Annotated in this window: 76 protein-coding genes and 1 pseudogene; 61 read left to right on the plus strand and 16 right to left on the minus strand. The window is 44.5% G+C overall.

The genetic code is table 11. The features are described 5' to 3' along the window. The first annotated feature begins 130 nt into the window (after positions 1 to 130). A complete protein-coding gene (locus KQI39_RS09890) occupies positions 131 to 1,147 on the plus strand; it encodes a glycosyltransferase family 2 protein (protein ID WP_148447406.1) in 1,017 nt (338 codons plus the stop codon). A 56-nt stretch (positions 1,148 to 1,203) separates the two neighbouring features. On the opposite strand, the gene KQI39_RS09895 is transcribed toward KQI39_RS09890, so the two are convergent. Beyond that, positions 1,204 to 1,893 carry a phosphatase PAP2 family protein gene (locus KQI39_RS09895; RefSeq protein ID WP_216418147.1) on the minus strand — a complete coding sequence of 230 codons (690 nt, stop codon included), beginning with the start codon at positions 1,891 to 1,893 and terminating at the stop codon, positions 1,204 to 1,206. Between the two features lie 84 nt (positions 1,894 to 1,977). After that, positions 1,978 to 2,910 (minus strand): diacylglycerol/lipid kinase family protein, encoded by a 933-nt coding sequence (locus KQI39_RS09900; RefSeq protein ID WP_216418149.1) that lies wholly within the window; start codon positions 2,908 to 2,910, stop codon positions 1,978 to 1,980. A gap of 180 nt (positions 2,911 to 3,090) precedes the next feature. On the opposite strand from KQI39_RS09900, the gene KQI39_RS09905 reads away from it, so the two are divergent. From KQI39_RS09905 to KQI39_RS09930, 6 genes are all read left to right on the plus strand, one after another. Continuing rightward, positions 3,091 to 3,765 carry a response regulator transcription factor gene (locus KQI39_RS09905; protein ID WP_148447401.1) on the plus strand — a complete coding sequence of 225 codons (675 nt, stop codon included), beginning with the start codon at positions 3,091 to 3,093 and terminating at the stop codon, positions 3,763 to 3,765. Positions 3,766 to 3,919: 154 nt separating this feature from the next. After that, the gene (locus KQI39_RS09910) at positions 3,920 to 6,115 is read left to right on the plus strand and encodes a DNA topoisomerase III (protein ID WP_216418151.1); all 2,196 of its coding nucleotides are present in this window, start codon (positions 3,920 to 3,922) and stop codon (positions 6,113 to 6,115) included. Positions 6,116 to 6,139: 24 nt separating this feature from the next. Beyond that, positions 6,140 to 6,520: a DUF6483 family protein gene (locus KQI39_RS09915; protein ID WP_148447397.1), complete on the plus strand. Its 381-nt coding sequence runs from the start codon at positions 6,140 to 6,142 to the stop codon at positions 6,518 to 6,520. Further along, positions 6,520 to 7,191, plus strand: a complete 672-nt coding sequence (locus tag KQI39_RS09920; RefSeq protein WP_173762883.1) for a YkgJ family cysteine cluster protein — start codon at positions 6,520 to 6,522, stop codon at positions 7,189 to 7,191. Before KQI39_RS09915 ends, KQI39_RS09920 begins: the two co-directional genes overlap by 1 nt. Positions 7,192 to 7,234: 43 nt before the next feature. Next, positions 7,235 to 8,134: a LysR family transcriptional regulator gene (locus KQI39_RS09925; RefSeq protein ID WP_216418153.1), complete on the plus strand. Its 900-nt coding sequence runs from the start codon at positions 7,235 to 7,237 to the stop codon at positions 8,132 to 8,134. Positions 8,135 to 8,387: 253 nt separating this feature from the next. After that, positions 8,388 to 9,176, plus strand: coding sequence for a shikimate kinase (locus tag KQI39_RS09930; RefSeq protein WP_148447391.1), 789 nt, complete (start codon positions 8,388 to 8,390; stop codon positions 9,174 to 9,176). 94 nt (positions 9,177 to 9,270) lie between these two features. Here the strand turns inward: KQI39_RS09930 and KQI39_RS09935 are convergent, their stop codons facing one another. Continuing rightward, positions 9,271 to 10,179, minus strand: a complete 909-nt coding sequence (locus tag KQI39_RS09935; protein ID WP_148447389.1) for a LysR family transcriptional regulator — start codon at positions 10,177 to 10,179, stop codon at positions 9,271 to 9,273. A 224-nt stretch (positions 10,180 to 10,403) separates the two neighbouring features. Here KQI39_RS09935 and KQI39_RS09940 point away from each other — a divergent pair, with 224 nt between their 5' ends. The 5 genes from KQI39_RS09940 to KQI39_RS09960 all read left to right on the plus strand — a co-directional run bounded on the left by KQI39_RS09940 (position 10,404) and on the right by KQI39_RS09960 (position 17,026). Next, positions 10,404 to 11,243 (plus strand): sugar phosphate isomerase/epimerase family protein, encoded by an 840-nt coding sequence (locus tag KQI39_RS09940; RefSeq protein ID WP_148447387.1) that lies wholly within the window; start codon positions 10,404 to 10,406, stop codon positions 11,241 to 11,243. 18 nt (positions 11,244 to 11,261) lie between these two features. Beyond that, positions 11,262 to 13,187: an oxidoreductase gene (locus tag KQI39_RS09945; protein WP_216418155.1), complete on the plus strand. Its 1,926-nt coding sequence runs from the start codon at positions 11,262 to 11,264 to the stop codon at positions 13,185 to 13,187. A gap of 166 nt (positions 13,188 to 13,353) precedes the next feature. Further along, complete coding sequence (gene aroE, locus KQI39_RS09950; protein WP_195567209.1) at positions 13,354 to 14,235, plus strand: shikimate dehydrogenase; 882 nt, start codon at positions 13,354 to 13,356, stop codon at positions 14,233 to 14,235. A gap of 5 nt (positions 14,236 to 14,240) precedes the next feature. After that, positions 14,241 to 15,440 (plus strand): MFS transporter, encoded by a 1,200-nt coding sequence (locus tag KQI39_RS09955; RefSeq protein WP_216418157.1) that lies wholly within the window; start codon positions 14,241 to 14,243, stop codon positions 15,438 to 15,440. Between the two features lie 194 nt (positions 15,441 to 15,634). Beyond that, positions 15,635 to 17,026, plus strand: a complete 1,392-nt coding sequence (locus tag KQI39_RS09960; RefSeq protein WP_216418159.1) for a hypothetical protein — start codon at positions 15,635 to 15,637, stop codon at positions 17,024 to 17,026. 188 nt (positions 17,027 to 17,214) lie between these two features. Here the strand turns inward: KQI39_RS09960 and aroD are convergent, their stop codons facing one another. The 3 genes from aroD to KQI39_RS09975 all read right to left on the minus strand — a co-directional run bounded on the left by aroD (position 17,215) and on the right by KQI39_RS09975 (position 21,064). Continuing rightward, on the minus strand, positions 17,215 to 17,976 hold the full coding sequence (aroD, locus tag KQI39_RS09965) for a type I 3-dehydroquinate dehydratase (protein WP_216418160.1): 762 nt from the start codon (positions 17,974 to 17,976) through the stop codon (positions 17,215 to 17,217). Between the two features lie 31 nt (positions 17,977 to 18,007). Continuing rightward, positions 18,008 to 18,886: a shikimate dehydrogenase gene (locus KQI39_RS09970; RefSeq protein WP_195567200.1), complete on the minus strand. Its 879-nt coding sequence runs from the start codon at positions 18,884 to 18,886 to the stop codon at positions 18,008 to 18,010. A gap of 180 nt (positions 18,887 to 19,066) precedes the next feature. Further along, positions 19,067 to 21,064 (minus strand): oxidoreductase, encoded by a 1,998-nt coding sequence (locus KQI39_RS09975; RefSeq protein WP_216418163.1) that lies wholly within the window; start codon positions 21,062 to 21,064, stop codon positions 19,067 to 19,069. Positions 21,065 to 21,290: 226 nt separating this feature from the next. Here KQI39_RS09975 and KQI39_RS09980 point away from each other — a divergent pair, with 226 nt between their 5' ends. The 7 genes from KQI39_RS09980 (at position 21,291) to KQI39_RS10010 (ending at position 26,784) form a co-directional block, all read left to right on the plus strand. Beyond that, the gene (locus KQI39_RS09980) at positions 21,291 to 21,794 is read left to right on the plus strand and encodes an NUDIX hydrolase (protein WP_148447374.1); all 504 of its coding nucleotides are present in this window, start codon (positions 21,291 to 21,293) and stop codon (positions 21,792 to 21,794) included. 262 nt (positions 21,795 to 22,056) lie between these two features. Then, the gene (locus KQI39_RS09985; protein ID WP_021977225.1) at positions 22,057 to 22,422 is read left to right on the plus strand and encodes a BMC domain-containing protein; all 366 of its coding nucleotides are present in this window, start codon (positions 22,057 to 22,059) and stop codon (positions 22,420 to 22,422) included. 11 nt (positions 22,423 to 22,433) lie between these two features. Then, positions 22,434 to 22,865, plus strand: coding sequence for a BMC domain-containing protein (locus tag KQI39_RS09990; protein ID WP_216418165.1), 432 nt, complete (start codon positions 22,434 to 22,436; stop codon positions 22,863 to 22,865). Positions 22,866 to 22,883: 18 nt separating this feature from the next. Beyond that, a complete protein-coding gene (locus KQI39_RS09995; protein WP_195567196.1) occupies positions 22,884 to 23,438 on the plus strand; it encodes a EutP/PduV family microcompartment system protein in 555 nt (184 codons plus the stop codon). A gap of 105 nt (positions 23,439 to 23,543) precedes the next feature. Continuing rightward, the gene (locus KQI39_RS10000) at positions 23,544 to 23,726 is read left to right on the plus strand and encodes a hypothetical protein (RefSeq protein ID WP_195567194.1); all 183 of its coding nucleotides are present in this window, start codon (positions 23,544 to 23,546) and stop codon (positions 23,724 to 23,726) included. Continuing rightward, on the plus strand, positions 23,719 to 25,170 hold the full coding sequence (locus KQI39_RS10005; RefSeq protein WP_195567192.1) for an alanine/glycine:cation symporter family protein: 1,452 nt from the start codon (positions 23,719 to 23,721) through the stop codon (positions 25,168 to 25,170). Before KQI39_RS10000 ends, KQI39_RS10005 begins: the two co-directional genes overlap by 8 nt. A gap of 3 nt (positions 25,171 to 25,173) precedes the next feature. Beyond that, the gene (locus tag KQI39_RS10010; protein ID WP_195567190.1) at positions 25,174 to 26,784 is read left to right on the plus strand and encodes an amidohydrolase; all 1,611 of its coding nucleotides are present in this window, start codon (positions 25,174 to 25,176) and stop codon (positions 26,782 to 26,784) included. A 275-nt stretch (positions 26,785 to 27,059) separates the two neighbouring features. On the opposite strand, the gene KQI39_RS10015 is transcribed toward KQI39_RS10010, so the two are convergent. Beyond that, complete coding sequence (locus tag KQI39_RS10015) at positions 27,060 to 27,923, minus strand: AraC family transcriptional regulator (protein WP_148447365.1); 864 nt, start codon at positions 27,921 to 27,923, stop codon at positions 27,060 to 27,062. A 199-nt stretch (positions 27,924 to 28,122) separates the two neighbouring features. Here KQI39_RS10015 and KQI39_RS10020 point away from each other — a divergent pair, with 199 nt between their 5' ends. The 7 genes and pseudogenes from KQI39_RS10020 to uvrB all read left to right on the plus strand — a co-directional run bounded on the left by KQI39_RS10020 (position 28,123) and on the right by uvrB (position 39,176). Beyond that, complete coding sequence (locus KQI39_RS10020; RefSeq protein WP_216418167.1) at positions 28,123 to 31,161, plus strand: glycoside hydrolase family 2 TIM barrel-domain containing protein; 3,039 nt, start codon at positions 28,123 to 28,125, stop codon at positions 31,159 to 31,161. A gap of 166 nt (positions 31,162 to 31,327) precedes the next feature. Continuing rightward, complete coding sequence (locus KQI39_RS10025) at positions 31,328 to 32,725, plus strand: MFS transporter (protein WP_216418169.1); 1,398 nt, start codon at positions 31,328 to 31,330, stop codon at positions 32,723 to 32,725. Positions 32,726 to 33,076: 351 nt separating this feature from the next. Further along, positions 33,077 to 33,877: a helix-turn-helix transcriptional regulator gene (locus tag KQI39_RS10030; RefSeq protein ID WP_119247974.1), complete on the plus strand. Its 801-nt coding sequence runs from the start codon at positions 33,077 to 33,079 to the stop codon at positions 33,875 to 33,877. Between the two features lie 161 nt (positions 33,878 to 34,038). After that, positions 34,039 to 34,850 (plus strand): annotated as a pseudogene (locus KQI39_RS10035) (HAD-IIA family hydrolase). A 32-nt stretch (positions 34,851 to 34,882) separates the two neighbouring features. Next, on the plus strand, positions 34,883 to 35,431 hold the full coding sequence (locus KQI39_RS10040; RefSeq protein ID WP_117539071.1) for a hypothetical protein: 549 nt from the start codon (positions 34,883 to 34,885) through the stop codon (positions 35,429 to 35,431). Between the two features lie 178 nt (positions 35,432 to 35,609). Next, positions 35,610 to 36,851: a tyrosine-type recombinase/integrase gene (locus KQI39_RS10045; protein WP_330654028.1), complete on the plus strand. Its 1,242-nt coding sequence runs from the start codon at positions 35,610 to 35,612 to the stop codon at positions 36,849 to 36,851. Between the two features lie 336 nt (positions 36,852 to 37,187). Beyond that, positions 37,188 to 39,176: an excinuclease ABC subunit UvrB gene (gene uvrB, locus KQI39_RS10050; protein ID WP_216418173.1), complete on the plus strand. Its 1,989-nt coding sequence runs from the start codon at positions 37,188 to 37,190 to the stop codon at positions 39,174 to 39,176. On the opposite strand, the gene KQI39_RS10055 is transcribed toward uvrB, so the two are convergent. The 3 genes from KQI39_RS10055 to KQI39_RS10065 form a co-directional block, all read right to left on the minus strand. Continuing rightward, on the minus strand, positions 39,165 to 40,118 hold the full coding sequence (locus tag KQI39_RS10055; RefSeq protein WP_216418175.1) for an Ig-like domain-containing protein: 954 nt from the start codon (positions 40,116 to 40,118) through the stop codon (positions 39,165 to 39,167). The two genes, uvrB and KQI39_RS10055, sit on opposite strands and share 12 nt — an antisense overlap. 116 nt (positions 40,119 to 40,234) lie before the next feature. Further along, the gene (locus KQI39_RS10060; RefSeq protein ID WP_253293140.1) at positions 40,235 to 41,830 is read right to left on the minus strand and encodes a response regulator; all 1,596 of its coding nucleotides are present in this window, start codon (positions 41,828 to 41,830) and stop codon (positions 40,235 to 40,237) included. Continuing rightward, positions 41,805 to 43,631, minus strand: coding sequence for a sensor histidine kinase (locus KQI39_RS10065; protein ID WP_216418177.1), 1,827 nt, complete (start codon positions 43,629 to 43,631; stop codon positions 41,805 to 41,807). The genes KQI39_RS10060 and KQI39_RS10065 overlap by 26 nt, the downstream gene beginning before the upstream one ends. Before the next feature lie 245 nt (positions 43,632 to 43,876). Here KQI39_RS10065 and KQI39_RS10070 point away from each other — a divergent pair, with 245 nt between their 5' ends. The 13 genes from KQI39_RS10070 to thiI all read left to right on the plus strand — a co-directional run bounded on the left by KQI39_RS10070 (position 43,877) and on the right by thiI (position 58,614). Continuing rightward, a complete protein-coding gene (locus KQI39_RS10070; protein WP_216418179.1) occupies positions 43,877 to 45,112 on the plus strand; it encodes an ABC transporter substrate-binding protein in 1,236 nt (411 codons plus the stop codon). A gap of 77 nt (positions 45,113 to 45,189) precedes the next feature. Beyond that, positions 45,190 to 46,068 (plus strand): carbohydrate ABC transporter permease, encoded by an 879-nt coding sequence (locus KQI39_RS10075; RefSeq protein WP_216418187.1) that lies wholly within the window; start codon positions 45,190 to 45,192, stop codon positions 46,066 to 46,068. Between the two features lie 12 nt (positions 46,069 to 46,080). Beyond that, the gene (locus tag KQI39_RS10080; RefSeq protein ID WP_216418189.1) at positions 46,081 to 46,935 is read left to right on the plus strand and encodes a carbohydrate ABC transporter permease; all 855 of its coding nucleotides are present in this window, start codon (positions 46,081 to 46,083) and stop codon (positions 46,933 to 46,935) included. A gap of 36 nt (positions 46,936 to 46,971) precedes the next feature. Further along, positions 46,972 to 48,081, plus strand: a complete 1,110-nt coding sequence (locus KQI39_RS10085) for a glycoside hydrolase family 172 protein (RefSeq protein WP_216418191.1) — start codon at positions 46,972 to 46,974, stop codon at positions 48,079 to 48,081. 15 nt (positions 48,082 to 48,096) lie between these two features. After that, positions 48,097 to 49,350, plus strand: a complete 1,254-nt coding sequence (locus tag KQI39_RS10090; protein WP_253293141.1) for an ABC transporter substrate-binding protein — start codon at positions 48,097 to 48,099, stop codon at positions 49,348 to 49,350. A gap of 174 nt (positions 49,351 to 49,524) precedes the next feature. Next, the gene (hrcA, locus tag KQI39_RS10095; RefSeq protein ID WP_148447349.1) at positions 49,525 to 50,568 is read left to right on the plus strand and encodes a heat-inducible transcriptional repressor HrcA; all 1,044 of its coding nucleotides are present in this window, start codon (positions 49,525 to 49,527) and stop codon (positions 50,566 to 50,568) included. A gap of 18 nt (positions 50,569 to 50,586) precedes the next feature. After that, positions 50,587 to 51,222, plus strand: a complete 636-nt coding sequence (gene grpE, locus KQI39_RS10100; RefSeq protein ID WP_178818428.1) for a nucleotide exchange factor GrpE — start codon at positions 50,587 to 50,589, stop codon at positions 51,220 to 51,222. A 53-nt stretch (positions 51,223 to 51,275) separates the two neighbouring features. Continuing rightward, entirely contained in the window at positions 51,276 to 53,168 is a 1,893-nt protein-coding gene (gene dnaK, locus KQI39_RS10105) for a molecular chaperone DnaK (protein ID WP_195566916.1), read from the plus strand. A 21-nt stretch (positions 53,169 to 53,189) separates the two neighbouring features. Beyond that, on the plus strand, positions 53,190 to 54,389 hold the full coding sequence (dnaJ, locus tag KQI39_RS10110; RefSeq protein WP_216418192.1) for a molecular chaperone DnaJ: 1,200 nt from the start codon (positions 53,190 to 53,192) through the stop codon (positions 54,387 to 54,389). A gap of 159 nt (positions 54,390 to 54,548) precedes the next feature. Then, positions 54,549 to 55,502 (plus strand): 50S ribosomal protein L11 methyltransferase, encoded by a 954-nt coding sequence (gene prmA, locus KQI39_RS10115; protein ID WP_216418195.1) that lies wholly within the window; start codon positions 54,549 to 54,551, stop codon positions 55,500 to 55,502. A gap of 4 nt (positions 55,503 to 55,506) precedes the next feature. Beyond that, positions 55,507 to 56,250 carry a 16S rRNA (uracil(1498)-N(3))-methyltransferase gene (locus tag KQI39_RS10120; protein WP_195566907.1) on the plus strand — a complete coding sequence of 248 codons (744 nt, stop codon included), beginning with the start codon at positions 55,507 to 55,509 and terminating at the stop codon, positions 56,248 to 56,250. 3 nt (positions 56,251 to 56,253) lie between these two features. Next, positions 56,254 to 57,408: a cysteine desulfurase family protein gene (locus KQI39_RS10125; RefSeq protein ID WP_021977656.1), complete on the plus strand. Its 1,155-nt coding sequence runs from the start codon at positions 56,254 to 56,256 to the stop codon at positions 57,406 to 57,408. Positions 57,409 to 57,432: 24 nt separating this feature from the next. Continuing rightward, complete coding sequence (gene thiI, locus KQI39_RS10130) at positions 57,433 to 58,614, plus strand: tRNA uracil 4-sulfurtransferase ThiI (protein ID WP_021977655.1); 1,182 nt, start codon at positions 57,433 to 57,435, stop codon at positions 58,612 to 58,614. Positions 58,615 to 58,780: 166 nt separating this feature from the next. Here thiI and KQI39_RS10135 read toward each other — a convergent pair whose 3' ends face one another. Further along, on the minus strand, positions 58,781 to 59,017 hold the full coding sequence (locus KQI39_RS10135) for an HPr family phosphocarrier protein (protein WP_015527084.1): 237 nt from the start codon (positions 59,015 to 59,017) through the stop codon (positions 58,781 to 58,783). A 131-nt stretch (positions 59,018 to 59,148) separates the two neighbouring features. Here KQI39_RS10135 and mtaB point away from each other — a divergent pair, with 131 nt between their 5' ends. The 9 genes from mtaB (at position 59,149) to KQI39_RS10180 (ending at position 66,191) form a co-directional block, all read left to right on the plus strand. Further along, positions 59,149 to 60,477, plus strand: a complete 1,329-nt coding sequence (mtaB, locus tag KQI39_RS10140) for a tRNA (N(6)-L-threonylcarbamoyladenosine(37)-C(2))-methylthiotransferase MtaB (RefSeq protein ID WP_195566902.1) — start codon at positions 59,149 to 59,151, stop codon at positions 60,475 to 60,477. A gap of 116 nt (positions 60,478 to 60,593) precedes the next feature. Beyond that, complete coding sequence (locus KQI39_RS10145) at positions 60,594 to 60,866, plus strand: IreB family regulatory phosphoprotein (protein WP_015527087.1); 273 nt, start codon at positions 60,594 to 60,596, stop codon at positions 60,864 to 60,866. A 1-nt stretch (position 60,867) separates the two neighbouring features. Then, positions 60,868 to 61,320: a Holliday junction resolvase RuvX gene (ruvX, locus tag KQI39_RS10150; protein ID WP_118062785.1), complete on the plus strand. Its 453-nt coding sequence runs from the start codon at positions 60,868 to 60,870 to the stop codon at positions 61,318 to 61,320. A gap of 48 nt (positions 61,321 to 61,368) precedes the next feature. Continuing rightward, entirely contained in the window at positions 61,369 to 61,638 is a 270-nt protein-coding gene (locus KQI39_RS10155; RefSeq protein WP_118062786.1) for a DUF1292 domain-containing protein, read from the plus strand. Beyond that, positions 61,620 to 63,557 (plus strand): ribonuclease J, encoded by a 1,938-nt coding sequence (locus KQI39_RS10160; protein ID WP_420314377.1) that lies wholly within the window; start codon positions 61,620 to 61,622, stop codon positions 63,555 to 63,557. Before KQI39_RS10155 ends, KQI39_RS10160 begins: the two co-directional genes overlap by 19 nt. Positions 63,558 to 63,561: 4 nt before the next feature. Beyond that, the gene (locus KQI39_RS10165; protein ID WP_216418197.1) at positions 63,562 to 63,900 is read left to right on the plus strand and encodes a YlbF family regulator; all 339 of its coding nucleotides are present in this window, start codon (positions 63,562 to 63,564) and stop codon (positions 63,898 to 63,900) included. Between the two features lie 14 nt (positions 63,901 to 63,914). Next, positions 63,915 to 64,319, plus strand: coding sequence for an endolytic transglycosylase MltG (locus KQI39_RS10170; protein ID WP_148447333.1), 405 nt, complete (start codon positions 63,915 to 63,917; stop codon positions 64,317 to 64,319). Further along, a complete protein-coding gene (locus KQI39_RS10175) occupies positions 64,316 to 65,008 on the plus strand; it encodes an O-methyltransferase (protein WP_173762406.1) in 693 nt (230 codons plus the stop codon). Before KQI39_RS10170 ends, KQI39_RS10175 begins: the two co-directional genes overlap by 4 nt. Then, entirely contained in the window at positions 64,968 to 66,191 is a 1,224-nt protein-coding gene (locus tag KQI39_RS10180; RefSeq protein ID WP_021977647.1) for a peptidase U32 family protein, read from the plus strand. Before KQI39_RS10175 ends, KQI39_RS10180 begins: the two co-directional genes overlap by 41 nt. A 41-nt stretch (positions 66,192 to 66,232) precedes the next feature. Here the strand turns inward: KQI39_RS10180 and sigK are convergent, their stop codons facing one another. Continuing rightward, positions 66,233 to 66,862 carry an RNA polymerase sporulation sigma factor SigK gene (gene sigK / locus KQI39_RS10185; RefSeq protein WP_216418199.1) on the minus strand — a complete coding sequence of 210 codons (630 nt, stop codon included), beginning with the start codon at positions 66,860 to 66,862 and terminating at the stop codon, positions 66,233 to 66,235. A gap of 180 nt (positions 66,863 to 67,042) precedes the next feature. Between sigK and KQI39_RS17365 the strand changes: the two genes are divergently transcribed. Genes KQI39_RS17365 through KQI39_RS10200 form a run of 3 tightly spaced genes read left to right on the plus strand, consistent with a single transcriptional unit; the run spans position 67,043 to position 72,629 of the window. Continuing rightward, positions 67,043 to 70,582, plus strand: coding sequence for a DUF5717 family protein (locus KQI39_RS17365; protein WP_253293142.1), 3,540 nt, complete (start codon positions 67,043 to 67,045; stop codon positions 70,580 to 70,582). Next, positions 70,579 to 71,853 carry a DUF5716 family protein gene (locus KQI39_RS10195; RefSeq protein WP_118062788.1) on the plus strand — a complete coding sequence of 425 codons (1,275 nt, stop codon included), beginning with the start codon at positions 70,579 to 70,581 and terminating at the stop codon, positions 71,851 to 71,853. The genes KQI39_RS17365 and KQI39_RS10195 overlap by 4 nt, the downstream gene beginning before the upstream one ends. Beyond that, positions 71,850 to 72,629: a hypothetical protein gene (locus tag KQI39_RS10200; protein WP_118062789.1), complete on the plus strand. Its 780-nt coding sequence runs from the start codon at positions 71,850 to 71,852 to the stop codon at positions 72,627 to 72,629. The genes KQI39_RS10195 and KQI39_RS10200 overlap by 4 nt, the downstream gene beginning before the upstream one ends. Here KQI39_RS10200 and KQI39_RS10205 read toward each other — a convergent pair. After that, positions 72,626 to 74,065 carry a helix-turn-helix domain-containing protein gene (locus tag KQI39_RS10205; RefSeq protein ID WP_216418201.1) on the minus strand — a complete coding sequence of 480 codons (1,440 nt, stop codon included), beginning with the start codon at positions 74,063 to 74,065 and terminating at the stop codon, positions 72,626 to 72,628. The genes KQI39_RS10200 and KQI39_RS10205 overlap by 4 nt on opposite strands. A 176-nt stretch (positions 74,066 to 74,241) precedes the next feature. Between KQI39_RS10205 and KQI39_RS10210 the strand changes: the two genes are divergently transcribed. The 10 genes from KQI39_RS10210 (at position 74,242) to thrS (ending at position 85,101) form a co-directional block, all read left to right on the plus strand. After that, positions 74,242 to 74,964 carry a LytR/AlgR family response regulator transcription factor gene (locus KQI39_RS10210; RefSeq protein WP_216418203.1) on the plus strand — a complete coding sequence of 241 codons (723 nt, stop codon included), beginning with the start codon at positions 74,242 to 74,244 and terminating at the stop codon, positions 74,962 to 74,964. A gap of 92 nt (positions 74,965 to 75,056) precedes the next feature. Further along, complete coding sequence (locus tag KQI39_RS10215; RefSeq protein ID WP_177289707.1) at positions 75,057 to 75,947, plus strand: amino acid ABC transporter substrate-binding protein; 891 nt, start codon at positions 75,057 to 75,059, stop codon at positions 75,945 to 75,947. Positions 75,948 to 76,172: 225 nt separating this feature from the next. After that, positions 76,173 to 76,823 (plus strand): amino acid ABC transporter permease, encoded by a 651-nt coding sequence (locus KQI39_RS10220; RefSeq protein WP_021977638.1) that lies wholly within the window; start codon positions 76,173 to 76,175, stop codon positions 76,821 to 76,823. A gap of 21 nt (positions 76,824 to 76,844) precedes the next feature. Next, positions 76,845 to 77,537: an amino acid ABC transporter ATP-binding protein gene (locus tag KQI39_RS10225; protein ID WP_021977637.1), complete on the plus strand. Its 693-nt coding sequence runs from the start codon at positions 76,845 to 76,847 to the stop codon at positions 77,535 to 77,537. A 122-nt stretch (positions 77,538 to 77,659) separates the two neighbouring features. Then, on the plus strand, positions 77,660 to 79,093 hold the full coding sequence (gene purB, locus KQI39_RS10230) for an adenylosuccinate lyase (protein WP_015527100.1): 1,434 nt from the start codon (positions 77,660 to 77,662) through the stop codon (positions 79,091 to 79,093). Between the two features lie 121 nt (positions 79,094 to 79,214). After that, entirely contained in the window at positions 79,215 to 80,489 is a 1,275-nt protein-coding gene (locus KQI39_RS10235; RefSeq protein WP_216418205.1) for an adenylosuccinate synthase, read from the plus strand. Between the two features lie 128 nt (positions 80,490 to 80,617). After that, positions 80,618 to 81,439: an HAD family hydrolase gene (locus KQI39_RS10240; RefSeq protein ID WP_118062796.1), complete on the plus strand. Its 822-nt coding sequence runs from the start codon at positions 80,618 to 80,620 to the stop codon at positions 81,437 to 81,439. A 247-nt stretch (positions 81,440 to 81,686) separates the two neighbouring features. Continuing rightward, the gene (locus KQI39_RS10245) at positions 81,687 to 82,196 is read left to right on the plus strand and encodes an SEC-C metal-binding domain-containing protein (RefSeq protein WP_021977629.1); all 510 of its coding nucleotides are present in this window, start codon (positions 81,687 to 81,689) and stop codon (positions 82,194 to 82,196) included. After that, positions 82,196 to 82,678: a YdcF family protein gene (locus KQI39_RS10250; RefSeq protein WP_118062797.1), complete on the plus strand. Its 483-nt coding sequence runs from the start codon at positions 82,196 to 82,198 to the stop codon at positions 82,676 to 82,678. The genes KQI39_RS10245 and KQI39_RS10250 overlap by 1 nt, the downstream gene beginning before the upstream one ends. Before the next feature lie 461 nt (positions 82,679 to 83,139). After that, entirely contained in the window at positions 83,140 to 85,101 is a 1,962-nt protein-coding gene (gene thrS, locus KQI39_RS10255; RefSeq protein WP_216418207.1) for a threonine--tRNA ligase, read from the plus strand. Between the two features lie 109 nt (positions 85,102 to 85,210). Here thrS and KQI39_RS10260 read toward each other — a convergent pair whose 3' ends face one another. The 3 genes from KQI39_RS10260 to KQI39_RS10270 are packed head-to-tail and all read right to left on the minus strand — an operon-like array spanning position 85,211 to position 87,546. Continuing rightward, positions 85,211 to 86,215: an ABC transporter ATP-binding protein gene (locus tag KQI39_RS10260; protein WP_216418209.1), complete on the minus strand. Its 1,005-nt coding sequence runs from the start codon at positions 86,213 to 86,215 to the stop codon at positions 85,211 to 85,213. Positions 86,216 to 86,224: 9 nt separating this feature from the next. Next, positions 86,225 to 87,004, minus strand: a complete 780-nt coding sequence (locus tag KQI39_RS10265; protein ID WP_118062800.1) for an ABC transporter permease — start codon at positions 87,002 to 87,004, stop codon at positions 86,225 to 86,227. Further along, positions 87,001 to 87,546 (minus strand): ABC transporter permease, encoded by a 546-nt coding sequence (locus KQI39_RS10270; RefSeq protein WP_216418211.1) that lies wholly within the window; start codon positions 87,544 to 87,546, stop codon positions 87,001 to 87,003. Before KQI39_RS10270 ends, KQI39_RS10265 begins: the two co-directional genes overlap by 4 nt. Positions 87,547 to 87,678: the final 132 nt, after the last annotated feature.

Here is an 87,678-nt window from a genome sequence, read left to right on the forward strand (position 1 = left end):
CAGACATGATCATTATTACGGATAACATCTGATGAAGGAAGAACCCCTTCTTCTGTTATCTGATTTATAGAAACTTATTAACCAAGTAGTCTTGATTGACTACATCATTATTATACTAGGAGGAAAACTCATGAAACTTTTGAGCGTAGCAATACCATGCTATAATTCAGAGGCTTATATGTCAAAATGCATCAATTCCCTGCTGATTGGAGGAGAAGAAGTGGAGATCATCATTGTAGATGATGGCTCCAGCGACCGTACTGCCGAGATCGCGGATGACTATGCAGAGAAATATCCAACTATCGTAAAAGCCATCCACCAGGAAAACGGCGGCCATGGACAGGCAGTCAACACAGGAATCAAAAACGCAACCGGCCTTTATTTCAAAGTTGTGGACAGCGATGACTGGGTAAATCAGGACGCTTACTATGAGATCCTGAAGACACTTTATGATCTTACCCGCGGAGCCGATACGGTGGATCTTCTCATCAGCAATTTTGTCTATGAGAAGCAAGGCGCTACCCGTAAAAAAGTCATGCAGTACAGACACTGTTTCCCGACAAACCAGATCTTTGGCTGGGACGAAGTACGCCACATGAAAAAAGGCCAGTACCTTCTTATGCATTCCATGATCTACCGTACCAAACTTCTCCATGACTGTGGAATGGAGCTTCCGAAGCATACGTTCTATGTAGATAACCTGTTTGCATTTGAGCCGCTTCCCTATGTAAAAAATCTCTATTATCTGGATGTGAATTTCTACCGGTATTTTATCGGAAGAGATGACCAGTCCGTCAATGAGAAAGTGATGATCAAACGTATCGATCAGCAGATTCGTGTAAACAAGCTGATGGTAGACGCCTATCTGAAAGCCAATGTAAGCAACCGGAGACTTCGTGCCTATATGTTCAGTTATCTGGATATCATCACAACCGTTTCCTCGATCATGCTGGTAAGAGCCGCAACGCAGGAATGCCTGGACAAAAAACAGGAGCTGCAGGATTATATCAAAGACCAGAATATGGGACTGTACCGGAAACTTCGGAGAAGTCTCTTCGGAAGAGTGTCAAACCTTCCGGGAAGAGGTGGAAGAAAGATGTTTGTGGCAGCCTATAAGATCTGCCAGAAGTTTTATGGATTTAACTAAAGATTTTTATACAAGAGCCTGAATAAAAAAGAGCCCCCAAGACGGGGGCTTTTTTATTATAAATTCTGTTCAGTTTTTTTCTTGCTCATCTGTGCCATAGCACGCTGTTCCTCATAATCTTCCACTCTCTGTGGATAGAACATAAGGTGTCCGAACAGTGCCATCGTGGTACCGAGGCATACATCGATCACCGAATGCTGCTTGATAAACATGGTGGACAGGATGATCAGAATGGAAAGGATCAGAGATCCTCTCTGGATCCATTTCTTATCTTTCAAAGCCTGGCAGTGATGGATGGCAAAATAAACAGCCAGGGAATTAAATACATGGATGCTTGGCTGGATATTAGTAGGGGTATCTGTCCGGTAGATTCCTGCAACCAGTTGTGTAAAGATGTTGTTTCTCGGGAATACCGCAGGGCGGAGATGCTGAATGTTCGGATAGATGTAAGAAACAACAAGGAAAACTGTCATTCCCATCATCAGGTTGAAGATCAGCTGGAAATATTCCCGTTTATTCTTATTGCGGAACAGGAAATACACAACCGTCAGTATCACATATGGAAACCATAAAAGGTACGGGATAACAAAGATCTCGCAGAACGGGATTATATCATCAAAAACAGTATGTACAACATGGTAGGCACGTACAGGCCGCTGTTCCAGATATCCGAACAGGATAAGATACACAACGAAATAGATTGCTATGATAAAACCGTGCCTGTATTTTTTTATCTTACTCAACATTTTGCCGCTCCTTTTCTTGATGTATGGCCAAAATGCCACGGGTGTCAGTCTTAAGCTTCTTTTTTGTTAAGTATCTACCTGCTACTATAACACAGGCATTATGATTTTTAAAGGTTTCTTTTCAATGGTCACAGAAAATTCACGCTGGATTCCGCCGGATTCTCCGTCTTTATGCACAGGAAGAGGGCGGTCACTTGTAATATGTACGTCTTTACACTGTAAAATATGTACACCGCGAAGGTGTGTATGTTTCCCCCAGAGTGCGCCCGGCAGACAGAAAAGCATTTTCAGTTTGGAGATCCCTTCAATGACGATCACATCCAGGAGGCCGTCATCCGGACTGGCATCCGGGCAGAACTTAAAGCCGCCTCCCTCGTATTTCTGGTTCATTACAGCCGCGAACCAGGTCTTCTGGAAGGTCTGTGGTTCTTTTCCGTTAAGGGTTACCGTAACCGAGGACGGTGTGAGGAAGAGAAACTGTTTCAGAGCCACCATAAGGTAGATCAGTTTACCCATATGGAGACGGTTGAGAAATTTTTTCCCGGGGGTGATCAGGACTTCCTGACAGACCGCCGCATCATAGCCCATTCCCGCACTGATACCGAACCGGTAGGAATGGCTGCCGAGATGGATCACAGGAACATCCATGGAAATCGTCCGTTTGTTCTCAAGGATGGAGCGAAGCGCCTCAAAAGGATCAAAAGGAAGCCCCATACTGCGGCAGAAATCATTGCCGGACCCAACTGGGATAAATCCAAAGATGACCGAAGACAGATCGCTGATCCCGGTAAGTACTTCGTAAATTGTGCCATCGCCGCCTACAGTTACCAGTGTTACCGGACTTTCCGGTGTTCCGGTGGCACTGATTTTTTTCGCCAGTACTGTGGCGTGTCCCACATATTCTGTGAGAAAATACTGATATGAAATCCCCTGACTTTCCATGATGCTGCGAAGCCGGTTCCAGACATTACGCCCCTCTCCGGATCTTGAATTGGGATTCACAATAAAAGAATACATAATAAAAAACCTCCAAACAACTGTCAGCTTTATCATAACATTGACGTCCGGCTTTTACAAATTAAAATTTCTTAAGGATTTCTATATTTTACATAAACTTAACGTTTTTTCTATGCTGGATTTTACGAAGGCATTTTATACTTGCAACTATCAGTTGAAAAATAAAGTTGGAGGAAAATTATGATATATCTGGTGGAAGATGATGAAAGTATCCGTGAACTTGTTGTATATACATTAAACAGTCAGGGCCTGGAGGCACAGGGATTTGAACGGCCATCACTTTTCTGGAAGGCGCTGGAAAAAGAACTGCCTTCCCTGGTGCTTCTGGATATTATGCTTCCGGAGGAGGACGGACTGTCCATTTTAAAGAAAATCCGTATCCGTCCGGATGTCCGGAAACTTCCGGTAATCATGCTTACCGCAAAAGGCAGTGAGTTTGACACCGTGGTAGGCCTGGACAGCGGTGCAGATGATTATATTCCGAAGCCATTCCGTATGATGGAGCTGATCTCCAGGGTACGTGCCCTCCTTCGAAGATCCGAGGACAACGGTGCAGAGGAGTACCGCATGGAAAATCTTTATGTGTGTCCGGGAAGACATGAGGTGACGGTTGACCAGGAACCTGTAAATCTGACACTGAAAGAATACGAGATGCTTTGTCTCCTTCTGAAAAACAGTGGCACGGTTCTCTCCAGAACCCAGCTTTTAAATCAGATCTGGGGCTATGAATTTGACGGGGAAAGCAGAACCGTAGATGTACATATCCGTACCCTCCGCCAGAAACTTGGTTCTGCCGGAGATCTGGTGGAAACAGTCCGTGGCGTGGGCTATAAGATCAGCGGAAAATGTGCGTGACCAACGGTTAAGAACCATACAAAACAGACAGGCACTTCGCAGGAAAAAGGCTTCGGCCCTTTTCTGGACGAAGTGCTTTTTTCATGCTATAATAGGTGAACCCTGGGGCATATCCGAAGAAATGTCCCAAAGACTAAGAGGTGAAATAAAAAATATGAAATCATTAGTGATCGCGGAGAAACCGTCGGTTGCCAGAGACATTGCAAGAGTCCTTCACTGCAGCCAGAAAGGGAACGGAACCCTGGAAGGAAAAGATTATGTAGTGACCTGGGCACTGGGACATCTGGTAACCCTGGCAGATCCGGAAGAATACGATAAAAAATATACCAAATGGGAACTTTCCACCCTTCCTATGATGCCGGAAAAAATGAAACTGGTGGTGATCCGCCAGACATCCAAACAGTACAATGCGGTAAAAAACCAGCTTTACCGGAAGGATATCGGGGAGATCATCATTGCCACAGATGCCGGACGTGAGGGAGAACTGGTAGCCAGATGGATCCTTGCAAAGGCAGACTGTCATAAACCGATCAAACGTCTGTGGATCTCATCGGTAACGGATAAGGCGATTCGTGACGGTTTTGCCCACCTGAAGAACGGCCATGATTATGATAATCTTTACCGTGCGGCACAGGCCAGGGCAGAAGCAGACTGGCTGGTGGGAATGAACGGAACAAGAGCACTGACCTGTAAATACAATGCCCAGCTTTCCTGTGGACGTGTGCAGACACCGACCCTTGCCATGATCGCAAGAAGAGAGCAGGAGATCCGGGAATTTAAACCGGAAGATTATTACGGCATCACCCTGCAGGCAGGAAACGTGCGCTGGACCTGGAGAGACAAAAAGAGCGGAAGTCTCCGCACCTTTAAGAAAGAACGCGCCCAGGAAATCCAGGCAAAAGCCGGAAAAAGCAGCCTTACCGTAACCAAAGTTTCCAGAAAACCGAAGAAGACCTATGCGCCGGGACTTTATGACCTGACAACCCTTCAGAGAGAAGCCAATCAGAAATATGGTTTTTCCGCAAAAGAGACTCTGAATATCATGCAGCGGCTCTATGAGAACCACAAGGTTCTTACGTATCCAAGAACCGATTCCAGATATATCGGAAAGGATGTAGTTCCTACGATTAAAGAACGCCTTCAGGCATGCGGAACAGGCCCCTACCGGAAACTTGCCGGTGCGCTGGCAAACAAACCGATCCAGGCCAATGCAAGTTTTGTGGATGATAAGAAAGTCAGTGATCATCATGCCATCATTCCTACAGAACAGTTTGTACAGCTGGATCACATGACAAATGAGGAACGGAAGATCTATGATATGGTAGTCCGCCGTTTCTTAAGTGTGCTGTATCCGCCGGCTGTATATGAGCAGGTAAGTATGGAAGGAACTGCAGCAGGAGAAACTTTTGCCGCAAGCGGACGGATCGTAAAAAGCGCCGGATGGAGGGAAGTCTATGAAGGTGGTTGGCAGGATGAGGAAGAAGAGGATTCCTCTGATAAGCTGAAAGACCAGAAACTTCCGGAGCTCACGGAAGGCCAGATTCTTACTGTGGAATCTGCATCTCTTACAAATGGCAAAACAAAACCGCCTGCAAGATTTACAGAGGCCACACTTCTCGGGGCTATGGAGAATCCGGTCCACTTTATGGAAAGCCACGACAAAAAGGCGGCGAAGACCCTTGGCGAAACCGGTGGACTTGGAACGGTAGCTACAAGAGCCGATATCATCGAGAAGCTTTTTAACAGTTTTATGATGGAAAAAAGAGGCAATGAGATCTACATTACCTCCAAGGCAAAACAGCTCCTGGAACTGGTTCCGGAAGAACTGAAAAAGCCGGAACTTACCGCAGACTGGGAGATGAAACTTAGCGATATTGCAAACGGGAAACTCCGTCAGGATAAATTCCTCACAGGGATCCGTGAGTATGCCTGCGAGATCGTAGATGAGATCAAGAGCGGGCAGGGAACGTTCCGCCATGATAATATGACAAACAAGAAATGCCCCAACTGCGGAAAACATCTTCTGGCAGTAAACGGCAAGAATGCAAAGATGCTGGTGTGCGAAGACAGGGAATGTGGATACAGGGAGACGGTATCCCGAACCACCAACGCACGCTGCCCGAAATGCCACAAGCGTATGGAGATGCTTCTGAAGGGAAAAGAAGAAACCTTTGTATGCCAGTGCGGATATAAAGAGAAACTTTCATCCTTCCAGGCGAGACGTGCTAAAGAAGGTGCAGGTGTCAATAAACGGGATGTGCAGCGTTATCTGAAAAAGCAGCAGAAAGAGGCAAATGAGCCGGTGAACAACGCATTTGCACAGGCATTATCCGGGATTAAACTGGATTAAGAAGCAGAAAGAGAGGAAACGGACATGGGATTACAGGATGACAGAATGTCAGGAAATATTCAGGATATCGCAAGACTGATCACAAGACTTCTTCTTAATGGAGATATGCCGCAGTATACACTTCCTGCAGCAGAGGCAGATTATACAGAAGCAGATCATCTTTTTAAGAAAGTTATCGGACTTGCCGATGAGGGCGACATCAACGGAGCGGAAAATGAGCTTCTCATGAATATGGAGGACGATGATCCGGATTATCTGGAACTTGCCCTTACATTTTATCTGTATCTCAATGATATGGATGGCGATTACCTGGATGACCACGGTTATTCCAGGGAAGAGGTCCTGGACGGGGTGAAAAGCCTTGCGGAAGACTGGGGCGTTACCGGACTGGAGACCCTGGTCTGATGCGGCGGGAAGTTACGCTGGAGGAGATTTCCGACGGCCGTTTATACGAAGCAAATGACATGGTAAAGGCAGACTGCCAGGACTGTAAAGGATGTTTTGACTGCTGTACCGGAATGGGAGATTCCGTTGTGCTGGATCCTTTGGACGTATGGCGTTTAAGCCAGGGACTTGGTTTAAGTGTGGATCAGCTTCTTGCGGGAAAAATCGAGCTTGGCGTTACAGACGGGAATATTTTGCCGCATCTTAAGATGGCAGGTGCAGAGGAACGATGCGTATTTCTGGATGGAAACGGAAGGTGTTCCATCCACAGTTTCCGTCCGGGATTCTGCCGTCTGTTCCCGCTGGGAAGATATTATGAGGATGGTGGCTTTAAATACATCCTTCAGATTCACGAGTGCAAAAAGACCAGCCGCAGTAAGATTAAGGTCCGGAAATGGGTAGATACACCGGATTTCAAAAACTACGAAAAATTTGTCTGTGACTGGCATTATTTTCTTCTGGATGTGCAGGAAGTTCTCTATGAGAGTGAGGACAGTGACCTGATCCGAAATCTGAACATGTATGTGGTAAACCAGTTCTACCGGAAGCCTTATGACGGGAACCGGGATTTTTATGAGCAGTTTTACGAGAGACTTGCGGCGGGAAAAGAGCTCCTGAGCCTTGGAGTGTGAAACAGGTTCTCTCAAGCGGAGGAAAGAAAGGATTTTTTAACATATGAACTTAAATCAGCTCACATATTTTGTGACACTTGCCCAGATCGAGAATTATACCAGGGCGGCAAAGAGGCTGGATATTACGCAGCCAAGCCTGAGCCATGCGATTTCCAACCTGGAAAAGGAACTTCAGGTGCCCCTTTTTGAGCGCCACGGAAGAAATGTGACCATGACAAAATACGGGGAAATGTTTCTGAAATATGTGCAGGACTCCTTACATATCCTGAATCTTGGTGTGGAGAGGATTCAGGAAGCGGCAAGGATTCCAGGTGGAAGTATTTCCATCGGGTATATCCATACCCAGGGACGCAGGTTTATTCCGGAGCTTGTCCGTGGGTTCTTAAATGCACAGGAAGGGAAAAAAATAGATTTTCATTTTCAGAATGCGGCAACAGGTACTCTGATCCGTGGATTGAAGGAAGAGAAGTTTGACGTGATCTTCTGCTCCCGTGCGGAAGGGGAAAAAGAAATCAGCTTTGTGCCGGTAGCGGAAGAGAAACTGGTGGCTGTTGTACCGGAAGATCATGCCCTTGCAGGAAAAAATACAGTGACCATAGAAGAACTGGGCCGGTATCCCCAGGTGACGTTTCCCCCCACCAGCGGACTGTATTTTGTGGTACGGGAACTTTTTGAAAAGGAGGGAATCGTACCGGAAACCGCTTTTGAAGTGGAAGAGGATGGTGCCCTTGCGGGAATGGTGGCAGAAGGTTTCGGTGTGGGGATCGTGCCGGATGTGCCGGTGATCCATACCCTGCCTGTGAAGATCTTAAATATCGAGAATCTTCATTACCGCCGTTACATATACATGGGAATGCTGAAAAACCGGTATCCAAGTTCTCTTGTAGAGCAGTTTCGGGATTATATCTTCAAGCATTACCGGATCTATGAAGTGATACAGTAGAATACCTGCGAAAAAATTTCTGTGAAAAATCTCTGCTTCTTATGAGGAGGCAGAGATTTTTTTACAGGGGAGGAGAATGGCGAATCTGTAGAGGAATTTATAGAAAATATCTATAGATTACATGTATAAATTCAATAAAAGTTTAGGTTGAGATAAAAATGACCAGTTGGTATAATAAGGGCAGACACTTGATTTAAAGTGATAAAGTGATGACGGAAATCCGTAATAAAATGAACGAAGCAAAGGAGAAATTATGAACCAGTTAGAAGTATTAAGAGAGAGCCTTGGACAGTGCGATGAGATCATCCTGGATGCACTGCTTATGAGAAACAGAATCGTAGAGGACATCATGGTATACAAGGAAGCACATGATCTTCCGGTACTTCAGCCAGAGCAGGAGGCGAAGCAGAAAGGATGGCTGGAAGCCAGAATGGAAGGCAGACGCCACAAGAAAGAAGTGAATGATGTTTTCGCAAGCATCACACAGAACAGTAAGAGAATTCAGTCCAGAAATCTTTTCAATTACAATATCTTCCTGATCGGATTCATGGGCGCAGGTAAATCCACAATCTCTGATTACCTGAAGAATGCACTGGCCATGGACGTTGTGGAGATGGATCAGTGTATCGTGGAGAGACAGGGAATGAGTATTTCCGATATTTTTGAGACTTACGGAGAAGAGTATTTCCGTGAGCTTGAGACAAATCTTCTTATCGAGATGCAGTCTCAGTCCAATGTTGTAGTATCCTGCGGCGGCGGTGTTCCAATGAGAGAGCGCAACGTTGTTGAGATGAAGAAAAACGGTCGTGTGGTACTCCTTACCGCAAAACCGGAGACAATCCTTGAGCGTGTAAAAGATAACCATGACCGTCCGCTTCTTGAAAACAACAAGACAGTTCCATTTATCGCAGACCTGATGGAGAAACGTCGCGCAAAATATGAGGCAGCAGCCGACATCGTGATCCAGACAGACGGAAAGAGCGAGCTTGAGATCTGCGAGGAGCTGATCCACAGACTTCGTGAGGCAGATGCGAATAAATAATCGCTGATCATAAAACAGAATATTTTTTACATAATTAAAGGACAGCTGTCCGATAAACCGTACAGAAACAAGACGGAATCGGGCAGCTGTCCTTTTAATTGGTCTTATAAAAAATTTCCTTGGATGTTTTCTCGATCACAAACTTCTTAAAGGCTTCCACAACCGGAGGATGGTATACATCTTTCAGCATGGCCATGTAGAAATTTCTCTGCCAGCTTGGGGAAACAAGTGGCAGGATCTTAAGATCCAGAGAATGAAGGATGGGGATATCCGGGGCAATGCAGATGCCGAAATCATTGGCAACAAATCCTGCGGCAACCTGGTCCTCATCGATTTCAAAAGCAACATCCGGGTACTGGCCGATACTCTTAAACAGCTGGTCAATGATCTGGCGGAGCCCACTTCTCTTCTTGAAGATGATCTGTTTATATGGAAGAGTTTCCTCCAGATGGATCTCGGATTTCTCCGCAAGAGGATGTCCGGGAGGAACAATAACCACCAGATCCTGTTTGGCAACGGGGATAAACTCGATCAGCGGTTCGTCATCAAATTTGGAACAGAAGCCGATATCATATTTCTTCTCTTTCAGGCCGGTAAGGATATCGCCGGTAAGCACCTTGTCGCAGAACAGATTGAAATTGATCTGTTTTCCCTCGTTGGCAGTGAGAAAACTGCGGATGATCTTCGGCACAAAATCAACACCCAGAGTCCGGAGAAAGGCCACATCAATCTGTCCTTCTCCCTTTCCGGCAAGCTGGAGACCGTTTACAGAGGAATCCAGCCGGTTCAGGGTTTCTTCCACATCCCCCAGAAAAGTTTTGCCATATTTGGTGAGAGAAACATTCCGTCCGTTTTTTTCAAATAATTTCACTCCAAGTTCTTCCTCCAGGGAAGAGATCGCGTGACTTAAACTGGGCTGTGTGATCGCCAGAACATCAGCAGCTTTCGTGTAATGTTCCAGATGGGCCAGTGTCACGAAATAACGAAGATGATACAGGTTCATTTTCAAAGCTCCTTTCTTAAGTTTATCTGAAGGTTTTATTTAAGCAGATTCCAGTGAAAATGTTTTATATAGTATACCACGATATATTGATAAAATCTATGAATTCTCCTGGTACAATCAATTTGTTTTGTATTTAACAAAGTTATATAATGCTTATAGAAAAAAGATACAAAATAATTAAAAAAAAACATAAAAAATTATTTATATTTTCAGGAGGAATCACCATGTCAAAAGAATTTCCAATTACAATCAGTTCCTGGACACTTGGAGATCAGTGCAAATTTGAGGACCGTGTAAAAGCTGCCAAAGAAGCTGGCTATGAGGGAATCGGCCTGAGAGCGGAAACCTACGTAGATGCCCTGAATGAGGGACTTTTCGACGAGGATATCCTGGCAATCCTGGATAAATATGACATGAAGGTAACAGAGGTTGAGTACATCGTACAGTGGGCAGAGGAGCATCGTTCCTACGAGCAGAAATACAAAGAACAGCTCTGCTTCCATATGTGTGAATTATTTAACGTAGAGCAGATCAATTGTGGACTGATGGAGAACTATTCCGTAGAGTACACAGCACAGAAACTCCGTGAGCTCTGCCACAGAGCAGGCAAATACATCATCGGTGTTGAACCAATGCCATACAGCGGAATCCCGGATGTGAAAAAAGGATGGGCTGTTGTAAAAGCTGCTGACTGCGAGAACGCAAAACTGATCCTTGATACATGGCACTGGGTAAGAGCAAATCAGCCCATCGAGCTTTCCGTACTTGAGGGAATTCCGGCAGACAAGATCGTATCCATCCAGATCAACGATGTATGGGAAAGACCATATGCAACAACAATCTTAAGAGATGAGTCCATGCATGACCGTCTTGCTCCTGGAACAGGAATCGGAACAACCGTACCGTTCGTAAAAATGATCAAAGAAAAAGGTATCAAGCCAAATGCCATCGGTGTAGAGGTTATCAGCGATGCAAACCTTGAAAAAGGTATCGAGTATGCTGCAAAACATACATACGAGAACACCAAGAAAGTACTGGAAGAGGCCTGGCCGGAAGTACTCTAATCAGAAAGGAGAACACACATGAAATTCAATGCGATGTTTCAGCCGATCGAAATCGGCCCTATGACAGTAAAGAACCGTTTCGTTGTTCCGCCAATGGGAAATAACTTTGCAAACACAGACGGAACTATGAGCGAGCAGTCCGCTGCATATTATAAGGAAAGAGCAAAAGGTGGTTTCGGTTTAATCACCATCGAGGCTACAGTCGTTCACAAAGGCGCAAAAGGCGGCCCGCGTAAACCATGTCTCTATGATGATTCCACCATCGAGAGCTTCCGCAAAGTCATCGACGGATGTCATGAGGAAGGGGCAAAAGTTTCTATTCAGCTTCAGAATGCAGGCCCGGAAGGAAATGCAAAGAACGCAGGAGCACCGATCACAGCAGCAACAAGCATTCCGTCAGTATGCGGCCGTGATATTCCGAAACAGCTTACAACCGAGGAAGTTTATGAGCTGATCAAAGGATACGGCGAGGCAGCAAGAAGAGCCATGGAAGCCGGCGCAGATGCTGTAGAGATCCACATGGCACACGGTTATCTGGTAAGTACATTCCTTTCTCCAAGAACAAACAAAAGAGTAGATGAGTTCGGCGGATGCTTTGAAAACCGTATGCGTTTCTCCCGCCTGATCATTGAGGAGATCAAGAAAACAACACAGGGCAAGATCGCGATCCTCGCGCGAATCAACTGTGCAGATGAGGTCCCGGGCGGTCTTGACATCCATGACAGTGCGGCAATCGCAGCATACCTGGAGAGCTGCGGACTGGATGCCATCCACGTATCCCGTGCCGTTCATATCAAAGATGAATTCATGTGGGCACCGACCGTTATCCACGGCGGATTCTCAGCATCAGAGGTTGAGGAGATCAAACGTGCGGTAAATATCCCGGTGATCACAGTTGGACGTTATACAGAGCCACAGTTTGCAGAATTGATGGTAAAAGAAGGAAGAGCAGACCTTGTAGCATTCGGACGTCAGAGCCTTGCAGATCCGGCTATGCCGAAAAAAGCTCTGGAAGAGCGTCTGGAGGATATGACTCCATGTATCGCCTGTCTTCAGGGATGCGTTGCAAACATGTATGCAGGAAATCCGGTATGCTGTCTGACAAACCCATTCCTCGGCCATGAGGCAGAGCCCATCGAGAAAACAGAGAATCCGAAGAAAGTTATGGTGATCGGTGGCGGTGTTGCAGGACTTTGTGCAGCATTTATCGCAAAAGAGAAAGGTCATGAAGTAACACTTTACGAGGCAGGAGATGTTCTCGGTGGAAACATGAGACTGGCTGCTTACCCGCCAGGAAAAGGTGATATCACAAACATGATCCGCAGCTACATCCACCGCTGCCAGAAAGACGGCGTGAAGATCGTGATGAACTGTGAGGTAACTTCGGAGCTTATCAAAGAGGAGAAACCGGACAGCGTGATCATTGCAACGGGTTCCAAGACTCTGATCCTTCCGATCGAGGGAATCGACAACCCGGCCATCATCCACGGTTCCGACCTTCTGGACGGCAAGAGAGCAGCAGGCAAAAAAGTTCTGGTTGTCGGCGGCGGAATGGTAGGATGTGAAACAGCTGCATTCCTCGGCGAGCAGGAGCATGATGTAACAGTCATCGAGTTCCGTGATACCGTAGGTGCAGACGTGATCCACGAGCACAGAGTATATCTCATGAAAGATTTCGAGGACTACGGAATCAAAGAGATCACCGGTGCAAAGGTATGCAAATTCTATGAAGACGGTGTAGAGTACGAGACCGCTGACGGAGTACGTCACGAGACAAGAGGATATGATTCCGTTATCCTTTCCATGGGATTCCGCAACTACAATCCACTGGAAGAAAAGATCAAAGATCTTGTACCTGAGACACACGTGATCGGAGATGCCATCCGTGCAAGACGTGCACTGGATGCAACAAAAGAGGCTTATGCTGTAGCTTCAAAACTTTGATCAGGTATCTGTCTGAGAGCGTTACCAGCTATCGGATCGTATCATACAAAAAGAAAATAAAAGTCCAATAAACAGGACAGTATAAAAATTAAAAAGACGTTCTGACAGGCACCTGGAAAGACACTTCCGGTGTCTGTCAATGGGAAAATGCAGGAGGTAAAAAGAAATGGAACAGAGAATTAAAGGAACAACTGGTTTACTCGCACTGATCGGAAGCCCGGTAGGACATTCAGGAAGCCCGGCTATGTACAACTTCAGCTTCCAGTACCATAACCTGGACTATGCTTACATGGCATTCGATATCAAAGAGGATCAGGTTCCGGCAGCTCTTGATGCAATGCGCCTTTTCAAAATGAGAGGATGCAACGTAACCATGCCTTGCAAGAACAAAGTAGCTCAGTGTGTAGACGAGCTTTCACCGGCAGCAAAGATCATCGGTGCTGTAAACACCATCGTTAACGAGGATGGAAAGCTGATCGGACACATCACAGACGGAATCGGTTTTGTCCGCAACTTAAAAGAGCATGGCGTTGACGTAAAAGGTAAAAAGATGGTAGTCTTAGGAGCAGGCGGAGCAGCAACCGCTCTTACTGTACAGTGTGCCCTTGACGGAGCAGCATCCATCGCAATCTTCAACCCAAATGATCCATTCCTTGAAAGAGCAAAAGGAACAGCAGAGAAGCTTGCAAAAGAAGTACCGGACTGCAAAGTAAGCGTATACTGCCTTGACGATCAGGACAAACTGAGAGAAGAGATCGCAAACGCAGATATCCTTGCAAACGGAACACTTGCAGGTATGAAACCGCATGACGACCTTACACTGGTTGACAAATCCATGTTCCATAAAGATCTTGTTGTTGCTGACTGCGTATACAATCCTGCAGAGACAAGAATGGTAAAAGAAGCAAAAGAGGCAGGTGTAAAACTTGCAGTAGGTGGAAAAGGAATGCTTCTGTGGCAGGGTGCTGAGTCCTATAAACTGTACACAGGACTTGAGATGCCGACAGATGAGTACCAGAAATTCCAGGCTGAGAACGAAGGGAAATAAGAATCATGAGCCAGACAGGTAAGAAAAACTTAGTGATTACTTCTATCGCACTGTATTTTACATACTTCATCCACGGAATCGGAGCTTCCATCATGGGCCAGTACAAGCCGGAGCTTGCGGCTCACTGGGGAGCAAAGACTTTAAGTGATGGAACTATGGATGTCAGCATGGTAGTATCTGTAATTGCTGCACTTGGACTTGGAAGACTGATCTCCCTTCCGTTTTCCGGTCCCCTGTCCGACAAATTCGGACGCAGATTAAGCGGAATCATCGGCGTGATCTGCTATGCAGCATACTTTATGGGAATCGCATTTGCTCCGTCTATGGGAGTTGCTTATGCGTTTGCTATTGTAGGTGGTATCGCAAACTCCTTCCTGGATACCTGCGTAAGCCCTACATGTATGGAAATCTATGTAAACAATCCTTCCGTAGCGAACCTGTTTACAAAATTCTCCATGTGTATCAGCCAGTTCCTGCTTCCTTTCCTTATCGGATTCGTAGCAGCGGCTAATATGTCCTACAGAACCATCTTTATCGTTGCAGGTGCTGCAATCTTTATCGATGGAATCCTGATCCTGTTCCTGCCATTCCCTGACAGAAATACAGCAGGTGCGGCAAAGAAAGAAAAAACAAAATTAAAAATCACTCCGGCAGCAATTGCGGCGATCCTCATCGGATTTACAAGTTCTTCCACATTCATGCTGTGGTTGAACTGCAACCAGGAGCTTGGAAAACTTTATAATTTAAGTGATCCGTCCAAGATCCAGTCCTTCTATGCAGTAGGAACTTTTGCAGCGATCCTGTGTTCCTCCGTGTTTATCAAAAAAGGACTGAAAGAGATCAACATCCTGATCATCTATCCGCTGATCTCCTTTATCATGCTGGGACTGTGCTACTTTATCCAGAACCCGACCATCTGTCTCGTTGGTGGATTTGTCATCGGTTTCGCAGGTGCAGGCGGAGTGCTTCAGCTGGCTGTTTCCACAACCGCTGAGTTTTTCCCGGAGAACAAGGGAACTGCAACATCCATGGTTATGATCGCATCCAGTGTTGCAAACTATACGATCCTGACATTGGCAGGTTATATCACAAAAACTGCCGGAACCAGCGCTCCGAGAATGATCCTGCTTCTTAACATGGCAGTGACATTCGTTGGAATCCTTCTTGCACTGTTCGTCAAGATGAACCGTGGAAAAGAGGCCTGAGACAGGGTGAAATAAGTGAATAATTGTATGGATTCAGACGAAGATGACTGAATCTATGCAAATCAAAGTTCCAATTCGGGAACAATTCCCGGGTTGGACTTTGCCGTTTCTAAAAATGTTTGTTAATTAACAAACTTCCAGAACAGAAGATACTATATATGTATTATCAAAAAAACTGACAAAGGAGAATCGTTATGGCGCGTGCAGCAAGACAGAGAAGAGAAAACGAACTGCCCTACATTCCGTTTGGGCCATTTCAGATTCGTCTTCCCTTTATTCACTACAAACTTGAGTCCGTAGAGTTTATCCAGGGTCTGATCCTTGGTGTTACGGCACTGGCGGCTGTCCCTTATCTGGAACAGTATCTGGGGCTGCCTTATGAGCTGGCATGGAGCTGTGTGATCATAGAGACCATGCTGTATATGCTACACAGTTTACTTGGTGATCCGGTAGTTCCCGGATGGATCACGCCGACCCTTCCGCTGACTATCGTATTCCTGGAAGGCTTTCCCCTGGGAAAAGAGCGTATCCAGGCAATGATCGCCCTGCAGATGCTGGTTGGTCTTGTATTCATATTTATGGGCGTTACCAAACTTGCGGATAAATTTGTCCATGCGGTACCGGATTCCGTTAAGGGTGGAATCCTTCTTGCAGCGCCGGTTACGGTTATGGCAGGCCAGCTGGGAGAGGGCGGAAACATGCACAAATATCCTCTGGCTATTGTTGCAGGTGTCGGCCTTCTGATTCTTATCAGTTTTTCTGACAAGTATCAGGAAAAGAGACAGCATAACAAGTTTCTGGATCTGGTTGCCCGCTACGGAAACCTTTTCCCGTATCTGATCGCCATGGTGGTAGGCCTTCTTGTAGGAGAGCTGGACAAACCGGGGCTTGAGATCGGAACTTTTATCAAGATCCCGCAGTTTAAGGAAATCATCCAGCAGGTAAGTATCTTTGGTGTGGGAATCCCGCCACTTTTCATGTTTATCAAGGCTCTTCCGCTGGCACTTGTATGTTATGTGATCGCATTTGGCGATTTTGTTACCACAGAGACACTTGTCACTGAGGCACGTCAGTCCAGAGATGATGAGTACATTGATTTCAATTCCAGCCGTTCCAACCTGGTCAGCGGTCTTCGAAATCTGATCCTTTCCATCATCGCACCGTTCCCTCCGCTTTCCGGTCCGTTATGGGTCGGCATGACAGTATCTGTCTCCATCCGCTACAAAGAAGGAAAGAAAGCCATGAAGTCTCTTCTTGGCGGTATGGCATCCTTCCGTATTGCAACTTTCTTAAGCGTGCTGATCATTCCGGTTGTAAGTTTCTTCCGGCCGATCTTCGGAGTTGGTTCTTCCATCACTCTGATGTTCCAGGCGTTTGTCTGTGCAAGGATCGGTATGGATTACTGTAAGACAGACCGTGACAAGATGATTGCCGGTGTTATGGCAGCTGTCCTTGCAACCCAGGGAACTGCGTGGGCATCCGCATGGGCTCTGGCCGTTGGATTCGGACTGAACATTTTCCTTTCCAACTGGGATCCCAGGAAAAAAGCTCAGGAAACTGCCATTGAGGAAAAAGCTGAGAAATAATAAATAAAGTTATAAAAGATAAGAAAAGAGGAACTGCACTGGATGGGTCAGCGCAGTTCCTCTTTTTGGGTCATGAGATTTGTTTTTGTTACAAAATAGATTTGCTATTTACGGGATTAAAATCTGGTCTATAATTTACGTTCTTTCTTAAACGAAGCCGTAGATCCTTTCAATGGGAGGTTACAGGATCACAGGCTTTTGTGGATAATGTCAAGAACCTGCTCAAGCTCGTTGACATTGATCTGTCCCGGTGCGGAAGCTTTGGTAGCGGCACCGAAGGTAAGGGCGGAACCAAAGGTTTCACCTGTGAGACGGCTGACAACACCGGTACCTGCCATGGACATGGTAATGATCGGGCGGTCGGCGAACTGCTGGGACATTTCCAGTGTGGCACTTAAGAGTGTAAGTACGTCCTGTTTGCTCTTTGGCATAACAGCCATCTTCGGGATATCTGCGCCATAGTCCTGCATCATGCGAAGACGGCGCACGATCTCATCTTTCTTGGGAGTTGCGTCAAAATCATGATTGGAAGCGATGACTTTTACGCCATAGCTGTGAGCTTCCTGGATCATGCTTTTTACGATCTCCTCGCCTGTGAAGGCTTCTACATCAATGAGATCTACATAGCCGCTTTTGGCAACAGCCATGTTGAGGGCTTTGTAATCTTCGTTGGAGATTGCTTTTTCTCCGCCTTCTTTTGCAGTACGGAAGGTGAAAAGAATCGGAGTGTCCTTTAAAACGGTCTGGAGATCTTTTGCCACATCCAGAACCTTGTCTGTGTCAAAAACATCTTCGAACCAGTCAACACGCCACTCTACAACGTCTACGGGGATTCTTGCGAAGGTTCCTGCCTCAAGAAGGATATCTTCTTTTGTCTGTCCAACGATCGGGACACAGATTTTCGGCCTGCCTTCTCCGATTGAGATATTTCTTACCTGAACTGTTTTCATAATGGTCCTTTCCGATACGGATGGGATTTTATCAGTCATCGTATCTGATGTTAAGAATCTCTTTCATATGCTCGATCGGCATCGGCTCGCCGGTCCACAGTTCAAATGCAGCGGAGCCCTGGAAAAGCATCATGCCAAGGCCGTTCATTGTCTTGCAGCCAACTTCCTTTGCCATGGAGCGCATAGCGGTTTCAAGAGGGGAGTATGGCACGTCAACAACGATAAGCTCCGGACGGAAGTAAGATTTGTCCGGAACAACGGACTGGCCTTCCAGAGGTTTCATTCCAACACCTGTAGCATTTACGAACAGATAGCTGTCAGCCATTTCTTTTTTCAGCTGATCAAGATCAGCAAGATCGTAGAGAACTGCATGGCTGGATGTCTTGGTGTTGATCTTCTCAACAGTGGATACGGCACGATCCCAGAACTCATCCTTGCGGTTAAAGATCACAATCTCGCCTACGCCGTCCAGTGCAGCCTGGATCTCGATAGCAGTAGCAGCACCGCCTGCGCCTACGATGGTCATTTTCTTTCCGATAACATCAATATCGTTATCTTTCAGTGCAGCCATAAATCCGATACCGTCTGTGATGTGGCCTGTAAGATGACCGTGATCGTTGACGATGGTGTTTACAGCGCCGCACATTTCTGCTGCCGGTGAAAGCTCGTCAAGGTACTGGCCTACCAGAGTTTTGTTTGGCATGGAAACGTTGGAACCTCTCATTTTCAGAGTACGGATGGCTTTTACAGCATCCTCGATTTCATCTGCGCAAACCTCAAATGCAAGGTATGCATAGTCATAGCCAAGCTTTGCGAAAGCTTCGTTCTGCATGGCAGGAGAGCTGGAGTGACGGATCGGATAAGCCATAAGACCGATGAGCTCTGTGTGTCCTGTGATTCTTTCTGACATGGTAATAACTCCTCTCATTGGTAAAAATCTGGGTAACTCTTTTTTCTAAAACCTCCCGCCACATCAGTCTGAAGAAGTTGCGGATGTTCTTCGGACGGCTGCAGCGGGAGGAAGACGTGAAAAATCTATAGACACTCCCGAAGCGTATTTAAAACGTTCATCTGGAGGTTATAGCGGATATTAAAGGTATCCTCTCTGCTCGAGAATGGTAAGGATGTTACGTCCTTCCTGGGTACCGTCAATGATTCTTCTTGCTCTCTGGCTGTCGCCGATGTTCATGATCTCAACATCCTCAGAAGAAAATTCCTCTGTGAGGTTCTGGTAAAGCTGTCCCTGAGCTCTCATTCCAAGACATACGAAACCGTACTCAAATGGAAGCTCATAAGGCTCGCCGTCACCCTTGACAAGGAAGGAAGAATCCTTAACCTCAAGGAGAGCAGTTTTTGTAAGCTGATGTACATTATGTTTTTTCATCATGGTCTTTGTGTCGTTTTTGCTTACAGGGTCAAGATCACGTCCGATCTGATCCATCATCTCAACAATAGAGATATCTGCGTTTCTGTCTGCGAAGAATTCCACAACATCAAGACCTACAGCACCGCCGCCTACCACAACGACTTTTTTGCCTTCCAGATCCTTCGGAAAATCATTAATGTGGCTGATCATACCAAGAATAGAATAAATATTATAGTTCTCGTTGTCAATACGATCCTTCAGTCCTGTGATCGGAGGAAGGAGCGGAGCGGAACCGGTGGAGCTTACGATGATATTCGGATGGAATTTGCGGATGTTCTCCGGTGTTCCTTCTGTGTTTTTGAAGATGTAAAGGTTCTCAAGCTGTTCTGCGCGATGCATGAGATAATGCGGGAAATCAGCCAGGCGGTTCTTAGCTGGGATTCTGGAGATCAGAGATGCAAGTCCCCCAAGTTCATTGCCTTTTTCCAGAAGGAAGGTGTTGCAGCCAACCTCTGCGGCTGTACAGGCAGCTTCCAGTCCGGCAGTACCGCCACCGATAACAACGACGTTACAGTTTTTGTTTACATGCAGTTTCTTATATACATCGCCCTCAAGAACAGATGGGTTTACGGTACAGCGGATCGGGCGGTTTACGCCGATACGGTTTCCTGCACATCCCACGTTACAGGAGATACATTTGCGGAGATCGCACTCATGTCCTGTGGCAACTTTGTTTACCCATGCAGGATCTGCGATCAGGCCACGGCCCATACCGATAAGGTCTGCGTCACCGTCAGCGAGGATACGCTCAGCAACTTTCGGGTCACGGATGTTACCCATGGAGATACATGGTTTGTTGAATTTCTCTTTTACAGCTTTTGCCATGTAGGAACGCCATCCATCCGGAAGATAGTTTGCGTCGATCTGGTACTGGATGGAACCGTTAAGTCCACAGGAAACGTCGAAGATATCAACTTCTTCCTGAAGGTAGTCCAGATATTCCAGAGTATCATCAAGTGTGTTTCCGCCTTCCATCAGCTCATCAGCGCTGAGACGGAGCATGATCGGGAAGAAAGGTCCCACCTGTTTTCTTACCTCATCGATGACCATGCGGCAGAAACGGGTACGGTTCTCAACAGATCCGCCGAATTCGTCGGTACGCTTGTTTGTGATCGGGGAAAGGAACTGGCTGATCAGGTAGGAATGTCCTGCATGGATTTCCATTGCGTCAAAACCGGCTGTCTGTGCACGTTTTGCAGCCTCGCCGTATTTCTTTACAATGTGAAGGATCTCTTCTTTGGAAAGAGGTCTCGGGATCTCACCGCCTTCTTTGGAAGGAACATCAGATGCGGAAACCGGCTGCATGTTGATTCTGGAAGAAACTGCGGAAGCACCTGCATGGTTGATCTGGATCGCGATCTTTGTTCCATATCTGTGAATGTTCTCACAGAATTTGAAAAGACGTGGAAGATAGTTGTCATGATCGATACGAAGCTGGGTGGTTCCGTTGGAACCCTGCGGGGAATCGATACTTGCGTTCTCTACGATAATAAGGCCTGTGCCACCCTTTGCACGCTGCTCATAATAATTAATATGAAGAAAACTCATTTCGCCGTTCTGCTCACCGTAGTTGGTGCCCATCGGCATCATAACAATACGGTTCTTGATAGTCATATTTTTAACGGTTAATGGGGAAAAAATATGCGGATAATCATTTTTCATTTGGAAAAACCTCCCTGGTTATTTTAAATAGAATCGTTTGTTTGTGTTAATTATATAACAAAAATATCTATAAAACTAATTCATAATACCAGTAATATAATAAAAATAATCTATAGATTTTTTCCGGAAGAAAAGTAGCTGGAAAGTGGTGGAAGATTCCAGGGTTTACATACAGGACTTTAGCGTGGTATCATAACAAATAAAAAAGTTACAGGAGATAGAAAAAATGGAATTCTGGGATATTTACGATGCAGATAAGAAACCGACGGGACGTACCATGAAGCGCAATGACTGGTGCCTGAAAGATGGAGAATATCATCTGACAGTTTTGGGCGTAGTTGCAAGACCGGATAAAACCTTTCTCATCACCAAACGTGTGATGACAAAAGCCTGGGCACCGGGCTGGTGGGAAGTTTCCGGCGGCGCTGCCCAGGCAGGCGAGGAATCAAGGGATGCGGTACTCCGTGAAGTGAAAGAGGAGACAGGACTGGATGCCAGCCAGGCAGAAGGCGGATATCTTTTTACCTATAAAAGAGAGAATCCTGGGGAAGGAGACAATTACTTTGTAGATGTATACCGGTTTGTGATGGATGTGGAGGATAAAGATCTGAAGCTTCAGACTGAAGAGACAGACGGATATATGTTTGCAACGCTGGATCAGATCAAAGCGTTTGCAGCTGAGGGAAAATTCCTGCATTATGACAGCATTAAGAAGGCGTTTGAGTTCTAAGCAGATTTTGACTGGTTTTCCGGACTGATGTGAAAATGAGTGTTGTTTTCTGTGGATTTTTATTTTTGAAAACGTTGTTTTTTGCCTTGTTTTCGAAGAATTGTATTGACATTAAGAGGTACAGATAGTAAAATTTAACGTAGGGAAATTGTAAGCCGGATGAACAAAATCCGGCTTATCGAATATTAGATCGATCGAGAAATCGATAGCATGGATCTTGACAATGCTATGTTACGAAATTTTTGAAAGCGAGGAATCATCAATGGCAGATGAACATAAAGACCAGATCAGAATCGTACAGGAGACCGTAGCCGGTAAGGAGATCACATTTGCCCATATCATGGGTGGTCCGGCACCAATCATATATCAGAAGCTTGGACTGAATCCACAGGTGGACTATGGCTCATCTGCGATCGGAATCATGAATATGACCCCTTCCGAATCCGCTGTGATCGCATCTGATATCGCAGTGAAGAGCGGCAATGTATATCTTGGTTTTGCAGACCGTTTTACAGGAACACTGATCATAACAGGAGAGATTTCCGATGTGCAGACAGCAATGGAAGAGATCGTGGACTATTTCCGCGATACTCTTGGATATGTAGTCTGCAAGATCACCAAGAGATAAGGAAGTGCACCATGGAAGAACGGATAACGAAGGAAGAACTGCTGGAGCGGCTGTTCCATGATGATTATGAGAACCTTAAGGGAAAAAGGCTGCGACTGACCCGGGTGAGAGTACCTGGAAAAGAGCTTTCTTTTGCACATGTTTTTACACCAAGTGACAAGTCGGTATATGAGAATCTTGCGTTACATATCGGAGTTCACGAAGGAGAGGACCATACGGGAGATGCCATCGGTATGGTCAGGGTTACACCCTGGGAGGCTATTGTAGTGGCTGCAGATGTTGCAGTGAAGGCGGCTCATGTGGAAGTTGGATTTATGGACCGGTTCTGTGGGACATTGATCCTGACAGGCGGTTTTACGGAAGTGACGACAGCTGTGGAGGAAGTGGTGCGGTTTTTCCATGAGACATTGAAATTCGATGTCTGTAAGATCCACAGAAGCTAGAGCAGGACGGGATAAAAAATGAAAAAAATTTTTCTGATGGGTCGAAGTGAAGCCGGCAAAACATCTCTGACACAGGCGCTTAAAGGGGAAGAGCTTCATTATCATAAGACTCAGTATACCAATACAAATGAAGATACTATTGATTCACCGGGAGAATATGCGGAATCCAAGCATTTCAGCGTAGGACTGGCCTGTTTTTCCTTTGAGGCGGATGTGATCGCCATTGTACAGGCAGCCAATGAGCCCTTTAACCTGTTTAGTGACGGCAGCAGGAATTTTCTACTACGGCCGCTGATCGGGATCATCACCAAGGTGGATTCTCCCCATGCCAACATTCCCATGGTCAGACAGTGGATGGAGAACATGGGCTGTGAACGGATCTTCATGGTAAATAACAAGACCAGGGAAGGCATCAGTGAGCTGATGGATTATCTGCAGGATGATCTCCCGAAGCTTACGCTTGAACAGGCGAAATTCAAGCAGAGCCTTGGCCTTAACGAATGGGATTCCATGCCGGAAGGGGTGGAGTATCCGGAATCCATACGGCAAAATAGTAATATTCACGAAAAATGAATAAAAATACAAAATTCAAACAGAAAAAGTAGAAATTCCTCCGGAACTGTGATATACTGTTATTGTTTGGAAGATTCGTGGGCTGAAATGTAAGATCCCCAGAGCATGAAGGATAAAGAGGATAGAAACGGGGCTCGCAGATATATGGCAGAAGAGCTGTATGTTGGGAACACCGGGTATCCGTATCTGACTTCATGTTCTGGGGATTTTTTATATTCTGTACACAGATTTTCCGAATGGATGAAAGAGCAAAACAATAAAAAGGACAGGAGAGGAAAAGATGTTTGAATTATTTGAAAATCTGACCAACTGGCTCTGGGGACTGCCGCTGCTGATCACGATCCTCGCTACAGGCGTATATCTGACAGTACGTTCCGGTTTCTTCCAGTTTCGCCATTTTGGTTACATTGTGAAAAACATGTTCAGTAAAGAACGTCGCCAGGAAGGCGGAGATGACGGAAAGAGCCTGACACCGTTCCAGGCTATTTCCATTGCGATCGGAGGTACTGTTGGTGTATCCAATATGTCCGGTGTTGCAACGGCTATTGCAACAGGAGGACCTGGGGCATTATTCTGGCTCTGGATCGCGGCGCTTCTTGCCATGGTCATCAAGATGGCAGAGGTAACACTTGCTGTGTACTACAGAGAAAAACAGCCAAACGGTGAGTACCAGGGAGGCCCGACCTACTATATGCAGAAAGGCCTTGGCGGAGAGAAAAAGCTTCCCTTCTGGAAACTTTTTGCAGTACTGTTCGGCGGCTGTATTTTTATGACATGGTTCATTACCTTACAGAATTATACAGTATCAGAGGCTGTCGGAAGTACCTTCCACCTGCCATACATCGTGCCGTCACTTCTTTATGTGGCAGCGATCTACCTGATCATCATCGGCGGTGTAAAGAAAGTCGGTGTAATCTCTTCCTATATGACACCGATCATGTGCATGCTTTACATTGTAGGATCCCTCGCAATACTGGTAGTGAATTTTGACAAGCTGCCGGAGACCTTTGGGCTGATCTTTAAAGGTGCATTTACAACACAGGCAGCAGTCGGCGGATTTATGGGAGCAGGTGTTGCAACAGCTATGCGTCTTGGATTTGCCCGTTCTGTATACAGCAACGAGGCAGGCTGGGGAACCTCACCTATGATCCATGCTTCCGCAAAGACAGACCATCCTGTAAAACAGGGACTGATGGGAGCATTTGAGGTATTTGCAGACACCATCGTAGTCTGCTCCATGACAGGTCTTGTTGTTATCACCACCGGCTACTGGAATTCAGGACTTCAGGGATCAGAGCTGACACTGACAGCATTTGAGTCTGGAATGGGCTCCATTGCGAGAGCACTGATTGCGATCAGTATTTTTCTTTTTGGATTAACAACATCAACCGGATGGTTCACCTACTACAGCGTGATCCTGAAGCACTGGCTGAAAAATAATCAGAAGGTTCTGAAGATTGCAGAGAAGGTTTTTATCCTTGGAACACCATTATGGGGTCTTCTGGTCACAGTGCTTACTCTTTACGGAAACGGAACACCGGCGCAGCTGTGGGTAATTGCAGACTTTACAACCGTATTCCCTACATTTGTAAATGTTGCCACATTATTTATCTTAAGTGGTACTTTCTTTAAACTGCTGAAGGATTACAAGGCGCGTTACATGGGAATCGGAAAGGTAGACAAGGATATGGCACTTTTCTACGAGGATAAAAAAGAAAAAGAGGAAAAATAAACAGTGGATACAATTTTTTTTAACGGATGTATAAGAACACTGGATGACAGTGAAAAAGTGGCAGAGGCTGTGGGAATCGAAAATGGCCGGATCGTTTTTGTGGGAACTGATAAAGAAGCGGAAGCTTTTTCCTGCAAAAAGCGGATCGACCTTAAGGGAAGGCTGATGCTGCCCGGTTTTGTGGATACACATATGCATATGCTGCATTATGCATTTGTGGAAAGATCTGTAAAACTGTTTGACTGCACAAGTGTGGAGGAAATGCTTGCCGCAGCAAAAAAAAGACTGGAGGAGAGCAAAGGTCAGAAGCTGACCTGGCTCTACTGCAGAGGCTGGAATGAGGAGCATTTTGATAAGCCACGCTATCCGCATAAGGATGAGCTGGATGCACTCTCAACGGAAATCCCCATCATTATGGTGCGTGTCTGCGGGCATGTGGCTGTGTGCAACAGCTGCGGTCTGGAGCTTCTGAAAAAAATCCCGGAGTTCCCGGAGATTGAGAAGGAGGTTGATCTGGATACCGGACTTCTGAAGGAGAATGCAGTACAGTTTTATTCTTCCGTATTGGAAGCACCATCCCAGGAAGAAGTGGAAGGCTACATCAAATACAGTGCGAAGAAGCTGAATGAATGTGGATTTACAGGTGTACAGTCCGATGATCTTGCCTCCCTTCCAGGAAAAAACTGGCGTCGGATCATGGCCTCCTACAAGGCACTGGATGCCAGAGGAGAGCTGAGTATCCGCCATTATGAGCAGTGTCTTTTTGAGCGGGCGGAGGATGCGAAGGCTTTTATCGAGGAAGGATATTGTACCGGGCAGAGGGGAGAGCACTTTACGATCGGGCCGATGAAGCTGATCCAGGATGGTTCTCTTGGCGCAAGAACAGCGGCCATGAATGAGCCTTACGAAGATTCACCGGGAAATACCGGGATCATCACATTCAGTCAGGAGGAGCTTGACGATCTGTTTGCTTTTTTTGACCGGCATCAGATGCAGGCAGCGGTACACTGTATCGGCGATCGTGCCATGGATATGGTCATTGAGGCAACTGCGAAATCTCCTTACCGGAAGGATAATAAAAAGGGCAGACATGGTATCGTGCATTGCCAGATCACCAATCCGCGTATTTTGCAGGGGATGAAAGACCAGGAGCTTCTGGCATATATCCAGCCGGTATTTATCGATCTGGATATGAACACAGTGGAACCTGCCATCGGCGCACACCGTATGGATAAGGTGTATGCATGGAAGAGCATGCTGGATATGGGAATCCATACGTCTGGCGGCTCGGATGCTCCGGTGGTAAGCTTTGATGCCATGGAGAATATTTATTTTGCAGTCACCCGCAAAAATATCAGCGGTCAGCCGGAGGAAGGCTGGATCCCATCCGAAAAAATGTCCGTAGATGAAGCAGTGAAGCTTTTTACAAAAAACGCAGCTTACGCTTCCTATACAGAAGACGAGAACGGAACCATCGAAGTGGAAAAAAATGCAGACTTCGTAGTTCTGGAGAAAGATATTTATAAGATTGATCCGGATGAGATCAAGACCACGAAAGTGGATATGACAGTTCTTGGCGGTGAGATCGTTTATGAGAGAAAAGTAGAAGAATGACGGCAGTATAAAAAGAAAAAAGTGAGAGGCAGAGTCTGAGTGGAGCAGGCTCTGCCTTTTTGTGTGGTGCAGTAAAAAGTATAGAACAAATATTCGATTGCCCTATACTTTTTTTACTCTGAATGATATACTGTAAAAGCAACAATATGAGTACATGTATTACTATTCGGTTGAATTTATAAAATAGCACTAATAAAAAGAGGAGGATGTCACGTAATCTGCTTTGATTCGTTGGCATCCTTTTTTGACATTTAGTTTTTATGACATTATAGATTTCATAACCTATTTCTTATTTTTCGGTATTCTCTCGGCGAATATCCTTTCAACTTGTGAAAAAGTCGGCTGAAATAAAGCTGGTTATCATATCCGACAATCTTAGAAATCTCATTGATGGAATAAGTTGTTGTTTCAAGTAACATCTGAGCATTGTTGATGCGGATTCCCACAATGAATTGCATTGGTGTAGAACCGGTATATTTTTTGAAATTTCGGATAAACCAGCTGACACTCATGCCTCGTGAGGCAGCATAATCATCAATATTGATATTTTGATTGTAGTTTTCACTGAAAAAGGTAACAGCATTATCCATCTCATGATCAAGGTATTCATTTTTTAATATGTGCTCTCTTGTCAGTTCCCGGTGGAAACTGATCAGAAGATGACGTAGCAAAAGGACAAGCATTTCCTCATAATTGTCTTGACAGCGTTGCAGCTCGATAATGATACGCTTGAAAATTTGTTCATATTCATTAGATGTACCCACTTGAAAGACACGTTCTTTATCCGGAAATCCATATTGACGTAAGATATTTTTTACATTGCTTCCTGTGAAGTGAATCCAGTATACTTCTGTCTTATCTTCTCCGTAATATTCATATTTTTGGAGTTCTTTCGGTCTGTACAGTACAATGCTGCCGGCTGGAACAATCGTTTCATTATTTACATTATCAAAATGAAAATGCCCACAACCAGCAGTGATATATATAATCTGATAATCCAGACGACCCTTTGGACGGTAGGTCGGAAGTTTGGGATGTCTGGAAAGACGGTAAGTACCACAGCTACCTACAATCAGCGGACGACTTTTGTCTTTGAAATCCATATGTGAGTGGTTCAAATAACCGGTGTTCAAATACATAGGACAGCACCTCTTTTCGTATTTTTTATCATTGTATCATTTAGTGCATATTTTGTCTAATCCAATTCATAGACATATTTTGCGAATTAGGATAAGCTATATATAACATAACTAAGGAACGTAAACAAAAAGTAAAGTATAAGGTTTGCTTTAGGAAAACAAAGAACAAAAAAGTATATGTATTGGAGGAGAGTTATTTATGATCGTACCACGTTATTATGAAAATCTAAGCGTACTGCACGAAAACACAATGCCAGCCAGAGCCTATTATATTCCGGCATCCAGAAGAATGGATAACTTGGTGGAACACAGAGAAGAGTCAGATCGTATGCAGTTATTGAATGGAACTTGGAAATTCCAGTATTTTAACAGCATCTATGACATTCAGGATTCTTTCTTTGAGAAGAATTATGATACAGAAAATTTTGATGAGATTCAGGTTCCAAGTGTATGGCAGATGGCTGGATATGATACACACCAGTATACAAACATCCGGTATCCATTTCCGTTTGATCCACCATATGTGCCACAGGACATTCCGTGTGGAGCCTATGTACATACTTTTGAGTACAGTAGAGATGAGAAAGCGCCAAAATCTTTTTTGAACTTTGAAGGAGTAGACAGTTGCTTTTACGTATGGATCAATGGCTCTTACATAGGATACAGCCAGGTTTCGCATATGACCAGTGAGTTTGATGTTACCGATGTACTTCAGGATGGAACGAATACGGTGGCAGTGTTGGTAATGAAGTGGTGTGATGGTTCCTATTTGGAAGATCAGGACAAATTCCGTATGAGTGGTATTTTCCGGGATGTGTACATTTTGAAACGCCCAAAAGAGGCAATCAGTGATTATCATATTAAAACAAGAATTGAGGATATGCTTGCGAAAGTAGAAATTGAAATGAAATTCTACTCTCCGTTAAATGTAAAAATTTCGATTGAAGATAGAAACGGAGCAGTTGTAGCACTAGGAAGTATTGCTGAAGAAGGAACAGCTGTATTAGAAATCGCAAGTCCGGAACTTTGGAATACAGAAAATCCATATCTATATAAACTGATTCTTGAAACAGAGAATGAAGTAATTGTAGATCACATTGCATTAAGAAAGATAGAGATTAAAGACCAGGTTATTTATTTAAATGGACAGAAGATTAAATTCCGTGGTGTTAATCGACATGATTCTGATCCGGTTACTGGATTTACAATCAATCCGGAACAGATTACAACCGATCTTACGTTAATGAAGCAGCATAATTTTAATGCGATCCGTTCCAGCCACTATCCGAACGCACCATTTTTCTATGAAATGTGTGACAAGTATGGATTCATGGTAATAGATGAAGCAGATATTGAAGCTCATGGTCCATTTATGATCTACAGAAAAGAAGACACTGATTACAATCGGTTCAAACGATGGAATGAGAAGATTGCAGATGATCCGGTATGGGAAGAGGCAATCGTTGATCGCGTAAAACTCATGGTGGAACGTGACAAAAACCGTTTCTGTATTGTTATGTGGTCAATGGGAAATGAGAGTGCTTATGGCTGCAACTTTGAAAAAGCACTGGAATGGACAAAGAATTTTGATCCAGACCGTATCACACAATATGAGAGTGCAAGATACCGCAATTATGATGAAACATATGATTACAGCAATCTGGATGTGTACAGCCGGATGTACCCAGCGCTTTCCGAAATTCAGGAATATCTGGATAAAGATGGAAGCAAACCCTTCCTTTTGGTAGAGTACTGTCACAGCATGGGAAACGGACCTGGAGATTTTGAAGATTACTTCCAGATGATTCAGGATAATGATAAAATGTGCGGCGGCTTTGTCTGGGAATGGTGTGACCATGCGATTGCTCATGGAACTGCTGAGAATGGAAAGACTATATATGCTTATGGGGGCGACCATGGCGAAGAAATTCATGATGGCAACTTCTGTATGGATGGATTAGTATATCCGGACAGAACGGTACATACAGGACTTTTGGAATACAAGAATGTTTATCGCCCGGCAAGAGTTATTTCCTATAACAAAGAAAGCGGAGAACTGGTGCTTCATAACTACATGGATTTTGATGACTTGAAAGATTATGTGAAGATCAGTTATGAACTGACGCAGGACGGGCTTGTAATCAGCAAAGGTAAACTCCCAGAAGTTTCAGCAGCACCACACAGTGAAGGAAAAATAAACCTTAAAATCAATGTGCCAGAGAGTGGAAAATGTTATTTAAAATTTATTTACCATCTGAAAAAGGAATTGCCACTGTTGGATGAAGACCATATCCTTGGATTTGATGAGATCGAAGTAAGCCAGAAGGATGCCAAATGCCAGTTAGCAGAAAAATGGGTTGAAAAAACAGTGACGGATTCTGAATTACAGGTGAGTGAAGATGATACACAGATTCATATCAAAGGTCGTGAATTCGCATATACAATCGACCGACGGACTGCACTTTTTACAGAGATGAAATTTGCAGGTCGGGAATATCTAAACCACCCTATGGAATTAAATATCTGGAGGGCACCAACAGATAATGATATGTACATCAAATCTGAATGGAAGAAAGCCCATTATGATAAAGCTTATACAAGATCTTACACGACAGAGGTCGTGCAGGGAAAGCATGGTGTGAAAATTACAAGCCATGCATCCGTTGTGGCAGAGACAGTACAGAAGATTCTTGATGTGACGATTACATGGAAAATAGAAGCTGCTGGAAAGCTTGATGCAGATATTGCAGTAACAAAAGACGATGAATTCCCGGATCTTCCGAGATTTGGTGTGAGGATGTTCCTGGATAAAAAACTTTCAGCTGTAAGATACTTTGGAATGGGACCACAGGAAAGTTATTGTGATAAACATCAGGCTGCGAGCCACGGTTTGTATCATGCAAATGTAGATGATTTGCATGAGGATTATATTTGCCCACAGGAAAATGGAAGCCATTATGATTGTGAATATGTAGAGCTTAACAACAGCCGATATGGAATTGTGGTATCTGCGGAAAATGCCTTCTCATTCAATGCTTCTTATTATACGCAGGAAGAACTTGAGAAGAAAACGCATAATTATGAACTGACAGAATCAGATAGTGTAGTATTTTGCGTTGACTACGCATTAAATGGCATTGGTTCTAATAGTTGTGGTCCAGTTGTATTGGATCAGTACCGATTTGATGATGTATTATTCCGGTTCCAGTTTACGCTGATACCGTATGTAAAGGGATAATAAAGTTTCATGTAACTCGTAAACAAAGAAGGATAGTCTGATTGCAATGTAAAGTCCGGATATACAGAGCAATCAGACAAAAACAGAGAAAAAATATAATTAGACATCATACGGTTAGACATATTGAGATTCTAAGTGCGATGAAGATGAGGAGCAAAGAAATTCGATGGAAGAAAAAAAGTATTTGAAATGGTATAACAAAATTGGATATGGATCAGGTGATATTGCAGGTAATGTAGTCTATGCCTTCCTGACATCTTTCATGATGGTCTATCTGACGGACTCAGTAGGACTTGCTGCAGGTGTCGTAGGTACCCTGATTGCCGTATCAAAACTATTTGATGGTTTTACGGATATATTTTTTGGATCAATGATTGACAAAACACACAGTAAAATGGGAAAAGCGAAGCCATGGATGCTATACGGATACATTGGTTGTGCCATTACGCTGGTCTGCTGCTTTGCAGTACCAGTCAGCTTTGGAACAACGGCTAAATACGCATGGTTCTTTATCTCTTATACACTGTTAAATGGTGTGTTTTATACAGCAAACAATATTGCTTACTCAGCACTTACGTCACTGATTACAAAGAACAGCAAAGAGCGTGTGCAGATGGGATCTTACCGTTTTATTTTTGCGTTTTCAACAAGTCTTCTGATTCAGGCGATTACAGTTGGATTTGCAGATAAATGTGGTGGAGATGCTGCGGCATGGAGAACGGTTGCTATTATCTATGCAATCATTGGTCTTGTCATAAATACGATTTCAGCACTTTCTGTTAAGGAACTTCCTGAGGAAGAACTTAACGAAGGAGAAGTAAAGGATGATAATGAAAAGTACGGAATGGTACAGGCATTCAAGCTTCTTGTTAAAAACAAATATTACATGATGATTTGTGGAACATATATTTTACAGCAGTTATATAGTGCCATGATTGGAGCTGGCATTTATTACATGACATGGGTACTGAAAAATAAGAATTTGTTTGGACAATTTGCATGGGCAGTAAATATTCCACTGATCATTGCCCTGATTTTCACACCGACATTAGTTGGTAAGTGGAAAGGTATGTATAAACTGAACTTAAGAGGTTATGTCTTAGCAGTCATCGGTAGAGCACTTGTTGTTGTTGCAGGATATATGGGCAGTGTTCCGCTGATGATGGCATTTACAGCTCTTGCAGCCTTAGGTCAGGGACCATGGCAGGGAGATATGAATGCAGTTATCGCATCCTGCTCTGAGTACACTTATCTTACACAGGGAAAGAGAATTGACGGAACGATGTACTCTTGTACTTCTCTTGGCGTAAAAATCGGTGGAGGTATTGGAACCGCTGTTGTTGGATGGCTGCTTGAGTTCAGTGGATATATCGGAACAAATGCAACTCAGCCGCAGTCTGCACTTGATATGATGCAGTTTATGTATCTTTGGCTTCCGTTAATCTTTGATGTATTGATTATGTTTGTACTTTCAAGAATGAATGTAGAAGATGCAAATAAAAAACTGAAAGCAGAAAAAGAAATTGCTGCAGATGAAGTAACAGATGCATCAGACATAAATTAGAATTGACAGGAGAAAGCGTTGTCTGGTCATTGCTCGATGAGACAGTGCTTTTTTCTATATATAAAGTGATTGAACTGTATTTTGAAAATAAAAAAGGACCACTTCATTTTTGTGAAATGGCCTTAAGAAAATATTCAGTTTTCACAAAATAGTCCTTTTAGTATTTATACATGGTAAGGATGCTCAAAATATTCAGTGTAGAATACTAAAAGGTCATTCAGATATTTTTTTAGGTTGCTCATTTGCAATTCCTCCTTTCCTTATTTACAAGTTGATTATAAGATAGGTGTAAAAGGATTGCTTGCCAAATCGAAAGAAGATATAGACAAATGTTGCAAAGGGGAGTATTTCATGCAGTTAAAATATGTCGACACAAAAGAGGAGATCATAGCAATAAATAGGAAGTCAAAACATATTGAACCACATCTTCATAATGCACTGGAGATCGTTTGTGTAACAAGTGGAGCATTAGAACTTGGTGTCGGACAGGAACTATACCATATGGAAAAAGGAGATATAGGCTTTGTATTTCCAGATGTTATTCATCACTATCAGGTACTGACACCCGGTGTAAATAAAGCGACTTATCTGATTGCATCGCCATTTACGATAGCCAAATTTGCAGATATCATGCAATCCATGGCTCCTGAATACCCAATCATCAAAGCGGAAAAGGTTGAACCGGAGGTATATAGGGTTATAAATGCAATTTTAGAGACAGAACAGTCGGATATTACTGTTGCACAGGCATATCTTCAAATTGTGTTGGCACGCTGCATAGGAAAATTAAATTTGGTAGAAAAGAGCAGTGTGGGGAGCAACGATCTTATTTACCAGACAGTTTCCTATATATCAGCAAATTTCAAGAAGAAGTTTTCGTTGGAAGAGATGGCAAAAGACCTGGGCGTGAGCAAATATGTTTTATCCAGACTCTTTTCCAAGACATTCCATAGAAACTTTAATCAATATCTTAATGATGCAAGGCTGAACTATGCATGCCATCGTTTGGAAAATACGAGTGATTCTATTACAAACATTTGTCTGGATAGTGGATTTGAAAGTCAGAGAACATTTAACCGAGTATTTAAAGAAAGATATAAAATATCACCGAGTGATTATCGGAGTATTTGTGTGAAAGAGATGTTGTCATAAAAGGTTCTGTTGATAGAAATATTTACTTTGATTTCACAGTACTATGTATTTGATTTTATGTGTGGATGATATAATATAAAAATATTTGTAGAAAATAGCGCTTTATTTTATTATGAAAAGAGTAAGGTGTATTCTAAAGAAACAAGAAAGGCAGGGCGCATATGAACATGATAAAATCCATAATCGATTTTAATGAAAAAAAGGATTCATCTGTGATATGGATGGTGTGATCTATCATGGCAATCAGATATTGCCAGGTGTTCCAGAATTCATCCAGTGGTTGCATGATGAAAAGAAAGAATATTTGTTTTTGACAAATAATAGTGGATATACACCACGAGAATTAAATCAGAAACTGGCTAGGATGGGACTTGATGTGCCAGAAGAACATTTTTATACCAGTGCATTGGCAACAGCCGCTTTTTTAAAGGAACAGGCGGCAGGCTGTTCAGCATTTGTGATAGGAGAAGCAGGTCTCTTAAATGCACTTTATGATGTTGGCATTACAATGAATGATGTAAATCCGGATTATGTTGTTGTGGGAGAGGGACGATCCTATTCATTGGATACCCTAACGAAAGCAACGAATTTAGTTCTGAAGGGAGCTAAGTTGATTGGAGCAAACTCGGATGTTTCCGGACCAATCGAGAACGGAATCGCTCCTGCCTGTCGTGCATTGATTGCCCCAATTGAAATGGCAACAGGTACACAGGCATATTTCTGTGGGAAACCGAATCCACTGATGATGAGAACAGGATTGAATATGCTTGGATGTCATTCAGCAGAAGCTGTAATGGTTGGGGATCGTATGGATACAGATGTGATTTCAGGAATGGAAAGTGGTATGTCTACTGTATTGGTTCTCTCTGGACGTTCAACGAAGGATACACTCAAAACTTATGCTTATCTTCCGACAATGGTATTGAATGGAGTGGGAGATATCGCCAGTATGGCAAAAGCAAAAGATGAATAGTGTGATTAGGCAAATACCAGGAGGTAAAGTATATGATGAAACTTGATAATTTTGTAGGAATGATGACAGGACATTTTGATAATAAGGATCAATTTAATAAGATGCAGGCAGAAGGGAAAACATATCCATATGCGGAACATGTAAATACAATCTGTAATGACAAAATAAATAACCTTCCTGAAGATTTCAAAGGAAAATTTGTTGTTGAAGAGAGTTATTATGAAATTAATGGAAAACGTCATGCATCTCCACATCTTTTCCTTATCACGGAAATAGAACAGGGAATTTTACTTTCTTCTTATGAAATTCCAAAAGGAGAAGATAAAAATACATTTTCATATGATTCTATGAAGAATGTTGATTACTCTAAACTAGAAAAATCTGAAAAATTTAATCCGGCACTTTATCATGAAAAGGACGGAATCTGGGAGGGAGGTAGCACAAGCCAGTTCTCTCCGGTAATGACATTCAAACTTTGGGAAAAGTTTTCCAACAATTTTCTGGAAGTATCGGAAAGCATGGAAGTTAATGGAAAGAGAACTTTTGGATATGATGAACCAATAATTTATAAGCGTGTGTAATCAAAGGTCTGCATATTGGGATGAACTTCAGTTTGTAGAGGACTCGATGAATTTGCGTAATATTGGGTGTTACATGAATGTTAATTTAAGGAAATAATATGGTAAGCAAAAGCGGGATGACTTTTCAAATCGTTCTATTGTTGACTTTAAGAAATATGTAGAATATAAGGTCTATTCGGTGACAACAATCAAAAATGGATATGGATTTCGTGTGTTGCTGACGTTTGCAGACGAAAGTATAAAGACACAGCAACATGCGGGATTCACAACCAAAAGAGAAGCTAATGCATTTCGTGATGAAGTAATCGGACAGCTACATACCGGAACCTATATTGTGTATGGAAAAATCCGGGTAGAGGAGTTTATGATCTTCTGGTTGGAAGATATTATGCGTCCCCGAATAACAGACAACACTTATACAATTTACAAAGGTGCTATTAAGAATTACATTGTTCCACAGATTGGAAAGATGTATATGTCTACACTAAATCAGGGGTATATCAGAAAATTATATAATGCAGTTGCGGAGAAGTATGAATCAGTTGCGAAAAATGCCAGGACGATCATGAAAACATCATTGGAGTATGCATTTAACAAAAATGTATTGGCAACAAATCCTGCGAAGGGAATCAATTTACCGAAGAAAATAAAAAAGACAGAGTATCGTGTCCTGAAAATTGACGAGAAGAAAACATTGACACTTCCACAGGTGCTTCGGTTGATTGAGGCAAGCAAGGAGACACCGATTCATATGCAAATTCTGTTTGCGGTATTGATGGGACTCAGAAGAAGTGAAATAAATGGTCTGAAATACAGTGATGTCGATTACATTCACAGGACGTTGAGAGTAGAGCGTCAGTTGGGAAATAAGCCAAATAGTAAAGCAGAAGATTGTGCACCTAAGATGCTGACAAAGCAGGAAATTAAAACAAAAACACCTGCTGGTGTGCGTGAACTTCCAATACCGGATTATGTATTTGAAGCAATTCTGGAAGAACGGAAAACTTATGAGAAGAACCGCAGACGCAGACCAAAAGAGTTCCGGGACTGGAATTATATTTGCTGTTCTACATATGGGAATCCAAGGAGTAAAGGTTTTCATCAGAAATATTATAAAGACTTGCTGAAATCTTTGGACTTACCTGATATTCATTTTCACCAGTTGAGAAATACCTATGCAACTATTTTGCTGAAGAATAGTTTTAATTCAAAAGGTGTTTCGCATTTGTTAGGACATGCCAAGGAAATTATATCGGTAGATGTGTATGGAGATACACAGGAAATCATAGAAGACTGTCTGGATGTATTGGAACCATTTATTGAAGAAGTTATTCCAAAAGAGCGGAAAGATCAGTATTATGATTATTCAGAAGTGATTGAAATAGACTTAATCCTGGAGGAATATTTCAACGCAGCATGATAAAAAAATAGAATAGTAGTGATAGAAAAAAGTACAAATAAGAATCGAACATTTGTACTTTTTTCTTGTGTTAATCTATATACTTTCAAAAATTTATTTGATATAATAGGGACTGTTACAAGAACAAACAGTAAAAATATGACAGGACCGGAGGTTAGTATTTTCAGGTATTTCCGAGTGCTGTTTTATCCGCAAATATTAGTTTTGTGACTTTTATTCGTAATGAGGTGAGAAACACATCTATTTACTATAAAAATGAGCTTTTCGTTACGAAGCTGGATACGAATTTTTGGCTGATAATGATCATAGTAAAAGTCACAAATGGAGGGATTTACCATGAATGAGTTTAAATTAAAAGCCCCATACAAGCCAACCGGCGATCAGCCCCAGGCCATCGAGAAATTGGTCGAGGGATTTAAAGAAGGCAACCAGTTTGAGACTTTGCTTGGTGTTACTGGCTCCGGTAAAACTTTCACAATGGCGAATGTCATTGCCCAGTTAAATAAACCAACTCTGGTACTTGCACACAATAAAACACTGGCGGCACAGCTTTATGGCGAGATGAAGGAATTCTTCCCTGAGAATGCAGTGGAATACTTTGTCTCTTACTACGATTACTACCAGCCGGAGGCTTACGTCCCCTCAACAGATACCTACATTGCCAAAGATGCATCCACCAACGACGAGATCGATAAACTCCGCCTTTCTGCCACAGCGGCCTTATGTGAGCGGAAAGACGTGATCGTAGTTTCATCGGTATCCTGTATTTATGGCCTGGGTGCGCCGCAGGAATTTTTTGATATGATGATCTCACTTCGGCCGGGGATGGAGAAGGATCGTGACGAGGTTATCAAACAGCTGATCGATATCCAGTATACAAGAAATGAGATGGATTTCCACCGAGGAACATTCCGGGTGCGTGGCGATGTGCTGGAGATCTTTCCGGCTAACTCTACAGACCGGGCGGTGCGTGTGGAATTTTTTGGAGATGAGATCGAGCGGATCACAGATATCGATGTGCTTACCGGCGAAATCAAAAGTGTGGAAAGCCATGCGGCCATTTTCCCGGCGTCCCATTATGTTGTGCCTCAGGAGCAGATCCGCCGTGCTGCGGATGCCATCCTGGAAGAGATGAAACAGCAGGTGGAATATTTCAAAAGTGAGGACAAACTGATCGAAGCCCAGCGGATTGCCGAGCGTACCAACTTTGATGTGGAGATGATGAAGGAAACCGGATTCTGTTCCGGAATTGAGAACTATTCCAGACATCTTACCGGGCTTGCACCAGGGCAGCCACCGTATACCCTGATGGATTACTTTGGAGATGATTTTTTACTTATTATAGATGAGTCCCATAAGACAGTGCCCCAGGTTGGCGGTATGTATGCAGGAGACCAGAGCCGTAAACAGACTCTGGTGGATTATGGATTCCGCCTCCCTTCCGCCAAGGACAACCGCCCGTTAAGTTTCGATGAATTTGAGACCAAACTGGACCAGGTAATGTTTGTATCTGCAACACCAGGAGAATATGAGTTTGACCATGAACTCCTCCGGGCAGAACAGATCATCCGCCCCACAGGGCTTCTTGATCCGAAGGTGGAGGTGCGTCCGATCGAAGGACAGATCGATGATCTTGTAGCAGAAGTAAATAAGGAAATTGAAAAGAAAAACAAAGTCCTGATCACGACTCTGACCAAACGTATGGCAGAGGACCTTACGGATTATATGAAGGATCTGGGAATCCGTGTCCGGTACCTCCATTCAGACATTGACACTCTGGAACGTGCGGAGATCATCCGCGATATGCGCCTGGATGTGTTTGATGTGCTGGTCGGGATCAACCTTCTGCGAGAAGGTCTGGATATTCCCGAGATCACACTGGTAGCGATCCTGGATGCAGATAAAGAGGGCTTCCTCCGTTCGGAGACTTCCCTGGTACAGACCATCGGCCGTGCAGCACGAAACAGCGAGGGCCATGTTATCATGTATGCGGATAATATGACAGAATCCATGGAAAAAGCAATCTCCGAGACAGAAAGAAGGAGAGCGATACAGGAGGCTTACAACAGGGAGCATGGCATCACTCCGACCACGATCAAGAAGGCGGTCCGTGATCTGATCGCTGTTTCGAAGAAGGTGGCAGAGACAGAAGTGAAGCTTAAAAAGGATCCGGAATCCATGAACCGAAAAGAACTGACGAAGGTGATCGCTCAGGTAGAGAAGCAGATGCGTGCTGCGGCAGCAGACCTGAATTTCGAGCAGGCTGCTGAGCTGAGAGACAAGATGCTTGAATTGAAAAAAAATCTGGAAGAATTAGAGGAATAGGCTGCAAAGCAGCTGACAGTATAACACCCCTGGCTGTAACAGCCAGGGGTGTTGCCGGGTATGATCGATCTGTTTTTGGGAAAAGCTTATTTTGTAGTTGGCAAGCTCGGAAGCATCTTTTTGCGTCAGGACCTCATAAGGATCTGTAAGCTTCTGGAAGTGGAAGGATAAATTGGAGGATTCATTCCTGATGGCGGAAAGCGGAGCGGAGCTGCTCATGGTGGCGATCAGTGTACCGGATTCATCATCAGGAAGTATGCTCATGTAAAAATAAAAGTTTAAAGAAGCCGCAGTAGAATTCATCGGGAAAGTCAAAGTAATATCACTTTTTAAATCATCATGGCTGGAAAACCGGAAATAGAATTTAAAACTGTTGGTTTTTGGAATGTATGTGATACTTCGATATTCATCTACAGAAACCTGCATAGAAGAAGATGACGAACCCAAACCGCCTAAATCCATATCGACTTTTTTTGATTCATCGTGTGTGTTAAGCTCGATTTTTACGCTTCCATCACTGGCCTTTTTGCCTTTGCTCAGGATGTGATTTTTTAATTTTATGCCGGGCTTCGGAGCAGTAGTCGGGGCTGGTTTTGCTGGAGCAGCTTTTTTCTGTATCTTAACCTTGCAGACAAAGCGGATCCCGTTTACCTGAGTAGTAATTGCAGCATTTCCTGCAGATTTTGCAAAAAGCTTGCCTGCTTTGTTTACAGTGACGATTTTGGAATTGCTGCTCTTCCAGGTGATTTTCTGCCCTTTTTTGAGACCGGTGATCTTCAGTGTTCTGCTCTGCCCCTTGATCATGGTAAGCTTGGAAGAACTGATCCTGGGAGCGGCCTCTGTAACACAGACTGTGCCAGGCAGAATTGCCGATTCTGCCGGAAGATTGGCCAGTACAAAGACTGTTATCAGAGATATCAGGATTTTTTTCCATTTTTTCATAGCGATCCATCCTTCGAAAAAGATATGATGGTTCTCTTTATTAATTGATTATAAGTAAAAATCCGGAGAAGGGCACTGGCATTTGTGACAGTAACTTTGCTATAGAAAAGAGGAAGTTATGTATGCTGTTCCCGATAGGCAGAGGGGGTGATCCCCATTTTCTTTTTGAAGCTGGTGCTGAAATAATATTGATTGGCATAACCACATTTCAGGCTGATCTCCTTCAGACTCATCGTAGTCGTAGTCAGGTAACGGGCGGCTGCGGAAATCCGCTGAGATGTGATAAAGTCACTGAGACTGATCCCCTGATTTTTTTTGAAAAGAGCACTTAAATAAGCAGGGCTTACATTGGCAGAGGCAGCAATATCATTGAGGCAGAGCGTATTGTCAGTGTAGTGCTCGTTGATGTAGGAGATCACCAGTTCACAGAGCTTCTGGTGATAATCATTCATGGAGGAATCAAGCTTCCGGCATAAAAGATGGCACAGATCCTTCAGCCATTGACAGAGCTCCTCCGTATTATGAAACTCATTTATGTGGTTGTAAACATACAAAATTTTAGCTTCAAGGTCATGAGTATCCAGATTTAATTCATAGAAAAATTTCAGGATCCGGCCAAGAAGAGAATAGATCTGTATGAAAGCGAAATTCTTTGTGCGAAATTTCTGAGTGAGCCAGTCGGAAAAATTCTGAAACCAGAGATCTATGGCAGAGGTATCCTTTTTACAGAGAAGCCGGATCAGTTCATCCTCCTTTGTATCTGAAAAATCTGCAACAGACAGATCGGAACCCAGAGCCTCTCTTCCGTCAAAGATATTCTGATGCGGGAAAAAGAATCTGTATTCCAGCGCATGTACGGCACTTTTGTAGGATTGGTTCAGGTTCCAGAAATCTTGGACAATTGTTCCGATACCTGCATTGAGAGAAAGCCCCAGTGGCTGGCAGGCATCTGCGATCGAGGAAATAAGCCCGCTGGTAAGCTGACGGAAGCTGTTGGACTGACAGCCGCTGTGTCCCAGAATGCACAGATAGCCATCCATATCCGGGAGAAGATACACAAAATCAAGAGAAGAGGTTTCCTCAGTTATCAGATCCTGAAGGTTGAGAAGCTCCATCTGAAACTTTTCGATCCCGTAAACGGATTTTAGATCCGGAGCATTTTCAAGCTCCAGAATAACAACTGCATAAAAATCATAATTCAGCTCCAGGTTCAGATACTTAAGATAAGGCTTCAGTCGGTAGGCTGCTTCAGAAGACGGAAGGTGTGTGATCTCGCGGAAAAACTTTTCCGTAAGAAGAGGCCTGCTTTGTTTCAGAAGCTGGAGATTTTTCTGTTCCTTTTCCATCAGTGCAAAAGCGTTTTTTACCTTCTGGATAAGATATGCATAATCCAGAGGCTTTTCGATATAATCCAGAGCGCCAAGGAGCAGAGCTCGTCTTGCATATTCAAATTTGTCGTAGGCACTGATCAGGATGATCTTTACCATGGGGTTGATCTCAAGAGCCTGACGGCTCATGGAAATGCCGTCAAGATCAGGCATTTCAATGTCAGAAATGATCAGATCTACAGGCTCTTTTTTCATGGCTTCGATAGCAGAGGTTCCATTGTAGCAGACATGGATGATCTCTGCATTCAGCGTTTCCCAGTCTATGTTTTTTTCGATACCTTCTGCAGATAAGTAATTATCATCTACGATCATTATTTTTTTCATCGATATCTTCCTCCATCTGTTCGAATTCAATGGTGACGTATGTGCCGTTTCCGGGGTTGCTGCGGATCCTTACGGAACCGTTTCCGTATAATGGGTTGGAAATACGGGAACTTACGTTGGAAATTCCAAAATGCTTCTCATAATCATTAATATTATGTTCAATAGCATGGCGCAGCTGTGCAAGGGTTTCAGAGTCCATGCCGGCACCGTTGTCCTCAATGGAGATCACAACCGTATCATCGCCATAAAGAACATGGATCGAAATGAAAACAGCCGGTGTGCCCAAAGAAATCCCGTGCAGTATGGAATTTTCGAGAAATGGCTGAAGTGTAAACTTGCAGATCAGGAAATTTTCGATTCCATCTTCTGCTTCGATCTCCCAGTCCAGATTATCTTTATGACAGAGCTTTTCCATTTCCAGATAAAGCCGGGCAATTTCCAATTCATCTTTAATAGGAATAAGTTCCTTTGATTTACGCAGGGTAAGACGGTAAAAGGCAGTCAGATCTGCAATCATCTGATCAGCAATGTCAAGCTTTCCAAGGGACTGGCAGGTACGGATCGATCCTAGGATATTGTAAAGAAAATGCGGATTGATCTGTGACTGGAGCAGCTGGTATTTCAGACGTTCTTCGTTTACGGAAAGATTTACAATGGACTTCAGGTTTCCGGCTATTGTGTGCTGCATATCTTCAAAGGTGATGCCCAGTCTGTCAATCTCATCATACCTGGAAGGATCATCCGGGTGGGGAACAGTAACGATAGATAGATGTTCCGGGTCATGTCCCAGCTGAAAGGCTTCCATTGCATAGGAAAGTGCAGTGATCTTCCGGGTAAGATTTTCGGAAAACAGGATCACGATGATAACAGTAAGGGGCAAAAAAATAAGGACAGTGATCAGTAAGGCACGGATCAGGATGTGCGTGTTGCCCTGAATATAGCTTTCCGGGATTTCGGTAACATGGAGCCAGCCATTGCTTAAGGTGCAGCAGTTATAATATTTGTCGCCGCTGTGAAAAGAAGAATCTGCATTTTCTTTGAGTTTCTGAAACTGTGCTTTGGAAATTTCGGATAAATTCAGTGAGGATGTATTTTTCGCTGCAATCTCTCCGTGATCTGTGAGAATGTAGCTGTATATGCGGGAATCCAGAGCAGCAGGCTGCAGATAAGTGGTAAGCTCTGAGGTGTCCAGAGCAATGCCGTAGGCGTATTCCAGAATACCGGTGGCCTGATTTTTCAGTGCCCGGACGCAGAGGATCACATCGGCAGATGATTTTTTTGTGGACAGTATTTTAGGCAGAGGCATATTGGAAACCGGTATCCAGACAGAGGAAAAGCCTGAACCGGAAACAATATTTTTATCCAGACCATATGCAGAAAGCTCATCTGTGGAAAAGAAGTACAGGCCTTCTTTTGAACCGAGCTGATCGGGCTGCAGAAAAACATATATATGGAAGAAATCGAATGTGGATTTATACAGCGAAATATTGTTTTTCACAGCGGTGAATTTTTTCAGTGCATCTACCTTATTGGAGGAAGAATGATTTAGGGAGTACATTTGAAACTGTATGGTATCTGCTACATTTTCAACCTGGCCGAGACGGTCGTTCAGCTGAGAAACCAGCTGTCTGTCAGTCATTACGGCGGAATCGATAATACGATCTCTGGCAATGTTATAGGAAATGTGATAGCTGATGAAGGTCAGGGAAATCAGAGGTACCATAGTTGCGATCAGAAATGCGAGCAGGAGCTTATAGCGAAATGAGGAAAAACTGGGTGGGATACATTTGTGGAATTTCATAGTACATACTCTCCTTTATGTCAAAAACAAATTAATGAAACCGAATTCAGCTGTGAAAAAAGCCGTTACAAATATAGATTATATAAAAGGATTATAAAAAATTAACAACAAAAATACAAGAGAACGAAAAATAATATAAATAAATCATAAAATATTGTATTTAGAATGAGGGGGCTCTCTGGTATCCTTAAACCATCAAAAACAGGTTTGGACAAACACGAAAATGTCCGGAAAGGAAGAAAGATATGAAGAAAAAAGTAATAAGTGCAGTTTTGGCAGCAGCGATGGTTGTAGGTATGGCAGGTAACGTGGTTACTGTTTCCGCAAAGGAGAAATATGATCTTACCTTATACAGCATCAACACCACAGACCCGGATTTTGAGGACTGGCTTGCAAATGTGGAAGATGCCACAGGTCTGAACATTAATGTGATTGCAGCACCTACAGATACAGATACCCGTCAGCAGAAGATCACCACAATGCTTTCCACAGGCGATGCTTCCGTGGATGTCATTGAGATCAACGATGAGATGAGCGCGGCATTTAAAAATTCCGGATGGCTGGAAGGACTGAATGATACAGTAATGACAGATGATATCGTTGATCAGTTTGCCCAGGGATATGTAAAGGATATGATCACAGATAAGGACGGAAACATCATCGGTGTTCCAGGCTATGCAGGATATCTTGCATTCTGGGTAAATCAGGAGATCATGGACGAGGTCGGAATCAAGTCCATTGATACAAAAGAGGATTTCATGAAGTATATGAAGGCTGTTTCCAAGGACGGAAGATTCGGTTACGGCGGTTCCTGGGAGAAAACTTATGCATTTAACGAGCTTGCACAGTTTGTAAACATGTTCGGTGGCGATTATTTTGACTGGACCAAAGAGGAAAACAAAGAAGCAGTTCAGTTCCTTCACGATCTGGTTGCTGATAACGAAACATCCATTGAGCAGATCGCTGATAAGTATGAGCAGATGAATCCGAAGATCAATGACGGAAAATACGGATGCTGGTTCATGTGGGGACTTGGAACAGATTATGCAAAGGCAGATATGCTTGGCGCAGATAAGATCCACATGGAAATGGTACCGGATTTCAGCGGTAAGGGAGAGCGTGCGATCTTTACAGATTCCTGGAGCTATGTTCTGAACAAAGCCTCCAAGAATAAAGATGCAGCTGTGAAATTCCTCCAGTATATGGCTGATGAAGGCGGAATGGAAGCTTCCTATAAAGCATTTGACAGATATCCTGCAAGAAAAGATGTTGCAGAGAAGGTAGTTCCGGATTCTGACCCGGCAAAAGAAATGTACAGCAGATATGCAAATGAATGCAATGTACAGGGACGTCCGATGGTGGCACAGACAATGGAATTTATCAGCGACATGGGAACGATCTTCCAGTCCTGCATGAAAGACGAGATCACAGTTGATGAGTTCTGCAAGAAGGCCCAGGATGTGGTAGATATGTATAAGTAAAAGGTATAAAAAACAGCAATGTAAAGCAGAGGTAAAAGTCTGCTTTACATTACTTGATGAACAGGGAGGAAAGTTCCATGACAATAAGTAAAAAAACTATGAAGTGGATACCGTGGCTTTTGATCCTGCCGGTTGTGCTGATCAGAGGCTTTACAACAGTATATCCCATTCTGATGACTGTGAAAAACAGCTTCTTTGATATCAGGATCCTTTCAGGTATCAATGAATTTATAGGCTTCAAGAATTACCTGAAGGTATTTTCTGATCCTAAAGTGCTCACATCGATCAGTTTTACGGCAATATTTGTTGTTGTTTCCATGATCCTGCATGTGATCCTCGGAGTTATCCTAGCACTGATCCTGAATATGAAATTCAAAGGCCGTCGTTTTCTGAGAACCATCGTGCTGATCCCGTGGGCTATGCCTGCAGTAGTAGCCGGTATGGCTGCAAAATGGGCATTTAACAATGATTATGGTCTGATCAATGATTTTATCCGCTGGTTTGTACCGGGATACCAGAACAGCTGGCTGATCAATACAGGTACTGCAAGAGCAGCGGTAATTGCAATGGACCTGTGGAAGGATCTTCCGTTCTTTGCAATTCTTGTACTTTCCGGACTTCAGTTTATTTCCGGCGATATCTATGAGGCAGCAAAGGTAGACGGTGCAAACGGGATCCAGAGCTTTTTCCGGATCACACTTCCGCTGATCGCAAAAAATGTCCTGACTTTATGTATTCCGTTCACACTCTGGAGACTGACAACCTTCGATCTGGTTTATTCCATGACATCCGGAGGTCCTGGCGAGGATACTGCGCTGATCGCATATAGGATCACAACAGAAGCATTTACAAATCTGAACGTAGGATATGCTTCGGCGCTGGCTATGCTGCTGTTTGTTGTAATGGCGATCTTCAGCTGGCTGAATATACGTGTTATGAGTAAGTTTGACAGTTAGGGAGGAATTATCGTGAAGAATACAGGAAAATATAATGTTTATCATGGAGTGATAGCCGTTGGAAGATGGGTTCTGTTTGCCATTGTGGCTTTTCTGATCCTGTTTCCGGTTTACTGGATCTTTATTTCTTCAATCACACCGGCAGGAGAACTGTTTAAAACACCGATTGATTATCTTCCGGATCATCCCACACTGGAAAGCTACACATTTCTGCTACAGAATGTCGGACTGCTTTCAAAGATTGGAAACACCGTACTGATCGTCGGTCTTACTCTTGTGATCAGCACCGTGCTGTGTGCAATGGCAGCCTATGGCTTTTCAAGATTTAACTCAAAGGGAGTTTCTGTTGCATTTGCATTTGTTCTGGCTACCATGCTGATCCCTGAGGTTGTCACAGCTCGCCCGCTGTATGAGTTTATGCAGAAGGTAAAGCTGTATGATACATATCCGGGACTTATCCTTCTTTATATCAGTACCGTTATACCGTTTACGGTTCTGATCCTCAGAAACTTTGTCGGTGAGATCCCGATCTCACTGGAGGAGGCAGCTGCTATTGACGGCGCATCTTTTTCACAGAGACTGTTTACGATCGTTCTGCCGCTGATGAAGCCGGCGATCGCTACGGTTTGCATCATCAACTTTATTACCTGTCTGAATAACTTTTTCACACCGTTGTTTTATTCAAATGGTATTCAGGTACTTTCCGTTTCCATCGTACAGCTTCCGTTACGTGATAACATGTATGGAGTTCCGTGGGATCTGGTCAGCTCCATGGGATGGATCATCCTTCTTCCGATCATTATCTTTGTAGCTGTTTTTGAGAAACAGATCATGGATGGTATCATGGCAGGTGGAGTAAAAGCGTAAATATTTTTAATTTCCAAAAGAGAGGAGAAAACAGATATGTATCAGGCATTTACAGGCGGACTGGGAGGGATCGCACTTGCAAAGCATGGAAAAAGCCGTGCGATCAACGCAGAAAATCCTCATGGAGAAAAAGGCAGAGGCGGTATGGCTGCAAGTCATCTGGGACCGTCCAGAAAAGGAAGCCCGTGTCTCAGGGATATTGAGCCGGGAGCTGTGGTAACTTTGGCAGAAATGGAAGGACCGGGACAGATCAATCATATCTGGATCACCGTTGATAACAAGACTACAGAGGCAGATTGCTTTGTACTGCGAGATCTTGTGATCCGTATGTACTGGGATGACGAGGAAACTCCTTCCGTGGAAAGTCCTCTGGGTGATTTCTTCTGCTGCGGATTCGGAAGGGAATGTTTTGTGAATTCTGTTCCTGTGGCTGTTGTTCCAAACAGGGGATTTAATTGCTATTTCCCGATGCCATTTAAAAAGAAAGCAAAGATCACACTGGAAAATCAGCATGCAAATAAAATTCCGGCTTTCTTCTATCAGGTAGACTACTGTCTCTATGATGAGCTTCCGGATGATATTGCGTATTTCCATGCGCAGTGGAGACGGGAACGGTTGACAGAAAAAACAAAAGATTATACAATTTTGGATGGAGTAAAAGGAAAAGGCCATTATATAGGAACCTACATGGCGCTTACCACACTGGAACGTTACTGGTGGGGCGAGGGAGAAGTGAAGTTTTATATTGACGGAGATGAGGAGTATCCGACCATCTGCGGAACAGGAACGGAAGATTACTTTGGAGGTTCCTGGAGCTTTGCTAAACAGGTGGATGGAAAAACTGTGGAACAGAATTATAACACACCGTATCTGGGATATCCGTATTATTCTGCCCATGACGAACTGATCCATAATTTCTATCATAATGATGACTGCCCACCAATGCGAGGCTTTTACAGATGGCATTTACAGGATCCGATCTGCTTTGAAGAAGATCTTCGCGTTACCATTCAGCAGATAGGCGTCGGATACCGTGGCCTGTTTGAACGACAGGATGATGTGGCAAGTGTAGCATACTGGTATCAGACACTTCCTCATGCACCGTTCCAGCCGTTGATGTCAAAAGAGGACAGATGGCCCAGATAAAAAGGGTGGTAGAGATTGAAAAAACAGGTATTTTGCGGGGCATTTGCCCTGGCTCTGGCAGTGACAGGATGTGGAGTCCAGAAGAAGGAGGCTGCATCTGATATTGTGCCGGAGAACAGACAGGAACTGACGATCCTTCATGTGGATGCAGGCACAGAAGGTTTTGATTCTTTTATCAGCCAGGCAGAAAAAGATCTTGGAATACAGATCCATATTGAAAAATGTCCGGCTAATGCGGACAATCGCCAGGCCAAAATAGCAACTCTTCTGACATCGGGAGATGATTCAGTGGATCTGATCACAGTAAATGATGAGATGATATCCGAATTTAAATATAAGGGATTTCTTCTTCCGCTGGAAGATACCGTTATGACAGAGGAGACAGCGGCGAATTTTCCACAGGAATACCTGAAAGAAATATGCATGTCAGACGGACATATTTTTTCGGTACCGTTCAGGATGGATATCATGGCGTTCTGGGTGAACCAGGAATTGCTGGATCAGGCTGGTCTGGACAGACTCTCTGAGCTCAGTGATCTTGAGATCCTTCAGAAAAATCTTCAGAGTACGGGAAAATATGCATACGGGGATGCCTGGGAGATTTCTTATATATATAACAGTATCAGCGAGTTTGCCGATTTTTTTGGTGGAGATTATACAGACTGGGCGGATCCGAAAACCAGAGCTGCGGCAGAATACATGAAGCGAATGCTGGATACAGGGATGATATCAGAGGAAAATCTGATCGATCAGCATGAACAGCTGAATGAAAAATTTATAAACGGCCAGTATGGATGTATGTTCATGTATACCGGTGCGTTGAGTACCTTTCAGAGCGCAGGCGTGTATGGAAAAGATAAGATCCACATGGCACTATTTCCGGAGTTTGACGAGAAGGTGACCAATATAGCAACCTGGCAGTATGTACTGAATAAAAATTCTGATCATAAAGAAGCAGCTCTGAAGTTCCTTCAGTATGTGTCCGGATATGAGGCCAGTAAAAATTACGGACAGATGACAAAAATCTGCCCGGCAAGACTGGATGTGATCGAGGATAAAAGCCTTGATCTGGAGGGAATTGAAATGATCCGGCAATATCTGAAAGATTATAAGCTGAGGGCAAGACCACTGTGCGCCGATTCCATAGAAGCTGTTTCAGCTATGGGAACGGAATTTCAGGAATATGTGCTGGGACAGAAAACAGAAACGGAATTTTTTGCCGGGGCACAGAACTGCATAGACCAGTATTACAAAAAAGCATCGTACTGATGCTTTTTTTGCTGCGAAAAAATAAGAACTTTTTTTCAAAATATATTGACAAATATTTTACATGGTGATATCTTAAAGACTGTAGATGTTAGCACTCCACTAAAATGAGTGCTAACAGATATAAAAAAGAATCAACATCCGTCAGGAAAAACAAAAAGGAAAGGAGATGGCTTCATGGAAGAGGTGTTGAATGAGCGCAAACAAAAAATATTAAAGGCAATCATCAAGACCTATATGGAGACCGGAGAACCGGTTGGCTCCAGAACCATTTCCAAGTATGCGGATCTCAATGTAAGTTCCGCAACGATCCGAAATGAAATGTCAGACCTGACAGATATGGGCTATATCGTCCAGCCTCATACCTCAGCAGGAAGAATACCTTCCGATAAAGGCTACAGACTTTACGTCAATGAGCTGATGAAGGAGAAGGAAGCGGAGGTTGCAGAGCTACGTGATCTGATCATTGAGAAGACAGATAAGATGGATAAGGTGCTTAAGAAAGTTGCGAAAGTTCTTGCTTCCAACACCAATTATGCCACCATGGTTTCCGTTCCGCAGTACAGCGGTAACAAGATCAAATTTATCCAGCTGTCAAGAATGAGCGATCTTCAGCTTGTGGCTGTGGTTGTCAGTGACAACAACACAGTCCGGAACCAGATCATCAATCTGGATGAGGAGATGGATGACCAGACGATCCTGAAACTGAATCTTCTTCTTAACACCAATCTCAATGGTATTCCGATCCAGGATATCAACCTTGGGATGATCGCCAGACTGAAGGAACAGGCAGGCAGCCACAGCGGTGTGGTAGCCACGGTTCTGGATGCGGTGGCAGCCACCATTCATGTGGAAGAGGAAGACATGGAAATCTATACTTCAGGTGCAACTAACATCTTCAAGTATCCGGAGCTTGCCGATAAAGAGAAGGCAACGGAACTGATCTCCGCATTTGAGGAGAAACATGAACTTGCTGATCTTGTGAAGGAACAGATGTCAGATGGCGAGAATACAGGAATTCAGGTTTACATCGGTGATGAAATGCCGATCCAGACCATGAAGGACTGCAGCATTGTGACTGCCAGATATGAACTGGGAGACGGAATGTACGGAACCATCGGAATCATCGGTCCGAAGCGAATGGATTATGAGAATGTTGTGGACAGTCTGAAGGAACTGAAGAATCATCTGGATGACGTTTTAAAAAAGAAGAAAACTTAGAAAGGCGGTAGAACAAAAGTGTCGGAGGAAACAAAGAAAACATCCGAAGAGCAGGAAGCGGAGAACGAAATCCCCGTAACTGACGGAGATCAGGCTGAAGAAAACCTGACACCGGAGGGAGAAGATCTGCCGGAGGAAGAAAACAAGACTCCAGGCGAAGAAGCTGCCCCAGAGGATAAAAAAGAAGAAAAGTCAAAAACTTCCTTCTTCGGAAAGAAGAAAAAAGATAAATCAGAGCAGAAGGTGGAGGAGCTTACCGATCGCCTGAAGCGAACCATGGCTGAATTTGATAATTTCCGTAAAAGAACAGAAAAAGAAAAATCCAGTATGTACATCATCGGAGCAAAAGAAATCGTTGAAAAGATCCTGCCGGTTGTGGATAACTTCGAAAGAGGTCTTGCACAGGCACAGGAAGGAGATGCTTTTGCAGACGGAATGAAAATGATCTATAAGCAGCTTACCACAACACTGGATGACCTTGGCGTGAAACCGATCGAAGCAGTGGGAAAAGAATTCAACCCGGATTTCCACAACGCAGTGATGCATGTGGAAGATGAAGAGGTTGGAGAGAATATCGTGGTGGAAGAATTCCAGAAAGGTTACACCTACAAGGATTTCGTAGTACGCCACAGTATGGTAAAAGTTGCCAACTGATTGATTACAAGTTGTAATTTTACAGATACAGAATAAAACAGGAGGAAAAAATCATGGGAAAGATTATTGGTATTGACTTAGGTACAACAAACAGCTGTGTAGCCGTAATGGAAGGTGGACAGCCAACAGTTATCGCAAATACAGAAGGCGCAAGAACAACACCATCCGTTGTAGCATTCACAAAGACAGGAGAGCGTCTGGTAGGTGAGCCTGCAAAACGTCAGGCAGTTACAAACGCAGACAGAACAATCTCCTCAATCAAAAGAGAGATGGGTACTGATTACCGTGTAACTATCGACGACAAGAAATATTCTCCACAGGAGATCTCCGCAATGATCCTTCAGAAACTGAAAAAGGATGCAGAGGCTTATCTTGGTGAGAAAGTAACAGAGGCTGTTATCACAGTTCCGGCTTACTTCAACGACGCTCAGCGTCAGGCAACCAAAGATGCAGGTAAGATAGCAGGTCTTGATGTAAAACGTATCATCAACGAGCCTACAGCAGCAGCTCTTGCATATGGTCTTGACAATGAGAAAGAGCAGAAGATCATGGTATACGACCTTGGTGGTGGTACATTCGATGTATCTGTTATCGAGATCGGTGATGGCGTTATCGAGGTTCTTTCCACAGCTGGTAACAACCGTCTTGGTGGAGATGACTTTGATAAGAAGATCACAGACTACATGCTTTCCGAGTTCAAGAGAACTGAGGGCGTAGATCTTAGCAACGATAAGATGGCTCTTCAGAGACTGAAAGAGGCAGCTGAGAAAGCTAAGAAAGAGCTTTCTTCCGCAACAACAACAAACATCAACCTTCCGTTCATCACAGCAACTGCTGAGGGACCGAAGCATTTTGATATGAACCTTACAAGAGCTAAATTCGATGAGCTGACACATGATCTTGTAGAGATGACAGCTGAGCCGGTTCGCCGTGCACTGTCTGATGCAGGTATCACAGCTTCCGAGCTTGGCCAGGTACTTCTGGTTGGTGGATCTTCACGTATCCCGGCAGTACAGGATAAGGTAAGACAGTTAACAGGCAAAGAGCCAAGCAAGAACCTGAACCCGGATGAGTGTGTTGCACTTGGTGCTTCCGTACAGGGTGGTAAACTTGCAGGTGATGCAGGTGCCGGTGATATCCTTCTTCTGGATGTTACTCCGCTGTCCCTGTCCATCGAGACAATGGGTGGTATCGCAACTCGTCTGATCGAGAGAAATACTACAATTCCTACAAAGAAGAGCCAGATCTTCTCCACAGCAGCAGATAACCAGACAGCTGTAGATATCAACGTTGTACAGGGTGAGCGTCAGTTCGCGAAAGACAACAAATCCCTCGGCCAGTTCCGTCTGGATGGAATCCCGCCAGCACGTCGTGGAGTTCCGCAGATCGAGGTAACATTTGATATTGATGCCAACGGTATCGTTAATGTATCCGCTAAAGACCTTGGAACAGGCAAAGAGCAGCACATCACTATCACAGCTGGTTCCAACATGTCCGATTCCGATATCGACAAAGCTGTCAAAGAAGCAGCTGAGTTCGAGGCTCAGGATAAGAAACGTAAAGAAGCTATCGACACAAGAAACAATGCAGACTCCATGGTATTCCAGGTTGAGAATGCACTGAAAGAAGCTGGCGACAAGCTTGACGCAAACGATAAAGCAAGTGTTGAGGCTGACCTCAATGCACTGAAAGATCTCCTTGCACAGACAGCAAACGCTCAGGAGCTCAACGATTCTCAGGTTGCAGATATCAAGGCTGCACAGGAGAAGATGATGGAGAGTGCTCAGAAACTGTTCTCCAAGATGTATGAGCAGACTCAGGGAGCTCAGGGTCAGGCTGGTCCTGGACCGGATATGGGCAACATGGGCGGAAACGCTGGTGCTCAGGGCGGAAATGAAGCAGGATACGGCGATGATGTTGTAGATGCTGATTACAAGGAAGTCTAAGACAAGTAGGAAATAATTACAATGGCTGATAAAAGAGATTATTATGAAGTCTTAGGTGTGGATAAAAACGCCGACGACGCAACATTAAAAAAAGCATATCGTAAGCTGGCCAAGAAATATCACCCGGATGTAAATCCGGGTGATAAAGAGGCTGAGGCGAAATTCAAAGAGGCGACAGAGGCGTACTCCGTTTTAAGTGATGCCGATAAGAGAAGACAGTATGATCAGTTTGGTCATGCAGCATTCGAAAACGGCGGCGGAGGCGGTGCCGGCGGCTTTGGCGGATTCGACTTCAACGGTGCGGATATGGGAGACATCTTCGGAGATATCTTCGGAGACCTGTTCGGCGGCGGAGGCAGAAGCAGACGGGCCAACAACGGACCGATGAAGGGTGCCAACCTTCGTGCACGTGTAAACATTACTTTTGAGGAAGCGGTTTTCGGATGCGAGAAAGAGCTGGAGATCGTTCTGAAAGATGAGTGTACCACATGTCACGGAACCGGAGCAAAACCGGGAACATCACCGATTACCTGTCCGAAATGTAAAGGTCAGGGACAGATCGTTTATACTCAGCAGTCCATGTTTGGTATGGTACGTAATGTTCAGACCTGTCCGGACTGTAACGGAACCGGTAAGGTGATCAAGGACAAATGCAGTGCCTGCCGTGGAACCGGATATACTTCTTCCAGAAAGAAGATCCAGGTATCTGTACCGGCCGGTATCGACAATGGCCAGTGTATCCGTATCCGTGAAAAAGGTGAGCCGGGAACCAACGGCGGACCGAGAGGAGATCTGCTGGTTGAGGTAAATGTAGCCCGTCATCCGATTTTCCAGAGACAGGATATGAATATCTTTTCAACAGCTCCGATCACATTTGCACAGGCTGCACTTGGCGGTGAGATGCGGATCAATACCGTTGACGGTGAGGTTTCCTATGAGGTGAAGCCGGGAACACAGACGGATACAAGAATCCGCCTGAAAGGAAAAGGTGTTCCGTCATTACGTAACAAGAACGTTCGTGGTGATCACTATGTAACACTGGTAGTCCAGACTCCGACCAACCTTAATGAGGAGGCAAAGAAAGCTCTGGAGGCTTTTGATGCTGCATGCGGCAACCGTCCGGCAGCAGACAGTACAGCCGAGACTTCCGAAAAATCTGAAAAAACAGAAAAGAAGAAAAAAGGTTTCCGTGAGAAAGTCAAGGAAATGTTTGAGGAATAACTGAATATAAAACAGGAAAGAGGCATAAAAAGCCTCTTTCTTTTTTTTCTGTATTCGTGTATATTAAAAGAAGTGCCCGTTTTCAGGGAAACAGAAAACAGGCAACAGACAGGAAAAGAAATCCGTAAATGTGTATACAGCATAAGGAGATATAGAAATATGAAATGGAACCGTTTTACACTTAAGACAAAAACAGAGGCAGAGGATATTGTGATCTGCACACTTGCCGAGGTGGGAATTGAAGGTGTGGAGATTCAGGATAAACAGCCGCTGACCGATGAGGACAAAGCGCAGATGTTCGTGGATATCATGCCGGAAGGACCGGCAGATGACGGCATCGCATATCTGAATTTCTATCTGGAAGAGGATGCAGATACAGAAGCCATTTTGAAAGATGTAAAAGAAGCACTGGAAGATTTAAGAAGCTTTGTGGATATCGGAGAAGCTACCATCACAGAATCCCAGACAGAGGATAAAGACTGGATCAACAACTGGAAACAGTATTTCCATCAGTTCTATGTGGATGATATCCTGATTGTACCGTCATGGGAAGAAGTGAAGGCAGAGGATAAGGACAAGATGATCCTTCACATTGATCCGGGAACAGCTTTTGGTACAGGAATGCACGAGACTACACAGCTTGTGATCCGCCAGCTGAAAAAATTTGTGAAACCGGGAATGGAGATTCTGGATGTGGGAACCGGAAGCGGAATCCTTGGAATCGTTGCACTGAAGCTTGGCGCAGGCCATGTGGTTGGTACAGACCTTGATCCATGTGCAGTTCCGGCAGTATCTGAGAATAAGGAAGCCAACCAGATCGAGGAGAAATCTTTTGACATGATGATCGGAAACATCATCGATGATAAAGAAGTTCAGGATCAGGTAGGATATGAGAAATATGATATCGTAACTGCAAATATCCTTGCAGATGTCCTGGTGCCGCTGACACCGGTGATTGTTGCTCAGATGAAAAAAGGTGCTTACTATATCACATCCGGTATTCTGGATGTGAAGGAGGATGTTGTAGTACAGGCTGTAAAAGACGCCGGACTGACTCTGGTAGAAGTTACCCATCAGGGCGAGTGGGTATCTGTGACAGCAAGAAAGGACTGATCTCATGCAGCGATTTTTTGTGGAACCTCATCAGATCGACGGGGAAAGACATGAGATCCACATCACAGGAAGTGATGTGAACCATATCGTGAACGTGCTCCGCATGAAAAAAGGCGAGGAGCTCTGGATCAGCGACAAGGAGAAAGAATATCACTGTGTGATCGAAAATGCCGGGGAGGATGAAGTGCTGCTCCACATCCTCTATGTCCAGGAGCCGGATTATGAGCTGAAAAACCGTATTTATCTCTTCCAGGGCCTGCCGAAAGCAGATAAGATGGAACTGATCATCCAGAAAGCAGTGGAACTTGGGGCGTATTCCGTAGTTCCGGTTTCAACCAGACGATGTGTGGTAAAACTGGATAACAAGAAAGCGGAGAAAAAAGTATCCCGCTGGCAGCAGATCGCGGAAAGCGCGGCAAAACAGTCCAAGCGCATGCTTGTTCCGGAAGTCCATTCCGTGATGACATTTAAGGAAGCCCTTGCTTACGCAAAAGAACTGGATGTTCTGCTGATCCCTTACGAACTTGCAAAAGGAATGAAAGAGACAAAGGAACTGATCCAGGCAATCGAACCGGGAAAAAGCATCGGTGTTTTTATCGGCCCGGAGGGTGGATTTGAAGAGCAGGAAGTGGCAGATGCCATGGAAGCCGGTGCGAAACCGATCACCCTGGGACACCGGATCTTACGGACAGAAACTGCGGGACTCGCAGTACTTTCTGTTCTGATGTTTCAACTGGAGGATGAATAAACTATGGAAGCATATTTTGACAATTCCGCGACAACGAGATGCTTCGATGAAGTAAAGGATATTGTCTGCAAAACCATGACAGGAGATTTCGGAAATCCTTCTGCCATGCATAAAAAGGGAATGGAAGCGGAGAATTACGTCCGCAAAAGCGCCCAAACCCTTGCAAAATTATTGAAAGTTAACGAAAAAGAGATTCTTTTTACCTCCGGTGGAACAGAATCAGATAATCTTGCCATTATCGGCGGCGTGGAAGCCAACAAGCGTATGGGAAACCATATCATTACAACGGCAGTGGAGCATGCGGCAGTGGCTCAGCCTTTTGCCTATCTGAAAGACCAGGGTTATGAGGTGACCATCCTTCCTGTGGATCATCAGGGAGTTGTGAAACTGGAAGCGCTGGAAGCAGCTCTGCGCCCGGATACGATCCTGGTGTCTGTGATGTACGTGAATAACGAAGTGGGAGCTGTGATGCCGGTAGAAGAGATCGGAAAGCTCGTCCACGAAAAAAGCCCGAAAGCGCTTTTCCATGTAGATGCCATCCAGGCTTTCGGAAAGTACCGTATCTATCCGAAAAAGCTGGGAATCGATCTTTTATCTGTAAGCAGCCATAAGATCCACGGACCAAAAGGCGTGGGCTTCCTCTACATCAACGAAAAAGTAAGAGTACAGCCACAGATCCTTGGAGGCGGACAGCAGAACGGCATGCGTTCCGGAACAGACAATGTACCGGGAATTGCAGGCCTTGGCGTTGCCGCAGAGATGGTATATACAGATTTTGATAAAAAAATACAGCACCTTTATGACCTGAAAGAACGGATGGCAGAGGGACTTTCAAAGCTTGGAGACATCACCATCAACGGAATGCCTTTAAGAGAAGGGGCACCGCACATCATGAGTGTGACTTTCCACGGGGTCCGAAGCGAAGTCCTGCTCCATACACTGGAAGAATTCGGAGTATATATTTCCGCAGGAAGTGCATGCTCCAGTCATAAGAGAAAACCAAGTGCAACACTGACAGCTATGGGACTTTCAAGAGCAGATGTGGAGAGTACCGTCCGCATCAGTTTCTGTGAGGAGAATACTTTCGAAGAAGTAGATTACTGCCTGGAAGCCCTGGGAAAAACCATCCCGATGTTACGCAGGTATGCACGTCGATAGAGAACACACAAGAAAGGAATTTTTATGTTAGTACATGCATTTTTGATCAAATATGCGGAAATCGCCCTGAAGGGAAAAAACCGCTACCGTTTTGAAGATGCTCTCGTACATCAGATGGAGATTGCGCTCTCCAAGATCGAGGGAGATTTTGAAGTAAAAAAAGAGCAGGGAAGAGTCTATGTATTCTGCCCGGAGAATTATGATTACGATGAGGCTGTAGACGCACTGCAGCACGTATTCGGTATCGTAGGTATCTGCCCGGTTATGATCTACGAAGAGCAGGGCTTTGAGAAACTTGCCGAAGACGTAGTAAGCTATATGAAACAGTGGCATCCGGACTTTAACGGAACCTTTAAGGTTTGGACACGCCGTGCAAAGAAATCCTATCCGATTAGCTCCATGGAAGTTAGCGCAGAGCTTGGCGGACGTATCCTGGATGCGTTCCCGGAGGCAAGTGTAGACGTTCATCATCCGGAATTGGATCTTTCTGTGGAGATCCGTGACAAGATCTATGTATATTCCCAGACCATTCCGGGCGCAGGCGGAATGCCTATCGGAACAAACGGAAAAGCCATGCTGCTTCTTTCTGGCGGAATCGACAGCCCGGTTGCCGGTTACATGATCGCAAAACGTGGCGTTAAGATCGATGCGGTATATTTCCATGCACCGCCTTACACCAGCGAGCGTGCAAAACAGAAGGTCGTGGATCTTGCCCGCCTGGTAGCCAAATACAGCGGACCGATCCGTCTCCATGTAGTTAATTTTACAGATATCCAGCTTTATATTTACGACCAGTGCCCACATGATGAGCTTACCATCATTATGAGAAGATACATGATGCGTATTGCCGAGCATTTTGCAAAAAAAGACCGCTGTCTCGGATTGATCACAGGTGAGAGTATCGGTCAGGTTGCAAGCCAGACATTACAGAGTCTTGCTTCCACAAACGAGGTCTGCACACTTCCGGTATATCGTCCGGTGATCGGTTTTGATAAAGAGGAGATTGTTCGGATTTCCAGAAAGATCGATACTTTTGAGACATCCATTCAGCCGTTTGAGGACTGCTGTACCATCTTTGTTGCAAAACATCCGGTAACCAAGCCGAATCTTAAGGTGATCCGCCGTTCCGAGCAGAAACTTTCTGAGAAGATCGATGAGCTGATGGAGACTGCTCTGAATACCACAGAGATCATTGAAATTCAGTGATTGTTTTTCTGTAAGAAAGAACAATCAGGGAACCCCGCTTTGGAGGTTCCCTGGGATTATCAAACGGTATCAGAAAAAGGGAGATCATTGAGATCAGAAAAATTCTGAAAACATGAAAAAAGAGGAACTGTATCCAATACAGTTCCTCTCAAATATACATCATAGATTAGTCGATTGTATATTTGGAAATAATCTGCATTACGTTATCCAGAGCAGCGCCGTCTGCGTGGATGTTGAGGTCGATCGGCTTGGAAAGATCCAGGCTGAAGATACCCATGATGGATTTTGCATCGATCACATATCTTCCGGATACTAAATCAAAATCGCAGTCGAATTTGCTGATCTCGTTTACGAATGCCTTCACCTTATCGATGGAGTTCAGTGAGATTTTAGCTGTTTTCATTATAATAACCTCCCTTGATAGATTTTTGTATTTACAGCTTTCATCTTACCTGTCGGCCCCAGAAAAGTCAAGGTAAAAAGAGATAAAAATTGTTTTAATAATTAGTTAAAGTGTAAAAAAAGTGAGGAAAAATGGGAAATAGAGTTGCATTACACAACCTGGGCTGCAAAGTAAATGCCTATGAAATTGAGGCCATGCAGCAGCTTCTGGAGGAGGCAGGATATGAGATTGTGCCTTTTGAGCCGGGAGCGGATATTTATGTAATCAATACCTGTACGGTAACGAATATTGCAGACAGAAAATCAAGACAGATGCTTCATAAAGCAAAAAAAATGAATCCGGAAGCAATCGTGGTAGCAACGGGATGTTATGTACAGACCGGTGGTGATAAGCTGGAAAAAGACGAAGCCATTGACCTTGTACTTGGAAATAACCAGAAGATCAATATTGTGGAAGCACTGGCAGAATATGCGGAAAATAAACCGGGACATGGCTCCCATGTGATTAAGATCAACCAGACAAAAGAGTATGAGGATCTTTCCATTGATCATACAGCAGAACATGTAAGGGCATACATCAAGGTTCAGGACGGATGTAATCAGTTCTGTACGTACTGTATTATTCCTTATGCGAGAGGCCGTGTCAGAAGCCGTAACATTGAAAGTGTGCTGAAGGAAGTCCATTCCCTTGCAGAAAAAGGGTATAAGGAAGTAGTTCTTACAGGAATTCATTTAAGTTCCTACGGCGTAGATTTTCCGGAGGAGAAAAAAGAGACACTGCTTTCCCTGATCCGCGCTGTACATGAGATCGAAGGAATTCAGCGTATCCGCCTGGGATCTCTGGAACCGGGAATTGTTACGAGAGAATTTGCCGAAGGGATTGCGGCACTGCCAAAAGTATGCCCGCATTTCCATCTTTCCCTGCAGAGTGGCTGTGATGAGACTCTGGAGAGGATGAACCGCAGATACAGAAGCGGAGAATACAGAGAACGGTGTGAACTTTTAAGAGAAGTATATGAAAATCCAGCACTGACTACGGATGTGATCGTAGGTTTTCCACAGGAATCCGAAGAAGAATTCCAGAAGTCCTATGATTTTGTGGATGGTATTCATTTTTATGAGACCCATATCTTTAAATATTCCAGGAGACAGGGCACAAAGGCAGCAGCCATGGACGGCCAGCTGACAGAGGCTGAAAAAGCCCGGCGCAGCGAAAAAATGATCGAGATGCATCACCGTCATGCAAAGGATTACGAAAGGTCCATGCTGGGAAAAGAACTGGAAGTTCTTATTGAAGAGGAATATACAAAAGATGGCCAGATCTGGTATCTGGGACACAGCCGTGAATATATAAAAACAGCGGTACCGAAATCCGAAAATTATGGCGTAAATGATATCGTAAGAGTAAAGGCAGAGAGTTTCCTTGAAGAGCATATCATGACCGGTGAAGTTGTAAAATAAAGCACGGAATCGTATGTTGACAGTTTGCATTCGCAATCCGCGTTAAATTTAAGATTGTAATTTATGTAAATTTATATTAAAATAAAAAAGAATATATTTTAAGGACGTGAGAGACAATGGCAGAAAATAATCTGGGAAATACACAGTATTTCAGAACAAAACCGGATCAGGAGCTTCAGGTAAAGGAAGTCCTGGATCTGGTGTACAATGCAATGGATGAGAAGGGATACAATCCGGTGAATCAGATCGTAGGATATATTATGTCCGGAGACCCGACTTATATCACAAGCCACAAGGGTGCGAGAAGCATGATCATGAAAGTGGAGCGTGATGAGCTGGTAGAGGAACTTCTTACCGAGTATATCAAGAACAAGTCCTGGGAACGGTAATATGAGAGTACTGGGACTGGATTATGGCTCGAAGACTGTGGGAGTTGCAGTAAGCGACCCTCTTGGTCTGACAGCCCAGGGCGTGGAAACGGTATGGCGCAAGCAGGAGAACAAGCTTCGCCGTACACTGGCACGTATTGAAGAAATTATTTCGGAGTATCAGGTTACGGAGATCGTTCTGGGATACCCGAAAAACATGAACAATACCGTAGGGGAGCGGGCCGAGAAATCTCTGGAATTTAAGGAAATGCTGGAGAAACGTACAGGCCTGCCTGTTATTATGTGGGATGAAAGACTGACTACCATGGCAGCGGACCGCACACTGGAAGAGACCGGCGTGCATAAGGAAGACCGTAAACAGTATCTGGATCAGGTAGCTGCAGTCTTTATTTTGCAGGGATATTTGGACTCTGTTGCACATAAGAAGGCGCAACAGGAAAGTGAGAAAGAATAAACCGGAAATACGGATATTTTCATAAGAACGGATAAGGAAGAATTAAATATGGAAAAAATAATATTTCAGTCAGACGACGGCACAACTGCTGAGTTTTACGTAGAGGAGCAGACCAACATTGCGGGTGTGACTTATCTTTTGGTGTCCGATTCACAGGATGAGGAAGCAGACGCATATATTTTGAAGGATATTTCTGCTCCGGGAAGCACGGAAGCTTGTTATGAGATGGTCGAGGATGAGGACGAGCTTCAGGCTGTTTACGCAGTTTTTCAGCAGATGCTGGATGACGTGAATTTTGAATGGAGGAGCGATTTTTGAAAAGCGAAAATAACGGTGACAACAGAAATGCGGAGAACAGAACAGTAAGTTCCGCAGGCGGCGCCAGAAAACAGGCACCAAGACAGAAGAACGCTGGATCAAGGACAAGACAGTATCGTGGCGGAAATAAGAACCGCCAGGATAAGCCGTTCCGCCCGACAGCGAAGAAAGCAGCCACAGGCGGTGCTGTAAAGAACAGCAGCAGAAACACACAGAGACCGGTTAAGAACAGCGGCAGACCATCCGGACGGAAAAACAGCCGCAGATCATCCTCGAAACTTAAAATCATACCACTTGGCGGTCTGGAACAGATCGGAATGAATATCACCGCTTTTGAGTATGAAGACAGCATTGTAGTTGTGGATTGCGGACTTTCTTTCCCTGAGGATGATATGCTGGGAATTGATCTTGTTATCCCGGATGTGACTTATCTTAAGGAAAACATTTCCAAAGTGAAGGGCTTTGTGATTACCCACGGACATGAGGACCATATTGGAGCTCTGCCTTATGTACTGAAGGAGATCAATGTTCCAATCTATGCTACCAAGCTGACGCTGGGACTGATCCGCAACAAACTGAAAGAACACAATCTTGTGCGTTCCACCAAGCTGAAAGAAGTAAAGCACGGACAGGTGATTAATCTTGGAGATTTTGCTGTGGAATTTATTAAGACCAACCACAGTATTCAGGATGCCTCAGCACTGGCCATTTACTCTCCGGTGGGAATTGTGGTACACACAGGAGACTTTAAAGTCGATTATACACCGGTATTCGGAGATGCCATCGATCTGCAGCGTTTTGCGGAGATTGGTAAGAAGGGCGTTCTTGCACTGATGTGTGAGAGTACCAATGCGGAGAGACCGGGATTTACCATGTCCGAGCGCACAGTGGGACATGTATTTGACAATCTTTTTAATGAGTACCGTACATCCAGAATCATCATTGCGACCTTTGCGTCCAATGTGGATCGTGTGCAGCAGATTATTAACACTGCATACCGTTTCGGAAGAAAAGTTGCAGTAGAAGGCCGCAGTATGGTCAATGTTATTTCGGTAGCATCCGAACTTGGATATCTGCAGATCCCTGAGAATACTCTGATCGAGATTGATCAGGTGAAGAATTATCCGGATGACAAGGTAGTTCTGATTACAACTGGAAGCCAGGGTGAGTCCATGGCGGCACTTTCCCGTATGGCAGCCAACATCCATAAGAAGATTACCATTAAGCCAAATGATACCATCATCTTCAGCTCCAATCCGATTCCCGGAAATGAAAAAGCAGTTTCCAAGGTTATCAATGAGCTGTCCATGAAGGGGGCCAAAGTTATTTTCCAGGATGTCCATGTTTCCGGACATGCCTGCCAGGAAGAGATCAAGCTGATCTACTCCCTTGTAAAACCGAAATATGCAATCCCGATCCATGGTGAGTACCGTCATCTGACTGCACAGAAACATATTGTGGAAGATCTTGGAATTCCGAAAGAGAATATCTTTATCCTTTCTTCCGGAAATGTACTGGAACTGGACGGACAGGATGCCAAGGTAACAGGAAGTGTTCACACAGGAGCGATCTTCGTAGACGGACTTGGTGTGGGCGATGTTGGAAATATTGTACTCCGTGACCGTCAGCATCTGTCAGAGGACGGAATTATGATTGTTGTTATGACACTGGAGCGCCACAGCAATGTGGTTCTTGCAGGACCGGACATTGTTTCCAGAGGTTTTGTATATGTAAGAGAATCCGAGGATCTTATGGAACATGCCAGACAGGTTGTGGAAACCGCACTGGATTCTTGCCTGGAAAACAATATCACAGACTGGGGCAAAATTAAGACAGAAGTCAAAGATGCACTTGGTGAATATCTGTGGAAACGCACCAAGAGAAGTCCGATGATTCTGCCGATCATTATGGAGGCATAAGAGGATGGACGAAATCAGCATGGACATTGAGAAACTTCTCGATGCTGTGCACAGAAGTGATGAATACCAGGAATATCAGAAACAGGCAGCCCAGCTTGAGAAAGATCCTGAGCTGAAGGCGAGGGTGATGAAATTCCGGGGAGATAATTTCAGACTTCAGAGTCAGGCAGACAAGGATGAGCTGTTCCAGATAGCGGAACAGCTCAACCGTGAATCTGCAAGTCTGAGACAGAACCTGAAAGTAAATGCCTATCTTGATGCCGAGCTTGCGCTGTGCAGACTGATGCAGCGAATCTGCAGAACACTGGTAGCCGGGATAGACATACAGATTCCTGACTTATAGGAGGAAGAAAGACTATGGCAGACACAAGAGAGAAGGCAGGCAGGGCCGGCGTTTTTCTGGCTGGAGGGGTGTTTAAAATCGCCTTATATATCTGCGTAATCGTATTTCTGATCTGGGTTGGAAAATCCGCATATCAGTTCGGATATAATGTGTTTAACCAGCAGGCTATGAGCCCGGGAGAGGGACAGCAGGTCACGGTGGTCATAAAGGAAGGTGCGTCCGCATATAAAGTGGGCAAGACACTGGAGCAGAAGGGCCTTATCAAAGATGCGCTTGCATTTACTGTGCAGGAAAGAATGTCCGCGTATCACGGACAGATTAAAGCCGGTACATACCTTCTCAGTACAGCATATACGCCAACGAGAATTCTGGCGGTGCTGTCAGGAGAGGAGAGCGAGGAAGGATCGAACAGCCAGTGATCGTAGAAGAACGCATGAAGACCTATATCAATTCTCTTGATATGGGGAACACTCCGTTTCTGCAGGAGTTGGAAGCAGAGGCACTTGCGGACCGGGTGCCGATTATCCGAAGAGATATGCAGAGTTTTATGAGGATGCTTCTGGCGGTAAAACAGCCGAAGCGCATTCTGGAGGTGGGGACTGCCGTAGGCTTCTCCACACTTCTTATGTGCGAATACGGCCCGGAAGATCTTAAGATTGTTACCATAGAAAATTACGAAAAAAGAATTCCTGTGGCAAAGGATAATTTCAGGCGTGCAGGAAGGGAATCCCAGATTACACTTCTGGAAGGAGATGCCGGTGAGATCCTGAAAACCCTTACCGGAACGTTTGACATGATCTTCATGGACGCGGCCAAAGGTCAGTATATCCACTGGCTTCCTGATGTGCTGCGGCTGATGAAAGAGGGAAGTGTTCTGGTATCCGACAACGTGCTGCAGGAGGGAGACATTATCGAATCTCATTATCTTGTGGAACGGCGAAACCGGACAATTTATAAAAGAATGAGAGAATATCTCTGGCAGCTGACCCACAGCCCGGTGCTACGTACATCGGTACTTCCTCTGGGAGACGGGGCGGCTGTAAGTGTGAAAACAGGAGAACAGGCTTATGAAACGACCAGAACTTTTAGTTCCGGCGAGCAGCCTTGAGGTTTTAAAGGTTGCCGTCATATATGGTGCAGACGCCGTTTATATCGGCGGAGAAGCCTTTGGACTTCGTGCAAAGGCTAAGAATTTTTCAAAAGAGGACATGCGTGAGGGTATTGCCTTTGCCCATGCACATGGTGTAAAAGTTTATGTGACAGTGAATATCCTGGCACATAACCGGGATCTTGAAGGCGTAAGAGAATATCTTCAGGAACTGAAGGAGATCGGACCGGATGCACTGATCATCGCAGATCCTGGAATCTTTATGTATGCAAAGGAGATCTGCCCGGAGATCGAGCGTCACATCAGCACCCAGGCGAACAATACCAACTATGAGACATACCGTTTCTGGTATAATCTTGGTGCCAAGCGTGTGGTAAGTGCAAGAGAACTTTCTCTGGAGGAAATCCGGGAAATCCGGGCACATATTCCGGATGATATGGAAATTGAGACGTTTATCCACGGAGCAATGTGTATTTCCTATTCCGGAAGATGCCTTCTCAGCAACTTTATGGCAGGAAGAGATGCCAATCAGGGAGCCTGTACCCATCCCTGCAGATGGAAATATTCTGTTGTGGAGGAGAAGCGCCCGGGAGAATACATGCCGGTATTTGAAAATGAGAGAGGAACTTTTATTTTCAATTCCAAGGATCTGTGCATGGTAGAACATATGGAAGACATCCTTACCAGCGGTATTGACAGCCTGAAGATCGAAGGACGTATGAAAACAGCTCTTTATGTAGCTACGGTAGCCAGAACCTACCGAAAAGCCATTGATGACTGTATGGAAAGCCCGGAAAAATATCATGCCAATATGCCGTGGTATCAGGAACAGATTTCAAACTGTACCTACCGTCAGTTTACAACTGGATTTTTCTATGGAAAACCAGATGAGAATACACAGATTTATGACAGCAATACCTATGTAAGAGAATATACTTACCTTGGATTTGCGGAAGAGATCGATGAGAGAGGCCTGGCAAGACTGACACAGAGAAACAAGTTCTCTGTTGGAGAAACCATCGAGATTATGAAACCGGATGGAAGAAACATTCCGGTTACAGTGGAAGCCATCTATAATGAAGAGGGTGAGTCCATGGAGAGTGCGCCACATGCACAGCAGAGAATTTACGTAAAACTGAACGAGACACCGGAGGTATTTGATATCCTTCGAAGAGGCGAATGAGGTAAATGATTTAGGGGAGAACGAAAAGAACGTTCTCCCCTTTAGTGATTTTTTGGGAAAAGAGTGCGGAGTTTTTGGAGTGCATTTTTTTCGATGCGGGATACGTAGGAGCGGCTGATAGAAAGTTCTCTGGCAATTTCACGCTGAGTCCGGGGTTCCTGGCCGTTCAGACCATAGCGGCAGCAGATGACATGGTATTCTTTTGGAGAAAGGATCTCGGCAATATGACGGAGAAGATGGAGAATGTTTTCCCGCTGAAAACAGTCTTCCACAACGTCAACAGGTGGACTTTCAATGATATCAAGGAGGCTGATTTCATTGCCTTCCCGGTCCGTACCAATAGGTTCATAGAGGGAAACTTCCCTGGAACGTTTTTTGCGGGCGCGCAGCATCATGAGAAGTTCATTGTCGATACAGCGTGCCGCATAGGTGGAAAGCTTGGAGGTACGGCAGGGGTCGAAGGTGGAAATTGCCTTGATCAGTCCGATGGTACCGATGGAGATCAGATCATCCGGATCCTCATCACAGCCTTGGTATTTTTTTGCAACATGGGCTACAAGACGAAGATTGTGCTCGATAAGAATATTTCTTGCCTCAGGATCGCCCCTTTGGAACTGCAGAAGATAAAACTGTTCTTCTGCGGCAGACAGCGGTTTCAGAAATGTTTTCAAAGGTTCACCTCAAAGGGGATTTCCTTACAGTTTATGAAAAGGACGTGCTTTTCGTGCTTTTCCAACAGAATTTTTAAGAAAAGGACAGAGGGTTCATCCTGTTGCACCACCTTCTGATCTGGTGTATAATCATAAAATATGAGTAGAATAATCAGTGTACATTAACGAGGAGTATATATTTTGAAAAAGAGGATAGAACAGCTTCTTAATGGAAAATTTATTTATGAACAGCCAGAGCTTCTGTTTTCCCAGGAGGAGATTTCCGCTACCCTGAAAGCAGGAGAAACTACCAGGGCTGAAATTTATTTTGGCACAGATGACAACCGCAGGATCAGCGGATTTGTGACATCATCCGACCGGAGACTTGTGCCTGGATTTGATCGTTTTTCAGGAACTACCATACGCATGCCCTATGGAGTAGATGCAGAGGGGATGAATCCGGGAGAGAGCTTTGAGGGATGGCTGTGCTTTACTACCAGCATCGGAGAATACAGACTGCCTTTTAAGGTTGCTGTTTCAGAAGAAGAAGTAAAAAGTTCCGGCAGAAAAGTTTCCTCCCTGGAAGAATTTCTTCGCATTGCGAAGGAAGATTTTCACGAGGCATACAGAATTTTCACAGAGCGCCATTTTTCCCTGATTCTGAAAGATCAGAGTGAAAAAATCCGTTCTCTTTATGCAGGGATGTCTCAGCAGCCGGTAACCTATCAGCACCTGGAGGAATTTCTCATTGCAGCTGGCTCCAAGGAAAAAGTGGAGCTGAGCCTGAACCGGGAAGAAGCCAATTTTTATGATGTCAGTGAGTCCATTCAGGAATCCCTTTATATTCACAGAAGCGGATGGGGACATTTACGGGCAGATATTGAAGTAAACGGTGAGCTTCTGGAAGCAGAAAAACACGTTATTACAGAAGATGATTTTATCGGAAGCACCTGTGAAATAAATTATGTGATCCACAGAGAAAAGATTGGAAAAGGAAACCAGTATGGTGAGATTGTCATAAAGACACCTTACCAGAAGCTGGTATATCACGTGCTGGCATCCAGAGGAACGGGAAGTTCTGTGAACATTGATCTTCTGGAGAAACAGTACCGTGCAGCTCTTTTGAAAGAATATCTGGGCTATGTCTGTGGAAAAACGGATTTTCAGTCCTGGTCGGTACTTGCCCATGAAAAACTTGACAGAATGGGTGACAGCGGACTGAAATATCCGGAGTATCAGCTTCTGGAAGCTTATCTTTTTCATCTGGAAAATGAGGATGAGAAGGCAGTGGATATCCTGAAGCGGTATCAGAATAAATCTTTCAGCCACAATGAGCTGGAACTGGCAGGACTGTATCTTTATCTGTGTACACTGACAGGATTATACAGAGATAAGGAACAGGCACTGCGTAAGGTTCAAAATTTCCAGATGCAGAAGGAGGACAGTTTTATCCTTCTGAAACTGGTATTTGAAATGGATCAGGGACTTTCTTCTTCCAGAAAGATCTTTCTGATGGAGGAACTCTTTGAAAGAGGATGTACCAGTCCGTTTCTGTATCTGGAAGCATGGAATGCAATTTGTACAGATATGTCCCTGCTTCACAGAATGAACCGTTTCTGGGCACAGGTATTTCTCTTTGCAGGAAAAGAGAAGATGCTGACAGAGGAGCTGGTAATGCGTCTTGCCTACCTTTCCGGTTATGAGAAGAATTTCAATGAAAGTCTGTACCGTGCCATGGTTATGGGCTGTGAGGCTTTTCCGACAGATGATACCGTGGAAGCAATCTGTAAATATATCATGAAGGGAAACCCGAGAAAAGCGGAATATTTCCGCTGGTTTTCCGCAGCGGTGGAGAGAGGAATCCGAATTACGCGTCTGTATGAGTATTATGTGGAAACACTGGATACTTCTTACCGCAGAATTTTGCCGAAGCCGTTACTTATGTATTTTACTTATAATAACAACAACCTCGGAGATTCCAAGAGAGCATATCTGTACGCATGTATTATTGCACAGAAGGAGAAAGATCCCAAGACGTATGAGAGTTATCGGGATAATATGAAGGATTTTGCACTGCGTAAACTGCAGGAAGGCCGGATGAATGAGAATTATGCGGTTGTTTATCAGGAATTTATGCGGGAGCCAGAAGGTAGCGAGGAAGCACAGATTATTGCGTCAAGAATGTTTACCTACCGTCTGTATACCGATGATCCCAAGGTACGGAGTGTGATTGTACGCCACAGACAGCTGAAACAGGAAGAAATTTATCCATGTGTACATGGAATTGCCTACCCGAAAATTTATACCGGTGATGCAGCAGTACTTTTTCAGGATGAAAAACAGAGACGGTATGCAGCTACGGTAGACTATAATCTGACACCGCTCTTTGATGACCGGGAGATGGTACCGGCAGTGCTGGAAAAAGGTGCGGATGAACCGGGCGTGCTTCTTTATTACTGCCAGAACCAGGAGATTGGAAGAAAAAATCTGGGAATTTTCCAGAAACTTGTTCTCTCCTCAGCGTTTACAGAGGAATACAAGAGTGCTGTCCGGAAAAGAATTCTGGATTATTACAGAGATCATGTGCAGGGAGAAGACCTGGATACCTGTCTTGAGATGATGGATTACCGGGAATATGCCATGGTTGACAAAAAGATCCTGCTGGAGATTCTGATTCAGAGAGGGCTTTTTCCACAGGCAATGAGTGTTGTGGAAGCTTTTGGATTTGAAGGTGTGGATGAGCGGGCACTTCTGAAACTTGTAAGCAGGATGATCATAAGATGTGACTGCGCGGAAGATGAGGAACTGATTGCACTCGCGTCGTATGTATACAGGAAAGGAATTTATGACGAGGTGATTCTTCAGTATCTGATGAAGTTCAGGTTTGGGCCTGTGGATGAACTTCTGAACATCTGGAAAAGTGCCTGCGGTTTTGAGATGGATACGTATAATCTGGAGGAGAGAATCCTTTCTCTTCTGATGTATACTTCTGATTACAGAGAAGAAGGAGAGGAAATTCTGAAATCCTATATCAGTCATCTTGGAAAAGAAAAAGTGATCGGAGCTTATCTGACACAGATGGCATATGGAATGTTTGTGCGGGAAATGCCGGAGACCCCAGAGCTCAGGGAATATCTGAAAGAGGGAAAACGAAAAGAGTGGCCCGAAGATCGGATCTGTGATCTGGCACTTCTTAAGATACTTTCCGAAGAAAAAACACCGGATGAAGAAGAGCTGGCGCTGGAAGAAGAAATCATTGCTGCCTGTGTGAAAGAAGGAATGGTGTTTGAGTTTTTCCATAATCTGGATCAGCGTATTTTAAGGCCATACCAGCTGGATGATAAAACATTTGTGGAGTTTCATGCTTCACCGGAGGCTTCGGTTACGTTGTATTATTCACTGGATACAGGACTTGGAACAGCACCGGAATATAAAAGTGAACCCCTTCGCAATGTTTATGAGGGAATTTTTACGAAGACCTTTACCCTGTTTTACGGGGAAACCCTGCGTTATTATTTCCAGACAGAAGACCGTGAAGGTACGCACAAAACAGAAGAAAAAGTGCTGACCATGAACCAGACGGATGACCGTGCATCCAGCAAATATCAGCTGATTAATCAGATTCTCTGTGCAAGAAAGCTGGAAAAAGAACCGGAAGTGCAGGAAAAGCTGACACAGTATCTCCGTCAGGAACAGTACGTCAATGAAATGTTTGTCATAGAGAAGGAACCGGAAAGATGAATGAAATTCGTGACTTGATCATAGGAATTGATATTGGAAAAGAATACACACAGATCTGTTATTATGACAGAAAGGCAGAAGAAGCACGTTCTCTTTCCATGAAAGTGGGGGCCAGTCAGTATGAGGCCCCGGGCTGCATCTGCTACAGATCCGTGCAGAAGGATTACTGCGTAGGCCTGGAAGCTGAGTATTTTGCCAGGGAAAAAGGCGGAATCATGGTTGGAAATATTTATGATATCTGCCGGAAAGAAGAGGCAGTTCAGGTAGCAGGAGAAGAGAGAAAACCGGCAGAACTTTTCTCACATTTTCTGAGAGAAATTCTGAAATTTCTGGGAATCCAGGATATTGTAAAAAATACAAAATGTTTATGTATTACTTCGCCGGAACTTAATGCGGTGCAGGTACGGAATTACCAGGAAGCCTGCAGCCTGGCTGGTTTTCCGGAAGAAAAATACATGCTCATGGATTACGGGGAGAGCTTTTATTATTATGCACTGGGACAGAAAAGAGAAACCTGGAACCGGAGCGTAGGATGGTATGCGTTTTCGGGAGATACGGTTGATTTCCGGAAACTGACCATAAACGGTGCATCCAGGCCTGTCCTTGTAAAACTGGAAGATCCGGTAAGCACAAAGCTCGATCCGGAAAATGAAATCCGTGATGTGGAGTTTTGCCGTTTTGTGAGCAAAACTCTTGGAAAAGAGCTCTTTTCCAGTGTCCAGATTACAGGAAAAGGATTTGACCAGCAATGGGCGCAGCAGTCGGTGAAAATTCTGTGTCATCAGGGCCGCAAGGTATTTTACGGAAATAATCTTTTTGCAAAAGGTGCCTGCATCGCTGTTAAAGACCGCCTTGAGGATCGTAAGCTGAAAGGCTATCGCTATTTAAGTGATTCCCTGGTTGTTGCAGATGTGGGAATGGACATGCGTGTTATGGGCTCTCCGGCATATTATCCACTGATTGAAGGTGGAAGTAACTGGTATGAATGCAGTGCCGGATGTGAACTGATTCTGGATGATACAAAGGAACTGGTATTTACGGTAAGCCTTCCGGATGAAACGGAAAAGAAGCGTGTGGCGATGGCTCTTGATGGCCTGCCAGAACGCCCGAACCGGACAACCAGACTTGCGCTTACGCTGAAATATGTATCCCCGAAAGAGTGCGAGGTTACAGTGAGAGATCTTGGATTTGGTGAAATGTATCCGTCCAGTGGAAAAGTCTGGAAAGAACTGGTTCGCTGGGATGAAACGGAAGAAAGGAAACAGGTATGAGCGGATATATTTTATGCCAGGTAAAGAAAGCAGAGAAACCATTTTATATTGAAAATATCAGCACGAATATTTATTCCATAGAAGAACTGTGCTATTATCTCTATAACAATCTGTATCTTGTGGACAGTTCTCTGATCAGCAATCAGCTGTGCACCTGGCTTGAAGAAGAACTGGATCTGCCGAAACTTGCGGCAAAACTGAAACCTTTTATCGGAAAAGAAGCAGGACTGGAAGAAATCCTGTATCCGGTTTTTAAGGAAATCAATTATCTGGCTTATGAGGAACTCCGTACACTGAATGGCAGAATTGAGAGAAGAAACAGTGAATCTGAGGAAATCAGGGAAAAACAGAAAGGGGACGCTCTTATGGAGAACCGGATGTATGTAAATGCCATCCGGGTTTATCAGAAACTGCTGGAAAAGGAGTCAAAAGATGTTTCCGGTGAGATGCGTGAGCGGATTTTCCATAATCAGGGATGTGCCTACAGTTATCTATTTCAGATGGACAAAGCCCTTGACTGCTTTTTTATGGCATGGAGAGAAAACCGGTCAGAAAAAGCTCTGAAAGTTTATCTTCTGGCGTATCGAAGTGTTCACAGCCAGGAAGAGTTTGAAAAGAGGCTGGAAGAGCTGAAGGTGGAAGAAACAGTAAAAGAAGAGGTAGCAGGAAGACTGGAGAAGTTTTTGAGTCTCCCGGAGCAGAAGATTGCATCCGGGGAGACCGACAGGATTCTTGAGAATCTTACAAGAGAATATCACAGAAGTACAGGTTCTTAAAGCTGTTCAAGAAGTCCCAGCAGGATTTGCTGGGCTTCTTTTTTTGAGTAAGCGGCATGATCGTCGGCAAGGGAGCAGAGATAATCATTCAGTGCCTGGCCGATACTTGTCTCTTTCAGATAGACGCAGATAAAGGTGTCTTCCTCTGAGAGAAAACAGAGAAAAACAGAGTAATCAGACAGGACTTCAAGATGAATGACTGTTTCGGGAAGAACAGAAGGCTTGAGGATTCTGCATTTTTCGCCACCCAGATCTGTATTAAGAAGATGCTGGATGGCTTTTTTTCGTTCTTCCACCGGAAGTGGTGTCTGATGGTAGGAATAGGGACCGTCAAGCAGTCCGGTTTCCGCAAATTTCCGGATTCCGTTCAGGGTAAAATAATTGCAGTAAGTGTCATCTTCTGTAAAAGCAAAGGATGGCTGTTTTAATACGGCAGCCAGCTGTGTATAGACAGGACTGGAAAGGTCCACATCACGGTTTTTAAATAATGCCTGCACAAAATCAGGTCCGTAGGACATCAGGGCAAGGCAGGGATGGGATTCCAGCGCAAAATTTGTCGTAATACCGGTGTGCATAATGGAACCAAAAATTTCCAGAATCTGAGAGGGAGAATCGGACTGCTGAAAGAAACGTCGGGAATTTTCAAGAATCCGTTGAAATTCCTGATTGTAAGAGCTGACAACAGCCGGGTTTTCTGTGAACACAAAGGTCATCATATCATAGGAGAGAAGCAGGAGCTTCTTTTTTGTTATAAAGAAAAACGGAAATAATGTGTAACTGGAAACATCTCTTCCTGCCTGTGTATAGTAATAATACGGCTGATAATTGAGAAAACCGGACAGGATTGGGAGGATGGTGCAGAGAAAGGTTTCCAGGTTCATATTGTAATCCGGTGAAGCGGTGGGATTCTGATGAAGCGGAAGAATCTGGACCACAGGAGGAAGCTTCCCGTATTCTGGATAAAGGCGTGCAAAAGTCTGTACAAGAAGGCGGCAGTTAGCCGGGATATTAGTACAGATTTCTTCATCAGAGCCGGAATCAAGGATATCTTCAAAAAGGCTGAAGACCTTTTTTTCCACATCAAAAGAAAAATCTCCACGGTAAAACGGCAGAGAAGGAAGCCGCTGGAAACCGGAGGGGGAAATGGTCTGCTGGGAGCTGATTACGCGGAGAAGCTCCTGAATATATTTTCGGTTATAATAAACTTCTTTTCCAATTTTTTCGATTTTATATAATTCCATCAGTTCCAGGCGCTGAGATGGATTAATCCGGATGGAGTCGCAGAACTGGTGGATAAAGTCAATGCTGGGCAGACGTTTGCCTGTAAGCATACGCTGCAGGGAGGTGCGGTCCAGACCGGAGGATGAAGCTAACTGATAAACCGTTTCTCCTGTATCTGTTAGATATTCGCGACATTTACTGCTGAAATCAGACATGATAATTCTCCTTTTTCATACTTATGGCATTATTATACGGAAATGAATCAGGAATTGCAATGATTTGTAAAAAAAGAGGGCACAATTGGTAGCACATATTGCAGAGTCCTTTCTATAAAAATAAAATAGGTCTTATAGAGTTAAGCGGAAACAACAGGACGGAGGAAACCAGAACCATGGCGGTAATGACAATTGCGATATGTGACGAAATACGAAAAGATGCACAGAAACTTTCCAGGCAGCTGTCCACACTTGTTCCGGATGCGGAGATACTGGTATATCGCAGCAGACAGGGGCTTCTTGACGGACTTTCCCAGGAACATAAGATCTGTAATATGGTGTTCATGGGACTGGACGGCGAAAATGGGAAAAGCCTGGAGACTGTACGGGCAATGAGACTGCGGGGAAATTATATACCGGTTGTCATGGTAGCGGACAATGAGAAATTTTATAAAGAAGCCTTTGAAGTATTTGCATATAATTATCTGACGAAACCGGTGGAAAGCGGAGAACTGGAACATGTGCTGATACCGATTCTGTCGGCATGTAGGCGGGAGGGTGGAAGAGCGCTGTATTTTCATTACAGAACGCAGGTTTATACACTTCAGCACAGCCGATTGTCGTACATATCCAGCAGCCTTCACAATGTAACCTTTCATCTTACAGATGGAAAGAAGATCAGCTGCCGGGCGCGGCTGGGGGATTTTGAAGGTCAGCTGGCAGAGAGCAGTTTCTTAAGATGTCATCAGAGTTTCTGCATTAATCTGGAGAAAGTGACCTCACTTAAAAAGAACAGTTTTGTCATCGGACAGACAGAAATTCCTATTTCCAGAGCCTATCTGAAAAATGCAAGACAGAAATACAAAGATTATCTGGCACAGCAGAAGGTTTGCTCTTGACAGCTCCTTTTTGGTATGTTACTATAACCATGCGCTTTCGCGTGGTAGAGTGACCACGTGATAAAGGAATAACGAAAAAAAGGAGAACAATCATGAAGAAGAGAACAGTTGCAGTAGTAATGGCGGCAGCGATGACAATAGGAATGATGGTAACTGGTGTAAGTGTACAGGCAGGTGTTGAGGATAAGACCCTGATCGTAGGATTTGATGCTGAGTATCCGCCATTTGGATACAAGGATGATAATGGAGATTATGTAGGATTTGACCTTGACCTGGCTCAGGAAGTATGTGATAATCTTGGATGGGAGCTTGTTAAGAAGCCAATCAACTGGGATTCCAAGGACATGGAGCTGAATTCCGGAACCATCGACTGCATCTGGAACGGATTTACCATTAACGGACGTGAGGATGATTATACATGGACAGATCCTTACATCAACAATGAGCAGGTAATCGTGGTTGCCAAGGATTCCGGAATCGAGAAACTTGCAGACCTTAAGGGTAAGAACGTAGTTGTACAGGCTGCATCCGCTGCACTGGACGCACTGAACAACGATGACAACAAGGATCTGAAGGACAGCTTCGCATCTCTCACAGAGAACCCGGATTACAACACTGCATTTATGAACATTGATTCCGGTGCTGCAGATGCAGTTGCAGTTGATATCGGTGTTGCCAATTATCAGCTTTCCCAGAGAGGCAAGGATAAATATGTGATCCTTGACGAGCCGATCCAGAACGAGCAGTATGGTATTGGATTTAAGAAGGGTAACGATGAGCTGAAAGATCTGGTATGGGCAGAAGTTGAGAAACTTGACGAGTCCGGCGAAGTTGACAAGCTTGCAGATAAATATGAGCTGGATAAGAGCATGCTCTGCATCAGTGAGGACAAAGAGGACGCATCGGATTCCGATTCCGCAGAAGCTGACACAGAGGAAAGTGCAGACAGCACAGAGAAAGAAGCCGATTCTGAGTCTAAGTAATCAGCTCAGATCGCAGTAAAAACTGTGAAGATGTTTTTCAGAAACTATTCAACAGCAGGAGAAATAAGAAACATAGCAGGAGTTTTTGAAGCTTCCGCATAAAAAGGAAATGAGGGTGTTTCGGCGCAGGAAGAGCTGCCGGGCACGCTCATTTCCTGTTGTTTACAGGAATTACAGGTATCAGTCCGATAAATGGGACAGATGCTCCGAACCAGGAGGAAAAAAATGAGTTTTAGTGTAATGCTTCAGCAGCTGGCAGGAGGAATGCTGGTCTCTATTGAGATCTTTTTTGTGACTTTGCTGTTTTCTCTGCCGCTGGGACTTCTGATCTGTTTTGGCAGAATGTCCAAAAACAAAGTGATCCGTGCCATTGTATCCGCTTACATATCCATCATGAGAGGAACTCCGCTGATGCTGCAGCTGATGGTTGTATACTTCGGACCATATTTTATCTTCGGGATCCGTATTTCCATGGGATACAGCCTGATTGCTGTATTTATCGCCTTTGCCATCAACTATGCGGCTTATTTTGCAGAAATCTACCGTGGCGGCATTGAGTCCATGCCGGTTGGCCAGTATGAGGCTGCAAAGATCCTCGGATACAACAAAGTGCAGACGTTTTTCCGCATCATCCTTCCACAGGTGATCAAGAGGATCCTGCCATCCATCACCAATGAAGTTATTACACTGGTTAAGGATACTTCCCTTGCCTTTGTTGTGGCAGTAGCAGAGATGTTTACCATTGCCAAGCAGATCGCAAGTGCACAGACAACCATGATGCCATTTGTGATCGCTGCCGTATTTTATTATGTGTTCAACCTGATCGTGGCAGTTGTGATGCAGAAGGTTGAAAAGAGCATGAATTACTACCGTTAACCGGAATGGAGAGTATATAATATGAAATTATTTGAAATGAAACATATCAAAAAAAGCTTTGACGGCCTGGAAGTCCTCAAAGATATCTCTCTTGATGTGGAAGAGGGAGAGGTGTTAAGTATCATTGGTCCTTCCGGTTCCGGCAAGTCCACCATCCTGCGCTGCGCCACAGGCCTTGAGACACCGGACAGCGGCGAGATCATCAAAACCGGAGATGTGGGACTGGTGTTCCAGCAGTTTAATCTGTTCCCTCATTTTTCCGTAATGAAAAATATCGTGGATGCACCTTTGAAAGTGCAGAAGAGAAAGAAAGATGAAGTCTATGCCCAGGCAAGGAGCCTCCTTAAAAAAATGGGTCTTGCGGACAAGGAGAACGCATATCCTTTCCAGCTTTCCGGAGGACAGCAGCAGCGAGTATCCATTGCCCGCGCCCTCTGCATGAACCCGAAGATCTTGTTTTTTGACGAGCCTACATCTGCACTGGACCCGGAGCTCACCGGTGAGATCCTGAAGGTCATCAAGGATCTGGCACAGGAGCATATCACCATGGTGATCGTTACCCATGAGATGAATTTTGCAAGAGATATTTCCGACCGCATTATCTTTATGGACAAGGGTGTGATTGCGGTGGAGGGAACTCCCCAGGAGGTATTTTCTTCCGATAACGGCAGAATGAAGGAATTCCTGGGAAAATTCCACCAGGGTATGGAGTAACAAACGGTTGCTTTTAAAGAGGCAATGTTATATAATTTCAAGAGGCGTGAATTAACCAGATCCGGGCAGATAACGGATCATTCGCCATTCCGGCCCGGATGTATGTAATCAGGAGGATAATAATGAATACAGACAGATATGTAAGCCCGCTGTCAGAGCGGTACGCAAGCAAAGAGATGCAGTACATTTTTTCCCCGGACATGAAATTCCGCACATGGAGAAAGCTGTGGATCGCACTTGCTGAGACGGAACGTGAGCTTGGCCTTAACATCACCCAGGAGCAGATTGATGAGATGAAAGCTCACGCAGATGATATCAACTATGATGTGGCTAAGGAGCGTGAGCGTCAGGTTCGCCATGATGTAATGTCTCACGTGTATGCGTTTGGTGTACAGTGCCCGAAGGCAAAAGGCATCATCCATCTGGGAGCAACCTCCTGTTATGTAGGAGATAACACCGACATTATCGTTATGACAGAGGCACTGAAACTTGTCCGCAAGAAACTTGTAAACGTGATCGCGGAGCTTTCCAAGTTTGCGGCACAGTATAAGGATCAGCCGACTCTGGCATTTACTCATTTCCAGCCGGCACAGCCGACAACCGTAGGTAAGAGAGCTACTCTCTGGACACAGGAATTCCTGATGGATCTGGAGGATCTTGAGTATGTATTAAGCACCATGAAACTTCTTGGTTCCAAGGGAACAACCGGTACACAGGCAAGTTTCCTGGAGCTCTTTGACGGAGATCAGGAGACCATCGACAAGATCGATCCGATGATCGCCGAGAAGATGGGATTTAAGTCCTGCTATCCGGTTTCCGGACAGACTTATTCCAGAAAGGTTGACACCCGTGTGCTGAATATCCTTGCGGGAATTGCTGCAAGTGCACATAAGATGTCCAACGATATCCGTCTTCTTCAGCATCTGAAAGAAGTGGAGGAGCCGTTTGAGAAATCCCAGATCGGATCTTCCGCAATGGCATATAAGAGAAATCCGATGAGAAGTGAGAGAATCGCTTCCTTGTCCAGATATGTGATGATTGATGCTCTGAACCCGGCTATCACATCCGCAACACAGTGGTTTGAGAGGACTCTGGATGACTCTGCAAACAAGCGTCTCAGCGTTCCGGAAGGATTCCTTGCAATCGACGGAATCCTGGATCTCTGCCTCAATGTTGTAGACGGACTGGTTGTTTATCCGAAGGTTATCGAGAAGAGACTGATGTCCGAGCTTCCGTTCATGGCAACTGAGAATATCATGATGGATGCAGTTAAGGCAGGTGGAGACCGTCAGGAGCTTCACGAGCGTATCCGTGAGCTTTCCATGGAAGCAGGCAAGAACGTGAAGGTAGAAGGTAAGGATAATAACCTTCTTGAGCTGATCGCTGCGGATCCGGCATTTAACCTGACTCTTGAGGATCTTCAGAAATCCATGGATCCGTCCAGATATACAGGACGTGCCAAAGAGCAGACAGAGGCATTTATCGCCAATGTGGTACAGCCGGTTCTGGATGCACATAAGGATCTGCTTGGCGTTAAGGTTGAAATCAACGTATAATTCCAAGATGTTATAAACATTAAGAAATGAACACAGACAGGAATGATGTGTTTTCTGGCATAACAGACAGAGAACATGTCGTTCCGTATAATAGAGAAAGACACAAGGAGGAAACTGTGTTATGGTAACTGCAGTAGTAGGAGCAAACTGGGGAGATGAAGGTAAAGGCAAGATCACTGACATGCTTGCTGAGAAAGCCGATATCATCGTAAGATTTCAGGGTGGAGCCAATGCTGGCCACACCATCGTAAATGATTACGGTAAATTCGCACTTCATACACTTCCGTCAGGTGTGTTTTACGGACATACAACAAGTGTCATCGGAAACGGTGTTGCACTGAACATTCCGGTATTTTTCAAGGAGTACAATGAAGTAGTAAGCCGTGGGGTACCGGCACCGAAGATCCTGATCTCCAACAGAGCACAGATGGTAATGTCTTACCACATTCTGTTCGATCAGTATGAGGAGGAGCGTCTTGGCGGCAAGGCTTTCGGTTCCACAAAATCCGGAATCGCTCCGTTCTATTCTGACAAATATGCAAAGATCGGCTTCCAGGTAAGTGAGCTCTTTGATGAGGAAGCGCTGAAAGAAAAAGTTGTACGTATCTGTGAGACCAAGAACGTAACACTTGAGCATCTCTATCACAAACCGCTTCTGAAACCGGAAGATATCATGAACGAGCTGATGGAATACAAGAAAATGGTTGAGCCATATGTATGTGACGTATCTCTCTATCTCTGGAACGCACTGAAAGAAGGCAAACAGGTTCTTCTTGAGGGACAGCTTGGAACATTAAAAGACCCGGATCACGGAATCTATCCGATGGTTACATCTTCTTCCACACTGGCTGCTTACGGTGCTATCGGAGCAGGTGTACCTCCATATGAGATCAAGAAAGTTGTCACAGTCTGCAAGGCTTACTCCAGTGCAGTAGGAGCAGGTGCATTCGTTTCCGAGATCTTCGGAGAGGAAGCAGATGAGCTGAGAAGACGTGGCGGTGACGGCGGTGAGTACGGCGCTACTACAGGACGTCCGAGACGTATGGGATGGTTCGACTGTGTTGCATCCAAATATGGATGCCGTCTCCAGGGAACTACAGATGTTGCATTCACAGTACTGGATGTTCTTGGATATCTGGATGAGATCCCGGTTTGTACAGGATACGAGATCGACGGAGAGGTAACAACAGAATTCCCGACAACTGTAATGCTTGAGAAAGCAAAACCGGTAATCGAGAAACTTCCGGGATGGAAATGCGATATCCGTGGAATCAAGAAATACGAGGATCTTCCGGAGAACTGCAGAAAGTATGTAGAGTTCGTAGAGAAACACATCGGATTCCCGATCACCATGATCTCCAACGGACCAGGAAGAAACGACATCATTTACAGATAATCATTTACTGTGACAGGATCATGACAGGCAGCGCCGGGGAAACTTCTCCGGCGCCCTTTTGTTAATTGCTAAGTGGATGAAGATAAGGATGCCTGTAATAACTGACATATCATGTGAAAGGAATCTCAATGAAAAATTTTAAAAGAATTGCGGCACTGGCAGGTGTTGTTCTTTTGCTTCTCATATTCTGCCTTCCAATGGTGTTTGCATGGGGCAATAGTGAGAGCTCACAGACACTGTTCCGTGGCGCTTTTGCGGCAGCTGTGCTGGTACCGATCGTGGCTTATGTTTTCTGGATGGCGTACCGGATCTGGGGACCTAAGAAACCAAAGGAGGATGAGGACCGTATGATCGAGAATGTTATTTTTGATGTGGGAAATGTGCTGATGGGATATGACTGGGAAGAGTATCTGAAGAGCTACAACTTCCCGGAAGAGAAATATCAAAAAATCGCAGATGCAACATTTCGAAATCCAATCTGGGAGGAGCAGGACAGAGCACTCCATGAGGAATCCTGGTATGTGGATAAATTTGTAGAAAGTGCGCCGGAATATGAGGCAGACATCCGTGAGGTGGTACGACGTGACCCGGAATGCATGCATCTCTATGACTATGCGGAAACCTGGGTAAAATATCTCAAAAACCAGGGATATCATCTCTACGTTCTTTCCAATTACGGAACTTATATGCTGGATCGCACAAAGAAGGATATGCCGTTCCTGAAATATATGGATGGAGTGGTATTTTCCTGTGATGTACAGCAGATTAAGCCGGAAGTGGATATTTATGAGACACTTCTGAAACGCTATGATCTGAAACCGGAGAAGTCAGTATTTATGGACGATCGGGCCATCAACTGTGAAGGGGCCAGAAAAGCAGGAATCCGTACCATTCAGTTCGAAAACCTGAAACAGGCGGCAAAAGAGCTTGAAAAACTTGGCGTGAAATAACCTCCGGTGTAAAAAGAGAAACGCAGAGAACCTGCACCATCGCGAAGCCCTCTGCGTCTAAAGGGGAGGATATAAAAAGTATATCCTGAAGCTGTGTTTATTATACAAATTATATATAAAATTATAGGATTTTATGATATTATAATTTGTGTTTTTGTGGAAAAGATGCTATAATAAACGCACATCATAAAGCGGAATGTAAATGTCCGCTTTACTCATTTAAAATTTTGGAAAAGAGGATCAGACAATGAGCGATATGACAATTCTTGAGCAGTGGCGTTCCGTTGCTTATAATCAGAATGCAGATAAGAATAAGCTTCAGCGCTTCTGGGCAACTTATTTTAACATTGAGAAGAACATTTACGAGCAGCTTCTGGAGAACCCGGATGAGGTTGTTTCCGGAACCGTTAAAGAGCTTGCTGAGAAATACGGCCAGGACGTTATGACTATGGTTGGTTTCCTTGACGGAATCAACGACAGCCTGAAGGTTCCGAACCCGATTGAAACTATGGATGAGAACACCAAGGTTAACCTTGCATTCGATAAAGAAGCTCTCTACAAGAACATGGTAGATGCTAAGGCTGACTGGCTGTACAACCTTCCTCAGTGGGATAAGATCTTCACAGAAGAGAAGAAGAAAGCTCTCTACATGGAGCAGAAGAAATCCGGCACAGTTGTGAAACCACATAAAGTCGGAAGAAACGATCCGTGTCCATGCGGAAGCGGCAAGAAATACAAATACTGCTGCGGAAGATAATGAGCGTAAAGAAGAATCTGGATTACATTATCGTGTTAGGTGCCCATGTGGACGGAACACGGATGACACTTGCCCTTCTGGAACGAGCCAGAAGGGCCCTTCTTTATCTTGAGGAGAATCCCGGGACGAAGGCAGTGCTTTCCGGTGGAAAAGGTACCGGGGAAAATATTTCAGAAGCAGAGGCTATGTACCGGTATCTTACAGGTCATGGAATTGACGGAAGCCGTCTGATCCTGGAAGAAAAATCCACCAGTACGAAAGAAAATCTGGCTTTCAGCCTTAGAAAAATTGGAACCTGCAACTGTTCTGTAGGCGTTGTCACTAACAATTTTCATGTGTGGAGAGGCGCAGCCATTGCCAGAAAATGTGGTTTCCGTGAAGTTGCCATGATTCCGTCCAGATACAGAAGCTGGCGTCTTTTGATCTACATTCCAAGAGAGATTCTGGCTGTCATTAAAGATAAACTCATGGGAAATCTGTAGTTCACAGGAGGTTATTGCCTGCTCTGTGATCAGTAACACAGGAATGTATAAATCTGAAAAATTTTGCCAACATGCGTTGACAAATAAAAATCATGAGCTTATAATGAACCACAGAAAAAGTAATAAAGCAACACGTTGACGAGACGAGTAAGCTGTGAAATGTTACAGAGAGAGATGTGAAGTGCTGGAAACATCTTATCAGGAAACAGCCGAAGACTACCTCCGAGTGGCCCCAATCCGGTCCGGTGATTCCGTTATCATCATAATTAAGAGGCTTTGATATCCTGGAATGTCCAGTGTAGCAGAGCAAGCAGGGTGGAACCGCGAGAATGAATGAGCTCGTCCCTTACAGTGCGTGATGTACTGTGAGGGATTTTTTTATTATAAAAATCCCTTACAAAAGTACAGAAACTGCGCTGTGCACCATAGAAACCACATCGAAAACGAAAGGGGAAACAATCATGATCATCACATTAAAAGACGGATCAAAAAAAGAATATGCAGAAGCAAAATCTGTAATCGATATCGCATATGATATCAGCGAAGGCCTTGCACGTGCCGCATGTGCAGGCGAAGTAAACGGAGAGGTTGTAGATCTTCGTACAGTCCTTGAGGATGACTGTGAGCTTAACATCCTTACAGCAAGAGATGAGAAGGGCCTTGCAGTTCTTCGTCATACAGCATCTCATGTAATGGCACAGGCAGTACAGAACCTGTATCCGGAGGCAAAGGTTGCCATCGGACCATCCATTGACACAGGATTCTATTATGATTTTGACCACGAGCCATTCTCCCGTGAGGATCTTGATGCCATCGAAAAAGAGATGAAGAAGATCATCAAAAAAGGCGCAAAGATCGAGCGTTTCACAAAATCCCGTGAGGATGCCATCGCATACTTCAAGGAGAAAAATGAGCCATATAAGGTAGAGCTGATCGAGGATCTTCCGGAGGGAGAGGAGATTTCCTTCTATTCCCAGGGAGACTGGACAGACCTCTGTGCAGGACCACACCTGATGAGCGTAAAAGGAGTCAAAGCATTCAAGCTTCTTTCTTCTTCCAGCGCATACTGGAGAGGAAGCGAGAAAAATGCAATGCTTACACGTATCTACGGAACTGCATATGCAACAAAGGATGAGCTGAAAGAGCATCTGGAGCAGATGGAAGAGGCTAAGAGACGCGATCATAACAAACTTGGCCGTGAGATGAAAATCTTCACAACAGTAGACGTAATCGGACAGGGACTTCCGCTTATCATGCCAAACGGTGTGATCATGATGCAGGAGCTTCAGCGCTGGATCGAGGACGAGGAGACAAAACGTGGATACGTAAGAACAAAAACTCCTCTGATGGCAAAGAGCGACCTTTACAAGATCTCCGGACACTGGGATCATTACAAAGACGGAATGTTCGTACTTGGAGACGAGGAGAAAGACAAAGAAGTTTACGCACTTCGTCCGATGACATGTCCGTTCCAGTACTATGTATACAAAGCAGAGCAGCACAGCTACCGCGATCTGCCGATCCGTCTGGGTGAGACATCCACACTGTTCCGTAACGAGGATTCCGGTGAGATGCACGGCCTGACACGAGTTCGTCAGTTTACAATTTCCGAGGGACATCTGATCGTAAGACCGGACCAGATGGTAAAAGAGTTCAAAGACTGTATCGCACTTGCTCAGTACTGTCTGCAGGTACTTGGTGTTGAGGAAGATGTAACATATCATCTTTCCAAATGGGACCCTGCAAATAAAGAGAAATACATTGGTGATGCGGAGGTATGGGAAGAGACAGAAGGCCATATCCGTCAGATGCTTGAGGAGCTGAACATTCCGTTCACAGAGGATGTGGGAGAGGCTGCTTTCTACGGACCGAAGGTTGATATCAACGCCAAGAACGTATACGGAAAAGAAGATACTATGATCACAATTCAGTGGGATGCACTTCTTGCTGAGCAGTTTGATATGTACTACATCGATGAGAACGGTGACAAACAGCGTCCGTACATCATCCACCGTACATCTATGGGATGCTATGAGAGAACTCTTGCATGGCTCATTGAGAAGTATGCAGGAATGTTCCCGACATGGCTCTGCCCGGAGCAGGTTCGTGTGATCCCGATCTCCGAGAAATTCAACGATTATGCGCAGAAGGTTGAGGCTCAGATGAAAGAAGCCGGCATCCGCTGCTCTGTAGACGGACGTTCTGAGAAGATGGGCTACAAGATTCGTGAGGCACGTCTTGAGAGAGTACCATACATGCTTATCGTTGGTGCAAAAGAGGAAGAAGAGGGCAAGGTTTCCGTAAGAAGCCGTTACCTTGGTGATGAAGGAATGAAAGATCTTGGCGAGTTCATCAGCTTCATCAAAGAAGAGATCAAGAACAAGACTATCCGTAAGATCGAAGTTCAGGAAGAAAAGAAATAAGAAGTTATAAAATAACATAACCAAACTCCCGCTGACAGAGACAGCTGTTTATAGCTGCCTGTTGGTGGGAGTTTTTTTGCAGGGAATACCTCCGTAAAGTCAGGAGTTATTAATGAAGATGAAGAATATCTTCTTTCAAAATCTGGAGCTGAAGCATTTCGCCCATATTGCGCTGCCGGTTGGTTTCAAACAGGGTATCTGCCCGTAATTCGATACCATCGCAGTCTATGGTGTAGGAAATGGTAGTTCCACGCAGCATCACACCGGTGATCTTTCCCTGGAAATGCACAGCATCATTAAGGGGTTCCGGAGAAATCAGGACGGCTTCCGGGCGGATTGCGACAAAGTCACAGTCTGAGGAAAGACCGCACAGTTTTTTGAGATCCGGATTGCTGAGGATGTTATAGTGTCCGATAAAATTGGCTGCAAATTTTGTCTGTGGATGGGTATAGATATCTGCCGGTGATCCGGACTGTTCGATCTGGCCCACATTAAACAGATGGATGGTGTCGGACATAACCATGGCTTCTTCCTGATCATGTGTGACGAAAATGGTAGTCATTTTCAGATTCTGCTGAATTTTACGGATTTCAACCTGAAGGTTTCTTCGCAGCAGGGCATCAATTGCACTTAAAGGCTCATCCAGCAGAAGAACTTTCGGTTCCATGATAATGGCACGGGCCAGGGCAACACGCTGCTGCTGGCCGCCGGACAGCTGACGTGGATACTGGTCCAGCTTGTCGGAAAGTCCTACGGTATGAAGAACATCCTTTACTTTTTCCGTAATAAAATGTTTGTCTTTTTTCTGCATCTGAAGGCCGAAGGCAACATTCTGGTGCACAGTCATATTGGGGAACAGACTGTACTGCTGGAAAACCATGCCGATTTTTCGCTGTTTGGGAGTAAAATCGGTGATGTTTGTTCCGTCCAGATAAATTTCTCCTTCCGTAACGGTCTCCAGGCCTGAAAAACAGCGGAGAAGCGTACTTTTTCCACAGCCGGACGGACCGAGAAGAGTGACAAATTCTCCCTCATCAATAGAAAGATTGATGCCTTTCAGAACTTCGTTATTTCCGAAACTTTTGTGAACATTTCTGAATTCAATATATGCCATTTATATCACCTATCTCTTTCTGTTCTGAAATTTAAAAACAAGCTGTGAAATAACCAGAGTAACTGTAAACATGATGATTACAATTACACACTGATACTGAAGTACAATCAGACGGCTGTTGTACAGAAGCATCTGAATGGTTTCGTATTTGTTTCCCGCAATGATTTTTATGACTGCAAAATCTCCGAAAACTGTGGAGAGAGCGAGAAGAGAAGATACCAGAATACCGGCCAGCATATTCGGAAGAATAATCCGGATAAATGCGTATAATTTTCCGGCACCCAGGATTTCCGCTGCTTCCAGAAGACGAGTAACGTTGATTCCGTGCAGATTGTTTCGGATTCCCTGATATACAAAAGGCAGGATGGAAATACTGTAAATACAGACCAGCATTACCATTCGGTTGGAAAAGAAAGTTACTCCGCCTGCATAAAGTGCCAGTACAGGAATTGCAATCGTTACACCCTTCAGGGAATTTGGAATCATACAGATGGTCTGGATGTATTTTTCAAGTTTTGGATAATAGACCACTGAAGTATACAGAGCCAGAATTACAACGATGTTGCAGATCAGAATCGGCGGAATACTGATCAGAACGCCTCGAAGGATAGCGGGCCACAGTGTTGGCTCGGTAAATGCCTGTATCCAGTATTTAAAAGTCCATCCTGCAGGAAACAGTTTTGTCCATCCGATGGTAAAGGAGTAGACAAGGGTTGCAGCAAATGGAATCAGGAGAAAAATACAGGCGAGGATAATGATAACATAAGGCAGTTTTTTTCTTCGTTTCATACCTGTTCCCCTCCTTTATACGTCAGCTTTTTCAGAAGATTGCAGATACAGATAACGGCCAGCATGATGATAATCATCCAGATTGCCAGAGCAGATCCCATTTCTTTCTGTGGTGTCATTTCTCCGGTAAACATGGTTGTGATTTTTACCGGAAGAAGAGGAATACTGGTGGTTACCAGAAGAAGAACTGTGGCGTAAGCTGTGATCGCATTGGCGAAAAGCAGTGCAAAGGTGTCAAGAAGACTCGGAAGCATTACCGGAATTCCAATTCGCGTCCAGAACTGGAACGGGGAAGCTTCCAGGATCTCAGCTGCTTCCTTCCAGGAAGAATCCACTGCCTGAAAAGCAGGAACCAGCATCAGGCTGCCCAGGGGCAGCTGAAAGTAAATGAACATCAGCAAAAGCCCCTGGATGGAATACAGACGGAAAACGGTAGACAGCTGTATACCGATGGCACGCAATGCAAGTACAAAAATTCCGGTGTTTCCAAGAATAACTACAAATGAAAAATAAAGTGGTAAGCCAGCAAAATTTGATACCATATAGAGGCCTCCTTTAATATGAAAGAGCAAATCCCCCAGCTATGCTGGGGCGAATAGTGTAGTAGTGACGATGTAGAATGTATAATAAAGCCTCCTATGCTACAATAGTAAAGGTGTCTCAAGCCAATACTG

Origin of the sequence: Blautia sp. MSJ-36 (assembly GCF_018917985.1) — a bacterium.
In the GTDB taxonomy this organism is placed as follows: domain Bacteria; phylum Bacillota; class Clostridia; order Lachnospirales; family Lachnospiraceae; genus Blautia_A.

Bases quoted from the DNA above. Each gene is read 5' to 3' on its own strand.
- KQI39_RS09890 (WP_148447406.1), top strand. From the start codon at position 131: ATGAAACTTTTGAGCGTAGCAATACCATGCTATAATTCAGAGGCTTAT.
- KQI39_RS09895 (WP_216418147.1), bottom strand. From the start codon at position 1,893: ATGTTGAGTAAGATAAAAAAATACAGGCACGGTTTTATCATAGCAATC.
- KQI39_RS09900 (WP_216418149.1), bottom strand. From the start codon at position 2,910: ATGTATTCTTTTATTGTGAATCCCAATTCAAGATCCGGAGAGGGGCGT.
- KQI39_RS09905 (WP_148447401.1), top strand. From the start codon at position 3,091: ATGATATATCTGGTGGAAGATGATGAAAGTATCCGTGAACTTGTTGTA.
- KQI39_RS09910 (WP_216418151.1), top strand. From the start codon at position 3,920: ATGAAATCATTAGTGATCGCGGAGAAACCGTCGGTTGCCAGAGACATT.
- KQI39_RS09915 (WP_148447397.1), top strand. From the start codon at position 6,140: ATGGGATTACAGGATGACAGAATGTCAGGAAATATTCAGGATATCGCA.
- KQI39_RS09920 (WP_173762883.1), top strand. From the start codon at position 6,520: ATGCGGCGGGAAGTTACGCTGGAGGAGATTTCCGACGGCCGTTTATAC.
- KQI39_RS09925 (WP_216418153.1), top strand. From the start codon at position 7,235: ATGAACTTAAATCAGCTCACATATTTTGTGACACTTGCCCAGATCGAG.
- KQI39_RS09930 (WP_148447391.1), top strand. From the start codon at position 8,388: ATGAACCAGTTAGAAGTATTAAGAGAGAGCCTTGGACAGTGCGATGAG.
- KQI39_RS09935 (WP_148447389.1), bottom strand. From the start codon at position 10,179: ATGAACCTGTATCATCTTCGTTATTTCGTGACACTGGCCCATCTGGAA.
- KQI39_RS09940 (WP_148447387.1), top strand. From the start codon at position 10,404: ATGTCAAAAGAATTTCCAATTACAATCAGTTCCTGGACACTTGGAGAT.
- KQI39_RS09945 (WP_216418155.1), top strand. From the start codon at position 11,262: ATGAAATTCAATGCGATGTTTCAGCCGATCGAAATCGGCCCTATGACA.
- aroE (WP_195567209.1), top strand. From the start codon at position 13,354: ATGGAACAGAGAATTAAAGGAACAACTGGTTTACTCGCACTGATCGGA.
- KQI39_RS09955 (WP_216418157.1), top strand. From the start codon at position 14,241: ATGAGCCAGACAGGTAAGAAAAACTTAGTGATTACTTCTATCGCACTG.
- KQI39_RS09960 (WP_216418159.1), top strand. From the start codon at position 15,635: ATGGCGCGTGCAGCAAGACAGAGAAGAGAAAACGAACTGCCCTACATT.
- aroD (WP_216418160.1), bottom strand. From the start codon at position 17,976: ATGAAAACAGTTCAGGTAAGAAATATCTCAATCGGAGAAGGCAGGCCG.
- KQI39_RS09970 (WP_195567200.1), bottom strand. From the start codon at position 18,886: ATGTCAGAAAGAATCACAGGACACACAGAGCTCATCGGTCTTATGGCT.
- KQI39_RS09975 (WP_216418163.1), bottom strand. From the start codon at position 21,064: ATGAAAAATGATTATCCGCATATTTTTTCCCCATTAACCGTTAAAAAT.
- KQI39_RS09980 (WP_148447374.1), top strand. From the start codon at position 21,291: ATGGAATTCTGGGATATTTACGATGCAGATAAGAAACCGACGGGACGT.
- KQI39_RS09985 (WP_021977225.1), top strand. From the start codon at position 22,057: ATGGCAGATGAACATAAAGACCAGATCAGAATCGTACAGGAGACCGTA.
- KQI39_RS09990 (WP_216418165.1), top strand. From the start codon at position 22,434: ATGGAAGAACGGATAACGAAGGAAGAACTGCTGGAGCGGCTGTTCCAT.
- KQI39_RS09995 (WP_195567196.1), top strand. From the start codon at position 22,884: ATGAAAAAAATTTTTCTGATGGGTCGAAGTGAAGCCGGCAAAACATCT.
- KQI39_RS10000 (WP_195567194.1), top strand. From the start codon at position 23,544: ATGAAGGATAAAGAGGATAGAAACGGGGCTCGCAGATATATGGCAGAA.
- KQI39_RS10005 (WP_195567192.1), top strand. From the start codon at position 23,719: ATGTTTGAATTATTTGAAAATCTGACCAACTGGCTCTGGGGACTGCCG.
- KQI39_RS10015 (WP_148447365.1), bottom strand. From the start codon at position 27,923: ATGTATTTGAACACCGGTTATTTGAACCACTCACATATGGATTTCAAA.
- KQI39_RS10020 (WP_216418167.1), top strand. From the start codon at position 28,123: ATGATCGTACCACGTTATTATGAAAATCTAAGCGTACTGCACGAAAAC.
- KQI39_RS10025 (WP_216418169.1), top strand. From the start codon at position 31,328: ATGGAAGAAAAAAAGTATTTGAAATGGTATAACAAAATTGGATATGGA.
- KQI39_RS10030 (WP_119247974.1), top strand. From the start codon at position 33,077: ATGCAGTTAAAATATGTCGACACAAAAGAGGAGATCATAGCAATAAAT.
- KQI39_RS10040 (WP_117539071.1), top strand. From the start codon at position 34,883: ATGATGAAACTTGATAATTTTGTAGGAATGATGACAGGACATTTTGAT.
- uvrB (WP_216418173.1), top strand. From the start codon at position 37,188: ATGAATGAGTTTAAATTAAAAGCCCCATACAAGCCAACCGGCGATCAG.
- KQI39_RS10055 (WP_216418175.1), bottom strand. From the start codon at position 40,118: ATGAAAAAATGGAAAAAAATCCTGATATCTCTGATAACAGTCTTTGTA.
- KQI39_RS10060 (WP_253293140.1), bottom strand. From the start codon at position 41,830: ATGAAAAAAATAATGATCGTAGATGATAATTACTTATCTGCAGAAGGT.
- KQI39_RS10065 (WP_216418177.1), bottom strand. From the start codon at position 43,631: ATGAAATTCCACAAATGTATCCCACCCAGTTTTTCCTCATTTCGCTAT.
- KQI39_RS10070 (WP_216418179.1), top strand. From the start codon at position 43,877: ATGAAGAAAAAAGTAATAAGTGCAGTTTTGGCAGCAGCGATGGTTGTA.
- KQI39_RS10075 (WP_216418187.1), top strand. From the start codon at position 45,190: ATGACAATAAGTAAAAAAACTATGAAGTGGATACCGTGGCTTTTGATC.
- KQI39_RS10085 (WP_216418191.1), top strand. From the start codon at position 46,972: ATGTATCAGGCATTTACAGGCGGACTGGGAGGGATCGCACTTGCAAAG.
- hrcA (WP_148447349.1), top strand. From the start codon at position 49,525: ATGGAAGAGGTGTTGAATGAGCGCAAACAAAAAATATTAAAGGCAATC.
- dnaK (WP_195566916.1), top strand. From the start codon at position 51,276: ATGGGAAAGATTATTGGTATTGACTTAGGTACAACAAACAGCTGTGTA.
- dnaJ (WP_216418192.1), top strand. From the start codon at position 53,190: ATGGCTGATAAAAGAGATTATTATGAAGTCTTAGGTGTGGATAAAAAC.
- prmA (WP_216418195.1), top strand. From the start codon at position 54,549: ATGAAATGGAACCGTTTTACACTTAAGACAAAAACAGAGGCAGAGGAT.
- KQI39_RS10120 (WP_195566907.1), top strand. From the start codon at position 55,507: ATGCAGCGATTTTTTGTGGAACCTCATCAGATCGACGGGGAAAGACAT.
- KQI39_RS10125 (WP_021977656.1), top strand. From the start codon at position 56,254: ATGGAAGCATATTTTGACAATTCCGCGACAACGAGATGCTTCGATGAA.
- thiI (WP_021977655.1), top strand. From the start codon at position 57,433: ATGTTAGTACATGCATTTTTGATCAAATATGCGGAAATCGCCCTGAAG.
- KQI39_RS10135 (WP_015527084.1), bottom strand. From the start codon at position 59,017: ATGAAAACAGCTAAAATCTCACTGAACTCCATCGATAAGGTGAAGGCA.
- mtaB (WP_195566902.1), top strand. From the start codon at position 59,149: ATGGGAAATAGAGTTGCATTACACAACCTGGGCTGCAAAGTAAATGCC.
- KQI39_RS10145 (WP_015527087.1), top strand. From the start codon at position 60,594: ATGGCAGAAAATAATCTGGGAAATACACAGTATTTCAGAACAAAACCG.
- ruvX (WP_118062785.1), top strand. From the start codon at position 60,868: ATGAGAGTACTGGGACTGGATTATGGCTCGAAGACTGTGGGAGTTGCA.
- KQI39_RS10155 (WP_118062786.1), top strand. From the start codon at position 61,369: ATGGAAAAAATAATATTTCAGTCAGACGACGGCACAACTGCTGAGTTT.
- KQI39_RS10160 (WP_420314377.1), top strand. From the start codon at position 61,620: ATGGAGGAGCGATTTTTGAAAAGCGAAAATAACGGTGACAACAGAAAT.
- KQI39_RS10165 (WP_216418197.1), top strand. From the start codon at position 63,562: ATGGACGAAATCAGCATGGACATTGAGAAACTTCTCGATGCTGTGCAC.
- KQI39_RS10170 (WP_148447333.1), top strand. From the start codon at position 63,915: ATGGCAGACACAAGAGAGAAGGCAGGCAGGGCCGGCGTTTTTCTGGCT.
- KQI39_RS10180 (WP_021977647.1), top strand. From the start codon at position 64,968: ATGAAACGACCAGAACTTTTAGTTCCGGCGAGCAGCCTTGAGGTTTTA.
- KQI39_RS10195 (WP_118062788.1), top strand. From the start codon at position 70,579: ATGAATGAAATTCGTGACTTGATCATAGGAATTGATATTGGAAAAGAA.
- KQI39_RS10200 (WP_118062789.1), top strand. From the start codon at position 71,850: ATGAGCGGATATATTTTATGCCAGGTAAAGAAAGCAGAGAAACCATTT.
- KQI39_RS10205 (WP_216418201.1), bottom strand. From the start codon at position 74,065: ATGTCTGATTTCAGCAGTAAATGTCGCGAATATCTAACAGATACAGGA.
- KQI39_RS10210 (WP_216418203.1), top strand. From the start codon at position 74,242: ATGGCGGTAATGACAATTGCGATATGTGACGAAATACGAAAAGATGCA.
- KQI39_RS10215 (WP_177289707.1), top strand. From the start codon at position 75,057: ATGAAGAAGAGAACAGTTGCAGTAGTAATGGCGGCAGCGATGACAATA.
- KQI39_RS10220 (WP_021977638.1), top strand. From the start codon at position 76,173: ATGAGTTTTAGTGTAATGCTTCAGCAGCTGGCAGGAGGAATGCTGGTC.
- KQI39_RS10225 (WP_021977637.1), top strand. From the start codon at position 76,845: ATGAAATTATTTGAAATGAAACATATCAAAAAAAGCTTTGACGGCCTG.
- purB (WP_015527100.1), top strand. From the start codon at position 77,660: ATGAATACAGACAGATATGTAAGCCCGCTGTCAGAGCGGTACGCAAGC.
- KQI39_RS10235 (WP_216418205.1), top strand. From the start codon at position 79,215: ATGGTAACTGCAGTAGTAGGAGCAAACTGGGGAGATGAAGGTAAAGGC.
- KQI39_RS10240 (WP_118062796.1), top strand. From the start codon at position 80,618: ATGAAAAATTTTAAAAGAATTGCGGCACTGGCAGGTGTTGTTCTTTTG.
- KQI39_RS10245 (WP_021977629.1), top strand. From the start codon at position 81,687: ATGAGCGATATGACAATTCTTGAGCAGTGGCGTTCCGTTGCTTATAAT.
- KQI39_RS10250 (WP_118062797.1), top strand. From the start codon at position 82,196: ATGAGCGTAAAGAAGAATCTGGATTACATTATCGTGTTAGGTGCCCAT.
- thrS (WP_216418207.1), top strand. From the start codon at position 83,140: ATGATCATCACATTAAAAGACGGATCAAAAAAAGAATATGCAGAAGCA.
- KQI39_RS10260 (WP_216418209.1), bottom strand. From the start codon at position 86,215: ATGGCATATATTGAATTCAGAAATGTTCACAAAAGTTTCGGAAATAAC.
- KQI39_RS10265 (WP_118062800.1), bottom strand. From the start codon at position 87,004: ATGAAACGAAGAAAAAAACTGCCTTATGTTATCATTATCCTCGCCTGT.
- KQI39_RS10270 (WP_216418211.1), bottom strand. From the start codon at position 87,546: ATGGTATCAAATTTTGCTGGCTTACCACTTTATTTTTCATTTGTAGTT.